The sequence below is a fragment of the Streptomyces sp. NPDC002467 genome (assembly GCF_042889825.1).
Classification (GTDB): domain Bacteria; phylum Actinomycetota; class Actinomycetes; order Streptomycetales; family Streptomycetaceae; genus Streptomyces.
In genome coordinates this window covers 55,879-164,909 of sequence record NZ_JBIARJ010000012.1, presented here as the reverse complement: position 1 = coordinate 164,909, position 109,031 = coordinate 55,879, and the positions used below count along the sequence as shown (strand labels likewise).

At 71.4% G+C, this 109,031-nt stretch carries 126 protein-coding genes, 2 pseudogenes and 1 riboswitch (1 of these 129 running past the window's edge); of the genes and pseudogenes, 68 read left to right on the top strand and 60 right to left on the bottom strand.

Annotation, left to right across the window (positions count from 1 at the left end; genetic code table 11):
- Positions 1–152: 152 nt before the first annotated feature.
- Genes ACFYYJ_RS24820 through ACFYYJ_RS24810 form a run of 3 tightly spaced genes read left to right on the top strand, consistent with a single transcriptional unit; the run spans position 153 to position 3,039 of the window.
- The gene (locus ACFYYJ_RS24820; protein WP_384580035.1) at positions 153–383 is read left to right on the top strand and encodes a ferredoxin; all 231 of its coding nucleotides are present in this window, start codon (positions 153–155) and stop codon (positions 381–383) included.
- Positions 373–1,767, top strand: a complete 1,395-nt coding sequence (locus ACFYYJ_RS24815) for an NAD(P)/FAD-dependent oxidoreductase (RefSeq protein WP_385124373.1) — start codon at positions 373–375, stop codon at positions 1,765–1,767. Before ACFYYJ_RS24820 ends, ACFYYJ_RS24815 begins: the two co-directional genes overlap by 11 nt.
- 15 nt (positions 1,768–1,782) lie before the next feature.
- Positions 1,783–3,039, top strand: coding sequence for a cytochrome P450 (locus tag ACFYYJ_RS24810; protein WP_385124374.1), 1,257 nt, complete (start codon positions 1,783–1,785; stop codon positions 3,037–3,039).
- Between the two features lie 18 nt (positions 3,040–3,057).
- Here ACFYYJ_RS24810 and ACFYYJ_RS24805 read toward each other — a convergent pair whose 3' ends face one another.
- From ACFYYJ_RS24805 to rpsB, 9 genes are all read right to left on the bottom strand, one after another.
- Positions 3,058–4,110 carry an ABC transporter ATP-binding protein gene (locus ACFYYJ_RS24805; protein ID WP_389135514.1) on the bottom strand — a complete coding sequence of 351 codons (1,053 nt, stop codon included), beginning with the start codon at positions 4,108–4,110 and terminating at the stop codon, positions 3,058–3,060.
- Positions 4,110–5,720, bottom strand: coding sequence for an ABC transporter permease (locus ACFYYJ_RS24800; protein ID WP_385124415.1), 1,611 nt, complete (start codon positions 5,718–5,720; stop codon positions 4,110–4,112). Before ACFYYJ_RS24800 ends, ACFYYJ_RS24805 begins: the two co-directional genes overlap by 1 nt.
- Positions 5,721–5,833: 113 nt before the next feature.
- On the bottom strand, positions 5,834–6,934 hold the full coding sequence (locus ACFYYJ_RS24795) for a thiamine ABC transporter substrate binding subunit (RefSeq protein ID WP_389135510.1): 1,101 nt from the start codon (positions 6,932–6,934) through the stop codon (positions 5,834–5,836).
- An 84-nt stretch (positions 6,935–7,018) separates the two neighbouring features.
- A riboswitch (TPP riboswitch) is annotated at positions 7,019–7,128 on the bottom strand.
- A 58-nt stretch (positions 7,129–7,186) separates the two neighbouring features.
- Positions 7,187–8,299, bottom strand: a complete 1,113-nt coding sequence (gene rlmN / locus ACFYYJ_RS24790; protein WP_385124379.1) for a 23S rRNA (adenine(2503)-C(2))-methyltransferase RlmN — start codon at positions 8,297–8,299, stop codon at positions 7,187–7,189.
- Between the two features lie 93 nt (positions 8,300–8,392).
- Positions 8,393–9,469 carry a phosphatidate cytidylyltransferase gene (locus tag ACFYYJ_RS24785; protein WP_385124380.1) on the bottom strand — a complete coding sequence of 359 codons (1,077 nt, stop codon included), beginning with the start codon at positions 9,467–9,469 and terminating at the stop codon, positions 8,393–8,395.
- Positions 9,469–10,026, bottom strand: coding sequence for a ribosome recycling factor (gene frr, locus ACFYYJ_RS24780; RefSeq protein WP_384745243.1), 558 nt, complete (start codon positions 10,024–10,026; stop codon positions 9,469–9,471). Before frr ends, ACFYYJ_RS24785 begins: the two co-directional genes overlap by 1 nt.
- Before the next feature lie 85 nt (positions 10,027–10,111).
- Positions 10,112–10,891 carry a UMP kinase gene (pyrH, locus tag ACFYYJ_RS24775; RefSeq protein WP_385124381.1) on the bottom strand — a complete coding sequence of 260 codons (780 nt, stop codon included), beginning with the start codon at positions 10,889–10,891 and terminating at the stop codon, positions 10,112–10,114.
- Between the two features lie 162 nt (positions 10,892–11,053).
- Complete coding sequence (tsf, locus tag ACFYYJ_RS24770; RefSeq protein WP_385124382.1) at positions 11,054–11,890, bottom strand: translation elongation factor Ts; 837 nt, start codon at positions 11,888–11,890, stop codon at positions 11,054–11,056.
- A 135-nt stretch (positions 11,891–12,025) separates the two neighbouring features.
- Positions 12,026–12,907 (bottom strand): 30S ribosomal protein S2, encoded by an 882-nt coding sequence (gene rpsB, locus ACFYYJ_RS24765; RefSeq protein ID WP_385124384.1) that lies wholly within the window; start codon positions 12,905–12,907, stop codon positions 12,026–12,028.
- Between the two features lie 249 nt (positions 12,908–13,156).
- Here rpsB and ACFYYJ_RS24760 point away from each other — a divergent pair, with 249 nt between their 5' ends.
- Positions 13,157–13,648, top strand: coding sequence for a M23 family metallopeptidase (locus ACFYYJ_RS24760; protein WP_389135504.1), 492 nt, complete (start codon positions 13,157–13,159; stop codon positions 13,646–13,648).
- Positions 13,649–13,680: 32 nt separating this feature from the next.
- On the opposite strand, the gene ACFYYJ_RS24755 is transcribed toward ACFYYJ_RS24760, so the two are convergent.
- The 6 genes and pseudogenes from ACFYYJ_RS24755 to ACFYYJ_RS24730 form a co-directional block, all read right to left on the bottom strand.
- Positions 13,681–14,220, bottom strand: a complete 540-nt coding sequence (locus ACFYYJ_RS24755; RefSeq protein WP_385358629.1) for a helix-turn-helix domain-containing protein — start codon at positions 14,218–14,220, stop codon at positions 13,681–13,683.
- Positions 14,221–14,290: 70 nt separating this feature from the next.
- A complete protein-coding gene (whiG, locus tag ACFYYJ_RS24750) occupies positions 14,291–15,127 on the bottom strand; it encodes an RNA polymerase sigma factor WhiG (RefSeq protein ID WP_384580059.1) in 837 nt (278 codons plus the stop codon).
- Positions 15,128–15,336: 209 nt separating this feature from the next.
- On the bottom strand, positions 15,337–16,617 hold the full coding sequence (dprA, locus tag ACFYYJ_RS24745) for a DNA-processing protein DprA (RefSeq protein ID WP_389135500.1): 1,281 nt from the start codon (positions 16,615–16,617) through the stop codon (positions 15,337–15,339).
- Positions 16,614–18,020 (bottom strand): annotated as a pseudogene (locus tag ACFYYJ_RS24740) (YifB family Mg chelatase-like AAA ATPase); the annotation flags it as partial. The gene dprA and the pseudogene ACFYYJ_RS24740, both read right to left, overlap by 4 nt.
- Before the next feature lie 18 nt (positions 18,021–18,038).
- On the bottom strand, positions 18,039–18,308 hold the full coding sequence (locus tag ACFYYJ_RS24735; protein WP_389135499.1) for a hypothetical protein: 270 nt from the start codon (positions 18,306–18,308) through the stop codon (positions 18,039–18,041).
- A 193-nt stretch (positions 18,309–18,501) separates the two neighbouring features.
- A complete protein-coding gene (locus ACFYYJ_RS24730) occupies positions 18,502–18,909 on the bottom strand; it encodes a hypothetical protein (protein ID WP_389135497.1) in 408 nt (135 codons plus the stop codon).
- 266 nt (positions 18,910–19,175) lie between these two features.
- Here ACFYYJ_RS24730 and ACFYYJ_RS24725 point away from each other — a divergent pair, with 266 nt between their 5' ends.
- From ACFYYJ_RS24725 to ACFYYJ_RS24635, 19 genes are all read left to right on the top strand, one after another.
- On the top strand, positions 19,176–19,466 hold the full coding sequence (locus tag ACFYYJ_RS24725; protein ID WP_389135494.1) for a helix-turn-helix domain-containing protein: 291 nt from the start codon (positions 19,176–19,178) through the stop codon (positions 19,464–19,466).
- Entirely contained in the window at positions 19,463–19,642 is a 180-nt protein-coding gene (locus ACFYYJ_RS24720) for a hypothetical protein (RefSeq protein ID WP_389135492.1), read from the top strand. Before ACFYYJ_RS24725 ends, ACFYYJ_RS24720 begins: the two co-directional genes overlap by 4 nt.
- A 92-nt stretch (positions 19,643–19,734) precedes the next feature.
- Positions 19,735–19,986, top strand: a complete 252-nt coding sequence (locus tag ACFYYJ_RS24715) for a hypothetical protein (protein WP_389135489.1) — start codon at positions 19,735–19,737, stop codon at positions 19,984–19,986.
- Positions 19,983–20,411 carry a hypothetical protein gene (locus ACFYYJ_RS24710; RefSeq protein WP_389135487.1) on the top strand — a complete coding sequence of 143 codons (429 nt, stop codon included), beginning with the start codon at positions 19,983–19,985 and terminating at the stop codon, positions 20,409–20,411. The genes ACFYYJ_RS24715 and ACFYYJ_RS24710 overlap by 4 nt, the downstream gene beginning before the upstream one ends.
- Complete coding sequence (locus ACFYYJ_RS24705; RefSeq protein ID WP_389135484.1) at positions 20,404–20,790, top strand: hypothetical protein; 387 nt, start codon at positions 20,404–20,406, stop codon at positions 20,788–20,790. The genes ACFYYJ_RS24710 and ACFYYJ_RS24705 overlap by 8 nt, the downstream gene beginning before the upstream one ends.
- A complete protein-coding gene (locus tag ACFYYJ_RS24700) occupies positions 20,787–21,035 on the top strand; it encodes a hypothetical protein (protein WP_389135481.1) in 249 nt (82 codons plus the stop codon). Before ACFYYJ_RS24705 ends, ACFYYJ_RS24700 begins: the two co-directional genes overlap by 4 nt.
- Positions 21,032–22,063, top strand: coding sequence for a YqaJ viral recombinase family protein (locus ACFYYJ_RS24695; RefSeq protein WP_389135479.1), 1,032 nt, complete (start codon positions 21,032–21,034; stop codon positions 22,061–22,063). Before ACFYYJ_RS24700 ends, ACFYYJ_RS24695 begins: the two co-directional genes overlap by 4 nt.
- On the top strand, positions 22,063–22,842 hold the full coding sequence (locus ACFYYJ_RS24690) for a hypothetical protein (protein WP_389135477.1): 780 nt from the start codon (positions 22,063–22,065) through the stop codon (positions 22,840–22,842). Before ACFYYJ_RS24695 ends, ACFYYJ_RS24690 begins: the two co-directional genes overlap by 1 nt.
- Positions 22,839–23,540 (top strand): 3'-5' exonuclease, encoded by a 702-nt coding sequence (locus tag ACFYYJ_RS24685; protein WP_389135475.1) that lies wholly within the window; start codon positions 22,839–22,841, stop codon positions 23,538–23,540. The genes ACFYYJ_RS24690 and ACFYYJ_RS24685 overlap by 4 nt, the downstream gene beginning before the upstream one ends.
- The gene (locus ACFYYJ_RS24680) at positions 23,540–23,905 is read left to right on the top strand and encodes a hypothetical protein (RefSeq protein ID WP_389135473.1); all 366 of its coding nucleotides are present in this window, start codon (positions 23,540–23,542) and stop codon (positions 23,903–23,905) included. The genes ACFYYJ_RS24685 and ACFYYJ_RS24680 overlap by 1 nt, the downstream gene beginning before the upstream one ends.
- Positions 23,902–24,402 (top strand): RusA family crossover junction endodeoxyribonuclease, encoded by a 501-nt coding sequence (locus tag ACFYYJ_RS24675; protein ID WP_389135471.1) that lies wholly within the window; start codon positions 23,902–23,904, stop codon positions 24,400–24,402. Before ACFYYJ_RS24680 ends, ACFYYJ_RS24675 begins: the two co-directional genes overlap by 4 nt.
- Entirely contained in the window at positions 24,399–25,091 is a 693-nt protein-coding gene (locus ACFYYJ_RS24670) for a WhiB family transcriptional regulator (RefSeq protein ID WP_389135469.1), read from the top strand. Before ACFYYJ_RS24675 ends, ACFYYJ_RS24670 begins: the two co-directional genes overlap by 4 nt.
- Positions 25,092–25,389: 298 nt before the next feature.
- Positions 25,390–25,638: a hypothetical protein gene (locus tag ACFYYJ_RS24665; RefSeq protein ID WP_389135466.1), complete on the top strand. Its 249-nt coding sequence runs from the start codon at positions 25,390–25,392 to the stop codon at positions 25,636–25,638.
- Between the two features lie 60 nt (positions 25,639–25,698).
- Positions 25,699–27,435, top strand: coding sequence for an AAA family ATPase (locus tag ACFYYJ_RS24660; protein ID WP_389135463.1), 1,737 nt, complete (start codon positions 25,699–25,701; stop codon positions 27,433–27,435).
- Between the two features lie 216 nt (positions 27,436–27,651).
- Complete coding sequence (locus tag ACFYYJ_RS24655) at positions 27,652–28,455, top strand: phosphoadenosine phosphosulfate reductase (RefSeq protein ID WP_389135461.1); 804 nt, start codon at positions 27,652–27,654, stop codon at positions 28,453–28,455.
- Positions 28,456–28,501: 46 nt separating this feature from the next.
- On the top strand, positions 28,502–29,002 hold the full coding sequence (locus ACFYYJ_RS24650) for a hypothetical protein (protein WP_389135459.1): 501 nt from the start codon (positions 28,502–28,504) through the stop codon (positions 29,000–29,002).
- A gap of 273 nt (positions 29,003–29,275) precedes the next feature.
- Entirely contained in the window at positions 29,276–29,566 is a 291-nt protein-coding gene (locus tag ACFYYJ_RS24645) for a hypothetical protein (RefSeq protein WP_389135457.1), read from the top strand.
- The gene (locus tag ACFYYJ_RS24640; RefSeq protein ID WP_389135455.1) at positions 29,563–29,808 is read left to right on the top strand and encodes a hypothetical protein; all 246 of its coding nucleotides are present in this window, start codon (positions 29,563–29,565) and stop codon (positions 29,806–29,808) included. Before ACFYYJ_RS24645 ends, ACFYYJ_RS24640 begins: the two co-directional genes overlap by 4 nt.
- Before the next feature lie 89 nt (positions 29,809–29,897).
- On the top strand, positions 29,898–30,584 hold the full coding sequence (locus ACFYYJ_RS24635; protein ID WP_389135452.1) for a hypothetical protein: 687 nt from the start codon (positions 29,898–29,900) through the stop codon (positions 30,582–30,584).
- A gap of 1 nt (position 30,585) precedes the next feature.
- On the opposite strand, the gene ACFYYJ_RS24630 is transcribed toward ACFYYJ_RS24635, so the two are convergent.
- Entirely contained in the window at positions 30,586–30,810 is a 225-nt protein-coding gene (locus ACFYYJ_RS24630) for a hypothetical protein (protein ID WP_389135449.1), read from the bottom strand.
- Positions 30,811–30,897: 87 nt separating this feature from the next.
- Positions 30,898–31,125 (bottom strand): hypothetical protein, encoded by a 228-nt coding sequence (locus ACFYYJ_RS24625; protein WP_389135446.1) that lies wholly within the window; start codon positions 31,123–31,125, stop codon positions 30,898–30,900.
- A 164-nt stretch (positions 31,126–31,289) separates the two neighbouring features.
- Between ACFYYJ_RS24625 and ACFYYJ_RS24620 the strand changes: the two genes are divergently transcribed.
- From ACFYYJ_RS24620 to ACFYYJ_RS24445, 36 genes are all read left to right on the top strand, one after another.
- Positions 31,290–31,604 (top strand): hypothetical protein, encoded by a 315-nt coding sequence (locus ACFYYJ_RS24620; RefSeq protein WP_389135444.1) that lies wholly within the window; start codon positions 31,290–31,292, stop codon positions 31,602–31,604.
- Complete coding sequence (locus ACFYYJ_RS24615; RefSeq protein WP_389135441.1) at positions 31,601–31,906, top strand: hypothetical protein; 306 nt, start codon at positions 31,601–31,603, stop codon at positions 31,904–31,906. Before ACFYYJ_RS24620 ends, ACFYYJ_RS24615 begins: the two co-directional genes overlap by 4 nt.
- A 72-nt stretch (positions 31,907–31,978) precedes the next feature.
- Positions 31,979–32,731 (top strand): DUF2637 domain-containing protein, encoded by a 753-nt coding sequence (locus ACFYYJ_RS24610; RefSeq protein ID WP_389135439.1) that lies wholly within the window; start codon positions 31,979–31,981, stop codon positions 32,729–32,731.
- A complete protein-coding gene (locus ACFYYJ_RS24605; protein WP_389135437.1) occupies positions 32,731–32,904 on the top strand; it encodes a hypothetical protein in 174 nt (57 codons plus the stop codon). The genes ACFYYJ_RS24610 and ACFYYJ_RS24605 overlap by 1 nt, the downstream gene beginning before the upstream one ends.
- Entirely contained in the window at positions 32,901–33,404 is a 504-nt protein-coding gene (locus ACFYYJ_RS24600; RefSeq protein ID WP_389135435.1) for a hypothetical protein, read from the top strand. Before ACFYYJ_RS24605 ends, ACFYYJ_RS24600 begins: the two co-directional genes overlap by 4 nt.
- Positions 33,401–34,012 carry a hypothetical protein gene (locus ACFYYJ_RS24595; RefSeq protein WP_389135432.1) on the top strand — a complete coding sequence of 204 codons (612 nt, stop codon included), beginning with the start codon at positions 33,401–33,403 and terminating at the stop codon, positions 34,010–34,012. Before ACFYYJ_RS24600 ends, ACFYYJ_RS24595 begins: the two co-directional genes overlap by 4 nt.
- A complete protein-coding gene (locus ACFYYJ_RS24590; protein WP_389135429.1) occupies positions 34,005–34,127 on the top strand; it encodes a hypothetical protein in 123 nt (40 codons plus the stop codon). The genes ACFYYJ_RS24595 and ACFYYJ_RS24590 overlap by 8 nt, the downstream gene beginning before the upstream one ends.
- Positions 34,128–34,294: 167 nt before the next feature.
- Complete coding sequence (locus tag ACFYYJ_RS24585) at positions 34,295–34,684, top strand: helix-turn-helix transcriptional regulator (protein ID WP_389135427.1); 390 nt, start codon at positions 34,295–34,297, stop codon at positions 34,682–34,684.
- Between the two features lie 171 nt (positions 34,685–34,855).
- Entirely contained in the window at positions 34,856–35,431 is a 576-nt protein-coding gene (locus tag ACFYYJ_RS24580; RefSeq protein ID WP_389135424.1) for a DUF4352 domain-containing protein, read from the top strand.
- Positions 35,432–35,518: 87 nt separating this feature from the next.
- Positions 35,519–36,040 (top strand): helix-turn-helix domain-containing protein, encoded by a 522-nt coding sequence (locus tag ACFYYJ_RS24575; protein WP_389135422.1) that lies wholly within the window; start codon positions 35,519–35,521, stop codon positions 36,038–36,040.
- Positions 36,040–37,284 carry a PBSX family phage terminase large subunit gene (locus tag ACFYYJ_RS24570; RefSeq protein ID WP_389135419.1) on the top strand — a complete coding sequence of 415 codons (1,245 nt, stop codon included), beginning with the start codon at positions 36,040–36,042 and terminating at the stop codon, positions 37,282–37,284. Before ACFYYJ_RS24575 ends, ACFYYJ_RS24570 begins: the two co-directional genes overlap by 1 nt.
- Before the next feature lie 5 nt (positions 37,285–37,289).
- The gene (locus ACFYYJ_RS24565; protein WP_389135417.1) at positions 37,290–37,481 is read left to right on the top strand and encodes a hypothetical protein; all 192 of its coding nucleotides are present in this window, start codon (positions 37,290–37,292) and stop codon (positions 37,479–37,481) included.
- Positions 37,462–39,003, top strand: coding sequence for a phage portal protein (locus ACFYYJ_RS24560; RefSeq protein ID WP_389135416.1), 1,542 nt, complete (start codon positions 37,462–37,464; stop codon positions 39,001–39,003). Before ACFYYJ_RS24565 ends, ACFYYJ_RS24560 begins: the two co-directional genes overlap by 20 nt.
- Before the next feature lie 10 nt (positions 39,004–39,013).
- Positions 39,014–40,138, top strand: a complete 1,125-nt coding sequence (locus ACFYYJ_RS24555) for a phage minor capsid protein (RefSeq protein ID WP_389135413.1) — start codon at positions 39,014–39,016, stop codon at positions 40,136–40,138.
- Between the two features lie 47 nt (positions 40,139–40,185).
- Positions 40,186–40,866: a hypothetical protein gene (locus ACFYYJ_RS24550; protein WP_389135410.1), complete on the top strand. Its 681-nt coding sequence runs from the start codon at positions 40,186–40,188 to the stop codon at positions 40,864–40,866.
- 16 nt (positions 40,867–40,882) lie between these two features.
- The gene (locus tag ACFYYJ_RS24545) at positions 40,883–42,082 is read left to right on the top strand and encodes a DUF5309 family protein (protein ID WP_389135408.1); all 1,200 of its coding nucleotides are present in this window, start codon (positions 40,883–40,885) and stop codon (positions 42,080–42,082) included.
- A gap of 2 nt (positions 42,083–42,084) precedes the next feature.
- Positions 42,085–42,258, top strand: coding sequence for a hypothetical protein (locus tag ACFYYJ_RS24540; RefSeq protein ID WP_389135405.1), 174 nt, complete (start codon positions 42,085–42,087; stop codon positions 42,256–42,258).
- Positions 42,258–42,563: a hypothetical protein gene (locus ACFYYJ_RS24535; protein WP_389135403.1), complete on the top strand. Its 306-nt coding sequence runs from the start codon at positions 42,258–42,260 to the stop codon at positions 42,561–42,563. Before ACFYYJ_RS24540 ends, ACFYYJ_RS24535 begins: the two co-directional genes overlap by 1 nt.
- Before the next feature lie 2 nt (positions 42,564–42,565).
- Entirely contained in the window at positions 42,566–43,072 is a 507-nt protein-coding gene (locus ACFYYJ_RS24530) for a hypothetical protein (RefSeq protein ID WP_389135401.1), read from the top strand.
- A gap of 10 nt (positions 43,073–43,082) precedes the next feature.
- Positions 43,083–43,502 (top strand): hypothetical protein, encoded by a 420-nt coding sequence (locus ACFYYJ_RS24525; RefSeq protein ID WP_389135399.1) that lies wholly within the window; start codon positions 43,083–43,085, stop codon positions 43,500–43,502.
- Positions 43,496–43,810 (top strand): hypothetical protein, encoded by a 315-nt coding sequence (locus ACFYYJ_RS24520; protein ID WP_389135397.1) that lies wholly within the window; start codon positions 43,496–43,498, stop codon positions 43,808–43,810. The genes ACFYYJ_RS24525 and ACFYYJ_RS24520 overlap by 7 nt, the downstream gene beginning before the upstream one ends.
- On the top strand, positions 43,807–44,160 hold the full coding sequence (locus ACFYYJ_RS24515; RefSeq protein WP_389135394.1) for a minor capsid protein: 354 nt from the start codon (positions 43,807–43,809) through the stop codon (positions 44,158–44,160). The genes ACFYYJ_RS24520 and ACFYYJ_RS24515 overlap by 4 nt, the downstream gene beginning before the upstream one ends.
- Positions 44,153–44,575, top strand: a complete 423-nt coding sequence (locus tag ACFYYJ_RS24510) for a minor capsid protein (protein ID WP_389135391.1) — start codon at positions 44,153–44,155, stop codon at positions 44,573–44,575. Before ACFYYJ_RS24515 ends, ACFYYJ_RS24510 begins: the two co-directional genes overlap by 8 nt.
- 70 nt (positions 44,576–44,645) lie before the next feature.
- Entirely contained in the window at positions 44,646–45,104 is a 459-nt protein-coding gene (locus tag ACFYYJ_RS24505) for a phage tail tube protein (protein ID WP_389135388.1), read from the top strand.
- Complete coding sequence (locus ACFYYJ_RS24500; RefSeq protein WP_389135386.1) at positions 45,101–45,571, top strand: hypothetical protein; 471 nt, start codon at positions 45,101–45,103, stop codon at positions 45,569–45,571. The genes ACFYYJ_RS24505 and ACFYYJ_RS24500 overlap by 4 nt, the downstream gene beginning before the upstream one ends.
- Positions 45,572–45,719: 148 nt before the next feature.
- Positions 45,720–48,188 carry a hypothetical protein gene (locus ACFYYJ_RS24495; RefSeq protein ID WP_389135383.1) on the top strand — a complete coding sequence of 823 codons (2,469 nt, stop codon included), beginning with the start codon at positions 45,720–45,722 and terminating at the stop codon, positions 48,186–48,188.
- 9 nt (positions 48,189–48,197) lie between these two features.
- Positions 48,198–51,527: a hypothetical protein gene (locus ACFYYJ_RS24490; RefSeq protein WP_389135380.1), complete on the top strand. Its 3,330-nt coding sequence runs from the start codon at positions 48,198–48,200 to the stop codon at positions 51,525–51,527.
- A 9-nt stretch (positions 51,528–51,536) separates the two neighbouring features.
- Positions 51,537–51,980, top strand: a complete 444-nt coding sequence (locus tag ACFYYJ_RS24485; RefSeq protein WP_389135379.1) for a hypothetical protein — start codon at positions 51,537–51,539, stop codon at positions 51,978–51,980.
- A gap of 64 nt (positions 51,981–52,044) precedes the next feature.
- Complete coding sequence (locus ACFYYJ_RS24480) at positions 52,045–52,881, top strand: peptidoglycan-binding protein (protein ID WP_389135376.1); 837 nt, start codon at positions 52,045–52,047, stop codon at positions 52,879–52,881.
- A gap of 13 nt (positions 52,882–52,894) precedes the next feature.
- Complete coding sequence (locus ACFYYJ_RS24475; RefSeq protein ID WP_389135373.1) at positions 52,895–53,119, top strand: hypothetical protein; 225 nt, start codon at positions 52,895–52,897, stop codon at positions 53,117–53,119.
- Positions 53,116–53,370, top strand: a complete 255-nt coding sequence (locus ACFYYJ_RS24470) for a hypothetical protein (RefSeq protein WP_389135370.1) — start codon at positions 53,116–53,118, stop codon at positions 53,368–53,370. The genes ACFYYJ_RS24475 and ACFYYJ_RS24470 overlap by 4 nt, the downstream gene beginning before the upstream one ends.
- Positions 53,371–53,379: 9 nt before the next feature.
- Positions 53,380–54,324 (top strand): hypothetical protein, encoded by a 945-nt coding sequence (locus tag ACFYYJ_RS24465; protein WP_389135368.1) that lies wholly within the window; start codon positions 53,380–53,382, stop codon positions 54,322–54,324.
- Between the two features lie 126 nt (positions 54,325–54,450).
- The gene (locus ACFYYJ_RS24460; protein ID WP_389135365.1) at positions 54,451–55,707 is read left to right on the top strand and encodes a helix-turn-helix domain-containing protein; all 1,257 of its coding nucleotides are present in this window, start codon (positions 54,451–54,453) and stop codon (positions 55,705–55,707) included.
- 85 nt (positions 55,708–55,792) lie between these two features.
- The gene (locus ACFYYJ_RS24455; RefSeq protein WP_389135363.1) at positions 55,793–56,248 is read left to right on the top strand and encodes a hypothetical protein; all 456 of its coding nucleotides are present in this window, start codon (positions 55,793–55,795) and stop codon (positions 56,246–56,248) included.
- A 98-nt stretch (positions 56,249–56,346) separates the two neighbouring features.
- Positions 56,347–56,877, top strand: a complete 531-nt coding sequence (locus tag ACFYYJ_RS24450; protein ID WP_389135360.1) for a glycine-rich domain-containing protein — start codon at positions 56,347–56,349, stop codon at positions 56,875–56,877.
- Positions 56,878–56,909: 32 nt separating this feature from the next.
- On the top strand, positions 56,910–57,116 hold the full coding sequence (locus ACFYYJ_RS24445) for a hypothetical protein (RefSeq protein WP_389135357.1): 207 nt from the start codon (positions 56,910–56,912) through the stop codon (positions 57,114–57,116).
- 39 nt (positions 57,117–57,155) lie between these two features.
- Here ACFYYJ_RS24445 and ACFYYJ_RS24440 read toward each other — a convergent pair whose 3' ends face one another.
- From ACFYYJ_RS24440 to proS, 17 genes and pseudogenes are all read right to left on the bottom strand, one after another.
- Positions 57,156–57,389: a helix-turn-helix transcriptional regulator gene (locus ACFYYJ_RS24440; protein WP_389135355.1), complete on the bottom strand. Its 234-nt coding sequence runs from the start codon at positions 57,387–57,389 to the stop codon at positions 57,156–57,158.
- A gap of 175 nt (positions 57,390–57,564) precedes the next feature.
- A complete protein-coding gene (locus ACFYYJ_RS24435) occupies positions 57,565–59,001 on the bottom strand; it encodes a recombinase family protein (RefSeq protein ID WP_389135352.1) in 1,437 nt (478 codons plus the stop codon).
- A gap of 32 nt (positions 59,002–59,033) precedes the next feature.
- A pseudogene (locus tag ACFYYJ_RS24430) lies at positions 59,034–59,294 on the bottom strand (magnesium chelatase domain-containing protein); the annotation flags it as partial.
- Positions 59,294–59,665: a YraN family protein gene (locus ACFYYJ_RS24425; protein WP_384580065.1), complete on the bottom strand. Its 372-nt coding sequence runs from the start codon at positions 59,663–59,665 to the stop codon at positions 59,294–59,296. The pseudogene ACFYYJ_RS24430 and the gene ACFYYJ_RS24425, both read right to left, overlap by 1 nt.
- A gap of 163 nt (positions 59,666–59,828) precedes the next feature.
- On the bottom strand, positions 59,829–60,137 hold the full coding sequence (locus ACFYYJ_RS24420) for a DUF2469 domain-containing protein (protein ID WP_005311352.1): 309 nt from the start codon (positions 60,135–60,137) through the stop codon (positions 59,829–59,831).
- Between the two features lie 55 nt (positions 60,138–60,192).
- Complete coding sequence (locus ACFYYJ_RS24415; RefSeq protein ID WP_385124393.1) at positions 60,193–60,702, bottom strand: NUDIX hydrolase; 510 nt, start codon at positions 60,700–60,702, stop codon at positions 60,193–60,195.
- On the bottom strand, positions 60,692–61,507 hold the full coding sequence (gene lepB, locus ACFYYJ_RS24410; RefSeq protein ID WP_385124394.1) for a signal peptidase I: 816 nt from the start codon (positions 61,505–61,507) through the stop codon (positions 60,692–60,694). Before lepB (ACFYYJ_RS24410) ends, ACFYYJ_RS24415 begins: the two co-directional genes overlap by 11 nt.
- Positions 61,508–61,551: 44 nt before the next feature.
- Complete coding sequence (gene lepB / locus ACFYYJ_RS24405) at positions 61,552–62,457, bottom strand: signal peptidase I (RefSeq protein WP_385124395.1); 906 nt, start codon at positions 62,455–62,457, stop codon at positions 61,552–61,554.
- Between the two features lie 113 nt (positions 62,458–62,570).
- The gene (gene lepB, locus ACFYYJ_RS24400) at positions 62,571–63,389 is read right to left on the bottom strand and encodes a signal peptidase I (RefSeq protein WP_385124396.1); all 819 of its coding nucleotides are present in this window, start codon (positions 63,387–63,389) and stop codon (positions 62,571–62,573) included.
- A complete protein-coding gene (gene lepB, locus ACFYYJ_RS24395) occupies positions 63,382–64,104 on the bottom strand; it encodes a signal peptidase I (RefSeq protein ID WP_385365602.1) in 723 nt (240 codons plus the stop codon). The genes lepB (ACFYYJ_RS24400) and lepB (ACFYYJ_RS24395) overlap by 8 nt, the downstream gene beginning before the upstream one ends.
- A gap of 44 nt (positions 64,105–64,148) precedes the next feature.
- The gene (gene rplS, locus ACFYYJ_RS24390; protein WP_073911044.1) at positions 64,149–64,499 is read right to left on the bottom strand and encodes a 50S ribosomal protein L19; all 351 of its coding nucleotides are present in this window, start codon (positions 64,497–64,499) and stop codon (positions 64,149–64,151) included.
- Positions 64,500–64,632: 133 nt separating this feature from the next.
- Positions 64,633–65,454, bottom strand: coding sequence for a tRNA (guanosine(37)-N1)-methyltransferase TrmD (gene trmD / locus ACFYYJ_RS24385; RefSeq protein ID WP_385365603.1), 822 nt, complete (start codon positions 65,452–65,454; stop codon positions 64,633–64,635).
- The gene (gene rimM, locus ACFYYJ_RS24380; RefSeq protein ID WP_376655677.1) at positions 65,454–66,005 is read right to left on the bottom strand and encodes a ribosome maturation factor RimM; all 552 of its coding nucleotides are present in this window, start codon (positions 66,003–66,005) and stop codon (positions 65,454–65,456) included. The genes trmD and rimM overlap by 1 nt, the downstream gene beginning before the upstream one ends.
- Positions 66,006–66,087: 82 nt before the next feature.
- A complete protein-coding gene (locus tag ACFYYJ_RS24375) occupies positions 66,088–66,327 on the bottom strand; it encodes an RNA-binding protein (RefSeq protein ID WP_007266827.1) in 240 nt (79 codons plus the stop codon).
- Positions 66,328–66,329: 2 nt separating this feature from the next.
- A complete protein-coding gene (gene rpsP, locus ACFYYJ_RS24370) occupies positions 66,330–66,767 on the bottom strand; it encodes a 30S ribosomal protein S16 (RefSeq protein WP_351318398.1) in 438 nt (145 codons plus the stop codon).
- Between the two features lie 423 nt (positions 66,768–67,190).
- A complete protein-coding gene (locus ACFYYJ_RS24365) occupies positions 67,191–67,790 on the bottom strand; it encodes a hypothetical protein (protein WP_385124400.1) in 600 nt (199 codons plus the stop codon).
- A gap of 198 nt (positions 67,791–67,988) precedes the next feature.
- A complete protein-coding gene (gene proS, locus ACFYYJ_RS24360) occupies positions 67,989–69,401 on the bottom strand; it encodes a proline--tRNA ligase (protein ID WP_385365605.1) in 1,413 nt (470 codons plus the stop codon).
- 131 nt (positions 69,402–69,532) lie between these two features.
- Here proS and ACFYYJ_RS24355 point away from each other — a divergent pair, with 131 nt between their 5' ends.
- The gene (locus ACFYYJ_RS24355; RefSeq protein ID WP_385124403.1) at positions 69,533–70,219 is read left to right on the top strand and encodes a methyltransferase type 11; all 687 of its coding nucleotides are present in this window, start codon (positions 69,533–69,535) and stop codon (positions 70,217–70,219) included.
- Positions 70,220–70,229: 10 nt separating this feature from the next.
- On the opposite strand, the gene ftsH is transcribed toward ACFYYJ_RS24355, so the two are convergent.
- From ftsH to ACFYYJ_RS24325, 6 genes are all read right to left on the bottom strand, one after another.
- Positions 70,230–72,167 (bottom strand): ATP-dependent zinc metalloprotease FtsH, encoded by a 1,938-nt coding sequence (gene ftsH, locus ACFYYJ_RS24350; RefSeq protein WP_389135338.1) that lies wholly within the window; start codon positions 72,165–72,167, stop codon positions 70,230–70,232.
- A gap of 118 nt (positions 72,168–72,285) precedes the next feature.
- Entirely contained in the window at positions 72,286–73,857 is a 1,572-nt protein-coding gene (gene ffh / locus ACFYYJ_RS24345; RefSeq protein ID WP_385124406.1) for a signal recognition particle protein, read from the bottom strand.
- 390 nt (positions 73,858–74,247) lie between these two features.
- Complete coding sequence (locus ACFYYJ_RS24340; RefSeq protein ID WP_389135335.1) at positions 74,248–76,674, bottom strand: [protein-PII] uridylyltransferase; 2,427 nt, start codon at positions 76,672–76,674, stop codon at positions 74,248–74,250.
- 16 nt (positions 76,675–76,690) lie between these two features.
- Positions 76,691–77,029 carry a P-II family nitrogen regulator gene (locus tag ACFYYJ_RS24335; protein ID WP_030708521.1) on the bottom strand — a complete coding sequence of 113 codons (339 nt, stop codon included), beginning with the start codon at positions 77,027–77,029 and terminating at the stop codon, positions 76,691–76,693.
- A complete protein-coding gene (locus ACFYYJ_RS24330; RefSeq protein WP_389135332.1) occupies positions 77,026–78,372 on the bottom strand; it encodes an ammonium transporter in 1,347 nt (448 codons plus the stop codon). Before ACFYYJ_RS24330 ends, ACFYYJ_RS24335 begins: the two co-directional genes overlap by 4 nt.
- A gap of 291 nt (positions 78,373–78,663) precedes the next feature.
- Positions 78,664–80,148, bottom strand: coding sequence for a hypothetical protein (locus ACFYYJ_RS24325; RefSeq protein WP_385363248.1), 1,485 nt, complete (start codon positions 80,146–80,148; stop codon positions 78,664–78,666).
- 396 nt (positions 80,149–80,544) lie between these two features.
- Between ACFYYJ_RS24325 and ACFYYJ_RS24320 the strand changes: the two genes are divergently transcribed.
- Positions 80,545–81,213, top strand: coding sequence for a bifunctional DNA primase/polymerase (locus ACFYYJ_RS24320; RefSeq protein WP_385131293.1), 669 nt, complete (start codon positions 80,545–80,547; stop codon positions 81,211–81,213).
- A gap of 78 nt (positions 81,214–81,291) precedes the next feature.
- On the opposite strand, the gene ftsY is transcribed toward ACFYYJ_RS24320, so the two are convergent.
- Positions 81,292–82,509, bottom strand: coding sequence for a signal recognition particle-docking protein FtsY (ftsY, locus tag ACFYYJ_RS24315; protein WP_385131291.1), 1,218 nt, complete (start codon positions 82,507–82,509; stop codon positions 81,292–81,294).
- Positions 82,510–82,672: 163 nt separating this feature from the next.
- Here ftsY and ACFYYJ_RS24310 point away from each other — a divergent pair, with 163 nt between their 5' ends.
- Complete coding sequence (locus ACFYYJ_RS24310; RefSeq protein WP_389135329.1) at positions 82,673–84,130, top strand: purine-cytosine permease family protein; 1,458 nt, start codon at positions 82,673–82,675, stop codon at positions 84,128–84,130.
- 63 nt (positions 84,131–84,193) lie between these two features.
- The gene (locus tag ACFYYJ_RS24305; RefSeq protein WP_385131286.1) at positions 84,194–85,180 is read left to right on the top strand and encodes an LLM class flavin-dependent oxidoreductase; all 987 of its coding nucleotides are present in this window, start codon (positions 84,194–84,196) and stop codon (positions 85,178–85,180) included.
- A 42-nt stretch (positions 85,181–85,222) separates the two neighbouring features.
- Here ACFYYJ_RS24305 and ACFYYJ_RS24300 read toward each other — a convergent pair whose 3' ends face one another.
- The 4 genes from ACFYYJ_RS24300 to ACFYYJ_RS24285 form a co-directional block, all read right to left on the bottom strand.
- A complete protein-coding gene (locus ACFYYJ_RS24300) occupies positions 85,223–86,653 on the bottom strand; it encodes a sugar porter family MFS transporter (RefSeq protein ID WP_385131283.1) in 1,431 nt (476 codons plus the stop codon).
- 185 nt (positions 86,654–86,838) lie between these two features.
- Positions 86,839–90,780, bottom strand: coding sequence for an AAA family ATPase (locus ACFYYJ_RS24295; protein WP_389135324.1), 3,942 nt, complete (start codon positions 90,778–90,780; stop codon positions 86,839–86,841).
- Between the two features lie 187 nt (positions 90,781–90,967).
- A complete protein-coding gene (locus tag ACFYYJ_RS24290) occupies positions 90,968–91,186 on the bottom strand; it encodes a hypothetical protein (protein WP_030708500.1) in 219 nt (72 codons plus the stop codon).
- 349 nt (positions 91,187–91,535) lie between these two features.
- Entirely contained in the window at positions 91,536–91,817 is a 282-nt protein-coding gene (locus ACFYYJ_RS24285) for an acylphosphatase (protein ID WP_385131277.1), read from the bottom strand.
- A 136-nt stretch (positions 91,818–91,953) separates the two neighbouring features.
- On the opposite strand from ACFYYJ_RS24285, the gene ACFYYJ_RS24280 reads away from it, so the two are divergent.
- On the top strand, positions 91,954–92,871 hold the full coding sequence (locus tag ACFYYJ_RS24280; protein WP_389135320.1) for a CAP domain-containing protein: 918 nt from the start codon (positions 91,954–91,956) through the stop codon (positions 92,869–92,871).
- A 25-nt stretch (positions 92,872–92,896) separates the two neighbouring features.
- Here the strand turns inward: ACFYYJ_RS24280 and ACFYYJ_RS24275 are convergent, their stop codons facing one another.
- Positions 92,897–93,502 (bottom strand): flavodoxin family protein, encoded by a 606-nt coding sequence (locus ACFYYJ_RS24275; RefSeq protein WP_385131271.1) that lies wholly within the window; start codon positions 93,500–93,502, stop codon positions 92,897–92,899.
- 127 nt (positions 93,503–93,629) lie between these two features.
- On the opposite strand from ACFYYJ_RS24275, the gene ACFYYJ_RS24270 reads away from it, so the two are divergent.
- Positions 93,630–94,037, top strand: coding sequence for a winged helix-turn-helix transcriptional regulator (locus ACFYYJ_RS24270; RefSeq protein WP_385131268.1), 408 nt, complete (start codon positions 93,630–93,632; stop codon positions 94,035–94,037).
- On the opposite strand, the gene mutM is transcribed toward ACFYYJ_RS24270, so the two are convergent.
- The 9 genes from mutM to ACFYYJ_RS24225 all read right to left on the bottom strand — a co-directional run bounded on the left by mutM (position 94,010) and on the right by ACFYYJ_RS24225 (position 103,023).
- On the bottom strand, positions 94,010–94,870 hold the full coding sequence (gene mutM, locus ACFYYJ_RS24265; protein ID WP_385131266.1) for a bifunctional DNA-formamidopyrimidine glycosylase/DNA-(apurinic or apyrimidinic site) lyase: 861 nt from the start codon (positions 94,868–94,870) through the stop codon (positions 94,010–94,012). The two genes, ACFYYJ_RS24270 and mutM, sit on opposite strands and share 28 nt — an antisense overlap.
- A gap of 134 nt (positions 94,871–95,004) precedes the next feature.
- The gene (gene rnc / locus ACFYYJ_RS24260; RefSeq protein ID WP_385131263.1) at positions 95,005–95,850 is read right to left on the bottom strand and encodes a ribonuclease III; all 846 of its coding nucleotides are present in this window, start codon (positions 95,848–95,850) and stop codon (positions 95,005–95,007) included.
- A 19-nt stretch (positions 95,851–95,869) separates the two neighbouring features.
- Positions 95,870–96,043 carry a 50S ribosomal protein L32 gene (rpmF, locus tag ACFYYJ_RS24255; RefSeq protein ID WP_003965982.1) on the bottom strand — a complete coding sequence of 58 codons (174 nt, stop codon included), beginning with the start codon at positions 96,041–96,043 and terminating at the stop codon, positions 95,870–95,872.
- A 2-nt stretch (positions 96,044–96,045) separates the two neighbouring features.
- The gene (locus ACFYYJ_RS24250) at positions 96,046–96,756 is read right to left on the bottom strand and encodes a YceD family protein (protein ID WP_384745231.1); all 711 of its coding nucleotides are present in this window, start codon (positions 96,754–96,756) and stop codon (positions 96,046–96,048) included.
- Positions 96,757–96,825: 69 nt separating this feature from the next.
- A complete protein-coding gene (locus ACFYYJ_RS24245; protein WP_385131260.1) occupies positions 96,826–97,929 on the bottom strand; it encodes a cell division initiation protein in 1,104 nt (367 codons plus the stop codon).
- Positions 97,930–98,045: 116 nt separating this feature from the next.
- Positions 98,046–98,525: a pantetheine-phosphate adenylyltransferase gene (gene coaD, locus ACFYYJ_RS24240; RefSeq protein ID WP_384594215.1), complete on the bottom strand. Its 480-nt coding sequence runs from the start codon at positions 98,523–98,525 to the stop codon at positions 98,046–98,048.
- Positions 98,526–98,539: 14 nt separating this feature from the next.
- Positions 98,540–99,118, bottom strand: a complete 579-nt coding sequence (gene rsmD / locus ACFYYJ_RS24235) for a 16S rRNA (guanine(966)-N(2))-methyltransferase RsmD (RefSeq protein WP_385363234.1) — start codon at positions 99,116–99,118, stop codon at positions 98,540–98,542.
- A 43-nt stretch (positions 99,119–99,161) separates the two neighbouring features.
- Positions 99,162–101,369, bottom strand: coding sequence for an ATP-dependent DNA helicase RecG (gene recG, locus ACFYYJ_RS24230; RefSeq protein WP_389135314.1), 2,208 nt, complete (start codon positions 101,367–101,369; stop codon positions 99,162–99,164).
- Positions 101,370–101,385: 16 nt separating this feature from the next.
- On the bottom strand, positions 101,386–103,023 hold the full coding sequence (locus ACFYYJ_RS24225) for a DAK2 domain-containing protein (protein ID WP_389135311.1): 1,638 nt from the start codon (positions 103,021–103,023) through the stop codon (positions 101,386–101,388).
- A 240-nt stretch (positions 103,024–103,263) separates the two neighbouring features.
- On the opposite strand from ACFYYJ_RS24225, the gene rpmB reads away from it, so the two are divergent.
- Positions 103,264–103,449 (top strand): 50S ribosomal protein L28, encoded by a 186-nt coding sequence (gene rpmB / locus ACFYYJ_RS24220; RefSeq protein ID WP_007266795.1) that lies wholly within the window; start codon positions 103,264–103,266, stop codon positions 103,447–103,449.
- Between the two features lie 112 nt (positions 103,450–103,561).
- Here rpmB and thiD read toward each other — a convergent pair whose 3' ends face one another.
- Together thiD and ACFYYJ_RS24210 are read right to left on the bottom strand one after the other, a co-directional pair.
- Positions 103,562–104,362, bottom strand: a complete 801-nt coding sequence (thiD, locus tag ACFYYJ_RS24215) for a bifunctional hydroxymethylpyrimidine kinase/phosphomethylpyrimidine kinase (RefSeq protein WP_385366949.1) — start codon at positions 104,360–104,362, stop codon at positions 103,562–103,564.
- Positions 104,359–105,342 carry a thiamine-phosphate kinase gene (locus ACFYYJ_RS24210; protein ID WP_384590569.1) on the bottom strand — a complete coding sequence of 328 codons (984 nt, stop codon included), beginning with the start codon at positions 105,340–105,342 and terminating at the stop codon, positions 104,359–104,361. The genes thiD and ACFYYJ_RS24210 overlap by 4 nt, the downstream gene beginning before the upstream one ends.
- A gap of 245 nt (positions 105,343–105,587) precedes the next feature.
- Here ACFYYJ_RS24210 and ACFYYJ_RS24205 point away from each other — a divergent pair, with 245 nt between their 5' ends.
- Positions 105,588–105,821, top strand: a complete 234-nt coding sequence (locus tag ACFYYJ_RS24205) for an Lrp/AsnC family transcriptional regulator (RefSeq protein ID WP_030028650.1) — start codon at positions 105,588–105,590, stop codon at positions 105,819–105,821.
- 62 nt (positions 105,822–105,883) lie between these two features.
- A complete protein-coding gene (locus ACFYYJ_RS24200) occupies positions 105,884–106,348 on the top strand; it encodes a DUF3515 family protein (protein ID WP_389135305.1) in 465 nt (154 codons plus the stop codon).
- 93 nt (positions 106,349–106,441) lie between these two features.
- On the opposite strand, the gene ACFYYJ_RS24195 is transcribed toward ACFYYJ_RS24200, so the two are convergent.
- The 3 genes in view from ACFYYJ_RS24195 to ACFYYJ_RS24185 are tightly spaced (at most 39 nt apart) and all read right to left on the bottom strand, a layout consistent with a single transcriptional unit that may run on beyond the window.
- The gene (locus tag ACFYYJ_RS24195; protein WP_385133626.1) at positions 106,442–107,599 is read right to left on the bottom strand and encodes a D-alanine--D-alanine ligase family protein; all 1,158 of its coding nucleotides are present in this window, start codon (positions 107,597–107,599) and stop codon (positions 106,442–106,444) included.
- A 39-nt stretch (positions 107,600–107,638) separates the two neighbouring features.
- Complete coding sequence (locus ACFYYJ_RS24190; RefSeq protein ID WP_384590580.1) at positions 107,639–108,649, bottom strand: NAD(P)H-dependent glycerol-3-phosphate dehydrogenase; 1,011 nt, start codon at positions 108,647–108,649, stop codon at positions 107,639–107,641.
- Positions 108,646–109,031 carry the 3' portion of a lysophospholipid acyltransferase family protein gene (locus tag ACFYYJ_RS24185; RefSeq protein ID WP_389135300.1) on the bottom strand. It continues 367 nt past the right edge of the window, so the window shows 386 of its 753 coding nt (coding positions 368–753); its start codon lies off the right edge, out of view — the gene reads right to left on this strand; the stop codon is at positions 108,646–108,648. The genes ACFYYJ_RS24190 and ACFYYJ_RS24185 overlap by 4 nt, the downstream gene beginning before the upstream one ends.

Here is a 109,031-nt window from a genome sequence, read left to right as displayed (position 1 = left end):
GCAGAGCCCCCGTCACCTCCCCTGACCTGCGGGTTCGTTCCCCGGCAGGACGCACCCGGCTGCCGCATGCATCCTGGATGAGGTAAGGGAACGGGGGGTCGGGGAACTCGGGGACGACGGGGAAGATCCAGCCACGGAAAGGCGGATGCCTCATGAGGCTTGTCGTGGACCTCAACCGCTGTCAGGGCTACGCCCAGTGCGCGTTCCTCGCCCCGGACGTCTTCGCCATGCACGGCGACGAGTCGCTGTTGTACAACCCTCAGCCCGACGAGGAGCACCGCGAGAACGTCGTCCGCGCCGTCCACGCCTGTCCGGTCAGGGCCATCCTGCTGGACGCGATGAACGGTTCCCTGTCGACCACGGAGGCACCCGGTGAGCGGTGACTCAGCCCTTGAGCGGCTCAAGCGCGACGGTCGCATCGTGGTCGTCGGCGCTTCCCTCGCCGGCCTGCGTGCCGCCGAGACCATGCGCGAGAAGGGGTTCGCCGGATCCCTCACGATGATCGGCGACGAACCCTACGAGCCTTACGACCGCCCCCCGCTGTCCAAGCAGGTCCTGCTGGGCAAGGCGACCGCGGACCGTACGCTCCTCCCCCGCCGCCGGGACATCGACGCCAAGTGGCGGCTCGGCGTACCGGCCAGCGGCTTGGACATGGCGGCCCGCCGGGTCAAGCTCGCCGACGGTGACGAGGTGGAGTACGACCGGCTGCTGATCGCGACCGGGGTACGGGCCCGCCCGTGGCCCAACGAGGAGGAGGCGGCCCTCGAAGGCGTCTTCACCCTGCGCACCCGCGACGACGGGGCCGCCCTGGAGCGGCGCCTGGCGGCCGGGCCGCGTCGGGTCCTGGTCATCGGCGCCGGGTTCACCGGCTCCGAGATCGCCTCGGCCTGCCGGGAGCGGGACCTCGCGGTCACGGTCGCCGAGCGGGGCGACGCACCGCTGGTCGGGGCCCTGGGCGGGGTGATCGGCGAAGTCGCGGCCGGGATGCACCGCGAGAACGGGGTGGACCTGCGGACCGGGATCATGGTCACGCGGCTGGAGGGCGACTCCTCCGGCCAGGTACGCGCGGCCCACCTGTCGGACGGCAGCGTCCTGGAGGCCGACGTCGTGGTCGTGTCGCTCGGCGCCCAACGCAACACCGACTGGCTGACCGGCTCCGGGCTCGGAGCGGGTCCGCGGGGCATCGCCTGCGACGCGGGCTGCCGCGCCTTCAACATCTGGGGCATCGTCACCGACGACATCTACGTGGCGGGTGACGTGGCACGCTCCCCACACGCGCTCTTCGGGTACCAGTTCCTGTCCCTGGAACACTGGGGCAACGCCGTCGCCCAGGCCGAGACGGCGGCGCACAACATGCTCAGCGAGGGCGTGGACCGCCGCCCGCACGTGTGGGTCCCGGCCTTCTGGTCCTCGCAGTTCGGGGTGAACATCAAGTCGGTCGGGGTGCCCTCGATGGGCACCGAGATCCTCATCACGCAGGGCTCGCGCGCCGAGCGCCGCTTCGTGGGCGTCTACGGCTACCAGGGGCGCGTCATCGGCGCCGTCACCTTCGACCAGTGCCGCTGGCTGGACTTCTACGAGCAGCAGATCGAGCAGACCGCGCCGTTCCCGCCGCCCTTCGCGACGGTGGACCGCAGGAGCGAGGGGAACAACCCGCTGGACGCGGACTTCCCAGACCCGTCGGTGCCCACGCACGGCCCGACCATCACCCTGAGCGGCTACTCACCGGCCGACCGGCGGATGACGTTCACGCCGGCCCACAACTGAGCACGAGGACCTCCCATGACCGAAGGCATCCTGCGCCAGATCCTCGACTACTCCAGCCGGTCCAACCCCTATCCCCTGTACGAGGAGCTCCGCGAGACCCCGGTGTTCCAAGACGGGGACGGACTGTACGTCATCAGCACGTACCACGAGATCAAGAGCCTGCTGCACGATCCTCGGATCAGCTCCGACTCGCGCAACCTGGCGGTCACCGGCGACCTGCTGGACGAGGGGACCGGCGAGGGCGACGCGACGGCGGCGGCCCTGCCCCCGTCCTTCCTGAAGCTGGACCCGCCCGACCACGACCGGCTGCGCCGGATGACGAACCGTCCCTTCGGTCCGCCGCACTCACCGCACCGGATCCACGACATGCGCGGCGAACTGGGCGACATCGTCACCGGCCTGATCGACTCCGTGGCCGAGAACGGCAACGCGGCACGGATCGACCTGGTGGAGGAGTTCTCGTACCCCTTCCCGGTCACCGTGATCTGCCGGCTGCTGGGGATCCCGCCCGAGGACGAGGCCCGCTTCCACGTCTGGGCCGACACGCTCGCCGCGAGTCTGGACCCCGATCCGGACGCCGACCCCGCCGAGCGCATCAAGAAGACGCAGGACACCCGCATGGAGCTCGGCATGTACCTGGCCGGGCTGATCGAGGAGCGGAAGAAGAACCCGGGTGACGACATGTTGTCCCAGCTGTCGACCGCGGACGGCCCGGACGGCGCCATGAGCACGATGGAAGTGCTCAGCACCTCGGCGCTGCTGCTGATCGCCGGCCACGAGACCACCGTCAACCTGATCACGAACGGCATGCTCACCCTCCTGCGGCATCCGGAGGTCCTGGACCGGCTGCGCGCCGAGCCGCAGCTGTCCGTCCCGATCGTGGAGGAGCTGCTGCGCTACGAGCCGCCGGTGCAGCTGCTGCCGCAGCGGACCCCGCTGGCCGACATCGAGATGCAGGGCGTGACCATCCCCAAGGGCTCCTCGCTCTGGCTGATCCTGGCCTCCGGCAACCGCGACCCCCGCCGGTTCAAGGACCCGGACCGCTTCGACCCGGACCGCCCGGACGTCCAGCACCTGGGCCTGGGCAGCGGCATCCACAGCTGCTTCGGTGCGCCGCTGGCCCGGCTGGAGGCGGCGCTGGCGCTCAGCGAACTGGCCCGCCGGCTGGAGAACCCGAGGCTGCTGGAGGACCCGCCGACGTACCGGCAGAACGCGGTCCTGCGCGGCCCGCGCCACCTGCCGATCGCCGTGGACGGCATCCGGGCGGCCTGAGGAAGACCCCGGCGGGCCCTACTTCCCGGGCCCGCCCCGGGCCGGGGTGGTCGGCAGGACGACCACCTCGGTCGGCGTGAACGTCACCGCGACCCGGTCGCCCACCGCGGGCGCCGCCGCCAGACCGCACTCCGCCTCCAGCACCGGCCCTGACTCGGGCCTCAGCCGCAGCGCGACGTGCGTGCCCCGGAAGGTCCGGGAGACCACCTCGCAGCCCAGACCGGCCGCGCACAGCACCACCCCGGCCGGGCGGATCAGCAGCCGGTGCTCCCCGTCCGGGGTGCCCGCCGGAACCGGGACCTTGCCCCACGGGGTGCCGGCCGCGCCGCCCGACACCGTGGCCGGAACCACGTTCTCGAAGCCGAGGAACCGCGCCACGAACTCCGACGCGGGCCGCTGCCACACCTCCAGCGGGGTCCCGGCCTGCGCGATCCGCCCCTCCCGCATCACCACCACCCGGTCGGCCAGGGCGAACGCCTCGCCCTGGTCGTGCGTGACGGCCAGTACGGTCGTCCCCAGCCGGGAGAACAGCCCCCGCAGCTCCACCACGAGCCGCTCGCGCAGCCCCCGGTCGAGCTGCCCCAGCGGTTCGTCCAGCATGAGCAGCCTCGGCGAGGGCGCCAGCGCCCGGGCCAGCGCGACGCGCTGCTGTTCGCCGCCCGACAGCGAGGCCACCGCCCGGCCCTGGGCCCCGGGGAGCCCGACCAGCTCCAGCAGCTCCGCGACCCGGGGCGCGTACGAGCCCCGTCCGTACGCGGAGCCCCTCATCCGCAGCCCGAACGCGACGTTCCCGCCGACGTCCCGGTGCGGGAAGAGCTGGTGGTCCTGGAACATCAGGCCCACGCCACGCCGGTGCACCGCCACCCCGGCCTGGTCCGCGCCTCCGAGCAGCACCCGGCCCTCGGACACCGGCTGGAGCCCGGCGACCACCCGCAGCAGGGTGGACTTCCCGCTTCCGCTCGGCCCCAGCACGCACACCGTCTCGTGCTCGGCGACCTTCAGATCGACGGCGTCCACGACCGCGCGCTCACCGAAGCGGACCGACACCCCTTCCAGCTGAAGCAGTGTCATCAGAACTCTCCGGAGGTCTTGTCGGGGCGCAGCCGCTCCAGCACCAGCAGGGAAACCGCGCACACCAGCATCAGGATCGTGCTCAGGGCCATCGCCTGCCCGTAGTTCAGTTCCCCCGCCCGGCCCAGCAGCCGCGCCACGGCCACCGGCAGCGTCGGGTGGTCCGGCCGCGCGATGAACACGGTCGCGCCGAACTCCCCCAGCGAGACCGCGAAGGCGAACCCGGCCGCGATCAGCAGCGCCCTGCGCACCAGCGGCAGGTCCACCTCCCGCCACGCCCGCAGGGGCGACGCGCCGAGCACCGCGGCCGCTTCCCGGAGCCGCCCGTCGACCGCGCGCAGCACGGGCAGCATGGTCCGTACGACGAAGGGCACGCCGACGAGGGCCTGCGCGAGCGGCACCAGGATCCAGGAGGTCCGCAGGTCCAGCGGCGGCTCGTCCAGGGTGATGAGGAAACCGAAGCCCACCGTCACGGCGGACACCCCGAGGGGCACCATCAGCAGCGCGTCGAAGCCGCGTACGAAGCGTCCCCCGCGCCGGGTCAGCGCCGCGGCCGCGAGCCCCCCGATGACGAGGGCGATGGCGGTGGCGGCGAGCGCGTACTGGAGGGAGTTCCAGACCGCCTCCAGCGGCGCGACCAGGAACGTCCCGCCGCCGGGGTTCCCGAGCGCGCGGTAGAAGCCGAACCCGTACCCGCCGGGAGCGTCGAAGGAGCGTTCCACCAGCACCGCGAGCGGCGCCACGATCAGCAACGCCACCGTCAGCAGCACCCCGCCGAGCAGGGACCGCTGCGCCCAGCCGCGCGGCCGGTGCGCGGTCCGGGCCGGATCGACGAGCCGCAGCGCGGTCTCCCGCTTGCGCACCGTCCAGGCGTGGATGCCGAGGATCGCGGCGAGCGCGGCGAACTGCACCATGGTCAGCACGGCGGCCGTGGACAGGTCCAGGAGCTGCGCGGTCTGCCGGTAGACCTCCACTTCCAGCGTGGAGTACGAGGGGCCGCCGAGGATCAGCACGACGCCGAAGGAGCTGAAGGTGAACAGGAACACCATCAGCGCGGCGGCGGCCACCGCGGGGGCCAGGGCGGGCAGCGTCACCCGCCGCCAGGCGGCGAAGCGCCCGGCGCCGAGCACCCTGGCGGCTTCCTCCTGCCTCGGGTCCAGCTGGGCCCAGAGCCCGCCGACGGTGCGTACGACGACGGCGTAGTTGAAGAAGACGTGCGCGAGGAGGATGGCCCAGACGGTGGTGTCGAGCCGGACCCCCACCAATTCGTCCAGCAGCCCGCCCCGGCCGACCAGTGCGAGGAAGGCGGTGCCGACGACCACGGTGGGCAGCACGAAGGGGATGGTCACCAGGGCCCGCAGCAGCTGCTTGCCGGGGAACTCGAAGCGCGCGAAGACGTAGGCCGCCGGGAGCGCGATCACCAGGGTGAGCGCGGTGGAGGCGAGGGCCTGCCACGTGGTGAACCAGAGCACGCCGGCGATGTCGGGCCGGGTGATCACCTCGGTGATCCGGCCGAACTGCCAGCCGGTGTCGGTCTTCAGGCCGCGCCCGAGGATCGCGGCGACGGGGTAGGCGAAGAACAGCCCGAAGAAGGCCAGGGGCACGATCATCAGCGCGAGCCGCACGGCCGTGGCCCGCCCGGACTCGCGCACGGGATGGCGTACGCCCCCCGCCGGGACCGGCGCGGCGCCCCCCGCCGCCGCGACCGCTCCCTCGGTACCGCTTACTTCACGACGAGCGCGGTCCATGCCGAGACCCACTGCTCACGGTTCTTGGCGATGGTCTCCGGGGCCACGTTCTCGGGCTTCTCGACCACCACGCCGTGCTTGGTGAACAGCTCCGGCAGGGAAGCGTCCTTCGTCACGGGGTTCACGAACATCTGGAGCGGCATGTCCTCCTGGAACTTCTTGCCGATCAGGAAGTCCACGAGCGCCTTGCCGCCCTCGGTGTTCTTCGCGCCCTTGAGCAGGCCCGCGAACTCGACCTGGCGGAAGCAGGTGCCGGTGGCGACGCCCGTCGGGGCCTCGGCCGGCTGCGGCTCCCCGTACAGCACCTCGACCGGCGGGCTGGAGGCGTAGGAGACGACCAGCGGGCGGTCGCCCTTGGCCTTCTTGCCGCCCGCGGAGCCGGAGAAGCGCTCGTTGTAGGCCTGCTCCCAGCCGTCGACGACCTCGACGCCGTTGGCCTTCAGCTTGCTCCAGTAGTCCTTCCAGCCGTCCTCGCCGTACTTGCCGACGGAGGCGAGCAGGAAGCCGAGGCCGGGCGACGAGGTCGCGGCGTTCTCGGTGACCAGCAGGTTCTTGTACTCCGGCTTGACCAGGTCGTCCAGGGTCTGCGGCGGGGCGATCTTCTTGTCGGCGAAGTAGGCCTTGTCGTAGTTGACGCAGATGTCGCCGGTGTCGATCGGGGTGACCCGGTGCTGCTTGTCGAGCACGTACTCGGGCTTCACGCCGGCCAGGCCCTTGGCCTCGTACGGGGTGAAGATGCCGTTGTCGAGGGCGCGCGAGAGCAGGGTGTTGTCCACGCCGAAGAAGACGTCGCCGCGCGGGGAGCCCTTGGTGAGGATCTCCTGGTTCAGCGCGGCGCCCGCGTCCCCGGACTTCAGCACCTTGACCGTGTAGCCGCTCTGCTGCTCGAACTCCTTGAGGACCGCCTCGGTCACGTTGAAGGAGTCGTGCGTGACGAGCGTGACGGTCTTGGACTTGGGGCTCTCGGTCCCGCCCGCGCTCTTGTCCTTGGCGTCGCCGCCGCCGCAGGCACTGAGCGTGGTGACGCCCAGCGCGGCCGCGAGCGCGACGCCCGCGATCTTCTTGGTGGTGCTCACTGGTGATTCCTCCTGGGATGTCCAGGAGAAGACGCGGCCCTGCCCGGCGCTCTGTGGGAGCGGACGCCGGGCAGGGCGCAACAGCTTGAGTGGTGACCGAACTTCCTACCCCGAATGACCGGGGCGAGGTTCAGAGGGTCTGCGGATGACGGATACCGCACTCTCAGCGCTGTGGCGCTCCCCTGTCGGAATATGAAATTGGTTCGGCCACAGGGTACCCCGTGGCCGAACATGATCGATCAGGACCGGAATCTAGCGCTCCGAGGCGGCGAGCTGCCCACACGCGCCGTCGATCTCCTGGCCGCGGGTGTCCCGTACGGTCACCGGCACGCCGTGGCGGGCGATCGCGTCGACGAAGGCCCTCTCGTCCTCGGGCCGCGAGGCGGTCCACTTGGAGCCGGGCGTCGGGTTCAGCGGGATCAGGTTGACGTGGACGCGCTTGCCCTTGAGCAGCCGGCCCAGGAGGTCACCGCGCCAGGCCTGGTCGTTGATGTCGCGGATCAGCGCGTACTCGATCGAGATGCGACGGCCGGACTTCTCGGCGTACTCCCAGGCGGCGTCGAGGACCTCGCGGACCTTCCAGCGGGTGTTCACCGGGACCAGCGTGTCGCGCAGCTCGTCGTCGGGCGCGTGCAGCGAGACGGCGAGGCGGCACTTGAAGCCCTCGTCGGCGAAGCGCAGCATGGCCGGGACCAGGCCGACGGTGGAGACGGTGATCCCGCGCTGGGACAGGCCCAGGCCGTCGGGCTCGGGGTCGGTGAGCCGGCGGATGGCACCGACGACGCGCTTGTAGTTCGCGAGGGGCTCGCCCATGCCCATGAAGACGATGTTGGACAGTCGGGCGGGGCCGCCCGGGACCTCGCCGTCGCGCAGGGCGCGCATGCCGTCGACGATCTGGTGCACGATCTCGGCGGTGGACAGGTTGCGGTCCAGACCGGCCTGGCCGGTGGCGCAGAACGGGCAGTTCATGCCGCAGCCGGCCTGCGACGAGATGCACATGGTGACCCGGTCGGGGTAGCGCATCAGCACGGACTCGACGAGCGTGCCGTCGTGCAGCTTCCACAGGGTCTTGCGGGTGGTGTCGTCGTCGCAGGAGATGTGGCGGACGACGTTCATCAGCTCGGGCAGCAGCTCCTGCTGGAGCTTCTCGCGCGACGCGGCCGGGATGTCGGTCCACTCGGCCGGGTCGTGCGCGTACCGGGCGAAGTAGTGCTGGGAGAGCTGCTTGGCCCGGAAGGGCTTCTCGCCGATCGCGGCGACCGCCTCGCGGCGCTCCTCCGGCGTGAGGTCGGCGAGGTGCCGGGGAGGCTTCTTCGCTCCGCGCGGTGCGACGAAGGTGAGCTCTCCCGGAACAGGGCGGGCCATGGCAGGTACTCCTTGTAAGACGAAAGGCGCGCCGCAGAAGCAGCGCGCCTTTCTAGAGTAACCGCCCGGCGTCCTACGACGCCTTTTCCCAGGTCAGCCCGTACCCACGAAGGCCGCCAGCAGCAGCCACACCACCGGGGCGGTGGGCAGCAGCGAGTCGAGGCGGTCCATGATCCCGCCGTGCCCCGGGAGCAGGGTGCCCATGTCCTTGATGCCGAGGTCCCGCTTGATCATCGACTCGCCGAGGTCGCCCAGCGTGGCGCTGACCGCGACCGCGAGCCCCAGCAGCAGGCCCTGCCACCAGGCACCGCCGTCGATCAGGAACTCCATGCACAGGGCGCCCGCCGCCATGGCGAAGGCCACGGCTCCGAAGAGCCCCTCGCGGGTCTTGCCGGGGCTGATGCGCGGCGCGAGCTTCGTCTTGCCGAAGCGCCAGCCCACCGCGTAGGCCCCGGTGTCGCTGACCACGGTCAGCACGAGGAAGGTCACCACGCGCTGCGGACCGTCGTCGGCGGTGAGCAGCATCGTGACGAAGGTGGCGAGGAACGGTACGTAGAACGCCGCGAAGACTCCCGCGGTGACGTCCTTGAGGTAGTCCTCGGGCGGCTCGGTCATCCGCCACACCAGCACCGCGAGGGCGGTCAGGGCCATCGCGACCCAGGCTCCCTCGGCGCCGCGGACGTACCCGGCGATGACCATGGCCGCGCCGCCCACCGCGAGCGGGACGAGAGGGGCCTTGATGCCCTTCTTCTCCTGCAGCCGGGAGGTGAGCTCCCACAGACCCACGACGACCGCGACGACGACGACGCCGACGAAGACCGCCTTGACGATGAAGAGCGAAGCGAAGATCACCGCGCCGAGGCCGACGCCGACCCCTATGGCGGCGCGCAGGTCCCGCCCCGCACGCTTCTTCTGCGGCGGGGGCGGGGGGTCCTGCGGTGCCTGCGAAGGCGGGGGCGGGGGGCTGGGCATGGGCTCCTGCGGCGGCGTCTCGTCGCGGAAGAGGGGGCCGCCGTCCGGGGCGGCCCCCCGATCGCGTGCTTCCCGGTCGTCGAAGTCACGGCCGGCGGCATCGGGCACGATGGGCATGGGCCGAGTGTGCGGGCCCACCAGCGCATCGTATGCGGGACCCGCCGGAACCGGCTCCGGCTGCCAGGAAGAGTCGTTCATCAGACTTCGAGCAGCTCGGATTCCTTGTGCTTCAGGAGCTCGTCCACCTGCGCGACGTACTTCGCGGTGGTGTCGTCGAGCTCCTTCTCCGCGCGGCGCACCTCGTCCTCGCCGGCTTCCTTGTCCTTGACGAGCTTGTCAAGGGCGTCCTTCGCCTTGCGGCGGACGGCGCGGATCGAGACCTTGGAGTCCTCGGCCTTGGTACGCGCGACCTTGATGTACTCCTTGCGGCGGTCCTGCGTCAGCTCGGGGAAGGTCACCCGGATGATGCTGCCGTCGTTGCTCGGGTTGACACCGAGGTCGGAGTCGCGGATGGCCTGCTCGATGTTGCGCAGCGCGCTCTTGTCGAACGGGGTCACGATCGCCATGCGCGGCTCGGGCACCGAGAAGGAGGCGAGCTGGTTGATGGGCGTGATGGCGCCGTAGTAGTCCGCCACGATCTTGTTGAACATCGCCGGGTGCGCACGGCCGGTGCGAATCGCGGCGAAGTCTTCCTTGGCGACGACGACGGCCTTTTCCATCTTCTCCTCGGCCTCGAGGAGGATCTCTTCGGTCACCACGTGCTCCTGCATGTCTTGAATGGATGGTTCAGGCGGGCGGGACGGGCAGGACCCGGCTGGGCCCGGCCCGGCGACGGACAGCTCAGGCCCGGGTTCCCTCGTCGCTGACAAGCGTGCCGATCTTCTCACCCTTGACGGCGCGCGCGATATTGCCCTCGGCGAGGAGCTCGAAGACGAGGATCGGCAGCTGGTTGTCGCGGCACAGCGTGATCGCCGTGGCGTCGGCGACCTTGAGGTCGCGCGAGAGGACCTCGCCGTACTCCAGAGCGTCGAACTTCACCGCGTCCGGGTTCTTCTTGGGGTCGGAGTCGTAGACCCCGTCGACGCCGTTCTTGCCCATGAGCAGGGCCTCGGCGTCGATCTCCAGGGCGCGCTGGGCGGCCGTGGTGTCGGTGGAGAAGTACGGCATGCCCATGCCGGCGCCGAAGATCACGACGCGGCCCTTCTCCAGGTGGCGCACGGCGCGCAGCGGGATGTACGGCTCCGCGACCTGGCCCATGGTGATGGCGGTCTGCACGCGGGAGTCGATGCCTTCCTTCTCCAGGAAGTCCTGGAGGGCGAGGCAGTTCATGACCGTGCCGAGCATGCCCATGTAGTCGGACCGTGCCCGGTCCATGCCGCGCTGCTGGAGTTCGGCGCCTCGGAAGAAGTTGCCGCCGCCGATCACGACGGCGATCTCCGCGCCGTCGCGGACCACCGCGGCGATCTCACGGGCGATGGCGTGGACGACGTCGGGGTCGACGCCGAGTCCTCCGCCACCGGAGAAGGCTTCGCCCGACAGCTTCAGCATGAAGCGGCGGCCCTTCTTCGCCTGGTCGCTCTTGTCGTCGGATGCGGTGTGGGGGTCCACGCCCTGATTCATGGAGATCTCCTCGTGCACATACGAAGAAGGCCATTGCCGGTGGGTCCTTGCGGTTCCCTCTACGGCAATGGCCTCCTCGTCAGATCTGCGGTCGTCCTGCGCGAACGCGGACGACTGCCTCAGACCCTACCGGGGTCCGGTGTCCGTCGCGTACGGACGGACTCAGATGCCGACCTTGATGCGGGTGAAGCGCTTCAGGGTGACACCGGCCTCGTCCAGAACCTTCTGCACGGACTTCTTGTTGTCCAGGGCGTAGGCCTGGCCGAGCAGCGTGGCGTCCTTGAAGAAGCCGTTGACGCGACCCTCGACGATCTTCGCGATGGCAGCCTCGGGCTTGCCCTCCGCGCGGGTGACCTCTTCGGCGATGCGACGCTCGGACTCGACCTTGTCGGCCGGGACGTCCTCGGCGGACAGCCACTGCGGGGCGAACGCGGCGATGTGCTGCGCGACGCCGCGGGCGACCTCGGCGTTCTCCTTGTCGAGCTCGACCAGGACGCCGATCTGGAACGGCAGGTCGGGCATCGTGCGGTGCATGTACGAGGTCACGTAACCGCCGGTGAACTGCGCGAAGCGGTCCAGGACGATCTTCTCGCCGAGGTTGGCGTTGGCCTCGTCGACGAAAGCGGTGACGGTCTTGCCGGGCTCGATCTCGGACGCGAGCAGCGCCTCGATGTCGGCCGGGGAGGTGGCGGCGACGTGCGCGGCCAGCTGGTTGGCGACGGCCAGGAACTTCTCGCCCTTGGCGACGAAGTCGGTCTCGCACTTCAGCTCGACGATGACACCGGAGGTGTTGTCGTCGGCGATGAGGGAGACGACGGCACCGTTCTCGGCAGAACGGCCCTCGCGCTTGGCGACGCCCTTCTGGCCCTTGATGCGGAGGGCTTCCTGGGCCTTGTCGACGTCACCGTCGGCGTCCACGAGCGCGTTCTTGCAGTCCAGCATGCCGGCGCCGGTGAGCTCGCGGAGCTTCTTGACGTCAGCGGCGGTGTAGTTCGCCATGAGTCTGTGATTCTCTCTCGAAGTCGTAGATCTACGGGTGAACGGCGGAGGCGCCGCGCTTGTGGCGCGGCTCCCCCGCCGTCATCGTCCGTGCTGCGAGTGCCCGGCGAGTGAACGCCGGGCTCTCTCAGAGGGTCAGGCCTGCTCGGCGTCGGCGGCCGGGGCCTCGACAGCGGCCTCGGCGGCCGGAGCGGCCTCGGCCGGAGCGGCCTCGGCGGCCGGAGCCTCGTCAGCCTTCTTGTCGCCCTCGAGCAGGTCGCGCTCCCACTCGGCGAGCGGCTCGGCGGCGGCCTTCTCGCCCGGCTTCGAGTCGCCGGTCGCGGCGCCGGAGCGGGCGATGAGGCCCTCGGCGACGGCGTCGGCGATCACGCGGGTGAGCAGGGTGACGGAGCGGATCGCGTCGTCGTTGCCCGGGATCTTGTAGTCGACCTCGTCGGGGTCGCAGTTGGTGTCGAGGATCGCGACGACCGGGATGTGGAGCTTGCGCGCCTCACCGACGGCGATGTGCTCCTTCTTGGTGTCGACGATCCAGACGGCGCTGGGGACCTTCGACATCTCGCGGATACCACCGAGGGTCTTCTCCAGCTTGGCCTTCTCGCGGGAGAGGACCAGGAGCTCCTTCTTGGTGAGACCCGAGGCGGCGACGTCCTCGAAGTCGATCGCCTCAAGCTCCTTCAGACGCTGGAGGCGCTTGTAGACGGTGGAGAAGTTGGTGAGCATGCCACCGAGCCAACGCTGGTTGACGTACGGCATGCCAACGCGCGTCGCCTGCTCGGCGATGGCCTCCTGGGCCTGCTTCTTGGTACCGACGAACATGATGGAGCCACCGTGCGCGACGGTCTCCTTCACGAACTCGTAGGCGCGGTCGATGTACGACAGCGACTGCAGCAGGTCGATGATGTAGATGCCGTTGCGCTCCGTGAAGATGAAGCGCTTCATCTTCGGGTTCCAACGACGGGTCTGGTGACCGAAGTGGACGCCGCTCTCCAGCAGCTCCCGCATCGTGACGACGGCCATGGCCATCTCCTTGGTTTCTCGGTTTGGTTCCTGACGCCCCACCGCGCCCTGCCCCATGAAGGGACCGAGAGACGCTGCCACCCGACCGGAACCGGTCGGTGCTGGGGCGTGCGAAGTCGACCCGGTGACCCGGATCGCCACAAGAAGTGTACGGGACCCGGCGGTATGCCGGGTGACGCCGTTGTCCACACCGCCCGGACCGTCCACAGGCCGGCGCGTGCTCCCGGCGACCGCGGGACGCTTCCGGACATGACGACACTGCTGATCAGCCTGCTCCTGGCCATGGCCCAGGCCGCCGTTCCCGGGGTCCGTCCGCTGCTCGGGCCACTGTCGGTGGTCCGCTGGTGGGACCCGCCGCCGTCGCCGTACGCGGCCGGGCACCGGGGCGTGGACCTGGCGGCCGACGTGGGTGCGGAGGTACGGGCGCCGGCTGCGGGCCGGGTGCACTTCGCCGGCCCGGTCGGGGGCCGCGGGGTCCTCTCGCTGGCCCTCCCGAACGGCTTGCGCACCACTTACGAACCGGTCCGCGCGCTGGTCTCCGAAGGCGAGGCGGTCACCGCCGGCCAGGTGGTCGCGGTCCTCACGGAGGGCTCCCACTGCCCGACCCCCTGCCTCCACTGGGGCCTCCTGAGGGGCGAGGAATACCTCAACCCCCTCACCCTCCTCCCCCGCCCCACACCCCGCCTGCTGCCGATAGGCGCCGGCCCCGCCGGGCAAACACCCAGTCCCGCCGGCGTTTGAGGCGCGGGGTCCGGGGCGGAGCCCCGCGGGCCTCAGCCCCGGACGCCCCGCAGGGCCATGGCCACGGCCGTCTCCGTCACGACCTCGGGATCCTCCGCGGCCCCCAGCTCGATCCTCCGCACAGCCGCGTCCACCACACCCTGCAACAGCATCGCCGCGAGTTTCGGCTCACGCTGCCCCAGGGCGGCCAACGCCTCGACGATCATCGCGACGAGCCCCCCATGGGCCGCGCGGATCTTCTCTCGCGCCCCGGCGTCCAGCTCGCTCGCGGAGATGGCCACCACGGCCCGGTGCCGCCGGTCCCCCACCAGCCCCAGCTGGCTCCGGACATAGGCCTCGATCTTCGCCTCCGGCGCCTCCGCGGCCTCCATCGCCGATTCGATCTCGGCGGCCCACACGGGGAAGTCCACCGCGCACAACTCTTCGACCACGGCCGCGCGGGAGCGGAAGTACTCGTACACGGACGACCGGGCCAGCCCGGTCCGCTCCGCCAGGGCGGGGAAGGTCAGCGCCTCCGTACCGCCTTCGGACAGCAGGGTTCGCGCGGCGTCCAGAAGGGCGCCGCGCTGCATCGACCGGTGCTCGGCCACGGAGGCCGCTCGAATCCTGGGCACACGTCCACTCTACGGAGGTACCGCAAGCTCAACGCCCCACGTCCGCCAACTTTGCACGGAGTTGCAGCACCGACTTGGTGTGGATCTGGCTGACCCGGCTCTCGGTGACGCCCAGTACGTTGCCGATCTCGGCCAGCGTGAGCCCCTCGTAGTAGTAGAGGGTCACCACGGTCTTCTCGCGCTCGGGCAGGGTGTTGATGGCGCGCGCCAGCAGGCGCCTGAGTTCGCGGTCCTCCGCCACCTCCACCGGGTTGTCCGCGGCGGTGTCCTCGAGGGTGTCCATGAGCGAGAGCCGGTCGCCGCCCTCGCCGCCCACGTGCAGGAGTTCCTCCAGGGCGACCACGTTCGCCAGCGACAACTGGCTGAACACGGCGTGGAGGTCCTCCACCCCGATCCCCATCTCCCCCGCGACCTCGCTCTCCGTGGGAGTGCGCCGCAGCTGCGCTTCCAGCGTGGCGTAGGCGCGCTCCACGGCCCGCGCCTTCTGCCGCACCGAGCGCGGGATCCAGTCCAGCGCCCGCAGCTCGTCGATCATCGCGCCGCGGATGCGCGTGATCGCGTAGGTCTCGAACTTGATCGACCGCTCGATGTCGAACTTCTCGATGGCGTCGATCAGCCCGAAGACCCCGGAGGAGACGAAGTCGGCCTGTTCCACATTGGGCGGAAGACCCACGCTCACCCGGCCGGCGACGTACTTGACCAGCGGGGAGTAGTGGAGGATCAGCTGCTCCCGCAGCCGCTCGTCACCCGAGGCCTTGTACGAGCGCCACAGCACCTCCAGGGACGAGGGCGCGGTGGACCGCTCGCTGCCGCGGGCAGCGGGGGGCACCGCAGCGCGGTCGGACCCTGAGGTGTGCTGGGGCATGCTTCGCCTTTGCCGGAGCGGGATTCCTTGGGAGCGTAGCGTGACGGAAGTGTCGCGGTGCGCGAAGAGTACGGGATCGGGCGGGGGCGCAGGCGCGCCCCGACTCGCGCCGGCGGCCCGGGACCGGCGCCCGGCGCTCGGTCCCGGCAGCCTGCATCGGGAAGACCGCGTCTCTCATCGCTTTCACTCTTTCACCGGATCGCCCCAGGTCAACCACCGCCTCGCCGGACATCCCCGGTTTGTGTGCCCGCTCCAGCCGTTCGTCTGCTCAACTGCCAGTCGTCGCCCTGCCGTTCGACGAACCCCAGAGAGTGAAGTTCGTACAGTCTGCCGATGACTTCATCGGTGCCGGTGCCGGAGGCAAGTGCCAACTCCGCCACCCGCACGGGCCGGCCGGCCGGGAGTGCTTCGAGGACCCTGGCGGTGTCGCGGGCGAGGAGGTCCCGGGCGAGCAGCGGTCCGCGTCGCTCCGGGGCCAACTCGCCCATGGCTCCGACCAGCTCGACCACCTCGGCCGCATCGGTGACCAGCTCGGCCCCGCCCCTCAGCAGCTCGTGCACTCCGGCGGAGAGCCCGCTGGTGGCGGGCCCGGGGACGCCCATGGTGAACCGGCCGAGCTTCTGGGCCTGGCGGGCGGTGACCAGTGAGCCGCTGCGGAGGGCCGCCTCCACCACGACGGTGCCCCGGGTGAGGGCGGCGATGACCCGGTTGCGCAGGACGAATCGGCTGGGGGTGGGATGACTGCCGGGTGGCAGTTCCCCGAGGACCAGCCCCTGGCCGGCGATCCGGCCGAGCAACTCGGCGTGTCCGCGCGGATAGGCGACGTCCGCCCCGCAGGCGAGCACCGCCGCGGTGGCGCCGCCCCGGGCGAGGGCCCCGCGGTGCGCGGCGCCGTCGATCCCGTACGCGGCTCCGGAGACGACCACCCAGCCGCGCTCGGCGAGCCCGGCGGCCAGGGTCTGGGCCATGTGCGCGCCGTACGGGGTGCAGGCCCGGGCGCCGACCACGGCGACGGAGCGCAGCGCCCAGGTCCGCAGGTTCGGCCGGCCCCGCAGCCACAGCCCGACGGGACGGCCGTCGCCGAGGTCGTCGAGCTGGCTGGGCCACTCCGCCGACCCGGGGCACACGAAGCGGCCCCCGTACGCCGCGGCCGCCGCCAGGTCCTTGTGCGGGTCGGCCACCGCCGCGCGCCGCCGGTACCCGGCGAGCCGCTCGGCCCCCACGCCGCCCGGTGCCGGTACCGGGACTCCTCCGTCCCCGTCACCGCCGCTCCCGGTCAGCATCCGTATCAGCCGCACGGCCCCGTACTCGCGCAGCCACCTTCCCGCGATCTCGTCCCCCGGCTCCACGACCCGTGTCAACGCGGCCCTGGCCAGCACCTCCGGTCCGGCCGCGTCGGTCGGGTCGGGGCTCCGGCCACCGGAACCACGCGGCCCACCCGGCTCCCCGCTCCCGTCGCCGGCCCTGGCCCTGGCCCCGGTCCCGGTCATGACCCGGCCCCCATGACAGCCGCGGCACCGCGGGCGATGCCGGTCCTCAGTTCCAGGGCGACGGCAACGTCCAGCGCTTCGGGGCGGTCGCGCCCCCTCAGATCGGCGACCGTCCAGGCGACCCGCAACACGCGGTCCAGCCCGCGGGCGGTGAGCAGGCCGCGTTCCATGTCCCGCTCGGCCTGGGCCAGGGCCCCGGGGCCCGCCCGCCACCGGGTGCGCAGTTCCTGGCCGGGCACCTCGGAGTTGAGCCGCCACGGGGTGTCGGCGAGCCGGGCCGCCGCCCGGTCCCTGGCCTCCCGCACCCGGTCGGCGACCTTCTCGGTGGATTCCCCCCGGCCACCCTGCCCCAGGAGATCGGACCGGGTCACGGGCTCGACTTCCACCCGCAGGTCCACCCGGTCGAGCAACGGCCCGGACAGCCTGCCCTGATAGCGCCTGATCACCGAGGGCGGGCATTCGCACCCGGCCCCCTGGAGGGTGTGGCGCCCGCACGGGCAGGGATTGGCGGCGAGCACCATCAGGAAGCGGGCCGGGAGCCGGACCACTCCGGCCGCGCGGGCGATGACCACATAGCCGGATTCGAGGGGCTGGCGCAACGCGTCCAGTGCCCGGCCGTGGAACTCCGCGGCCTCGTCGAGGAAGAGCACGCCCCGGTGGGCCAGGGAGACCGCCCCGGGCCTCGGGACCCCGTTCCCGCCGCCGACCAGCGACTGCATGGTCGCCGAATGGTGAGGTGCGCAGTACGGCGCCCTGGCGACCAGCGGCTCTCCGGGTGGCAGGATGCCCGCCACCGAGTGGACCGCCGTCACCTCCACCGACTCCTGACGGGTCAGTGCGGGCAGGATCCAGGGCAGCCGCTCGGCCAGCATCGTCTTGCCCGCTCCGGGCGGCCCGCTGAGGAAGAGGTGGTGACCTCCGGTGGCCGCCACTTCCAGGGCGCGGCGCGCGGCGTGCTGCCCGGCCACGTCCGCGAGGTCGGGGAAGTCCGGCACGTCGCCGGCGCCGGAACGGCCCTGGCCGCCGAGCCCCGCCCCCAGTCCCGCCCCCGGCACGAGCAGTCCCGCCGCCATGGGGTCGGGGCGGCCGTGGGTCAGGGTGGTGTCGAGGTCGTCCTCCTCGGGAACGGGCGCGTCCGTCAGGACCGCGATCAGCTGGCGCAGGCTGCGGACCCCGAGCACCGAGACCTCCGGTACGAGCGCGGCCTCGGCGGCACACTGCTGCGGAACCACCACCTGCCGGTACGCGGCCTCCGACGCGGCCAGGACGGCCGGCAGGATCCCCCGGACCGGGCGCACCCGGCCGTCCAGCCCCAGCTCCCCGATGAGTACGAGATCGGCGATCGCGCCGGGGTCGACCACCTCGGCCGCCCCGAGCACCGCCGCGGCGACGGCGAGATCGAAGGCTTGTCAAAGACACATTTAAACGGCCGGGCGTTCCCGGGATTCGCCTTGCGCGTTATAGGGGACGACGTACCCCACTGCGTAGGCGTGCTCGATGTGGTCGTTAAGCTCCCGGACGACCTGCTCAAGTTCGGCGTCCGGGCGGACGGCGATGTAGACCCGGCCGGCCGCCTGTACGGGGATGAGGGCCCGTCCTTCGGGGACGAGCTCAGAGAGGACGACCCGGGGAGCCGTCACGGCTGCGCGATTGGATTCGTCCTCGGTTTCGGTGCGTGATCCCTGCGACATGCAACCCCCTTGGCGCGGCCTACCCCTTGCGATTCGTGCATGAGTTCGAACGTGCAAGCGTATGGGCAGGCTATCGGACAGTGCGCCCCCAGGCGGCGGTTCAATAGTGCCGTATTGAACCGCTTGTGACTACATCCTGCTCAGGAGTACTACGCTGCGTGGCGGTCATACCCGCTGGCATATGCCCGAATCCTTATTCCTGTCGGATGAACGATTCGATCAGGCCCTTCAGCTGCTCACGCTGAGTGGACGTCAGCTTGTCCAGGTCCTTTACGAGCGCGCGGGCCTCGCCGGACTCGGCCCAGACGACATCGATCCCGAGGAACTCGGCGCCGGCCGCATCCTGCACCTTGGGCAGCGGCACTTCGAGGCCGGCGGCGAGGCCGCGCAGCATGGGGAAGTCCGGAGTCTGCACGGGTAGATCCGTGGCCAGTCGATGCAGCCAGGAGGCTTTGATCACCTGCTCGCCACTGTCCGGGTCGATGCAACGCGCGGCAAGTCGCTCGTAGCTCAGCCCGAGCACAGCCTTTCGGTCGCGCACGAGAGACCTGAGCTGAGAGCGCTCCGTCTCGGAACGATCTTGTGCAGCCATGATGGTCATCCTGCCACTCCTGCTTTGGTCACGAGCTGTGGGGTGTCCATGTGGCAGGCAAGGCGGTCCACCTATCCCCCCTATGGGCGCGGGTCTGCCATCCCAGCCGTAGAGGAGAGTGTCCATCCCGCGCAACGGCGCACGCTAGAGCGCACCGGCCAGATTGGCCAAATCCTCACCGGACATCCAAGAGGCTGGACGCGACGTCCAAGCTATGCAATGCTTCATTCATCCAAGCAGTGCAACAACTCACTGCACGAGATGGACGGATGCTGATGTCTGAGCACACCATTCCGCTCTTCCAACTGGTCGACAGGTCTCTGCTGGCCACCCTCATGAAGCGCACCGGTTCCGGCGCCTCCGTGAGCGTGCGGGAACTGGCCACACGGGCCGGCGTCTCCCGCTCCACCGTCGGCAACCTGCTGTCCGGCGAACAGGAGGCCGTCTTCTATCCGGCCGCCTGCCAGATCGCTACGGCGATCGGCGTGGACGTCCTGATCCTGTTCACCCCCACGGGCCGGGCCACTCGGCACTCCAGCCCTTCGCGGCTCCAGGCCGCGGCGTGACCGCCGCCCCGTTCGACCGCGCTGCGGCCCGACGACGGCTCGGCCCGGATGCCGTCGCCGCGATCGAGGCAGTAGTCGCTGCGGCCCCGCCCCTGACCGCGGAAGCCCGCATGCAGCTCCAGGCGGTATTCGCCTCGGCGCCCAAGGCCTCGTCGGCTCCGCCGATGGCGGCCTGACCCGTCGAGAACAACAGCGGGGCCGCCCGGACCGGGCCTGGTCCGTGACAGCCCCTCGGCACACCTCACCAATCGGACAAGAGAGGTACACCGTGAACCACAACCCTAGCCCCACCCCCGTCCCCGTCTCGCTCCCGTCCCGCCCGCTCCCGGAGGTCCCGGTCGAGCTGTGGGTCGACCCGCGGGGCTTCCTGTGGCGGCTCGCCGAGGACGGCCAGGACGGCCGGCTGTTCGTGCCGGAGGCCGTGAACCCGGCGAACTGCCCGCGGATGGTGTGGGCCCGTGAGGCCGAGCTGATCGAGGCCTTCGACGGCCCGCTGACCCGGCTGGAGCGTGCGGCGTGAACACGCGGAGCATCGAGCTTGCCGCGCAGATCATCTGCGCGAGGATGGCCCGCCCGAATGCGGTCCCGGCGACGATCGCGGTCGCGTTGGACGCGAATGGCCTGCTGAACAGCGCGGACGGGGCGGTCGAGCTGCTGGCCCTGCGGGCCCGTGTGGCCGAGTTGGAGGCCGACCTCAACGCCCGAGGCGAGGACCTGGCTGCGGCCGTGGCCGGCTGGGGGCGTAGCCGCGACCGGGTGGCCGAGCTGGAGGCCGAGAGCCCGGCCGGCCACCGGTTTCAGGACGGCGGGGGCCGCACGTGGCGGGCCCGTGGCGGCTCGGTCGAGCTGCTGCAAGCTGTCCGGCCCGCCGAGGACCCGTACGAATCCCCGCTGCACCACGACTACAAGACCGGCCGAGACCTCCCGGAGGTTCCCAGTGTCTGACCCCACCCCTGCACAGGAACCGGGCCTGTCCTTCCGCCTCGACGTGACATGGCTGTACGGGATCCTCCGCGCCGACGCGATCCGCCGGGACACGCTCGTCTCCCTCGTCCAGACGTGGGCCGAGGACGGCGCCCGCGAGGACGTCATCGACCAGCTCGACGCGCTCGCCGAGGCCGTGCAGTCGCCCCGCGAGGGGGAACTCGACGGGCTACTCGAAGCGGTCGAGAGTGCGGCCGCCATGGACGACGCCGAGGTCCGCATCGACCTGCATGCCGCACTGCGGCTGCGGGCCGAGCTGGACGCGGTGATCGCGAAGCTCGCCAGGTTCAACCCCACCCGTGTCGAGCTGCCCCGGCAGCAGGACCGGAGGGCCGCGTGAACGCCTTGGACCGTATCCGTAAGCACCCCTCCGTTGCGGCGCTGCCGGCGCGGTGGCGGCCGGTGTTCATCGAGGCCGACTGCGAGCCGGACGGAATCGCCCCGGCGTGCACCGATGAGGGCCACGAGGACACCGACGGCTCCGTATACGGGTGCTGCCCGGAGCCCGTGATCGAGGTTGCCGATCCCCACGTCGCGGAGTACTTGGCTGCGCTGCTGAACGCAGATCGGGGTGTGGGCCGATGACCGACACCGTGTTGGCCGGGGCTTCGGCCCCGGCCGCCGGGCGGCGGGTCACCCCGACCGGCCGGCTCATTCTCCCCGCGGACGCCGACCGCGCCGACTGGCTCACCGCCCGCCGCTCCGGTATCGGGTCCTCGGACGTCCCCGCCATCCTCGGCGTCGTCAAAGAGCGCACCCCCAGCCACGTCTACTACGACAAGCGCGGCGAACTCCCCGACGACGCCGGAGAGGCTGCGTACTGGGGAACCGTCCACGAGGAACCCGTCGCCCGCGTCTGGGCCATGCGTAACCGGTCCGTCATTCGGCGCGTCGGCCTCGTCGCCCACGAGGACCACCCGTGGATGATGACGACCCTCGACCGGCGCGTCACCGAGTGCCCCCTCTCCGAGGACCGCACGCCGTGCGCGCTGGAAGTCAAGACCCGCTCCGCGTTCAAGGCCGCTCAGTGGCACGCGGGCCCGCCGGACGACGTCCTCGCACAAATGCTGTGGCAGATCCGGGTCAACGGCTACGAGCACATGCACTACGCCGTCCTGATCGGCGGCAACGAGTACCACCAGGGCGTCGTCCGGGCCGACCAGTACGAGACCGTGAGCGCGGACATCGTGGCCGCCTGCGAACGGTTCTGGACCGGCCACGTGCAGGCCGCCGTACCGCCGCCGCTGACCGGCGACGGTGAGGCCCTTGCGGCCATGTTCCGCCGGCAACACCCGACCCGTGCCGGGTCCGTCGACATCGACCGGGACGACACCCGAGACGACCTCGCGGACTACGAGCGTCACCGGCTCGCCGAGGGCACGGCCCGCAAGGCGAAGGCCACGGCCAAGGCCCGGCTTCTGGCCCGGCTCGGCGGTGCGCAGGCCGCGCTGATCGGCGGCGAGACCGCCTACTCCATGGAGCCGACGAACGCCGCGCCGCGCGTCGACTTCGAACTCCTCGCTGAGCGCTGGCCGGACGCCTACGCCGCGTGCGTCGCCCCGAATCCGACCGAGCGTCTCGTGATCGCTCCAACTTACAAGGGGGTCTCCTGATGGGACTCGCAGAAAACGCGGCCGCGGCCGCCGGCCGCACCGTCGCGCCGGATGACCTCCAGCTTCCTCAGACCTTCGTCGATGAGTTCCCGGCCTCGGACCTGTCCGAACCCGACCTCGGAGACCTCAGCAAGGATGCCGAGCCCACCACCAACGCCGTCACCGCGTGGTCCCGGGTCATGGGTGAGGTCCGCTCGATCGGCAAGGTCGAGAAGTTCGACGGTGGCAAGGCCGGACGGTTCAACTTCCGTGGCATCGAGACCGCGCTGAACGCCTTCGGTCCGGCCTGCCGCAAGCACGGCGTCCTCGTCATCCAGCACAAGGTAGAAACGGAGTACCGCGACATCTCCACCAGCGGCGGGAGCCGCATGCGCGAGTGCACGGCCCTGGTCACCTTCCGGATTTACGGCCCCGACGGATCGTTCTTCGACTCGCAGGCCGCCGGTGAGGCCTCGGACTCGGGCGGTCGGTCCACGCCCAAGGCGCAGAGCATCGCCCTCCGCACCCTGCTGATCAACAACGGGTTGGTGCCCACTCAGGACCGGGACGCGGACGCCAACCACTTCGAGCGGGCGGAGCCGATCGGGCCCTCGGCAAAGGAGTACCGCGACGAGCAGCTCGACCCGAAGACCAGCCCGAGCCGGCTGAACCAGATCCGCAACGAACTGCGGTCACGCGGGATGTTGAACGCCAGGGTCACGAACGAGGTCGGCGAGCAGGAGTCACTCGACTCGATCGGTGGCCGGATGTACCGCGAGCGCACCGGCGGTGGCGAGTGAGTTGGCACCTCGGCCGCCTGTGCGGCTTCGACCTGGAAACCACCGGCATCGACGTCGAGACCGACCGCATCGTCACCGCGTGCGTAGTCCAGTGCGGCGGCGGCCAGCCGACCGTCTCCGCCTCGTGGCTCGCCGACCCCGGCATCGACATCCCCGAGCAGGCCGCGAAGGTCCACGGCATCACCACCGAGCGGGCCCGCACCGAGGGCAAGCCCGCAGCCGAGGTCGTCGCCGACGTCCTCGCCGCGCTCGGCCAGGTCATCGCCGCCGGCGTCCCGGTCGTCGCGATGAACGCCCGCTACGACCTGACCCTGCTGGACCGCGAGGCCCGCCGGTACGGGCTGGCCCCGCTTCCCGCCGGGCCGGTCATCGACCCGTACGTCATCGACAAGCACGTCGACCGCTACCGCAAGGGCGGCCGCAAGCTCGTCGACCTGTGCGCGCACTACGGCGTACCGATCGGCGACGCGCACACCGCGGACGCCGACGCCATTGCGGCATGCCGGGTGGCGTGGCGGATCGGCAGTACCCGGCCGGACATGGCCGCGCTGTCTCTGGCGGCGCTGCACGACCAGCAGACCGTATGGGCCGCAGAGCAGGCAGCCGGCTTGCAGGAGTACTTCCGCCGCAAGGACCCGAACGCCGTGGTCCGCGGCGAGTGGCCGCTCATCCCCCACCAGCAGGACGGAGACCAGTGATGCGAGTACGAGACCTCATCCGCCGCTTCCGTGGCGAGCAGGACCGGTCGGCCGGTGTGATCGCGGGCCAGGCAGTGAAGATCCGGGACCTGGAAGCCAAGTTGGAGACGGCTGAGACCGCGATCGTCAAGCTGATGCGGGCCGGACACGGGGGCACCGACGACCAGGTCCGGTTCCTGAAGAAGGAGCTTGAGCAGCGCGCCCGCCTGATTGACCAGCTGCGCGCTGGTGTCGTCGACGACGCCCAGACGGCCGCGCTCCGCTACGACCTCCAGCAGGCCCGCGCAGCGGCCCGCGCCCTGGAGTCCCGGCTCGCGATGCTCCAGGCCGCCAACGATGGCATCTCGCAGGCGGTGGCCGCGTGAGCCTCACCCTGACCCCCGCGGCCGGGATGCCCGCCCTCCCGGCCGCGGGCACCAACCCCGCAGACCTCACGATCGTCGTCCTCAACCACCGGCCCGCGCCGCAGGGCAGCAAGCGCCACGTCGGTCAGGGCCACCTCATCGAGCAGTCCCGGCGGGTCAAGCCGTGGCGGGCCGCCGCCGAAGCCGCCGCGCGAGCAGCCCTGACCGGCGACCCGCTCGACGGGCCGCTGTCCGTCGAGGTCGCGTTCACCGTCCGCAAGCCCGCCAGTGCCCCCAGGACCCGGATCACCTGGCCCACCACCCGCGACAGCGGCGACCTCGACAAGCTCCTCCGCTCCACCTTCGACGCCCTCACCAGCGCCGGAACCATCGCCGACGACTCCCGGATCGTCGAGGTCACCGCCCGCAAGATGCACCCCGGCGAAGGCCTCGACGCCCTCGACGCCCCCGGCGCCGTGATCCGCATCTGGCAGCTCGCCAAGGAGGCGACCCGATGACCCTCATGACCATCAACCCGGCTCTTCGTGCGGACAACTGGCGAGACCGGGCCGCCTGCATCGGGCAGGCCGACGTCTTCCTTCCCCGAGACGAGCGGTACGCCAACCCGGCTAAGGCGCGCCGCATCTGCGGCGGCTGCCCGGTCCGGGAAGCCTGCCTCGCCGCCGCGATGGAGGAGGAGGAGAAGTCCGACCAGTACCGGCGGGCCGGCATCCGCGGCGGCCTCGACCCCCTCGAACGCGCCGCCCTCGCTGGCTGCGTGCAAAAGAAGGTCGCCACCGAGCAGCCGATGCCCGAAGAGCGCGGCGACTACGCCGAGTTGGAACGGGTCCTGCGCGAGGGCAAGGTGAGCGACACGGCCGCCGCCGCGTCCCTGGGATTCAGCCGGAGCACCGTCAGTGCGTTCCGCAGGGAACTGGGCATCCCGGCCTTCCTCGACCGGCTCACCCCGCAGGCAGCGTTCGACCGGGGGGCCCACCCCGTGGCTGGCGGACACGTCGAATGGGGCACCCGGGGTCGTCAGGTCTCCGTGCACGGCCGCACCTACGACCTCCCCCGGCTCGCGTTCCTCCTCGGCCACGGCCGAGAAGCCGAGGGCTCCGTGAAGGTGACGTGTGGCCACGTCGGATGCCTCGCCTGGCAGCACCTCGCCGATCGGGCCATCCGCCACGCAGAGCGTGACGCGTGATCGCCGCCGTCGCAGCTGAGATCCGCACCACGGTCCTCGTTCAGGCGGCTGTGTCCTTCGGGCCGCGGGCCGGCGGGCCTTGCCCGTGCGACGCCCGCGAGACGTGTGGGGCCTGCCAGGTCGACTCGCACGAGTCCTGCCCCGGCTTCCTCATCGACCGCGAGGTCGGTGTGTACGGGCCCGGCCTGGCCTGGCCACCCCGGGCCCGCGTGTTCACGGCCGGACGGACCTGTCGGGCCCGCTGCTCCTGCCGCGCCTGCCACCCGCCCACCCCGCCCACGCAACTAGGGCTCTTCGGATGACCGCCCGCCCCCGCGTCGTTGGTGGCTTGTTCATCGACGCGGGCGAAGGCCGCGAGATCAAGGCCGGGCCGAGGGCCGGAGAGATCCGGTGGGCCCGCCCACCACGCGCCCGCTACGAGTGCCTCGCCTGCCGCTGGGCCTCCGAGACCGTCACCGGCGCCGAGCCCGTCAAGGCGTTCGTCAGTCACATCCGCACCACCCACCGCAACACCTGCACCGGCACACCCCAGGCAGACGCTGCCTGACCCGGGCGCCCGACCCCGACGGGCGCCCACCCACCACCCGCCGCACAGAGGAGACCGTACGTGGAGAACGTCCGCCCCTTCCCGCACCAGCAGGCGGACCGCGACGGCCTCGAAGAGCAGCTCGACGCCGAGCGGTTCGTACTCGGCACCGCCATGAACCAGGCCCACGACATCCGAACCATGCGGGCCGCCATCCAGGGCAGCAGCTTCCAGCGCCCCGCCCACGAGGTCATCTGGTCGACAATCCTCACCCTCGTCGACCGCGGCGACAGCACCCACTACACCGCCGTCATCGCAGAGCTGGACCGCAACAAGGAACTGCGCCGCGCGGGCGGCATCAACTACATCACCACGGTCAACGACTACGTCGGTGGCGGCGACGCCGACCACTGGGCCGGCAAGGTCCGCGAGGCCGCCGAACTCCGCGAGGAAGCCAACATCGGCCGCCTCATCGTGCAGCGCGCCACCGCGCCCGACGCCGAACCCGGCGCAGGCATCGCCGTCTACGAGGACTTCGCCCGCCGGCGCCGCGAACGCGAGGAACAGCAGACCGGCACGGCCGCCAGCCCGTTCCTCGACTGGAACAGCTTCTTCGCCACCGACTTCGGCAAGGTCGAACTCCTCCCCGGCCGCATCCTCGCCCCCGGCCAGCAGATCGCCGTCGTCGGCGAGGGCAAGGCCGGCAAGTCCCTCCTCGTCCAAGAGTGGCTGTGGCGCATGGCCACCGGACAGCCGTTCCTCGGCGACCGCGCACACGCCCCCATCCCCGTCCTGTACGTCGACGCCGAGAACGGGCACGCCGACATTCAGGCCCGCCTCATCTCCTACGGCGCCGGCCCCGACCGCATGGGCCTACTCACCTACGCCTCGTTCCCGCCCATCCGGCCCCTCGACACTCCCGGCGGCGGCCAAGACCTCATGCGGCTCGTCGAGCAGTCCGGCGCCGAGGTCATCTGCCTCGACACCGTCTCCCGGTTCATCTCCGGCCCCGAGAACGACGCCGACACCTGGCTCGCCCTGTATCGGTCGACGCTCCTCCCGCTGAAGCGGGCCGGGAAGTCCTCCATCCGCCTCGACCACCTCGGCAAGGACTCCGAGCGCGGCGCCCGCGGCTCCTCCGCCAAGACCCAGGACGTCGACCACGTATGGGAACTGCGGTCCCAGGGCGGCGGCGCGCTCACCCTGAAGCGGACCTACACCCGTACCGGCATCGGCCCCGACCACTTCGCGATCGTCCGCATGGCCCAGCAGGACGGCGACACCTACCGGCCCGGCGGCACCCGCCACACCCTCATGACCTGGGACACCGAGGACACCACCACCCCGGGCAGCGACGACGACATCATCCGCCGCCTCGACGCCCACGGCGTCCCCGCCGGCGCCGGAAACCGGATCGTCCGCGACGCCCTCGCAGAGCTGAAGATCTCAGCCGGGAACGACCGCATCGCCAAGATCGTCCGTGCCCGAAAGGCCGCCGCGGAGCGTTCCGCAGAACGTTTCCGCGACCCCCTTCCGGAGACGTTTCCCGGAACGCGTTCCCGGAACGCGTCAAGGGACAGTAAAGCCACAGCTCAAACGTTTCCCGGAACGCGCGCGGAAACGCCGGGAACACCCCCCGTTCCCCCCGATTCCCCCCCGGAGGGGGGGAACGGGGAGGGAACGCCGGAACAGACACCGGAACAGACCCCTCTCTGCACCATCTGCGAACGCCCCCTCACCACCGACTGGGCCAACCGCGGATACGACACCCACCTCGGCTGCGACCCACGCACCGGCAGCCACCCCGACGCCGCCTGAAAGGCACCCCACCGTGATCTACCCCAACGGATGCCGCCACTGCGGACTCGACGAACGCGACCACGCCCAACGCTGGAAAACCGGCGTCGGCTGGCACCGCTGGACCGCCCCCACCAACCAACAGCGCATCGACCGCATGCGAGCACGACGAGCAGCACGCACTGCCTGACCGGCGCTCACTCGGTTCCCGCCCTCACGCGCACAAGGAGAAGACCCATGGCGCTCCGCACCTTCAGCTTCGGCGGCGGCTGGCAGTCCACAACCGCGCTCGTGCTCGCCGCCCACGGTGAGCTGGACTACCGCACGTTCCTCATGGCCAACGTCGGCAGCGACTCCGAGAACCCCCACACCATCCGCTACGTCGAGGAGCACGCGGCTCCGTTCGCAGCCGCCCATGGCTTGAACCTTCACCTCCTCGACCGGCACACCAAGGCCGGCGAGGTCGAAACGATCCGACAGCGGATCATCAGCAGCAACGGCAGCCGCCAGACCATCCCGATCTACCTGTCGAACGGGAAGCCCGGCTCCCGCGTCTGCACCCGCGAATTCAAGATCGACGTCACCGGGGCATGGCTGAAGGCCCACGGAGCCAGCCCCGACAACCCGGCCACGGTCGGCATGGGAATCACCCTCGACGAAATAGGCCGGGCCAACCCCAACAAGGCGATGCCGTACGAGCGGCTGGAGTACCCGCTTCTGGAGCTCGGCCTACGGCGCGCAGACTGCCCGGCAATCATCCGCTCTGTTGGCCTGCCCATGCCGCCGAAGAGCAGCTGCGACTTTTGCCCCATTCGGAAGATCCACGAGTGGCAGGACATGTACGAACGCGAGCCCGAACGTTGGGACCGTGCCTGCGAGGTTGAGGACACCATCAACGGTCACCTGGCCCGTCGCGGCCGGCCTCCCGTGTTCCTGACCCCGTACCGGCAGCCCCTCCGCGCACTGTTCCGCCACGGCACGCAGCTCCCTCTGATCGACGACGACGCCGATGCCTGCTCCAACGGCTGGTGCATGACCTGACCGCACATCCGAATCGTCCGCCCTCGCGTACAAGGAGACCCGCCCCATGACCGCGCACCCGCCCCGCACCCGCTGGCACGTCGAGACCTACTACCGGACCGACGCCGTATGGGTCCCCGGCGAGCCTCTCGACAGCCGACAGGCCGCCGTCAATGAGCTCGCCCGCCTCGCCGACGAGTACCCGACATGGCCCGACGGGACCGTCACCGCGCGCCGGATTGTCCTGGAGACGACCACCTACACCGACCTCACCACCGAGCCCGGCCCGTTCCGTCTCCCGAAGGGCGGGTTCGTCCTCACCGACACCAGCGGTCAGGACCTCGCTGCCGTCCCCGGCGAGACCCCCGATGGCTGGCCCGCCGTCCGGCTGGTCGTCGGCAGCTCCGAGGTAGGCCACGCCGAGACCACCGTGCCACTCGACCGGCTGGAGGAGGTCATCGCGGGCATGCGCGACACGGCCCGGCAGGCCGGCGCGCGGTGCGACAACGCAAACTGTGCCGGATCCTGCCCCGGCTGCTACCGCCCGCCCGCCACGGACCGGCCGTGATCACCGTGCTCGCCGCCCTCGCACTCTGGGTCGTCTCCGCCACGGCCATCTGTGCCCTCCTCGCCGCCGGAACCCGCCGCGCCCGCCGTCAGGACCACAACCGAGCCCGCGCACTCCGAGCACGCCAACACGCCGCGTCGTGGGGCCGCCAGCACGACACCCGAAGGAGCAGGCGATGACCGATCCGGCCAAGCCCACGCACCCCTACGTCCACCTCGACGACGAGGACGACGACCGGCCCGTCATCACCGTGGACACGATCGGAGACCTCCTGTGACCAACCAGCCCAGCCGGCACACCGCCGACACGATCACCGACGACCAACTCGACGAGCTGTACGCCCGGATCGCCACCTTGGAGGTCATCGCGGCCGGCAACTGGCGTCACGTGCAGCTCATCGCCTGGAGGCCGCGCTTGCCCGCGCCGAGCAGGCCGAAGCCGCTCTCGCCCGCGTCCGCGAATACTGCGACGGGCTCGGCATCGGGATCGGAACCCGCCGCCGTCCACCCCGTGGCCGCCAACCTCCGGCACTTCCTCGACCAGCCCAAGGAGCCCCGCCCGTGACCCGCCCCGAGAACCCCAACGAGATCAGCAGCGCTCGCCGCCGTGCCGTCTGTAAGTGGCTCGCGGCGAACGGCATCGACACCAACCGCGTCCCGGTCGACTCGATCGTCCTGATCCGCGACGGGGCCGAGGGCCGCGTCATCGGCCACACCGAGTACCAGCGCGATGCCATCGGCCAGCAGTACCGCGTGTTGGTCGAGACCCCGCTCACCGTCGAGCCCCCAGCGGCCTGGCCCGCCTGAACACGCGCGAGGGGCGCGCCGCTTGTCTCCCCAGACCGGCGCGCCCCACAGGTCGTCCCACCGTACCGCCCACGCCCCAGGAGCAGCACGTGACCACCACCGACCGCCGCCTGTACGACATCACCCAACTCTGGGACGACCTCACCGACGCCCTCGACAGCCGCCCGCAGACCTGGCCGCCGGCCGGAAAGGCCGACCTGTTGCGCGCCCTGGACCAGCGGGACGCCGACGAGGTCGCCTACGCCCGGGCGCACGCCGTACACCGCCGCTCCCGCGAACGCGACCCGGGACAGATCGGCGAGGTCGCCGCACCGATCAACCTCGGCGTGTACGACACCATGCGCGCCGTCGAGGCCGCACTCCTCCACCTCGCCGACACCCTCGCCGCCGACGTCCAGCGGCCGGCCACCGTCCCTGCGGACGCCGCGAACCCGGCCCGCTGGCGGTACACAGGCACGCGCACCGCCCCGCAGGCCGCACTGTGGCTCCTCGCCCGCTGGGACGGTGCGCCCGGACGCCTGAAGGGCCGCCCGGCCATCCCGTCCCCGTTCCGGCCCCTCACCGACGAGCACCGCCACCGCATCACGACCGTCGCCGCCGGCGCCTGCACGCGCATCGAGCAGGCCCTCGACCTCGTCGGCCGCGACCGCGTCCTCGCCGAGCCGTGCGGTTGCGGCGGGAAGATCACGCTGCGGGGCGGGGGCGGCGCCGACCCGGTCGCGCGGTGCGGGGCGTGCGGGCGGGTGTGGACCATGGCCGACGCGGCGGCCGCGTAGGTCAGGCGGGCGGCTCCGGAGCCCACACCTCCGGGCCGCCGCCGCGCCACTCGATCGGCGGCCACTCCGCCTCGTCGTCGAGCCCCACGCGGCGCAGGAACTCCACCACGTCGCGCATGCTCTGCGCCGTGCCGAGCGGCTGGTCCTCGCCGTGGACGTGCGCGACCACCCGCCGGCCGCCCGACGGTCCGACCGGGTGGACCACGATGTGCGTGCGATCCGGCATGCCTCCACCCTGCGGCCGGACGTCTCCCGACGCATCCGGACAACACGAAGCCCCCGACCAGCACGGCCGGGGGCTCATGGGGCGTGGCTACTCGGCGGCCCGTGGTTTCAGGTCCGTGCGCTCACCGGGGCGCACTCTGCGGTTGCGGAAGTAGGGCAGGGCGAGACGGTAGTCCACGGCCTTCGAGCTGCCCACGGGCACCACTGGCGGGAAAGCCGGGTCCGTGGCTGCGATCTTCGACAGCCGTTGATGGCTCATCGTCTGCACGACTCCGTCCGCGACGAGTCGCCGCGCCAACTCCCTGAACGACACCATGTCAGGCCCTCCTTCGGGCTCGCTCATGGGCACCATCTTCCTTGACCCTGTTGCCACGTGGCAACAGGGTCGCTACGTTGGATCCAGCACAGCAGAACGGCCCCGGTCGGAGCGCGAACTCCGCCGGGGCCAGCCATCCACCTGCGCGAACAGGACGGACAGCCATGACACACCGTACCCACCCCGCCGAGCAGCACACCGGCGCGGTCACCCTCGAAGGCCTCGTCACGTCGGTGGCCTGCCCGACCTGCCACGTTGCCGCCGGGAGCCGCTGCATCACCCGCTCCAGGAAGCCCGCCACCACCCCGCACAGCCGCCGCTACGACGACCTGGAGCAGGCCGCGGGCATCACCCAGAACCGCGCCGAACGCCGCCTCGCAGCCAACGGCCACTCCTACGGCATCGACCGCCAGGCAGAGGCAGGCCTGCTCGCGGCCTACGCCACCCGCATCGCGCACACGGCCGGCGGCACCCGATGAGCGCCCGCCAGCAGGCCGAGGAAGGCCTCCGCCGCGTCCGAGGGAATGGCCCCACCGACACCTGCCGCGCCCTCCTCCTCCAGGCCGCCGCGCACCTCCGCGCCGATCGGCCCGAGCACGAGATGTGGGAAGCCGTCCGCGTCTACCTCGCCCGCCGCCTCTCCGGTGACCGGTTCCGCGACGATCTCGCCGCCGCCGACGAGGCCCGCGAGCAGTTCCTCACCCACGCGCCCGTGGTCCGCGCCGGCCAGACCCGCGGCGAGTACGCCCTCCTCCTCGACCGCGCCGCCGCCCGCGCCTGACCCACCCCTTGACCGGCGCGGCCCGCGCTGACCACCCGCGCGAGCCCGGCCCACCAAACCCCGGAGCCCCCGTTGAAGCGCCCCAACGCCGAGCAGGCCCTCGCCGCCGGCGCCGCAGCCGTCACCATCGCCCTCACCGCAGCCGCATTCTGGCTGTCCTACGAACACCTCCACGACATCGCCGGAGCCAACGGCCTCACCGGCGCCCGCGCATGGGCCTGGCCCGGCACCGTCGACCTGTTCATCGTCGCCGGAGAGCTCTTGATGCTCCGCGCATCCCTCCGCGGCGCAGTCGACTGGTGGGCCGTCGCACTCGCCGCATCCGGATCCCTCGGCTCCATCGCGCTCAACATCGCCGGCGTCGGCACCGGCGCGCAGCCCATGGAGTACGTCGTAGCCGCAGTCCCGCCGACGGCTGCACTCGTCGCATTCGGCGCACTCATGCGGCAGGTGCACGAGGCCCTGCACCGCATCCAGGCGGCTGCACCCGCAGCCGAGACGTTCGAGGATGCAGCCGAGCAGGCCGTCGCAGTAGCCGCGCTCCCCAGCCTGCCGCAGCCGTTCGTACTCGACCTCGCACCCATGCAGCCGCCACACCCCGAGGTGTGCGCAGCCGCATCCGCCGCAGGTCACGCCCCGGATGCAGTCGCCGTGCTCGCCGACCCGAACGCAGACGCCGCGATTCTCGCAGCCGCACTCGTCGTGAACGCAGCCGCACTCGCCGAGACCGGCCGCCGCGCATCCCTGCGACGGCTGCAAGACGAGCTTGGCATCGGCCAGCGCCGCGCCCAGCGCATCCAGCCGCAGCTACCCCGGAGCGCGTGATGCAGCTCTTCGCACTCGTCGCCCTGCCGCTGCTCACCATCGCGGCTGCACTCTCCCTGACCGCACTCGCGCCCCCGACTGCGCGCCACGCCTACGTTGCACCCGCAGCCGGAACCGTCGCCCTCGCCACACTCGCCGCGATCCTCGTAGCCGCCCTTTGGAGCCACCGATGATCAGCCCCACCCTCGGAGCCGTCCTCTTCGGCCTGATCTTCCTCGTCTGGGAGATCGCCGTCTGGTACCCCGGCATCAAGACCCTCCAGACCTCACCGCTGCCCCACCTCGGGGACCTCCTCCCCTTCCTTATCTGCTGGTCCATCGGCGCCCTCACCGTCATGGTTGTAGGCGGCCTCGTCGGCTGGGCAGGAGACACCGCGCTCTGGGGCCTCAACACCTTCGGCGACGGCATCCTCATCTTCGGCGTCGGCGCCCAGACCGGCACCGCACCCGGCTCCACCAGCGCCCCGCTCACCGAGGGCGGCCTGTTTATGACCGTCCTCGTCCTCGCCGCGTTCATCGCCCGCCGTCGGCGCGGCGCCACCGGATCGAAGTGGCGCGGGTGGCTGTCCGGGGTCGGCCTCGGCCTGACCGGCAGCATCGCCCGGTACGCGGCCGTCCCGCTCGCGTCCGCCGCCAACCTGGCCGGCGCCTGGCTTACCGGGATGATCTCGTGACCCCCGAATACCCGGCCCCGGCCGGGGAGCGAGGCGACAACCGGGCCGCGGGCGGCTGTGTCCTCGCCGTCGCCCTCGCCGCAGGCGGCACGATCGCCTACGCCGTACCCGAGTCCGCCTACTTCGTGGCCGGCCTGCTGGCCACCCGCGCCATCGGCAAGGCGCGCACGTTCGCAGGCCGGTTCCAGCGCCCCAACGAGCAGGCCGCAGCGCCAGCCGTGGACATCGTGGACACGCTCCAGGGCCTCGCCAAGGGCGGTCAGAACGTTCGCCTCACGCAGCTCGCCGAGAAGGCTGGCCTGCCCGACACGAAGGCCGTTCGCGCACTCCTCACCGCCGCCGAGATCCCGATCCGGGACGGGGTTCGAGCCGCGGGCAAGAACGGGCCCGGAGTCCACCACGACGACGTGCCGCCCCTTCCCGCGCCCGAGCAGGGGCCCGCTCTCGGGGGTTGTTTGTGCAGTTCAGGGGCCAACACCAACGCCAACAACGGCCGCCCGGAAGGGGCCGGAGAGGGGTTGTGTGTAGAGCCCATCGGCCAGAGCGGCACCGTCGTCCGGGTCCCGGGCGAGCGCCGCGCGTACACAGTGGAGGCCCACCGTGGGTGACTTCCAGACCACCATGTCCCTCGACGAGCTGCGCCGCCGCAACGAGGAAGCGCAGCGCGCGGCCGCCGAGCAGGCCCGGCAGCAGCAGCCCCAGCCCGCCCCGCCGAAGCCCTGAATCCGGCCACGCGCGAGGGGTGTTGTTCCAGCCATACGAGGCGTAGCGTGATCACCACCTGGAGGGGTCGCGCGCCAACCTCCCACCCGGTGGCGCGCACCTGAAGAGCCCTGCCGCAACGTCCCCCGTGCGGCAGGGCTCTTCCGCACCCGGACGGAGGCCAACCCATGAGCAGAGCACCCGAGACCATCACCGAGATCGCCGCCCGCTACGGCCGCGCCCCAGCCACCATCAGAACGCAGTGGGCTCAAGAACCCGACTGGCCGGCCCCCGTCGGACGCCGCGTGAACGCCCATCTCTACGACCCGGCTGACGTCGACGACTGGCTGGCCCGCCGCATCCAGGGACCCATAGCCGTCGACTGGATCCCCGAAGGCCTCTACTCGTTGCGGGACATCGCGGCCGCAACCGGCCTACCGCTCAGCACCCTTCGGTCCCGGGTGCAGGTGGACCTGCTGCCGCCAGCGGACGACACGTCGGGGCGGCCGCACCTTTGGTTCGGGTCGACGATCGCCGCAGCCATGACCCGCTGCCTGTACCCCCGCCACTGCACCTAGTTGCAAAACGGGCGGCCGTGCCCCATCCTGGGGCCATCTCCGGCGTGCCCGGACACAAGCCCCGTCACCGCGCGGGGCTTTCGCATGTCACGATTCGGACACCGCGCCACTCTTCAGCCACAAAGCCCCCATGATGCGGTGTCAACACACGCCACTTGGGGGGTATTACCCATGCACACCCGCACCGCCGTAGCCACGCTCGCCACCCTCACCGCCCTCGCCCTCACCGGCTGCGGACCTGCCGAGATCACCAGCAAGCCCGACACCAAGACCAGCGCGCCGGCTGCGGACGCGAGCAGCGCCGCCCCCGCCTCGTCGGCCCCCAGCAAGGCGGCCACCGTCGGCGACACGGTCACCCTCAAGGGCAACAATGACGGCGAGCAGCTCGCGGTCACCCTTAAGAAGTGGGTCGACCCGGCAGAGAGCGCCAACGAGTTCAGCAAGCCCCAGGACGGCAAGCGCTACGTCTCGGCCCAGTTCGAGTTGGTCAACACGGGCAGCGTCGTCTACAGCGACAGCCCCGGCAACGGCGCCCAGGTGGCCGACAGCGACGGGCAGCAGTTCCACTCGACGTTCGCCGAGACCAAGGCTGGCCCTGAGATGACCAGCTCTGCGAAGGCCGCCCCCGGCGCCAAGGTTCTCGGGTGGATCACGTTCGAGGTCCCGAAGGACTCGAAGGTCGCGAAGGTCCAGTTCTCGATGAATTCCGGGTTCGCCTCCCAGACCGGAGAGTGGACCATCCCGTAACCCATGCTCCCGCCGCCCGGCAGGCTCCCGCGCACGAGGGCGCGCGGTAGACGCCCCGGGCGGCGGGCCCCAACGGAGGTGACCAGGATGGGCGCGAACCAGCACTCCAACCCGGTGACCGACGCCGACCGTGAGCAGGTCCGCGCGCTGCATGCCCAGGGCCTCGGCCGGAACGAGATCGCTCGCCGGCTGAACCGCGGCTCCCGCACCATCAGCGTCATCGCCGAGGAGCTTGGCCTCACCTTCGACCGCACCGCCACCGCCGTTGCCACCGAGGCCCGGAAGGCCGACGCCCGCGCCCGTCGCGTCGCCCTCGTCGAACGCGCCTACGCCCGCGCGGAGAAGATCTACAGCCGACTCGAAGCGGACGAGACCACCGGCTACCGGTTCACGTCGCCCACCGTCAACGGTATCGAGTCCAAGACCCTCGACCACGTCCCCGCCCAGGACGAACGCGCCCTCGCCATGGCCGCCGGCCAACACCTCAGCCACGCCGCCAAGCTCGAAGCCATCGACGCCGGCGCCGGACACGAGGAAGACCGCGGCATCCTGGCCGGGCTCGCGAAGGCCCTGGGCTGGCCGACCGCTGGAGGCACCGGGGAGGGCTGATGTCCGACCCCGACGTCTCCGCCAAGCAGCTCGCCAGCATCCGCGACGCGACCGCCCGCATCAACGTCTGGCACGGTGCGGTCCGGTCCGGGAAAACGATCGCGTCCCTGCTGGCGTTCCTGCTGGCCATCGCGGTAGCCCCGTCATCCGGCCTGATCATCGTGGTGGGCCGGTCCCTCCAGACCATCGAGCGCAACGTACTCGACCCACTCATGGACGTCGCGATCTTCGGCCGGTACGCGGCCGCCGTCCAGCACACCCGCGGCTCCAACACCGCGACCATCCTCGGCCGGACTGTGCACCTGATCGGCGCCGCCGACGCCCGCGCCGAGGGCCGGCTGCGTGGCCTCACCGCCTGCCTCGCCTACGTTGACGAGGCAACGCTCATCCCGCAGGAGTTCTGGACGCAGCTCCTCGCCCGCCTCTCCGTCCCCGGCGCCCGGCTCTTCGCGACCACGAACCCCGACAGCCCGCGGCACTGGCTCAAGGTCGACTACCTCGACCGCGAGGCCGACCTGAACATGCGCTCCTGGCACTTCCGACTCGGCGACAACCACACGTTGGAGCCGGACTACATCCGGTCCCTGCACGCCGAGTACGTCGGTCTGTGGCGCCGCCGCATGATTGATGGCGCGTGGGTCATTGCCGAGGGCGCGGTCTACGACATGCTCGACGACGACCGGCACATCGTCACCGAGCTGCCGCAGATCACCCGTTGGATCTCCTGCGGCGTGGACTACGGCACCACCAACGACTTTGTGGCGCTGCTCGTCGGCCTCGGCGCTGACCGGCGGCTGTACGTGGCCGCCGAGTACCGGCACGCCTCCCGCTCCGCCCACCACTCGCTGACCGACGCCGAGTACGACCGCGCCCTGCGGGCCTTCCTCCAGCAGCATCGGGCCGCGCCGGACTGGCTCGTCGTTGACCCGAGCGCCGCATCGTTCATCGAGCAGCTCCACCGGACCGGCATGCCGAACCTCGCCCCGGCCGAGAACGGCGTCACGGACGGCATCCGGACCGTGGCCTCGCTTCTGTCCGCTGGCCGTCTCCGGATTCACGCCTCGTGTGTCGGGCTGATCAAGGAGATGACCTCGTACTCGTGGGACCCGAGGGCCTCGGACCGCGGCGAGGATGCCCCGCTGAAGGTCGACGACCACGGCCCGGACGCCCTCCGGTACGCCATCCGCACGACAGAGGCCCTGTGGCGGCCCCTCGTCCCGACACACCTGGAGGTAGCAGCGTAATGGCCATGATCATCCGCATGCCTGTCTTCATGAGGGTCGGGGACGGCGAAGAGCTGGAGATCGGCGAGCTGGAGTTCCCCGTGACCGGCGAGGTCACACTGACCGGCTCCTGTGCGGCCGTCGCGACGCTGCTGCGTGCGGCCGCCGATCGGTTCGAACGCGTAGAGGAGGTGCCTAGTGCCGCTGCCGACGCATGACCAGACGTGGCCGCCCACCGACCCGCGTGTGCAATGCGACCTCGCCGACTGGGATGCCTGGTACTCCGCCGACCCCGACCGCCTCGAAGCCCGCTACGGCGGCGGCCGCCGCGGCCCCGAGCCGTACAACCGGCCCTCGCAGTACGCCAGCGGCGTCCGCGGCCGCATGGCCCGTTGGTTCTGGGGCAACCCGGTCCCCGAGGGCGAGCGCCGCGACAAGGTGCACGTCCCCCTCGCCGGGGACATCGCCCGCACCTCCGCCACCCTGCTCTTCTCCGAGCCCCCCAAGCTGGTCAGCGACCACCAGGGCACACAGGACCGCCTCGACGACATCGCCCCGGCCCAGCACCCGACCCTGTTGGAAGGCGGCGAGCTCGCGTCCGCGCTCGGCGGGGCGTACCTGCGCGTCGTATGGGATGGCGAGGTCTCTGAACGGCCGTGGGTCGACGTCGTGGCCGGCGACAGGGCCGTGCCAGAGTTCCGGTACGGGCGCCTCGTCGCCGTCACCTTCTGGACCGTCCTCCCCGACCCCACCGGACCGGACGGCCGCCGCGTCTTCCGGCACTTGGAGAAGCACGAACGCGGGCGGATCTACCACGGCCTCTACGAGGGCAGCGCCGGTGACCTCGGCGCGGCCCGCCCGCTCCAAGACCACCCGGTCACCGCGCCCCTCGCCGACGAGGTCGACGCCGAGGGCGGCCTCGACACCGGGGCCCCCGACCACCTGACCGCCGCCTACGTCCCCAACGTCCGTCCCGCGCGCGCCTGGCGACACATCCCCTCGGCAGCCGGGCTCGGGCAGTCCGACTTCCAGGGCATCGAACCGCTCCTCGACCGCCTCGACTCGACGTACTCCTCCTGGATGCGGGACGTCGACAACGGGCGCGGCCGGATCATCGTCCCCTCCTCGATGCTGGAGCCCCTCGGCCCCGGCCAGGGGGCCGCTTGGAACCCGGACCGGAACGTCTACAGCCCGCTCAACATGCTCCAGCGGCCCGGTGACCCGAACCCGCTCACCGTCGTACAGTTTGCAATCCGGGTAGCCGAGCACCGCGACACCTGCGCCGAGTTGATCGAGCAGGCCGTCCGCCAGGCCGGCTACTCCGCGAGCACGTTCGGGGAAACCGGGGATGGTGCTGCGGTCACCGCTACCGAGATCCGGGCCCGTGAACGTCGCTCGATGGCCACCCGCGCCCGTAAGACGCTGTACTGGGGTCCGGCCGTCGCCGACATCACCTCCGCGCTCCTGGCCGTCGAGGCCGGGCCCCGCTTCGGGGTGTCCGGCCTCGACGTGAGCGAGCCGATACGGGTCGAGTTCCAGGACTCCGTATCCGAGGGACCCACCGAACTGGCCACCACGGCCGAGCTGCTGCGCCGTGCCGAGGCAGCGTCCACGGACACCCTCGTCCGCATGCAGCACCCGGAGTGGGACGACCAGCAGGTGCAGACCGAGGTCGACCTGATCCTCGGCGAGTCCGGCCGGGCCACCGCCGATCCCGCGATGACCGGTGCCGAGGGCTAGGGGGTGCCGCATGCCGGTATCCCCAGCGCTGGCGGAGGATCTCGCAGCGAGGGTTCGTGAGCTGTACGACGAGGCCGAGGGTGTCCTCCTGGAGAAGCTCGCGGCCGCGCTGGAGTCGGACATCGAATCGCTGCGGTGGGCCGAGCTGAAGCTCGCGGCTGTCGGCAACCTGCGGACGGCCGTCGAGGAGATCGCGGCCGCGCTCCAGGACGACACCACCGGGGCCGTCGCCGAGGCACTCGCCGAGGCGTACGGCCGCGGCCGGCAAGCGGCCGTCGCCGAGCTTGGCGCGCTCGACATCGGCCGCGAGCTGGCCGCCCGGCATACCCTGCCGAACGCGGCGGCCGTGGACCGGCTTGCCGCCTCGTACGCGCGCGACACCCGGCCGCTGTACCAGCGGATCACCCGGGCTGTGCTGGACGCTTTCCGGTCCATCGTGGCCCGCGTGTCCGGGGCGCAGCTTCTGACCGGCATCACCCGCCGCGAGGCCTCACAGCGCGCGCTCGACAGGTTTGCTGACCGGGGCATCACCGGGTTCGTGGACTCGGCCGGCCGCCGCTGGGACATGGCGAGCTACGCCGAAATGGCCGTCCGGTCCGTCACCGCCCGCGCCGCGATCGAGGGCCACATCGACGCGCTCGGCGAGATCGGGGCCACGCTCGTCATCGTCTCTGACGCGCCGCTGGAGTGCCCACTCTGCCGACCCTGGGAGGGCGAGATCCTGTCTCTCGGCGGAGACAGCGGGCCCCACACCGTCCGCGCCCGCCACGAGGGCCACGCCGACGGCCGCACGGTCGCCGTTCACGTCGTTGGCTCGTTGACCGAGGCGCGTGCGGCCGGGCTGTTCCACCCGAATTGCAGGCACAGCCTGTCCGCCTACCTGCCCGGGGTGTCCACCCGCCCCCCGCATCACGCCACCCCGGGCACCTCCTACGAGGACACCCAGCGGCAGCGCGCCATCGAGCGGCACATCCGCGCATGGAAGCGCCGCCAGGCCGCCGCCATGGACGAGACCGCCCGCCGCAGGGCGGCCGCGAAGGTCCGCGCCTGGCAGAAGGCCCAGCGCGAGCACGTCGCCGCGCACCCAGACCTCACCCGGCAGTACGCGCGCGAGCAGATCGGCTCGGCGCGCTGACCCGCCCACGGCCGCACGGCCAAGGGCACACCCGCATGGGAGCACACATGACCAGCCCTTTCAGGCACCCCCTCGCCACTCACCCCGCAGGCGCGATCCTCGGCTACCGCACGGACGGCCGACCGATCCACGCCATCGCGGGTGGCAGCGACGAGGGCGCCGGCGCCGCCGCTGGCACCCCGCCCGCCGGTGACCCCGGCACCCCGCCCCCGGCCACACCTCCGGCCGCCCCCGCCCCGAGCGGTGACGAGACGGACTGGAAGGCCGAAGCCCGCAAATGGGAGAAGTGGGCCAAGGAGAACAAAAGCGCCCGCGAGGAGCTGGACGCCCTGAAGGCGGCCAGCCAGACCGAGCAGGAGAAGGCCGTCACCGCGGCGGAGAAGGCGGGCCGCACGGCCGCCGCTAGCGAGTACGCGGGCAAGCTCGCCGCCGCCGAGTTCCGGGCCGCCTGTGCCTCGGCCGGGGTCGACCTCGGCGAGGCCGCCGGGCTGATCGACACCGGCCGCTTCGCAAAGGACGGAGAGGTCGACACCGACGCCATCAAGGCCGCCGTCAAGCAGCTCGCCAAGCTCGCCCCCCGCGGGCCTGGCCGGTCCGGCGGCGACCTCGGCGGCGGCGGATCCGGGGATACTCCCGCCTCCCTCGACAAGCAGATCGAAGAGGCCCAGAAGGCGGGCCGTATCCACGACGTGATCGCACTCAAGCGGCGACGAGCCGCGCAGACCTAGAACCTGAGGAGCCACCATGGCCGGTATCACCGGGATGGGCACGACCTTCAACCTCCCCAACTACGCGGGCGAGCTGTTCGCCCTGACCCCGGACGACACCCCCCTCCTGTCCGCGATCGGCGGCCTGACCGGCGGCGGCATGACCACCGGCGTCGAGTTCGAGTGGCAGACCTACGACCTGCGCGACCCCGGCCAGCGGGTCCAGGTCGAAGGTGCGACCGCGCCGACCGCCGAGGAGCGGGTCCGGGCGAACGTCCGCAACGTGGCGCAGATCCACCAGTCGAAGGTGTCCGTCAGCTACACCAAGCAGGCCGCGTTCGGGCAGCTCGCCACCCCGTCCAGCGCCCCGTACCGGTCCGTGAACGGCGACAACCCCGTCTCCTCCGAGCTGGACTGGCAGATCGCGCAGGAGCTGAAGAGCATCGCGCTGGACGTCAACTTCAGCTTCATCAACGGGCGCTTCTCCAACCCGACCACCAACGCGACCGCCCGCAAGACCCGTGGCCTGCTGGAGGCGATCACCACCAACCGGATCGCGAAGGCCACCGTCGTCACCGGCGCGACCTCGGCGACGGACACGGTCACCTCGACGGCGCACGGCATGGCCGACGGGGACAAGATCGTGTTCGTCATCACCGACGTCATGACCAACGTCGTCGCTGGCCGCGTTTACTACGTCGTCTCCAGCGCCGCGAACACCTTCAAGGTCGCCACCACGTCCGGCGGCGCCGCGCTCACCCTCGGGACTGCGTCCGGCATCTCCTACAACAAGCCGTGGGCCACCACGCTCAGCACGGACCACGTGTCGGACCTCATCCAGCTCGCCTACGACAACGGCGGCATGTCCGAGCAGTCCACCGCGACCCTGATGTGCGGCTCGATCCAGAAGCGCGCCATCACCAAGGCCTTCGCCTCGGCGTACGGCCAGTACCAGGAGCTGTCGCGCAACGTCGGCGGCGTCAACATGTCCACCATCGTCACGGACTTCGGCACCCTCAACATCATGCTGGACCGGCACATGCCGCAGGACACCATCCTCGCCGTGTCCCTCGAACAGCTCATGCCCGTCTTCCTCAACGTCCCGGGCAAGGGCGTGTTCTTCGAGGAGGAGCTCGCCAAGACCGGCGCATCCACCGATGTCCAGCTGTACGGCGAGATCGGCCTGAAGTACGGCGCCGAGCGGACCCACGCGGTCATGACCGGCCTGAAGGTCTGACCGTGGCCACCTACGAACGGCGCTCAGGCGAGCACGTCGCCGAGTCCGTCCGCCCGGAACCCGGGTCCGAGGCAGAAGCCGCCTACGCGGCCCTCGCCGACGACCCGGCGTCCGGCTGGCGGCTCGTGGACGCGCAGGCGCCGAAGAAGAGCAGGGCCAAGGCCGGGGAGGGCTGATGAACGAGCCCGAGATCGCTCCGGCGGTCGAGTACCGGATCACCGCGCCCGGCCCGGTTACCGGAGGCGTTCAGGGCGTGGCCTTCGCCAACGGGCACGCGGTCGCCCGTGAGCGCCGCGGCCTGCCCCTGGCGCTGGACTGGTTCCGGGCCGAGGGCTACCTCGTCGAGCAGGTCGAGGCGGACCCCGCCCCGGCCGACGACGAGCCCACCCCCGACCCCGACCCGGACCCGGACCCGGACCCGGCGGTCGACGACCCCGCTCCCACCGAGGAGCCCCCCGACGAGCATGACAGCGAGGACTGACCGTGCCTGTGATCAGCGACTTTTCCGTCACCGCCTCGGTCCTCCAAACCAAGGCCAACGACCTCACCACCAGCAGCGACCCGCTCGTTAAGAAGTGGGCAACACACCTCGACAGCGGCACGGCCGTAGGCCAGGCCGACCGCGCGTTCCACGACACCCGCACCCTCGCCGCGTCCGCGACCGAGGACATCGACCTCGCAGGCATTCTCGTGGACGTGTTCGGGGCCACACAGACGTACGTCCGGGTGAAGGGCCTGTTCGTGGCGGCCGCCGCAGCTAACACCAACAACGTCGTGATCGGCGCTGGCACGAACCCGTGGGCGACGCTCCTGAACGCCACGGGGACCGTGACCCTGCGGCCCGGCGCGGCCTGCGGGTTCTTCGCGGGCGCGGCCGACGCGACCGGCTACGCAGTGACAGCGGCGACCGGCGACATCCTCAAGGTCACCAACAGCGCGGGGTCCACCTCGGTGACCTACGACATCGTGATTGTCGGCTGCTCGGCGTAGGAGGTGGCCCATGGCCCGTGTGTACGCCACGGCCGACCAGTACGAGGAGTTCACCGGCGGCCCCCCGCCGGCCGACATCGACTATCGGCTCGCCCGCGCGTCGGCTTTCCTCGACAGCCAGGTGTTCCGGCTGTGCCGGTACGACGTCACCGATGCCGGGCTCCCCTCCAACACCGTGGTTGCGGCCGCGTTCGCGAGCGCGGTGTGCGCGCAGGCGGAATGGGGGGTCGAGGTCGGCGACGTGACCGGTGCGGCCGGTGCGGGCTGGGGGTCAGTCGGGATCGGCTCGGTGCAGCTGGGCCGGTCGGTCACCTCGGTGTCCGGTGCCGACTCGGCCGCCCGGCAGGTCGCGCCCGCGGTGTGGGACGCTCTCCAGTCCCCGGACCTCACCCCGCAGATCTTCCAGTGCGGGGCGGTGTCGACGTGGTGATCCCCGGGTGGCTGCTGCGGCACACGGTGACGATCGAGGCCTACCTCGGCGACACCGCGTACGGTCCGCAGTACGCCGCCCCGGTCACCGCGCGCGCGTTCGTCGAGGAGAAGATCCGCACCGTCCGGAACAAGGAGGGCGAGGAGGTGACCGCCTCGACGACGGTGTACCTCCTCCCGACTCAGGAGTGCCCGCCGGAGTCCCGAGTGACCACCCCGAGCGGCCGTACGGCGTCCGTCATCACCTCCGCCGCGCATACCGGCGGTGGTCTGCCGACTCCGGACCACCGGGAGGTGACCCTCACATGAGCCAGCACGTGCGCATGCGCTGGGAGGGCGGCCGCCTCGGCGTCACCACCCGCGGCCGCCGCGCGGCCGAGGAAGGCCTACAACGGGCCCTGGAACACCTCCTTGCCGAGTCCCGGAAGATTGTGCCGCTCCGCGAGGGCACCCTCGAACGGTCGGGCAGGGTGGTACGCGCTGGGATGAGCGGCATGGTCACCTATGACACGGTGTACGCCCGGCGCCAGCACGAGGAACTCACCTGGAAACACCTGCCAGGCCGGTCCGCGAAGTACCTGGAAATCCCCTTCAACCGCGACCGGGACGTCATGCTCCGGCTGATGGCGGTCCCGCTGCGGAGGTGGTTGCGTGGCTGACCTCCTCGACGGCGTCGCCCGCTACCTCGTCGGCCGCGGCCTCGTCACCTACGACCCCGCCGGTGTCGCGGGCAACGTCTTCATCGAGGCGATGCCCAGCACCCCAGACACCTGCATTGTCCTCACGATCTACGACGACGGCGCAGAGACCGACTCCCAGATCGGCTATGACGACGTGCCCTTGCAGGTCCGGGTCCGGGGCACGACCGACCCGCGGGTGTCCCGCACGCTCGCGCAGGACATCCGGGCCGAGCTGCTCGGCCTCGGCGAGACCCTGCTCCCCGACGGTACGTACCTCCTGCTCGCCCTCGGCAACTCGGCCGTCGCCAGCATCGGCGTGGACGAGAACCGCCGCCACGAGCACGTCGTGAACCTGCGCCTTCGCGTCCGCAGCGCAACCCCGCACCGCGTCTGACCCACCCCCCGTCTTCAGCCCGCCCGGCGCCGCCGGCGGGCCTTCCGTTATGCCTCGGAGGAGCACCACCATGGCCGTCGACAAGTACAACGCGCGCGATGTGCGCTTCCAAATCGAGAGCTACCTGTCACCCGGAACCTGGGTCGACATCGCCCCCCTCGCGATCAACACGTGGTCGAAGAGCGAGGAGGAAGAGACCGCCGACATCACGACGTTCGGATCTGCCGGACAGGCCGAGTCGTGGAAGCAGCAGGTAGGCCGCTCCCTCACGATCGAGGGCTTCCGGCTGAGGGACCCGGCTACGGGCGCTCTCGACCCGGGGCAGGCCCTCGTCGAGGCGATGAACGACCGCCTCGGCCCCGACTCGCTCACGGGCTTCCGGTTCGCGCACACCAACGACACGACGTGGGTGGTGTGGGCGAAGGCCCGGATCACGCTCGGCGACACCGGCGGCGGCAACAACGACCCGACCAGCTGGAGCGCCACGTTCACCCGCTCCGGTGCCTCGTCCACGGCGGCCAAGCCGTGACGGCCGCCCGCGCCGGACAGGCGCAGTCCTGGGAGGACTTCAAGGCCACCACGTTCGGCGCCCGGACAGAGCACATCGAGGGTGTCGACGTGCCGGTCCCGGACGACATCCCCCTCGGCTTCAGCAAGCTCGCCAGCGCCCTCAGCGTCGACTCTGACGTCGACGAGTTCGCCCCGGTCGTCACCCTCCTCTACGGCGACGGCGTGTTCGACCAGTGGGTCGACAACGGCATGGGCGCCAAAGGCCTCCTCGTCGCGATCATGTGGGGCTACATGCAGGGCAGCGGCCGCGACGTCACGTTCGCCGAAGCCTACGAGGTCGTAACCAGCGACGACCCGGGAAAAGCGGCCCTCGCGGCGACGGGGAACCGAGCCGCGCGCAGATCGCAGTCCAAGAGCACTGGTGGGCGGTCCGCGCGGACTTCCGCCGCGAGTACGGGATCCGCCCGCAGGACTTCCCGCACCTAGGTGAGCGCGAGTTCTGGAACCTCCTCTCCGGCCTCTCCGCTGAGTCCCTCTTCCGGCGCGTGGCCGGTGACGAACTCGCCGTCATCGACGACCCCGACCAGATCCGCGCCGCACTTCCGCGCGGCTGACCCCGGCCAGGAGGTAGCTCATGGCGGTCACCGTCGGCGAACTCGTCGCGAACATCGACGCGGACACGAGCGGCATGGAGCGTGGCCTAGCCGCTGCCGAGCTCCAGATGCGCGGCTTCACCCAGGATGCCGAGGGCCGTCTCCGGCGCCTCGACGGCACGTTCGCGAGCCACGCCGAGCGCGTCGAGCAGGGCTTCGCCCGTAACGAGGAGTCCAGCCGCCGCTTCGGCTTCAGCCTCGGTCGCCTGGGTGGGCTGGCCGGCGGCCTCGGCTCGGTTGCCGGCACGCTCGGCAAGATCGGTGCAGCCCTCGGCACGGCCGTCCCGCTCGTGGCCGGACTCGGCGCGACGCTCGTACAGATCGCCCCGGCCGCCGGTGTCGCAGTGACCGGTCTGATCGCGGTGCAGCTTGCAGCGAAGGCCCTGAAGATCGGCATGAAGGGGGTTGGGGACGCCGTCAGCGCGGCCCTGGATCCGTCCGACCCGGAGGCGTACGCCGAGGCCCTGAAGAAGCTCAGCCCGAACGCCCGGGACTTCGTCAAGGAGATCCGCAACCTCCAGCCGCAGTTCAAGGCGATTCAGCAGGGCGTGCAGGATGCGCTCTTCGAGGACTTCGGGCAACTCATGAAAGACCTCGGCGAGCACACCTTGCCGATCCTCGGCCGAGGTCTGAAGGACGCCGCGACCACCCTGAACTTGATGGGACAGAGCGCGGCGAACGCAGCGCTTGACCTGAGTCTTAATGGCACGCTCGGCAAGGCCATCAACGGCGCGAATGCAGGTCTGTCGAACCTGACGCAGGCTCCCGGACAGTTCATCACGGCCCTCACCCAGATCGGGGCCGCCGCCGGCCCGGCTTTCGCCCGTATGACGGGTGCCGCGGCCACGGGGCTGGACACCTTGTCTCAGAAGCTCACCCACGCCTTCGACTCCGGGGCCATGCAGACGGCCATCGAGGATGCCGTCACCGTCTTCAAGCAGCTCTTCGAGGTCGTCCGCAACGTCGGCAGCATTGTCGGATCGGTCTTCAGCGCGGCCCGTACGACCGGTGGTGACTTCCTCGGTGTCCTCACCCAGATCACCGGTGCCCTCGCTGAAGCATTCGCGAGCCCGGCCGTGCAGGGGGCCCTGAAAGCGATCTACTCGACGATGGCGCTGGTCTCGCAAACCGTGGGCCCGCTCCTCATCTCCGTACTGCAAGCCATCGCGCCCCTCTTCACCGCGCTGGGACCGCCGGTGCAGCGGCTCGTTGCGGCGCTCGGGCAGGCTCTCGGGCCGATCATTGCAGCGCTGGGGCCGGTGCTGGAAGCGGTGGCGGTGGCGGTCGGCGCACTGATGGACGCCATCGCGCCACTGCTGCCGGTCATCGGTTCGCTCATCGCGCAGCTTCTGCCCGCGCTTACCCCGCTGTTGGCCCTCGTCGCTGGGATCTTCAAGGCCCTCGCGCCGCTGGTCGAACAGCTCGCCGGGATCCTGATGTCGGCGCTGGCGCCGATCCTCGCCGCCCTGGTGCCCGTGCTTCAGCCGATCGTTGACGCGCTGCTGACCCTGGTCAGGGCCGTCATGCCAATCATCTCGGCGCAGGTCGCAGCCTTCGCGCCGATCATCGCGAAGCTCGCCCAGATGTTCGCTGAACTGCTGGTCGCGCTGGCGCCCGTCATCGAGCAGCTCATCCTGCTCGTTGCGGACATCCTCACCGCGATCACCCCGCTGATCATCCCTGTCATCGGTTTCGTGTCCAAGCTCGCCAGCGTCTTCGCCGACGAGCTCGGCCAGGTGATCCGCGAGGTCATCGTCCCGGCCTTCATGGCCATCGCGGCCCTGCTCCGGGGCGACTTCTCCGCGGCGTGGGACTACGCCAAGCAGATGGTGCGCGGCATCCTGGAGACATGGACCAGGATCTTCCGGGACCTACCCAACCGCGCGTGGGAGGCCCTCGGTGGACTGGCCTCGGCCCTGTGGTCACGGATCCAGGAAGCCGGCTCACGGCTGGTCGAAGGGGCCCGGCAGAAGGCGGGCGAACTCCTCGACAGGATCCGGGCTATCCCGGGTCAGGCGAGGGACGCGCTCGGCGACCTCGGATCGATGCTGTGGAACGCTGGCGCGCGCCTCATCGGCGGCTTCATCGACGGCATCCGCTCGAAGGTCAGCGCCATCCGCAACACCCTGTCCGGGATCACCGACATGCTCCCGGACTGGAAGGGCCCGGCCGCGGTCGACGCCCGGATCCTGACCCCCGCCGGCCGCTCTCTCATCGAGGGCTTCCAGCGGGGCATCACCGACCAGACCCCGGCTCTTCAGCGGCAGCTCGGCGGCCTGACCGGGGCGCTGCCGGGGATGACCCTGGGGCCTTCTGGCGGAGCCACCGTCGGAGGCATGGGCCCCGGCCGTCTGATCATCGAGGTCACCGGGCCCGACGAGGTCAAGGCATTCATTCGCAAGATCGTCGCCGTGGACGGGCGCGGCGACGTCCAGACCGCTTTCGGCTGAGGAGGCCCCGTGGCAGTGCCCGACATCCATGCCGAGCTCCAGATCGGCTCACTCTGGTCGGACGTCACCAACGACGCCGTTCATGAGGCCGCCATCCGGTACGCGTGGGGCCGCCGCGGGGAGGGCGAGCGCACCGACCCGGCATCGGCGCCGCTCGCCTTCCTCAACCCGACCGGCAAGTACAGCCCGCGCAACCCGCTGTCGCCGTACTACAGGCAGTTGGGCCGCAACACCCCGCTGCGGCTCAGTCACGGCGGCGCCGATGTCGCGCTCGTCGTTCCCGCTGGCACCGCCAGCCGGGCCACCACCCCGGACACGGCCGCACTCGACATCGTCGGGGACATCGACGTGCGGGCCGACCTCACCCCCGCCGCGTGGGGCACCACCAGCTCAGAGCTGGGGTGGGCCGTCATGGGCAAGTGGACCGACTTCGGGCAACAGTCCTGGATGCTCGGGATCGGCGACGACGGCCGCATCGGCCTCTACTGGTCCACGGACGGCTTCAACATCCTCAGCTACGGCTCCGACGTGGCTGTGCCCTTCGCCCCCGGCCAGCGCGGTGCCATCCGCGTCACCCTCGACGTCGACAACGGGTTGGGCGGCTTCACCGCCACCTACTACACCGCGCCCACCATGGTCGGACCCTGGGTCCAGCTCGGCACCCCCGACGTCACGACGAGCGGCACCACGAGCATCTTCAACAGCACATCCGCCCTGGAAGTCGGCGACCTGTCAGGCACCGACTGGGCTTCGATCGCCCGCGAGTACCACGCCATCGAGGTCCGTACCGGCATCGGCGGGTCCGCAGTTGCCACCCCGGTTTTCACCGGGCAGGCGTCCGGCACGACGTCCTTCGCCGACTCGGCCGGCCGTACCTGGAGCGCGGGCACCGGCCTCATCACCAACCGCCGCACCCGGGCCGTGCTGGAGACTGCCGATTGGGCACCTCGCTCGACGACCGCCGGACTCGTGACGGCGCCCGTCACGGGCGCGGGGATCCTGCGCCGCCTGGGCCGGGGGCAAAAGCCGCTCTCCTCGACGCTCCGCCGGACCCTGCCGAAGATCGGGGCAGGCCCTGTCGCGTACTGGCCGCTTGAGGACGGCTCCACGTCAACGCAGGTCGCCTCGGCGCTCTCTGGCGGGCGCCCGCTCACGGTCTCGGACATGTCCTTCGCCGCGGACTCCTCGTGCCCGGGTGCGTCGCCCCTGCCGACGATCGGGGCGGCCGCCACCATGGTTGCCGCGGTCCCGCCGTATACCAGCATCAACGGCTCGGGCTACACGATCTCGATGATGTACTCCCTCGACGCGATGCCCGCTTCCAAGAGCACGATTTTGTCGTTCGGGGCGAGCGGGGATTCGCGGGGCGTCGTCATCTCTCTGACGGCAACGCAGATCGTGTGCGACGTATACGGCCCCGGCGGGGCCCTCATCACCTCGTCCTCCTTCACCCCGGCCGCCGCATCCGGGGCCGACCGCTGGTGGCGCCTCACCGTCGCCGCTGACGGCATCGGCATTCCGAACACGACCTTCGTCTACGGACTCGTCGACGACCTCGGCAACGAGGACGTCGCCGGCGTCACCGTCGCCGGAGCACCGGGCATCGTCACCTACATCGATACCGCGTTCGGGGCCCTCCTCTCCGGGATGGCCGTCGGGCATCTCGTTGTCTACCCCGACCCGTTCAGCACCGGGTGGCGCGGGGCCGACCGCGGCTATGCCGGGGAGGAGGCTGGGGCTCGGCTGCTGCGGCTGTGCGGGGAGGAGGGCATCCCTGTCACGATCGCCGACGGGCCGGGCGCCCACACCCGGCTCGGCCCGCAGCGGCCAGCGAAGCTGCTGGATCTGCTGGACGAGATCGCGGCGGCTGACGGAGGCATCCTGTACGAGGACCGCGGGCGCCTGGGGCTGGTCTACCGGACCCGCAACGCGCTCTATAGCCAGGCCCCGAAGGTGACGATTCCGTTCGGACAGCTCGGGCCTCCGCTGGATCCGACCGACGATGACAAGTACGTCCGTAACGACCGCACGGTGAGCCGGGTCGACGGCTCGTCGGCTCGGGCGATCCTCACCGCGGGCGCTCTGTCGACGGCCCCGCCTCCGGCCGGAGTCGGGCTGTATGACGACTCCACCACCGTCAACGTCTACTCCGACGGCCAACTGCCCGACATCGCCGCGTGGCTGCTGCACCGGGGTACGTGGGACGAGGCCCGCTACCCGAAGTTGCGGATCCTGCTCCACAAGTACCCGGCCCTCGTGCCCGCAGTGTCCGCACTTCAGCCGGGGGACGTCATCCGCATCACGGACCTACCGTCCTGGCTGCCTCCGGGCCCCGTGGACCTGATGGTCGAGGGCGGCGACGAGGAGTTCAAGCAGTTCGAGTGGACGGTGACCCTGGCCTGCTCACCCGCCGGACCATGGTCGGTCGCGGTCCTCGACGACTCGGTGCTCGGCCGTCTGGACACCGACGGCTCGGTGCTCGTCGCTGCTGCCACGACCACCGCAACGACGCTGCTGGTCGACACCGTCCAGACCAGTGCCGGCGTGCCTCGTTGGACGGAGGACCCGGCGGAGTGCCCCATCGACATGAAGCTCGGCGGGGAGACCGTCACCGCGACGGCCATCGCCCCCTACGCCACCGACACCTACACCCGCACTGTCAGCAACGGATGGGGAAGCACCACGTCGGGGCTGGCGTGGGCGACCGCCAACGGGTCGGCGTCAGACAGGAGTGTGGCGTCGGGGCGGGGTGTGGTCACGCTGGCAGCGTCGCCGACGGTGCTCCGCTTTCAGGTCTTGCCGGACTCGGTCGGCGACTGCGAGATCCGGGCCGCGCTCTCGGTGTCCGCGACGGCGACCGGCGCGAGCCTGACCAGCTCGGTTGTCATGCGGTACACGAGCCCCACGGACTACTACCGGCTGAGATTGCAGTTCACCACGGCGGGCACGATCGTGCTCACCGTGCACCGCGACGCCACCCAGATTGATGCCTCTGTGACACCGGGCGTCAGCTACACCCCGGGGAGCCTCATCCAAGCCCGGGTACGGCTGGTCGGGCACCGCGTGCTCGGCCGCGTCTGGGCCACCGGAGACCCCGAGCCGACCACATGGCAGATCGACCGCACCGTGACCTCGTCCACGATCACGGCCGGACAGGTTGGCTTCGGGGCGGGTGCGGTGTCCGGCAACACCAACGTGGCGCCGGAGATCCGGTACGACGATCTCGTCGTCGTCGGCCCGCAGCGTATGACCGTCTCCCGGTCCGTGAACGGGATCGTCAAGGCCCAGCCGGCCGGAACGGACATCCGCCTCGCCAACCCCATGATCGTCGCCCTGTAGGAGGCCACATTGGGAACCCAGTTCAGGGCCGGACAACGCCTGACCGCCGCCCTGCTCACCATCGACAACACCCAGGTCGAGGACACCACCAGCCGCACCACCACCGCCACCACGTACGGCAACGCGAGTGGCGGGGCTTTCTCCGCCTCGGTCACGGTCCCGGCGTCCGGGCAAGTGCTGGTGGAGATCCGGTCGACGCAGCGGAATTCGACCACGAACAACAGCATTACGAGCTGGACCGCGACGGGCTCGGTGTCCGGGACGGTGTACACCGCGAATGACACCGCCGCGCTGATCGTCAACGGAGTGCAGAACAACTCGGTGGACCTGAGCTACCGGCTGACGGGGCTGAGCGTGGGCGAGACGCTCACCGTGACGACTCAGCACAAGGTGAACGCGGCCAGCACCGGCACCTTCGACTATCGGCTGATCCTTCTCACCGGCATGCCCTGACCCAACCCGCCCCGTACGCCCCGCGCCGCCTGGCCGGGGCTTTTCTTATGCCCTGGAGGCCACCGTGGGACTGTCCCGCACCGCGTACGTCAACCTGCTCAAGTCCCAGGCCGGCTACCACGAGGGCCGCGATCCGTCCGGGAACTGGAACAACATCCAGAAATTCAGCCCGGCCGTACCCGGCCTGGAGTGGTCGCAGGGCCAGGCATGGTGCGCGACGTTCACCGCGTGGGGCGCAGACGAGCTCGGCGCCCGCGACTTCTGGCCGATCACTGCCTCGTGCTGGACCGCCGTGCAGTTCTGGAAGAAGGCCGGCCGCTGGACCGAGTACCCGGTCCTCGGGGGGCCCTTCTACATGGGCAACGTCGGCGAGGACCACGTCGGTGTGGTGTACGCCTACGACGCGGACAGCATCTACACCGTCGAGGGCAACACGAACAGCGGCGGCGGCTACCAGGGCGACGGCGTGTACCTCCGCGTCCGCCCTCGCCGCGGGGCAAACAGCCCGTACGGGTATGGCGTCCCGGCCTTCGACGAGGGCACCACGAGCGCGGATCCCGCGCTCGGCGGGACCCCGGCCGCGTCCGTTGCTGCGCCCGCGCCCCCGCGGCCGTCGGTGTCCCTGGCGCACGTCGTCGCGGCCGCGCGGCGGGACCCGGGCCTGCGGCAGGGCGGCACCACCTACCCGGCCGAGGTCAACGTCGTCGAGGTCGCGCTCGCCGCCGAGGGGCTCCTGTCCGACGCATACGCCCACGACGGCTCGTTCGGCTCGCTCACCGTGACCGCGTACGCGAAGTGGCAGCGGCGTCGCGGCTTCAACGGGGCCGACGCCGACGGAATCCCCGGCAAGGCCACCCTGACCGCCCTGGGCGCCGCCCACGGCTTCACCGTCACCGCCTGATCAGGAGACCACCATGTCCCGCATCGTCCTCGACGTCGTCGAGCGCACCGTCGCCGCGTACGTCACGACCTTCCTCGGCCTGCTTCTCGCCGTCGACTTCAACCTGACCGACGTCACCGCGCTCAAGGCGGCCGCGATCGCGTCCATCCCGGCCGCGCTGTCCGTGGTCAAGGGTGCCGTGGGCGCCGTGCTCGGCGACCCGTCAACGGCCGGGTGGCTGCCCCGGCCCCGCGGGTGACACCTGAGGAGTCCACCCGGGTCGCGGTCGAGCTGGCAGAGATGAGGGGCGAGATCAGGATCGGTTTCGCCGAGCTTCGGGGTCAGCTCGGCCTCGCCCTCCAGCGCACCGACCAGGCCGAGGCGGACATCGACGCCCTGGAACAGCGGGTGGAAGCCCTGGAGCGGGCGCGCTGGCCCCTCCCCTCGATTGCCGCGGTGACCGCGCTCGGATCCCTCGGCATCGGCATGTACCAGCTCATCGCGAAGTAGGAGGCCGTCATGCCTCGACGCACCGTTCACGGCACTGTGAACGACCTCTTCACAGACGGCGCGGCCGCCGGGGTCACCGTCACCCTGTCCGCGCTGCCCCGCCGTTGGACCGACGAGACCGGCGACCGGGTCCTCGCGGCGCCGGATCACCCGGTGACGGTGGCGGCCGGCGCGTGGTCGGTGTCCCTGCTGCCGACGGACGAGCCAGGGATCGAGCCTGCGACGGGCCGCTACTACCGGCTGGTCGAGTCGGTGGCCGGGGTGCCTGTGCGGCGGCGCACCTTCGAGGTCCCGACCGGCGACGGCTCCCCCGTCGACATCCTCGACCTCGTCGTCGCCGACCCGGCGCTGCCGGGCTACGTGCGGGGCGCAGCTGGCCCGCCGGGTGCTACTGGCCCTGCCGGGCCTGCGGGTCCTGCTGGGGTTGCCGGCGCTCAGGGCCCGCAGGGGCCAGCCGGTGCGACGGGCCCACAGGGCCCGGCCGGACCGGCCGGTAGCGGCATCAGGACGGCGCAGGCCCGCATCACGGACGGCGCAATTGTCGACCTGCCGTCGGCCCCGTCGTGGACGATCGCCCTGACGAGTGTCGGCACGCCCCTCCAGTGCGCCATTGCGGCGGCGGCCGGGGACCGGATCCGTGTACACCTGTCGATGCTGTACGCGGGCTCGCGGTTCATGGATCTAGCCCTCCTCGACAGCGCGGGGGCCATAGCCCAGTACGGCGCCTCCGGCACCTCATCGCCGCTTAGCGAGGGGGCGCCGGAGTTCTACCCGAGCACCTCGTTCAGCACGGCCTCATCGGCCGGCATGTTCACCGTGGGCTCCGGCCACATCAACGGGTCCGGTCAAGCCGTGGTCGCGCTCGCCCAACAGGGCGTGGCTGCGGGCAAGGTGTACGCCAACGGGACGTATCCCTGGAGAATGCTTCTGGAGAACCTCGGCGCCAGCCCCTGACGAGCACAACGCCCCCTCTCAGCCTGCGGGCTGGGAGGGGGCGCTTTCGTGCGTCCGGGGGCGCACGGGAAAGGCCCTGCCCCCTACGCTGTCCAGCGTCGAGCTGCGCAACGAAGGGGCAAGGCCGTGTCATCTGATGCTACCCCCGACCCGTACGACAACCCCGTCGCGTTCGGGCAACGTGTCCAGATCTACCGCAACCGCCGAGGCATGACCCGCGAGCAGCTGGCCGGACTCCTCGGCCACCACACCTCATGGGTCAAGAAGATTGAGACCGGGACCATGAGAATGCCGCGACTGCCGGAAATCCTCCGCATCGCTGAAGTCCTGCGCGTCCGCCGCCTGAACGACCTCGTGGGCGACGTCGGGGCCGAGCCACACACTGACCTGTTCCTGGGACCCGGCCACGACCGGCTCCCCGCGGTCCGGGCCGCGCTGTCCACCTACCCGGCGCCCGGCACCCGCGAGGCGCCATCCCAGGCGTTCCTGCGCGCCGCGCTGGATGCCGCGTGGGCCGCCCGCCACGAAGCACCGAACCATCGCGCCGTGCTCGGCGACCTGCTGCCCGGACTGATCCGGGACACACAGCTCGCCGTAAGGCAAGCCGAAACCGCAACCGACCGGCGCGCAGCGCTCGCGCTCCAGGCCGAGACGTTCTTCCTCGCCCAGTTCTTCGTCGCCTACCAGCCCGACCCGTCCCTGCTGTGGCGGGTGGCCGAGCGGGGCATGGCCGCCGCGCAGGAATCCGAGGACCCGCACGCCATCGGCGTCGCCGCATGGCTGTCGGCGCAGGCACACCGAGACTCGGGCCCCGGACACTACGACGAGGCCGACGACGTCGTGAGGCAGGCCCTGAACCTGCTGGAGCCCAGGCTCGCCGACGCCACCCTCGACGTACAGGCCATCACGGGCGCCCTCCGCGTCGAGGCCGGGCTGACCGCGGCGAAGCGCCGCGATACAGGCACGGCGTGGGGGTGGTGGGACCGCGCCGGCAGCATCTCGCAGCGGCTTCCCGCCAGCTACTTCCACCGAGTCACCAGCTTCGGCCGGGCCGTGATGGGCGCCCACGGCGTCACCGTCGCCGTCGAGCTGCGGGCTGGCGGCGAGTCCGTGCGGCAGGCCAACCGAGCCGAGGCCGACGCAATTCCGTCCCGGCCGCGCCGGGCCCGGCACCGGATCGAGCAGGCCCGCGCCTACTACCTCGACGGGCAGCAGGAGACCGCGTTGACGACGTTGGAGCAGGCTCACGCGGCCGCTCCGGAGACGATCCGCTACAACGGGTACGCCCGCTCGATCCTGTTGGAGGAGACAGCGTCACGGCTTCCGGAGCGGCGCCGGAGGGCCAGTCAGTTGGCTGTCGACATCGGCCTGTTGGCCGCGTAGCGAGGGGGCCCGAACCGGGCCCCTTCTTCGTTTGCCCTGCCCCTACCGTCATTTCACCACCCGCTGACGACGGTAGGGAGCAGCCGTGTACGAGCACAGCCGACGGGCCCTGAGCGACGGATTCACCCCGCTCGGGGCGGCGCTTGAGAAGATCGCGGACGCCATCGAGTCGGCTGTCGAGGACGACGCGGAGCACGACATCACCACGGCCCTCACGACCGAGCCGGAGGCGATAGAGCTCGCAGCGTTGACCGACCGCCTGATCACTCATTGCAAGACCCTGGCGGTCGGCCTCGGGGAGATTCCTCTTGCTCAGCGGTCTACCCGCGCGGTGGGCGCTCTCCGGGACTGGTCGGACCTTGCGTCGGCCGGCCCGGAGGCCGACACCCGCCACGAAGCCACGGACAACCTGGCGTTCGCGCGGATGCTGGCGCTCATCGCGCGGAGCATGCTCAAGGCCATCCGCGAACACCGGAACACCCGGGCGTTCGTGGGCCGGACCGGCCTGCCGCCCGTCGCCCCTGACCGGTCCGGCCAGTGACCGAACGGGTCCGGCAGGCCCTGTACGTGGCTCGGCATCCTCGCCGCCATCGTCATCGGTATTCGCTGACCCTGCACTCCGACTCGAAGGAGACAGCCATGTCCAGCCCGTTCCCGACCCCGCCCCCGTGCTCGAACACGCCGAAGAACCCCTCGCCGCGGGCGCTGCTGAGCGACACGCAGTTCAACGACGTCCGGGCCACCGTGTTGGACAACAACCCGGGCATGGAGCCCGAGATGGCGTCCCGTCTGGTGATCGAAGCCCTCAAGTTCGTGTCGGCCGCGTCCCTGTTCCCGACGGTGCGGATCGCCCCGACCCGCGAGGTCGACGAGGGGTGGCACGCGCTCATTCTGCACACGCACCTGTACGCGTCCCTGACCAGCCGCCTGGGCCGGATGGTCCACCACTACCCGGAGCGGCCCGACGCGTCCCGCCACGACCCGGACGTCCTCACGCGCACGGTCGCCCTGATCGAGCAGGCCGGATACACCGTCGACCGCGAGCTGTGGCTCGGCCCTGAGAAGTCGCTCGTCTCGGTGGCGGCGAACTGCTCGCACACCCCGGTTCCGGGCGGCTGCGGTCCGATCAACCCCGGTAACTGCGCGACCCACGGTGGCGGCGGGGAGTAGGTTCGGCGGCACGCCGACGAAAGGGTGAGGACATGACCGCGGGCGAGGCCTTCGAGCTCCACAACGCCATGAGGCAGTACGGGATCCTGGGGTCCGTGACTCCGGAGGATCCAGAGAACCTCGATGGGACGTGGCTCGTGGTCGACGAGGACGGGCAGGACATCACCCGGCAGGCCTACGCCCGAATGCTCCAGGCGCGCACGCGGCAGCCTCAGCGAGGCTTCGTCATCGCGCGCTGACCCGAACGGCCCCGGCTGGCACCCCTCCGCCGGCCGGGGCTACTCGCGAACGAGGTCCGCGAGGGGTACGCCGACCACCCCAGCGATTCGCAGAAGTACCGAGAGCCGCGGGTCGCTGGTTCCGTACTCAAGCCGGTGGACGGTCTTGTGATCGATCCCCGCGCGCTCGCCGAGCTGGATCTGAGAGAGCTGCGCTGCGGTGCGGGCCGCCCGGATCCGGGCGCCGATGACCCGGCGGCGGGCGAGTACCCAGTCGGGGGGATCGGATGGCACCCGACCAAGCTCTGACGATCATGACGAAATGTCTTTACCTGGCCAGGTAAACCGCTAGATGATGCCTGAAGCGGAACACCGCGTTCACCCGCAGAGGTGAACCCAAATCGGCCCTCCCCGTCAAGCCCCCCAGGCGGCGGGAGGAGCCTAGAGCGGGGCCCACGCGGGCCCCGCTCTATTTCCATTCGATCCGCACCGAGGCCGGATCCATGTAGGCGCCCCCTGGCTGTCGACCGCGTCGAGCGGGAAGCAAGGTCACCTGCATGAGGTACGACACGACTGCTCGCCGCCGCGAAAGATCCAGGGCACCCCACGCGGCATCGACATCCTCGGCCGCCACGAGCCCCGCCACGGGGTTAACAGACACCGCCCGGGACAGGATGGCCTCCGCGTCCGCCATGCGTGCCTTGGCGGACTCTGAGGCCACTCTCCAAGACCTCAGGTCCATCTCTCCGCGGCCGAGGGCGGCCGACAGCTCGTCGAGGAGGCTCCTGGCGTCCTTCATTTCCTTCTGGGCTCCCCGTACATCTACGGGTTCTTCCCGGTCGGCGAGCAAATCGGAGGCGTCTGGCCGCGACAGCCGCCCCAGTACGGCGAGCTGCACCATGTCGTCGACAAAGTCCCGGCGACGGCTGATGTGACGAAAGCACCGGTAGCCGGGCATGCGGTTGCTGGTGGAGCCTGAACCGCAGCTGGAGGAGATGACCGGCTTTTCGCACACCCCACAGAGGTAGATCCCTGTTCCCAGGGCGACGCGCGCGGTACGGCCGACGTTGCTACGCCTGGCGGGGTCTGTCAGGACGGCAACGAGGCTGCGCCATGTCGGCTCATCGAGGGCGGCGGGCCATTGGCCGGGCCCCACTTCCTGCCCGCGGTGAACTCTGATCCCCGCATTGCGGGCGCGGATGAGCATCTTCTTGACCTCGCTGGGCTCCCAATGGCCGCCCGTGGACGTCTTGACGCCCTGCTCGTTCCATTCCCCGGCGACGGCCCGCAGCGAAGCGCCGGCAAGGATCGCCGCCGCGGCCTGCTGGATGAGGGCCGTTTCCGCGTCCACGGGGGTCAGGCCGTCGATTTCCCACCCGAATGGGCGACGCCCTCCGAAGTGCTTGCCGTGTTGCGCCATCTGTTCGCGGGCCCGCTTTTGCCGTTCGACCATCCGCTCGACCTCGTAGCGCGCTTGCACGCCGAGCTGTCGGGCGATCATCCGGCCGGTGGCGGTCGACAGGTCGAGGTGGCCGGCTTTCACGGTGCGGGTCTCGACCCGGCGGGGTTCGCATACGTCGATGTACTCCTCCAGCTCCAGGGGGCGCCGGTGGAGGCGGTCGGTGTGCCAGGCCAGGACGCAGTCTGCGAGGCCGTCACGCAGGCCCTGGAGCATCTTCAGGTAGCCGGGGCGGGGCTTGCCGGAGTACGCCGACAAGTCGTTGTCCTCGAAGACCTCGATCACCCGGTACTCGGCGTCTGGTCTTGTGAGCTGCTCGGCCAGGGCGTGACAGTCCTCGATCTGGCGCTCGACGCCGAGGCCGGCGCCCTCACGGTCGGAGCTGATCCGGGCGTAGGCGTAGCAGCGGATCAGGCGGCGGCCGGAGGGCGTCGTGTAGGGCGTCATGGCCACATGCTGGCACCGCAGAAGTGTCTTTCGCAGGCGTTTGCTAGATCGAAACCGGCGCCGCTCTTGGGCACGGAGGCCGGGCTGAGGCCCACCGTGAGTTTCTTCTGCGGCCAGGCGGCACCCGAGTTGACCACGGCGGCGCGCACCCGGTCCCGGCTCTCGACCAGGGTCTTGTCGGGGAGCCCCACCAGGGTGAAGGCCGCGACCCCGGGTTCCAGGTCGGCCTGGACCTCCACCACCACGCCGTCGACCCCGACCAGGGCCACTGAGCAGGCTCGTGCGAATCCCATCAGGCCACCCCCCTGACGTGCTCCACCACGGGCGCGCCGCGCCGCGGCAGCAGGACGCCCACGAGGTCGATGCGCACCCCGCCCGGGGGCGGTCCGCCGTGGTCCGCCAGCCACCGGCCGGCGAGCCGGCGCAGCCGCTCGGCCTTGCCGGGCCGCAGCGCGGCCATGGGATGTTCGAAGTCACCCTCCCGGCGGGTCTTGACCTCGCACACGACGAAGGCCTCCCCGTCGCGCGCGACGATGTCGATCTCCCCGCTGCGGCACCGCCAGTTCCGTGCGATCACGGTCATCCCGGCCTCGGTCAGCCGCCGTGCCGCGAGTTCCTCGCCGTACCGCCCCAATGCCTGCTGTGCCACGCCCTTCGCGTTCATCCGGCACCACCTCCGGCACCGACGGTCCCGCACCCCAGCCCACCTTGTGGATCTTGGTGGACAACCCGGCCGTTGTGGACAATCCCATCACCCACACGAAGGACGGCACAGAAGACGAGCCCCGGTCGACGCCGCGGGCCCGGCACGATCCGAAGGGGACCGCCTAGCTGCCGGGCAGTTCGAGGTCGCTCTTGTTGAGCTCCTCGATGTTCACGTCCTTGAAGGTCAGCACGCGGACCTGCTTCACGAAACGGGCCGGCCGGTACATGTCCCAGACCCAGGCATCGGCCATCGAGACCTCGAAGAAGACCTCCCCCTGTACCGAGTGCACCTGCATCTCGTAGTCGTTGGTGAGGTAGAAACGGCGCTCGGTCTCGATCACGTACTTGAACAGCCCGACGACGTCGCGGTACTCCCGATAGAGCTTCAGCTCCATCTCGGTCTCGTACTTTTCGAGGTCCTCGGCACTCATGGCATGTTCCCCTTCAGCCGTGCGTCCCCCTATTGTGCGCCAGACCCGTGCGCCCCTAAACGATTTCCGGGGCCAGGACCACGGGCGCACCCGGAGGACCGTCGTCGAGCAGATTCTTCAGCAGCTCGGCGAGTCTGGTCGGGTACACCGTCTCATGTGCCGCGAGCAGTTCCTCGTAGGTCCACCACCTGGCTCCGGTGACGCTGCGCCGCTCCAGCTCGGTGAGCCCGTCCATCGCCGTCTCCGTCCGGTCGGTACGGGCCAGGAAGTACCACTCGTCCTGTTCCCAGCGCCGCCCGTCGAAGGGGAAGGAGCAGTACCGGCGCCACAGCACCGGCCCCAGGTCGACCTCCGTGATCCCCGTCTCCTCCGCCAGCTCCCGCAGCGCGGCCTGCTCCCGGCTCTCGGCCCCCTCCAGCCCGCCGCCCGGGGTGAACCACCAGGTGTCGGCGGGGTCGGCCGGTTCGAAGCCGTGCAGCAGCAGGATCCGGTCCGCCGGGTCCAGCAGGATCACCCGGGACACCTGCCGCGGGGCGACGCTCCCGGCCTCCGGGTCAGTGGGCATCGGCCCGCTCCCGCCGCCGTCCGCGACCCAGCACCCGGGCGACGGGCCCGTACGCGGCCCCCAGCACCACCAGGACGGCCCCGGCGGCCACCGCCGCCAACTGGAGCAGCAGCGGACCGTGCCCGGAGGTCCCGCCCGGCAGGGACTCGTACGTCCTCGGCCGCTCCAGCATCGACATGGAGGGCCAGGCCAGCGCGTCGACGCGGGCGCTGACGGCCGACCTGGGCACGGTGCCCTGCCCGGCCTCCTGGAGGTGCGCCCGGGAGTCCAGCGAGGCACCACGGCGGTCGCCCATGAGGAAGAGGTTCCCCTCGGGGACCGTCACCTCGAAGGGGGTGCCTGTGGGGGCCGCCTGACCGGGCGGCATCTCCAGGCCCAGGGAGGGCTTGGTGCCGTCGATGTACGGCTCGTCGAGGGGCGTGCCGTTCACGGTCAGCTCGCCGCCCGCGCCGCAGCACTTCACGGTGTCGCCGCCGATGCCGACGACCCGCTTGACCATGGGCGAATCGCTCCACGTGGAATCGGTGAAGATGACGACGTCGCCGCGGCGCACCTCGGCGCCGTCGATCCGCTGTGCCAGCACCCGGTCGCCGGGCTTCACGGTCGGCATCATCGAGTCGGTCGGCACCGTGTACGGCCGGTACTCGACCGCGCCCCAGACGAAACCGCCGAGGAAGAGCACAAAGCCGATGGCCACGGCGAGCCCCGACAGCACATTGCCGAGACCGCCGCGGCCATCCTTGCCACCGCGTATCGCACGGGCATCGCCCGTACGCGTAGTACCGCTTGCCTGCGTGCCGCCCATTGCAGCGCCCCCACACTTCGGAGATCGTCGACCTGGGCGGCACCCTACCCGGCAGTACGCCCGCTGGTCAGCCTCCTGCGGCGCCACATGACGAGCGGCACGGCGCCGGCGAGACCGAGCGCGGCCGGGCCGAGCCCGACGGGAGCCAGACCGGAGGCCCCGAGGCCGAGCGCGTCGGCCGCCGCCTGATGGTTGATGCCGGGCTGGTCGAAGGTGTCCGGGACGGGCAGGGTGGACCAGCGGTTGAGCGGCCACGCGACGACCACGGCCCGCCCGACGACCTTGTCGACCGGCACGAAGCCCTGGGTGGAGTCCTGCATGTGGTAGCGGGAGTCCTGGGAGTTCTGGCGGTGGTCGCCCATCACCCAGATCTTGCCCTTGGGCACGGTGATCGGGCCGAAGGGCATGTCGTCGCACGGGGTGTTGCCGGGGAAGATGTACGGCTCGTCGAGCGGCTTGCCGTTGACGACGACCGGGCCCCCCTTCTTGCACTCGACCGTGTCCCCGCCGATGGCGATGGTCCGCTTGATCAGGTCCTTCTCGTCCGCGGACGGCATCAGACCGATCTTGCTGAGGACCGTCTGCACGAAGTTGGGCTCCGGAGTGGCCTCGCCGGACAGCCAGTTCAGGGGATCGTGGAAGACGACGACCTCGCCGCGCTCGGGCTCGGAGCCGAACCACGGGGTCAGCTTGTCGACGAGCACCCGGTCGCCCCGCTGCAGGGTGTTCTGCATCGAGTCGGAGGGGATCGAGAACGCCTGGACCAGGAAGGTCTTGATCAGCAGGGCCAGCAGCAGGGCGATGCCCACGAGGAGCGGGAGCTCCTTCCAGAAGGAGCGGTGCGCCTCCGCCTTGGCTTCGCCCTCCCCCTCCTCGGCCTCGCGCGCGACGGCGTCGTCGTCCGGCCGCTCCTCGCCCTCGTCGCGTCCGGATCGTGCGCCTACCGCCACGTCCCCCACATCCACTCCTCAATTAGAGATCGCCGCCCGCGCCGGATCGGACACGGGCCCTCCCCTCCCCTAACGAGCGGGAGTTCCCCAAGGATCGGGAGACCCAGGACACACTATGCGAACGGCGCGGCCCGGCGGCGCCGACGACGCGTCCGTGCCGCACGCCTCGCCTGATCGGGAACCATGCGGAAGGTCGCGGGCGTATCGAAGCTCGTCCAGTGCCCGTACGGCCAGGCGATCACCACGGCCTCGCCCACCACCCCGTCCTCGTCGATCGTGCCCTGGAAGGCCTCGTCGAGGTGGTAGCGGGAGTCCGCCGAGTTCGCGCGGTGGTCGCCCATCACGAAGAGCCGGCCCGCCGGCACCTGTACCTCGAACGGAATGTCGGAGGGGGCGTTTCCAGGGCTCACGTACGGCTCGTCGAGCGGCTGGCCGTTGACGGTGACCCGGCCCCTGGCGTCGCAACACTTGACGGTGTCCCCGCCGACGCCGATGACGCGCTTGATCAGGTCCTGCTCGTCGGCCGACGGCAGCAGGCCGATGAAGGTCAGGGTCTGCTTGATCTGCTTGATCCCGATCGGGTCGGGGGCCGGCCGGGCCGCCTCGCCGCGGAGCCACCCGCCCGGGTCCTTGAACACGACGATGTCGCCGCGCTCGATCTTGGAGCCGAACCACGGGGTCAGCTTGTCCACCAGCACCCGGTCGCCGATCCGGATGGTCTGCTCCATCGAGCCCGACGGGATGAAGAAGGCCTGTACGAAGAAGGTCTTGAGGAGCATGGCGATGCACAGGGCCGCCACCACCAGCAGCGGTACCTCGCCGGCCCTGCGCGTGCGGCGGCGCCGCTTCACCCGGCGGGCCAGCCGGCGCCGTTCGGCCCGACTGCCCGGCTCGGGGGGCGGTTCGCTGCGGGGCCGCCCGCGGCTACCCATGGCCGCCGCCGGCGGCACCCCAGCGCGACACCGGCCAGCCGATCCAGTCGGCCCGCCCGATCACCTTGTCCACCGGCACCATCCCCCCGCCCGGCTCCCCCAAGTGGTCCCGGGAGTCCCGGGACTGGGAACGGTGATCGCCCATCACCCACAGCGTCCCGAGCGGCACGACGATCCGGAACGGCACCTTCGAGGGCGTGTCTCCGGGGAAGAGGTACGGCTCCTGGAGCGGCACGCCGTTCACCTCGATCCGCCCGCCGGCATCACAGCACACCACGTCGTCGCCGCCGACCCCCACGACCCGCTTCACGAAGTCGGTGTCGGAGGGCTCCGCGAGCCCCAGCGCGGAGGCCGCGCCGTGCAGGAGCTCGCCCACCGGATTGCCTTCGGGGCGTTCCCGTACGAAGGACCCCGTGCCGTCGAAGACGACGAGGTCGCCGCGGCGCGGCTGGTCGCCGAAACGGTACGCCAGCTTGTTGACCAGCACCCGGTCGCCGACCTGGAGCGTCGGCTCCATCGAGCGGCTCGGGATGAGGAAGGGCTGGACCACGAAATTGCTGACGAGCAGCAGGAGGACGGTGCAGAGCACGCCGAGCACTCCGGCGCGCCGCCAGGTCAGCGGCCGCACGGCCCCGGACAACGCAAAACGCGACCGCCCCGCCCCCTTGTCGGGGGAGGAGTGGTCGCGCTGCGTGTGAGGTGCTTCGGTGTCCATCGGGGGCGAGCCTATCCGGCCTGCCCCGGACACCGGAGGGGACCTCAGTTGTCGCGCTTCTCCTTGATCTTCGCGGCCTTGCCGCGGAGCTCACGGAGGTAGTACAGCTTGGCGCGGCGCACGTCACCGCGGGTGACGAGCTCGATCTTCTCGAAGATCGGGGAGTGGACCGGGAAGGTACGCTCCACGCCGACGCTGAAGGAGACCTTGCGAACGGTGAAGGTCTCGGAGACACCGGCGCCCTGGCGACGGATGACTACGCCCTTGAACTGCTGGATACGGGAGCGGTTGCCCTCGATAACGCGGACGTGCACGTTGATCGTGTCACCCGGGCGGAAGGCCGGGACGTCCGAGCGGAGCGCGGCGGCGTTGACGCCATCGAGCAGGTGAGACATGTTCTTCGTCTGCTTTCTTCGCATGACGCCACAGGTCGCCGATGCGGGTTTCCGTAGAGAATTCGGGAGCCGTGTCACCCGCCGGACGACGATCCCCCTGTGGCAGGGGCGCCCGCGAGCACACAACAGCCGCCTATTCTTCCACGGCCTCGGGCCTGCGCCAAAATCGGCCGTCGGCCGTGGGCCGCCAACCCAGGATGGACAGGACCTCCCGGTCCTTCTTGTCGAAGGCGGATGCCTCGCAGCGCTCGATCAGGTCGGGCCGGTTGGCCGCGGTCCGACGGAAGGCCTCGTCGCGGCGCCAGCGGGCGATCTTCCCGTGGTGGCCGCTGAGCAGCACCTCGGGGATGTCGCGTCCGCGCCACACCGGGGGCTTCGTGTAGACGGGCCCCTCCAGCAGGTTCGCCATCTCCCCCGGCGCGAAGGAGTCGTCCCGGTGCGATTCGGCGTTGCCGAGCACTCCGGGCAGCAGCCGGGCCACCGCCTCGGTGACGACGAGCACCGCGGCCTCGCCGCCCGCCAGGACGTAGTCGCCGATGGAGACCTCGTACACCGGCATGCGCGTGGCGTACTCGTCCATGACCCGGCGGTCGATGCCCTCGTAGCGGGCCGGCGTGAAGATCAGCCAGGGCCGCTCGGAGAGCTCGACGGCGAGCTCCTGGGTGAAGGGGCGGCCGCTCGGCGTGGGGACGACCATGACGGGCTCGCGGGCGCCCGCCTCGTAGCCGTCGGCGAGCGCCTGGTCCAGGGCCGCGCCCCACGGCTCGGTCTTCATGACCATGCCGGGGCCGCCGCCGTAGGGGGTGTCGTCCACCGTGTTGTGCCGGTCGTAGGTCCAGTCCCGCAGGTCGTGGACGTGCACGTCGAGCCGGCCGCGGGCGCGCGCCTTGCCGACGAGGGAGACGTTCAGCGGTTCCAGGTACTCGGGGAAGATCGTGACGACGTCGAGACGCATCAGGCGTCGCCCTCTGCGTCACGGGCGGAGGCGATCTCGGCGCGGTCGTCGATCAGCCCGGGCGGCGGGGTGATGACGCAGCGCTGCTCCTCCAGGTCGATCTCGGCGACGATCTCCTCGACGAAGGGGATCATCACCTCGGTGCCGTCGGGGCGCTCGACGATGAAGAGGTCCTGCGACGGCAGGTGGGAGATCTCGGTGATCCGGCCGATCTCGGTGCCGTCCTCGAGTACGACGTCCAGGTCCATGAGCTGGTGGTCGTAGTACTCGTCCTCCTCCTCGGGGAGTTCGGTCGGGTCGACGTCCGCGATCAGCAGGGTGTTGCGCAGCCCCTCGGCGCCGGTGCGGTCCTTGACGCCCGCGAAGCGGAGCAGGAGCCGGCCGCTGTGGACCCGGCCCGTCTCGATGGTCAGCGGACCCGCCGACGCCGGTTCGGTCCGGAGCACGGCGCCGGGCGAGAGCCGCAGCTCCGGCTCGTCCGTCCGCACCTCTACGGTGACCTCACCCTTGATCCCGTGGGCGCGGCCGACCCGCGCGACTACCAGCTCCACCTGAGAAACTCTCCTGTTCGGACGACAACGGGCCGGGGCGGACACGTATGCCCTCCCCGGCCCGTGCCGGTGATTCAACTGCTCAGCGGACCTGGTCCACGTCGACGAGGTCGACGCGGATCCCCCGGCCGCCGATGGCGCCCACGACGGTACGCAGTGCACGTGCGGTGCGGCCGTTGCGACCGATCACCTTCCCGAGGTCGTCGGGGTGGACCCGGACCTCCAGCACCTGCCCGCGGCGCAGGTTGCGCGAGGCGACCTGCACATCGTCGGGGTTGTCCACAATGCCCTTAACGAGGTGCTCAAGAGCCTCCTCGAGCATGATCAGGCCTCGGTCGACTCGGCGGCGGCCTCAGCCTCGTCCGCCTTCTTGTCGGCCTTCTTGGCCTTCTGCGTGATGGCCTCGCCCTTGGCGTCGCCACCCTCGAGGGCCTTGGCGAACTCGTCGAAGGAACGACGCTTGTCTTCCTTCGTCGCCGGCTGGAGCAGCGGCGCGGGGGCGGGGAGGCCCTTGTGGGCCTGCCAGTCACCGGTCAGCTTCAGGATGGCGAGCACAGCCTCGGTGGGCTGGGCGCCGACGGACAGCCAGTACTGCGCACGCTCGGCGTTGACCTCGATGCGCGACGGGTTGTAGGTCGGGTGGTAGATACCGATCTCTTCGATCGCGCGACCGTCCCGACGGGTACGGGCGTCCGCGACGACGATGCGGTAGTGCGGCTGGCGAATCTTGCCGAGGCGCTTGAGCTTGATCTTGACTGCCACTGGAGTGGTGTCTCCTGAACTTGACGTGGTTGGGCACATGAGATGCCACGTGGGGTTGCGGTACTCGGGTGCCCGATGGACGCGTCAGCCGGAGGAGAGAGGGGTCCTATGCGACTGTCGAGTACAGCTAGCCATTGTGCCATACGCCTGCGGCGCGCTCGGCGGTGAGGGGTGATCCACTTCTCGCGGGGCGGGCTCGCTCCCGGCCCCGCGCGCTCCGTGCCCGCCGCGCGCCCGCCCCGGGCACGGGACACCGCCCCACCACGCGGGAGACCGCCCGGCGTACGGGGCGACAAGCCCGATGTGGGGTGGGGACGATGTCCGGACGACGCCGGCGGGCAGTGCCCGGCCGGCGGAGCACGGCCCGCCCGGGCGGGGCCGAGGGGGTGGGGTCCGGACGCCGCCGGTCGCCCGGCAGCGCGCTCAGGAAGCGGCCGAGAGGGCCACCACCTCCGGGATGCGGAAGGGCTTCATGCAGCCGCCGCAGACGATCGGGGCCTGCGCCAGGACCGAGGGGACCACCCGGACGTTGCGCCCGCAGTCGCAGACCGCCTTGACCCGGACGCCGCCGCCGGAGGAGCCGTGGCGGGCCGCCGGGCCGCGGAAGCTGCGCTTGGTGTCGGCGGCGGTGGCGGCCGTGTGCGCCTTGAGGGCGCGCTGCAGCCGCTCCATCGTCGGGCGGTAGCGCTTCTTCGCCTCGGCGTTGAGCGTGACCAGCGAGAAGCCGCTGCTGGCATGCGGCTCGTCGGAGTGGTCCAGCCCCATCTCCTCGGCGATCGCGAGGAATCTGCGGTTGTGGTAGCGGCCGGCGCGGGAGGTGTCACGGACCCCGCGGGCGGCGGCGATGCCGTGGACTGCCTCGTGCAGCAGTCGCTCGAAGGAGAGCTCGGCGCCGCAGGCGGACGAGGACTCTCCGATCAGGGACTCGGGCGCGGCAAGGTCAGGCAGCTCGGGGTGGTACCGCTGAATGTCGGCCCACGCCTGCGCCAGCTCTGCGGCGAGAACAGGTGGTGTCGTGCTCACGTCGTGACAACGAGCCGAGGTGCCCGGGTGTTCCGATTCCGGGCCATTCCAAATTTTTTGCACGTACCAGTCAGTTCAGCCTCATGCGTCCTGACGAGGACGGGTGCGCCGATGTCAGGAGGAGTCGGTACGTAACGTCGACCGGCAGACGTCAGCCCCGGCGTGCGGCACTCGCCGCGCGCCGGGGCTGAGGAGCCGTCAGTACGAGCGCGCGACGATCGCGAGGGTACCGGGGGCGTCGTCGGCCTGCGGGACCGACCCGTCCTCGGCGATCAGGCAGCGGACGGAGACGGCCTGCTCGGCCAGCTTCGCCTCGCCCTCCGGACCGAGGTCGGCCCACGGGATGCGCGCCCAGCCGCCCGCGATGGCGGCCTCGGCGGCCTCCTCGATGGTCGCGACGTCGGACGTGCGGGACTCACGGCGCTCGCGGGACTCGCGCAGCAGCTGCGCCTGGTCCTCGTCCAGCACCTTGGGCAGCAGGTCGAGCAGCTCGGTGATCTGGACCGGCTCCTTGCCACCCGGAATGCGGCGGGCCAGCATCGCGGTGCCGTTCTCCAGGTCGCGCGGGCCGATCTCGATGCGGACCGGTACGCCCTTGAGCTCCCAGTCGACGGCGCGGCGGCCGAACGGGGTGTCGACGCGGTCGTCGACGTGCACGCGCAGACCGGCGGCCTTCAGCTGGTCGCCCAGCTCGCGGACCTTCGCCACGGCCTCGTCGCCCTTGATCGCCATGACGACGACCTGGACGTGGGCCAGGCGCGGCGGGACCCGCAGGCCGCTGTCGTCGCCGTGGGACATGATCAGGCCGCCGACCATGCGGGTCGAGACGCCCCACGAGGTCTGCCAGACGAGCTCCTGCTTGCCTTCCTTCGACAGGTACTGCGTGTTGAAGGCCTTGGCGAAGTTGGTGCCGAGCTCGTGGCTCGTGCCCATCTGCAGGGCCTTGCCGTCGCCCATCATGCCCTCGAGGGTGAGGGTGTTGATGGCGCCGGCGAAGCGCTCCTTGGCGGTCTTGCGGCCGAGGACCACGTCGATGCCGAGGACGTTCTTCATGAAGTCGCCGTAGACGTCCGTGTGGATCCGGGCGGCGTAGTCGCGGGCGTCCTCGTAGGTGGCGTGGGCGGTGTGGCCCTCCTGCCAGAGGAACTCGCTCGTACGGAGGAACACGCGCGGGCGCATCTCCCAGCGGACCACGTTGGCCCACTGGTTGATCAGCAGGGGCAGGTCGCGGTAGCTCTGGACCCACTTGGAGAAGTAGTCGTTGATGATCGTCTCGGAGGTGGGCCGGACGACGACCGGCTCTTCGAGCTCCTTGCCGCCGCCGTGCGTGACGACCGCCAGCTCGGGGGCGAAGCCCTCGACGTGCTCGGCTTCCTTCGTCAGGTACGACTGCGGGATGAACAGCGGGAAGTAGGCGTTCTGGGCGCCCGCTTCCTTGATGCGCGCGTCCATCTCCTGCTGCATCCGCTCCCACAGCCCGTAGCCGTACGGTCGGATGACCATCGTGCCGCGCACCGGGCCGTTGTCGGCCAGCTCGGCCTTGTTGATCAGATCCTGGTACCAGCGGGGGAAATCCTCCGCCTGCGGGGTGAGAACGGGTGCCTTTGCCATGGCGCGAATGGTACGGCGCCGCGCGCGTCGAGCGTGAATCGGGTGACCCGCTCCTCTGGACGCGGGGGCGAATGGGGAGTTCTCTGGCAACGGGGGCAGGGGGGCGAGACGGAATCAGGAGCGCTCTTTCGATGACACCGACGCCGACGGCGACGCTCGTCGCCCGGGACTGGGCGGAGATCCAGGAACGGATGCTGGTACCGCTGTACGAAGCGGTCTACGACCGGCTGGAGGTCGGGCCGGGCGACCGGCTGCTGGGCCTCGACTGCGGGGCCGGTCTGCCCCTGTTGCTGGCGGCCGGGCGGGGTGCCTCGGCCACGGGCGTGGAGGCGGATCCGGCGCGGCGCGCGCTGGCGCGCGAGCGGCTGCTGGAGGTGCTGGCGGCCCCGCCGTCGCAGCCCGCGGCGGACCGCCCCTACGACGCCCTGCTGGCCTTCTCGCCCACCCGGGCGGCCCTGGCCTCGGCGCTGCCCCTGGTGCGGCGCGGCGGGGCCGTGGTGCTGGCCGGCTGGGGTCCCGCGGAGCGCTGCACGGTGCCCTCGGTCCTCGGCCGCGGGCCGGTGCCGCGGGACCTGGACGCGCTGGCGGAGGGGGCCGGGCTGCGGCCGGACGGATCGGGGCGGGTGTTCTGCCCGTTCGGGTACGCGGACGTGGACAGCGCGGTGCGGGGGCTGGTGTCGACGGGGCTCTACGACGCGGCCGCGGATCCCGCGCTGGCGGAGAAGGAGCTGGCCGAGGCGCTTCACCCGTTCGAGCGGTCCGACGGCGCCGTGTGGCTGCCGAACATCTTCCGGTACGTGATCGCCCGGGTGGCGTAACGGCCGCCCGTCAGTCGGTGGAGTGCGCCTTCGTCAGCCGCGGGATGCCCGCGGCGGCGTAGGCGGCCGTCTCGTCGAGGGTCTCGTTGGCGAGGAGGGCCTCCGCGAGCGCGTCGAGCTTCGGCCGGTGCTCGCGCAGCAGGCGGCAGGCCTCCACGTAGCACTCGTCGACGATCCGGCGCATCTCGTGGTCCACGGCGTCGAGGGTGGCGGGGGCGGCGGTCAGGCCGTACGGGCTCTGCGCGTCGGACGGGATCGCGGTGAGCCGGCCGATGCGCTCGCTCATGCCCCAGCGGCCGACCATGCCGCGCACGATGTTGGTGACCTGTTCCAGGTCGTTCTCCGCGCCCGTGGTGATGACGTCGTAGACGGTCTGTTCGGCGGCCATGCCGCCCAGCGCCCCGATGATGCGGCCGCGCAGGTAGTCCTCCGTGTACGCGTACCGGTCCGCGTCGGGGACCGAGAGGGTGACGCCGAGCGCCCGGCCGCGGGGGACGATGGTGATCTTGCGGACGGGGTCGGCGCCCGGCTGGAGCATCCCGAGGAGGGCGTGTCCGCTCTCGTGGTACGCCGTACGGCGGCGCTCCTCCTCCGGCATCACCAGCGGCCGCTCCGCGCCCAGCTGCACCTTCTCCAGGGCGTCGGACAGGTCGGACTGCGTGACCTGCCGCTGCCGGCGTTTGACGGCGAGCAGCGCGGCCTCGTTGGCCAGGTTGGCCAACTCGGCGCCGGTCATGCCGGGGGTGGTCGTGGCGACCTGGGCCAGGTCGACCCCGTCGGCGAGGGGGATGTCGCGGGTGTGGATGCGCAGGATGGCCTCGCGGCCGGCCCGGTCCGGCGGGGAGACGACCACGGTGCGGTCGAAGCGACCGGGGCGGGTCAGGGCCGGGTCCAGCACGTCGGCGCGGTTGGTGGCGGCGAGCACGACGACGCCCTCCGAGCCCGAGAAGCCGTCCATCTCGGTGAGGATCTGGTTCAGGGTCTGCTCGCGTTCGTCGTGGCCGCCCATGGCCGCGCCGCCGCCGCGGATCCGCCCGATGGTGTCGATCTCGTCGATGAAGATGATCGCGGGGGCCACCTTGCGCGCCTCGGCGAACAGCTCCCGCACCCGGGAGGCGCCCACGCCGACGATCATCTCGATGAACTCGGAGGCGGAGGCGGAGAAGAACGGCACCCCGGCCTCGCCCGCGACGGCCCGCGCGAGCAGGGTCTTGCCGGTGCCGGGCGGGCCGGCCAGCAGGACCCCGCCGGGCATCCGGGCGCCCATCCTGCGGTAGGACTGCGGGTTCTTGAGGAAGTCGACGACGTCGTGGAGTTCCCCCTGCACCTCGTCGATCCCGGCCACGTCCTCGAAGGTGGTGCGCGGGGCGCCCTCCTCCAGCTCCACCGGCTTGGGCGGGGCCTTGCGGCCGAGCCCGCCCATGCCGCCCATGCCCGCGCCCATGCGCCGGGCGACGAACACCCACAGGAGGACCAGCAGCAGCACCGGGGCGAGGGAGAGCAGCAGGTTGGCGAGGAAACTGCGCTGTTCGACGACCGGGCGGGCCGTCACGTTCACGTTCTGCTTGGTGAGGTTGGCCCACAGGTCGTCGTCGGCGAAGGCCGGGCGCTGGGTGACGAACTTGGTGTAGTCGCCCTTGTCGCCGTCGGGCAGGGGCTGCTTGGCCTTCAGCTCGCCCTGGATGGCGTCGCCCTTGGAGTAGATCTTCGAGACGTTGCCGCTCGCGACCTGCTTGCTGAACTCGGTGTACGAGATGGTCGGCTCGTCGCCCTCGTTGAAGAAGGACAGCACCAGGTTGGCGATCAGGTACGCGATCAGGGCGAAGAGGACGAGCATGCGCCAGCCGCCCGGCAGCTTCTTCTTGGCGGGAGGCGTGGGCGGTGCGCCCTCCGAGCGCCAGGGCGTATCGGCCCGGTCTCGGGGCGGTACGGGGGATGGGCTGGGCACCGGTCCTCCTTCTGCCGTCCCCCCGGCCGACGATAAGGGATAAACCGGACCGTCGCCCCGGCGGGAACGCGAAGGGCCCCGGCCGTGCGAACACGGCCGGGGCCCTTCTGGTGAAGCACTACTTCATGAACTTCTTGAACTCGTCCGGGAGGTCGAAGTCCTGGCCGCCCTGACCGCCGGCGGGAAGGCCGAACGGGTTGGACCCGGCCGCGGGCTCGATCGCCTGCGCGCCCTGCTCGCGGCGGGCCGCCGCTGCGGCCTCCTCTTCCCGGCGCTTCATCGGGTTGCCGCTCTTGCGCTTGCCCTTGGCCTGCTTGACCTGCTTCTTCTGCCGGCCGGGGCCGCCGCCCATCCCGGGGATGCCGGGCATGCCCGGCAGGCCGCCGCCCTGGGCCATGCGGGACATCATCTTGCGGGCGTCGAAGAACCGCTCGACGAGCGACTTGACGGCGCTGACCTCGGTGCCGGAACCCTTGGCGATGCGCGCGCGGCGCGAGCCGTTGATGATCGTCGGGTCCTGGCGCTCGGCCGGGGTCATCGACTTGATGATCGCGGCGGTGCGGTCCACGTCGCGCTCGTCGATGTTGTTGATCTGGTCCTTGATCTGCCCCATGCCGGGCAGCATGCCGAGCAGCTTGGAGATGGAGCCCATCTTGCGGACCTGCTCCATCTGGGCCAGGAAGTCGTCGAGCGTGAACTCCTTGGGGCCCTTGGCGAGCTTGGCCGCCATCTTCTCGGCCTCGGCCTGCGAGAAGGTCTTCTCGGCCTGCTCGATGAGGGTGAGCATGTCACCCATGTCGAGGATCCGGCCCGCCATGCGGTCCGGGTGGAAGGCGTCGAACTCGTCCAGCTTCTCGCCGTTCGAGGCGAACATGATCTGCTTGCCGGTGACGTGCGCGATGGAGAGCGCGGCACCGCCTCGGGCGTCGCCGTCGAGCTTGGAGAGCACCACGCCGTCGAAGCCGACGCCGTCGCGGAAGGCCTCGGCGGTGTTGACCGCGTCCTGACCGATCATGGCGTCGACGACGAAGAGGATCTCGTCGGGGCTGACGGCGTCGCGGATGTCCGCGGCCTGCTGCATCAGCTCCTGGTCGATGCCGAGGCGGCCGGCGGTGTCGACGATGACGATGTCGTGCTGCTTGGTGCGCGCGTACTCGACGGAGTCCTTGGCCACCTGGACCGGGTCGCCGACGCCGTTGCCGGGCTGGGGACCGTAGAACGCCACGCCGGCGCGGTCGGCGACGACCGAGAGCTGGTTGACGGCGTTGGGGCGCTGGAGGTCGCAGGCGACGAGGAGCGGGGTGTGGCCCTGCCCCTTCAGCCAGAGGCCGAGCTTTCCGGCGAGGGTGGTCTTACCGGCACCCTGGAGACCGGCCAGCATGATCACGGTGGGAGCGGTCTTGGCGAAGCGGAGCCGCCGGGTCTCGCCGCCGAGGATCGTGACGAGCTCGTCGTTCACGATCTTCAGGACCTGCTGACCGGGGTTCAGCGCCTTGCTGACCTCCTCGCCGCGGGCGCGTTCCTTGACGTTCGCGATGAAGGAACGGACGACCGGGAGGGCGACGTCGGCCTCGAGGAGGGCGATACGGATTTCCCGGGCCGCGGAGTCGATGTCAGCCTCGGACAGCCGGCCTTTGCCGCGCAGGCCCTTGAAGGTATTCGCCAAGCGGTCGGAGAGCGTATCGAACACGGTGGTCGCGATTCCTCGGGTCGGGGGCGGTGTGGTTGCCCCCCAGGGTATCGGGCCGGGCCGCGTGGTGGGCCCGGCGGTGTGCACCGGGGCTCCGCCCGGGCCCGCGCCTCGATCGCCGGCGAGGCTGGACATGGCTGATGCCGTCCTGCCCGGCGCGTCTCAAGGACCGGGGCTCGCCCCGCACCCCGCTCCTCAAACGCCGGAGGGGCTGGATTCGGCTCGCGCCGCCGGCCAGGCGCGGCTGGATCGCCCGCAGGCGGTCCAGCCGCGCCCGGCGTTTGAGGGCACGGGCGCGCAGCGCACGTGGGGGGTCCGGGGCGGAGCCCCGGGGAACGGTGGAAGGGCGGGTAGGGGACCGGCCCCGCGCAGCGGCCCCACCCGCACCCGCTAGGCCAGCGCGGCCTCCACCAGCCCGGCCAGGGCCGCCGCCTCCTCCGTGTCCAGCGGTTTGCCCTCCGGCGTGGTGACGTACAGGGTGTCCACCGCGTTCGCGCCCAGTGTCGAGACGTGCGCGCTGCGCACCCGCACCCCCCGGGACTCCAGGGCGCGCCCGATCCGGTGCAGCAGCCCGACAGCGTCCGGCGCGCGCACCTCCAGGACGGTGGCCAGCGAGGAGACGTCCGCGACGACGGTGACCCGGGGCGGCGGGGGCACCACCCCGCGCCGCCGGGGGTAGGCCGCCTCGCGGTCGGCCAGCTTCGTCGGGACGTCCAGCGAGCCGTCCAGCGCGCGGACCAGGTCGGTCCGCAGCCGGGCCGCCTGCGGCAGCGCGCCGTACTCCGCCGACACCCGCCACCGCAGCACCAGGACCTCACCGAGCTGGTCCGGGAGCTCGGTGGAGCGCAGGTCCGCCGCCCGCACCGTGAGCCGGTGCAGGGCGAGCACCCCGGCGACGGCCGGGAGGACCCCCGGCTGGTCGGGGACGGCCACGACGAGTTCCACGCCGACCGCGTCCTCCTCGTGCCGGGCCTGGAGCGCCAGCACCGGCTCACCCGTGCGCAGGGCCTCCACCGCGAGGCGTTCCTGTTCCGCGGTCGGGATCTCCGGCTCCCCCGCCGCCGGGGCGGTGCCGCGCAGGACGGCGGCGGCCCGTGCGACGAGGTCCGCCACGAGGGAGCCGCGCCAGGCGCTCCACGCGGCCGGGCCGGTGGCGAGGGCGTCGGCCTCCGTGAGGGCGTGCAGTATCTCCAGCGTGCCCACCGACCCGACGGCCTCGGCGACCGAGCGGACGGTCGCGGGGTCGTCCAGGTCCCGCCGCGTCGCGGTGTCGATGAGCAGCAGGTGGTGGCGTACGAGCGTGCCCAGGACGGCGGTGTCCCGTTCGTCGAAGCCGACCCGGGCGGCGACGTCGCGGGCGATGGTCTCGCCGGCCACCGAGTGGTCCCCGGGCCAGCCCTTGCCGATGTCGTGCAGGAGGGCGGCCATCAGGAGCAGGTCGGGGCGGCCGACCCGGCGGGTGAGGGCCGAGGCGCGCACGGCCGTCTCGATGAGGTGGCGGTCCACCGTCCAGGTGTGGACGGGGTTGCGCTGGGGGCGGCAGCGCACCCGCTCCCAATCGGGCAGCAGCCTCCCGATCAGGCCTTCGGCTTCCATGGCTTCCCAGACGGCGACGGTCGGCTCCCCCGCGCCCAGTAGCGTCACCAGCTGCTCGCGGGCCTCGGCGGGCCACGGCACCGGGAGCTGCTTCGCCTGCGCGGCGAGCCTGCGTACGGCGTGCGGCGAGACGGGGAGGCCCGCCTGCGCGGCGGCCGCGGCGAAGCGGAGCGGGAGCACCGGGTCGCGGTCGGGGCGCGCGGCCAGGGCCAGTACGGCCTCGCCGTCGGACTCCACGACCCCGTCGGCGAGCGGTGCCCGCGCGGCGGCCGGGGCGCCCTTGCCGCCGAGCAGCCCGCGGAGCCTGGGGCGGGCGGAGCGCGCCCGCAGCACCCGGCCGACCTCGCGCCAGGTCACGTCTCCGGCGTACGAGACCACGCGCGCGGCCTCGTACACCTCGCGGAGCAGCGCGTCGGCGTCGAGCAGGCCGAGCCGGCCCGCGACCTGGTCCTGTTCCTGGAGGGAGAGCCGGTCGGTGGCGCGACCCGTGACGAGGTGGAGGGCGTCGCGGGCGTCGAGGAGCCGGCGGCGGGCCTGGGCGAGGCCTTCGCGCGGGGCGTCGGCCAGCCAGGACGCGGCGACGGCCCGCAGCGCCGTGATGTCGCGCAGGCCGCCGCGGGCCTCCTTGAGGTCGGGTTCGAGGAGGAAGCGCAGCTCGCCCGAGCGTTCGGCGCGGTCTCGGCACAGGGAGTGCAGTTGCGGGAGCCGCTTGGCGGCCTGGTTGCGCCAGTCGGCCAGGACGGAGGTGCGCAGTCCGGCGAGGAGCCCGGCGTCGCCCGCGACGGAGCGGGCGTCGAGCAGTCCGAGGTGCACCTTGAGGTCCTCGGCGGCGGTCTTGCGGGCCTCGGCTGGGGTTCGTACGGAGTGGTCGAGGGCGAGGCCGAGGTCCCACACGGGGTACCAGAGCCGGTCGGCGAGCGCGCCCAGTGCCCGCGGTTCGGTCTTGCCGTCGTGCAGCAGCACCAGGTCGAGGTCGCTGCGCGGGGAGAGTTCGGCCCTGCCGTAGCCGCCGACGGCCACGAGGGCGGCGCCCCGGACTCCCGTCTCCCGTGCGGCGGTCGTGAACAGGGCGGTCAGCCATTCGTCGGTCAGCCCGGCCAGCGCGGAACGCCGCGAGGGCCCGGACCGCGACTCCTCCTGGAGGAGTCGCAGCCGGGCCGCGGCGTATCCGCCGGCTCCCGAGTCGGCCGTGTGGTCCGTGGGTTCTTCGACGCTCGTCACCCGGGAGCTCCTTCGCCTAGAGCGCGTCCGCGCCGCGCTCGCCGGTGCGGACCCGTACGACCGAGTCCACGGGGACGCTCCACACCTTGCCGTCGCCGATCTTGCCGGTGGCGGCCGCGCTCACGATGACGCGGATCAGCTCCTCGGCGTCGGAGTCGTCGACCAGCACCTCGATGCGGATCTTGGGGACGAGGTCGACCTGGTACTCGGCGCCGCGGTAGACCTCGGTGTGGCCGCGCTGGCGGCCGTAGCCGCTGGCCTCGGTGACGGTGAGGCCCTGGACTCCGAAGGTCTGGAGGGCTTCCTTGATCTCGTCCAGCTTGTGCGGCTTGACGATCGCGGTGATCAGCTTCATGCGTCGACCTTCTTGTTCGCGGCGGAGTGGGTGGGGGCGGCGGGGGTGTTGCGCGAGGCCGCACCGCCGCCGGCGCCGCTGAAGTCGTAGGCGGTCTCGGCGTGTTCGATCTGGTCGATGCCGACGACCTCGTCGTCCTCGGTGACCCTCATTCCGATGGTCTTGTCGAGGAGGAAGGCGAGCAGCGCGGACGCCACCAGAGAGTAGGCGAGGACGGAGAAGACTCCGATGGCCTGCTTGCCGAGCTGTTCGAGGCCGCCGCCGTAGAAGAGGCCGGCCGCGTCGGACTGGACCCCGCCGGTGGCGAAGAGGCCGACGAGGAGCGAGCCGACGACACCGCCGACGAGGTGGACGCCGACCACGTCGAGGGAGTCGTCGTAGCCGAACTTGTACTTGAGGCCGACGGCCACGGCGCAGAGCAGACCGGCGATGGCGCCGATGGCGATCGCGCCGAGCGGGGAGCAGGAGCCGCCGGAGGGGGTGATGGCGACGAGGCCGGCGACCGCGCCGGAGGCGGCACCGAGGGTGGTGAAGGAGCCGTGGCGCAGCTTCTCGTAACCGAGCCAGGCGAGCATGGCGGCGGCGGTGGCGACCTGGGTGTTGACGAACATGACCGCGCCCACGCCGTCGTCGTTGCCGAGCCAGGAGCCCGCGTTGAAGCCGAACCAGCCGAACCAGAGCAGACCGGCGCCGAGCATCACGAGCGGGAGGCTGTGGGGGCGCATCGGGTCCTTCTTGAAGCCGACGCGCTTGCCGATGACGAGGATCACGCCGAGGGCGGCGGCGCCGGCGTTGATGTGGACGGCGGTGCCGCCCGCGAAGTCGATGACGCCGAGCTCGAAGAGCCAGCCGCCGGCGCCCCACACCCAGTGGGCGACGGGGAAGTACACGACCGTGACCCACAGGGCCGTGAACAGGACCCAGGCACTGAACTTCACCCGGTCGGCGAGGGCGCCGCTGATCAGGGCGGGGGTGATCACGGCGAACATCAGCTGGAAGACGGCGAAGACGTAGACCGGGATGGTGTAGCCGTCCCACAGCTCGGTGATCCCGATGCCGCTGAGGCCCACGTAGTCGGAGTTCCAGCCGATGAGGGAGCCGGAGTCGGTGCCGAAGGCGAGGCTGAAGCCGTAGAGGACCCAGAGGATCGTGACGATCCCGAGGCTGATGAAGCTCATCATCAGCATGTTGAGGCTGCTCTTGACGCGGACCATGCCTCCGTAGAAGAAGGCGAGTCCCGGGGTCATCAGCATGACCAGGGCGGAGCAGATGAGCATGAACCCGGTGTTCGCGGCAGACAGCGTCGGGGCGTCTGCCGCGAGGGTCGTGATGGCTGATGCCATCGGCGTCTCCTCGTCGTCGGTACGTTCGCGTGCGGGCGATCGTGAAAACCTGAGCGGCGGCGTTGGGAACTGGCCGGTTATTGGCCATGAGATTCGCGCAGGCCGGTTTCCGGCGGCGCCGCCAGGTGTTTCGCTCCGATGACGAAGAGGTCGGACGTGTTACGCGTCCATGAACTGGGTGGGTGATCCACCCGGCCGCGGCAGTACCCGGACGTCCTGGCTGGGGGAGCCTGATCGGGCTTCACGGGGTGACTGCCGCGGCCGGTGCCTTGGGGGCGGCCGCTCGGGCCGTCAGACGGCCTCCGCGGCTTCGGGGAGGCGCGAGGCGAGGTGGTCGGTGAGCCGGACGATCTCGGCCACGTCCCCGTATTCACGGGCGGCGGTGTCGACGGTCTTGCGCAGCCGGGTGTTCACCCGTTCGGACCGCACCTTTCCCGCCACGTCGAGGGCCCGGTCGACGAGGACCGCGGCCTGCTCGGGCTCGCGCTGGAGCAGGTGCACGGTGGCCATGCCGATGAGGTTGAGGGCGTAGGAGCGCTGGTGCTCCTCGTCCTTCTCGAAGAGTTCGACGGCCCGTTCCATGACGGGTTCGGCGAGGGAGGCGTACATGGGGCTGCGCCCTGCGACATAGGCCAGATCGCGGTACGAGTGGGAGTTCTCGCCGTTCAGTTCGGCCTCGGAGAAGAAGCGGATCCAGTCGGGTTCGGGCTCGCCGCCTCCGAAGCCGACGTCACCGAAGGTGTCCTCGGCCATCCGCACGGCCCGCTTGCAGCGGCTGGGCTGGCCCATGTTGGCGTAGGCGCGGGCCTCCATCGCATACAGCATGGCCTGGGTGCGCGGGCCGGCGCAGTCGCGGCTGCCGTACTGGGCGAGGTGGATGAGTTCCAGGGCGTCCTCGGGGCGGCCCAGGTGGATCATCTGGCGGCTCATGCCGGAGAGGATGTACGAGCCCAGCGGCTTGTCCCCGGCCTCCTTCGCGGCGTGCAGCGCGAGGACGAAGTACTTCTGGGCCGTGGGGTGCAGGCCGATGTCGTAGCTCATCCAGCCGGCCAGTTCGGCGAGTTCCGCGGCGACCTTGAAGAGCCGCTTCATGACGGGCGCCGGGTGGTTCTCCTGGAGCAGGTCGGTGACCTCGTGGAGCTGGCCGACGACGGCCTTGCGGCGCAGACCGCCGCCGCACTGGGCGTCCCACTGGCGGAACATGACGGTGGTCGCGTCGAGCAGGTCGAGTTCCGGTTCGGAGAGCCGGGGCGGGCGGCGGCCGCCCGCCGGCCCCGCTTCCCGCGATCCCGGGTCGGCGGCCGGGACCGGTACGAGCCAGCGCTGCATGGGCTCGATGAGGGCGGGGCCGGCGGAGAGGGCGAGCGAGGTCCCGAGGAAGCCGCGGCGGGCCAGCATCAGGTCGCTGCGGGAGAACTCGCCGAGCAGTTCGACGGTCTGCGGGCCGGCCCACGGCAGGTCGACCCCGGACACGGAGGGGGTCTGGTGGGCGGTGCGCAGGCCGAGCTGCTCGATGGCGACGACGGAGCCGAAGCGCTCGGAGAAGAGCTCGGAGAGGATCCGCGGGACGGGCTCACGGGGCTGTTCACCGTCGAGCCAGCGGCGCACCCGGGAGGTGTCCGTACTGATGTGGTGGGCGCCCATCTGGCGGGCCCGGCGGTTGACCTGGCGGGCGAGCTCGCCCTTGGACCAACCGCTGCGGACGAACCACGACGTCAGCTGTTCGTTGCGCGCGGCAGCGTCGTCCGTCGTTCCGCTTGCGCTGTTGCCGCTCACTGGAACGCCCCCATCCGCTCAGCATCTTCCACACGAAACCCTGGCCGTGACGCCGGGCGTCACCACGGACCTTCACAGGTCCTCCACACATTGCCTCCGGCATACCCACGCTTGGGGCCGCCTTCGGGGTTCGTGTACCGAAAGTAATCCTACGATCACCCCTGCGGCGAGGTCGATTGCGGAAACGCCACCATTCGCCACCCCTTCGAATGAACTCGCCACCGGCCAGGCGCGATTCACTTGACACGAGGTGAGAACGGTCCGGTTGGACTGGAGTGCGCTCGGGGCGCGCGCGGCGAGGAGTGCGCCGGGCGACGGCGGGCCGCACCCCGCGGCAGCAGGTCCCACCGGCCTCGTAACCACCGGCGCGTCCGACCCGTTGGAGGGGGCATGGGCATGGGCTTCACGATCGGCGGCAGCCGCGGCACCAAAGAATTCCGTTCGGGCGCCCGGCGCCGCGGCCGGACCTCGGAGTGCACGGCGGTGGCGGAGTACACCGGACTGTGGGGCTGGGACGTGGTTCCCGGCGCGCGGGCCGCGGCACCCGCCCGCGACTGTTCCTGCGGGGACGCGCGGTGCGCGGCACCCGGGGCGCACCCCCTGCCCTTCGCCCCCACGGTCAAGGCCGGGGCCACCCTGGACGAGGTCACCGAGGCCTGGAGCGAGTACCCGGGCGCGGCGGTGCTGCTCCCGGTGGGCCGCTCCTTCGACGTGATCGAGGTCTCCGGGGAGGCGGGGCGGCGCGCGCTGGTACGGCTGGAGCGGATGGGCCTGCCGCTCGGCCCGGTGGTCTCGACCCCCGACGGGCGGGCCCAGTTCTTCGTGGCGCCGGGCGCGGCGGCCGAGCTGCCGCAGCTGCTGTACCGGATGGGCTGGGACGACGCCGACCTGGACCTGAAGGCCCTGGGCGAGGGGGCCTTCGTGACGGTGCCGCCGTCGGACCGGGCCGGGCTCGGCCAGGTCGTCTGGCTGCGGCCCCCGGCACTGGACAACGCCGGCGGCCCGCCCCAGGCCCGCCTCCTGCTGGGCACCCTCGCCTACACCTGCCACCGCTTCCGCGGCTAGGCCCGGCCCGGCCCGCCTACGGCAGTGCCCCCGCGTTCCGATGGGACGCGGGGGCACCGGAGTGCGTACGGGTGATGCTCAGTCGCCGATCAGGGCGTCCACGAACGCCTCCGGCTCGAAGGGGGCCAGGTCGTCCGCGCCCTCGCCGAGGCCGACGAGCTTGACCGGGACGCCCAGCTCGCGCTGGACGGCGACGACGATGCCGCCCTTGGCCGTGCCGTCGAGCTTGGTCAGCACGATGCCGGTGATGTCCACGACCTCGGCGAAGACCCGGGCCTGGGTCAGACCGTTCTGGCCGGTGGTGGCGTCCAGGACCAGCAGGATCTCGTCCAGCGGGCCGTGCTTCTCGACGACGCGCTTGACCTTGCCGAGCTCGTCCATGAGGCCGGTCTTGGTGTGCAGCCGGCCGGCGGTGTCGATGAGCACCACGTCGGCGCCCTCGGCGATGCCCTCCTTGACCGCGTCGTAGGCGATCGAGGCCGGGTCGCCTCCCTCGGGGCCGCGTACGGTGCGCGCGCCGACGCGGTCGCCCCAGGTCTGGAGCTGGTCGGCGGCCGCCGCGCGGAAGGTGTCGGCCGCGCCGAGCACCACGCTGCGGCCGTCGGCCACCAGCACGCGGGCGAGCTTGCCGGTGGTGGTGGTCTTGCCGGTGCCGTTGACGCCGACGACCATGATCACGCCGGGGGTGTCCTCGCCGCTCTCCGTCTTCACGGCGCGGTCGAAGTCGGTGCCGACCAGGGTCAGCAGCTCCTCCTTGAGCAGGGCGCGCAGGTCCGCCGGGGTGCGGGTGCCGAGCACCTTGACCCGCTCGCGGAGCCTGTCCACGAGCTCCTGGGTCGGGACGACGCCGACGTCGGCGACGAGCAGGGTCTCCTCGATCTCCTCCCAGGTGTCCTCGTCGAGGTGCTCCCGGGAGAGCAGCGTGAGCAGGCCCTTCCCGAGGGAGTTCTGCGAGCGGGCGAGCCGGGCCCGCAGCCGGACGAGGCGGCCGGCGGTGGGCTCGGGCACCTCGATCACGGGCGTGACCGGGATCTCCGGCTCCGCGACCGGCACCTCTGCGGGAGCCTCTGCCTCCGCCTCGGGGAGGACGACCTCCTCGATGGTGCGGCGCGGTTCTTCCGCCGTCTCTACGGCGTCCTCCCCCACCTGCGGTTCGGCAGGCGGGGCAGTGATGGTCGGCGTGCTCGGCGGCGCCGGGGGCGGCAGCTGCTTCTTCTTGCGGCTGCTGACCACGAGCCCGCTGATGGCGCCGACCGCGACCAGGGCGATGACTACGGCAAGGATGAGGATGTCCATAACGCGTTCAGTATGCGTGACACCCCGGCCCCGACCCCGTTTCCGCAGGTGGGGCTCGCGGGCCTCACCTCCGGAAGCCCCACGGGGCCGTAAGCCCCTTTTTCCGCGTTCTACGGCAAACGTATGATGATGGGCAAATCCCCCCACCTTTCACGGAGCACGCATGCCTGCCCACGCCCCGACCGGAGCACCCGAGAGCGCGGTGGAGACGCGCGGCCTGGAACCCATCCCGGACGGCGAGCGCGGCGGTAGGGTCCGCGAGCTCGTACCCACCTGGGTCGCCGCCAACATCAGCGTGCTGCTGCTGACCATGGGCGCCGGACTGGTGATCTCCAACGGGCTGAACATCTGGCAGGTCCTCGTCGTCGCGGTCGCCGCGCCGGTGCTCTCGTACGGCATCGTCGGCCTGATCTCCATCGCCGGGAAGCGCGGCGGCGCCCCGGGCATGGCGCTTTCGCGAGCCGTGTTCGGGCAGCGCGGCAACCTCTTCCCCGGCGCCCTGATCTGGGTGGCCAGGTGGGGCTGGGAGACCATCAACGCGGTCAGCGGGGCCTACGCCGTCCTGACGGTGCTCGATCTGGTCTTCGACATCAAGAGCAGCACCACCCTCATCGTCGTCACCCTGCTCTTCTTCGTGGGCTGCACCTTCGTGGTCTCGGGGCTCGGGATCAACGCGCTGCGCGTCTGCTCGAAGTGGTCGACGTACCTCTTCGGAGCCTTCAGCGTGCTCGTGCTCGGCTACCTGGTCGCCACCACCGACTGGACCGCGGTCTTCGCCAAGCCCGCGGGCTCCACGGCGATGATGATCGCGGGCATCGGCACCATCGCGGCCGGCGGCATCAGCTGGGTCCCGTCCGGCCCGGACTTCACGCGCTACCTGCCGCGCACGGCCTCCGCCAAGGGCGTGGTGGGCGCGACCGTCGGCGGCGCCGGCGTCGTCGTCCTGCCCATGGTGCTCATGGGCGCCGTGATGGCGGTCGGCACCCCGGAACTGGCAGCGGCGCAGGACCCCGTCTCGTTCATCGGCGCGCTGCTGCCGACCTGGATCGCGGTCCCGTACCTGCTCGTCGCGCTCGTCGGCATGCTGCTGATCAACTCGATGTCCATGTACTCGGCCGGCTTCACCGCGCAGACCCTCGGCATCAAGGTGCCCCGCGCCTGGGCGGTGAGCGTCAACGCAGTCATCAGCCTGGTGTTCGGATTCCTCCTGATGGTCGTCGCGACCAGTTTCTTCGGCTCGTTCGTCTCCTTCCTGACGCTGCTGGCGGTGGCCTTCTCCGCGTGGATCGGCGTCTTCGGCGTGGACATGCTGCGCCGCAAGGAGTACGACGGGGCCGCGCTGCTGGACACCACCCCGAGCAGCGCCTACTGGTACAAGGGCGGTTTCGCCTGGCAGGCGATGACCGCGTGGGCCGCGGCCCTGGTCGTGGGGCTGCTGTTCACCGAGGTGGACTGGTTCGGCGGACCCCTGGCGGACACCTGGATCGGGCGGAACGGGCTCGGCTGGGCGGTCGGGATCCTGACCTCGGGGCTGCTGTACGCCGTACTGCCGCGCACTCCCGCACCGGCCGGGCGGGCGCCCGCCGAGGAGCGGGAGCTCGCCGGATCCCTGTCCAACTGACGCAACGTCAGCTAACGTCCCCCTTCGCTCGCCCACCCACATCCGGCGAAGGGGGACCTCTCCATGCCCATCACCGTGGCCCGGTTCAATCTCGTCGACCCGAACGGCACCCCGGAGTCCCTCTCCGCCCGCTACAAGGCGGCGCTGGAGATGGCCCGGTACGCCGACGACCTCGGGATCGACACCATCCAGACCGAGGAGCACCACGGCACCGGCAACAACTGGCTGCCCTCCCCCTTCGCCTTCGCGGGCGCGGTCTTCGGCGCCACCCGCCGGATCGCCGTCACCGTCTCGGCGATCATCGGGCCGCTGTACGACCCGCTGAAGGTGGCCGAGGACATCGCCGTACTGGACCTGCTGAGCGGCGGCCGCCTGGTCACCGTCGCGGGGATCGGCTACCGGCCCGAGGAGTACGAGCAGCACGGCGTGGAGTGGGGTCGTCGCGGGAAGCTCCAGGACGAGCTGTTGGAGACCCTGCTGAAGGCGTGGACCGGTGAGCCCTTCGAGTTCCGCGGCCGCACGGTCCGGGTCACCCCGAGGCCCTTCACCCAGCCGCACCCGATGCTGCTGGTGGGCGGGAGCTCCGAGGCGGCGGCGCGGCGCGCGGCCCGGCTCGGGCTGCCGTTCTTCCCCAGCGCGCACCTGCCGGAGCTGGAGGCGTACTACCACGCGAAGCTCGCCGAGTACGGCACGGAGGGCTTCTGCATGATGCCCGCGGCCGAGACCCCGCTGCTGCACATCGCGGAGGACCCCGACCGGGTCTGGGCCGAGCACGGCGAACGCTTCCTGCACGAGGCGGGCATGTACGCCTCCTGGCAGTCCAAGGACATCCGCAGCGCCGTACGGTCGGGCGCGCGCACGGTGGCGGAACTGCGCGCGGAGGGCGTGTACCGGATCCTCACCCCGGACGAGGCGGTCTCCTACGCCCGGACGGCCGGCGAGGCCGGGAACCTGGTGCTGCACCCCCTGTGCGGCGGGATGCCGATCGACGAGGGCTGGCGCAGCCTGCACCTGTTGTGCGAACAGGTACTGCCCCGGCTCAAGGACTGAGCCGGGGCAGTATCGAGGAGAAGGGGCGTTGGCGGGGGATGGTTACCCCATCTCCTCCAGCGCCTTGCCCTTGGTCTCCGGCACCCATTTGAGGATGAAGGGGATCGAGAGCAGGGCGAAGCCGGTGTAGATCATGTAGGCGCCGGACAGGTTCCAGTCCGACAGCGTCGGGAACGAGACCGTGATGACCCAGTTGGCGATCCACTGGGCGGCGGCCGCGACGCCGAGGGCCGCGGCCCGGATGTGACCCGGGAACATCTCGCCGAGGAGCACCCAGACCACCACGCCCCAGGACAGGGCGAAGAAGAGGACGAAGCAGTTCGCGGCGACGAGCGCCACGATGCCCTGCGTGTGCGGCAGGGAGATGTCGTCGCCGGTGCCGGACTTGAACGAGAACGCCCAGGCGGCCAGGCCCAGAGAGACCGCCATGCCGGCCGAGCCGATGAGGGCCAGGGGCTTGCGGCCGATGCGGTCCACGAGCGCCATGGCGATGACCGTACCGACGATGTTCACGACGGAGGTCTCGAAGGAGTACAGGAACGAGTCGCTCGGGTCGATGCCGACGGACTGCCACAGCAGGGAGCTGTAGTAGAAGATCACGTTGATGCCGACGAGCTGCTGGAAGACGGACAGGCCGATGCCGACCCACACGATGGGCAGGAAGCCGAACCGGCCGCCGAGCAGGTCCTTGAAGGTGGACTTCTGCTCGGTCCCCATGGCGTGCTCGATCTCGGCGATGCGCCCGTCGAGGTCGACGCGCTTGCCCTCCACCTCGGCGAGCACCTTCCGGGCCTCGGTCTTGCGGCCGACGGAGACGAGGTAGCGCGGGGATTCGGGGATGACGAAGGACAGCAGCCCGTAGACGACGGCCGGGACGACCATCACACCGAGCATCCACTGCCAGGCCTCCAGGCCCGCGATGTCACCGCGCTGGTCGCCGCCGGCGAGGTTGAGGATGCCCCAGTTGACGAGCTGGGAGACGGCGATGCCGATGACGATGGCGGCCTGCTGGAAGGAGGCGAGCCGACCGCGGTAGGCGGGCGGGGACACCTCGGCGATGTAGGCGGGCCCGATGACGGAGGCCATGCCGATGCCGAAGCCGCCGATCACGCGCCACATGGCGAGGTCCCAGAGGGCGAACGGCAGGGCCGAGCCGATGGCGCTCGCGGTGAAGAGGACGGCGGCGATCTGCATGCAGCGGATACGGCCGATCCGGTCGGCGATACGGCCGGCCGTGGCGGCGCCGAACGCGCAGCCGATCAGCGCGGCGGCGATCACCTGGGCGAGCGCCTCGGAGCCGACGTCGAAGCGTTCCCTGATGGCGACGACGGCGCCGTTGATGACAGAGCTGTCGTAGCCGAAGAGGAAACCGCCCATGGCCGCGGCGGCGGCGATGAAGATGACGCGGCCGAGGTGCTCGGGCCGCGGCGCGGCCGATCCGCCCGACGCCGGTTCCTGCGCTGTGCTGGTCAAGGTGTGCTCCGTGGGGGGTTTTGTCCGTTCTCCTAGTGGCGCACAGTTCAAGATCGAGCACCACCCGAAGGCGGGAGACAGCGGAGCGAGCTTATGTGTTCAGTTTCTGAAGTCAATACCGGGGGCGATGCGCACGTGGACGCCACCCCATCGACTGGGAGTTCATTTCTTGAAAGATCAAGATCTCAACGGAGCCGCTGACTGATGACCTTGGAGACCCCGTCGCCCTGCATGGAGACGCCGTAGAGCGCGTCGGCGACCTCCATCGTCCGCTTCTGATGGGTGATCACGATCAGCTGGGAGCTCTCCTGGAGCTCCTCCATGATCCGGATCAGCCGCTGCAGATTGGTGTCGTCCAGGGCGGCCTCCACCTCGTCCATCACGTAGAACGGACTGGGCCGCGCCTTGAAGATGGAGACCAGCAGGGCGACGGCCGTCAGCGAGCGCTCGCCGCCCGAGAGCAGCGACAACCGCTTGACCTTCTTGCCCGGCGGACGGGCCTCCACGTCGACACCCGTGGCCAGCATGTTGTCGGGATCCGTGAGGATCAACCGACCCTCGCCGCCGGGGAACAGCCGCGAGAACACCCCCTCGAACTCCCGGGCCGTGTCGTGGTACGCCTCGGTGAACACCTGCTCGACCCGCGCGTCCACCTCCTTCACCACTTGAAGGAGGTCTGCCCGGGTCTTGCGCAGGTCCTCCAGCTGAGTGCTGAGGAACTGGTGCCGCTCCTCCAGCGCGGCGAACTCCTCCAGGGCCAGCGGGTTGACCTTGCCGAGCTGCTGGTAGGCGCGCTCGGCGACCTTGAGCCGTTTCTCCTGCTGCGCCCGTACGAAGGGGCCGGGCCGGTTGCGGGGGTGCTCCGGATCCTCCGGCAGCTCCTCTCCGTCGGCCGGCGGGGAGGGCGGCACCGGCTGGTCCGGCCCGTACTCGGCCACGAGCCCGGCGGTGTCGATGCCGAACTCCTCCAGTGCCCTGCCCTCCAGCGCCTCGATGCGCAGCCGCTTCTCGGCGCCGAGCACCTCGCCGCGGTGCACGGAGTCGGTGAGCTTGTCGAGCTCGCCCTTGAGGTCGCGGCCGTGGTTTCGGGCGTCGGCCGACTCCCGCTCCCGCAGGCCCTTGGCGTGTTCGGCGGCCGCGCGCTCCTCCTCGGCCCGGCGCAGCGACACCTCCACGTGGGCGAGCAGTTGCCGGGCACCGTCGGCCACGGCCCGGGCCACCCGTGCCTCGTGGGCCAGGCGTGCGCGCCGCCGCTCGGCGCGCGCCCGGGCCTCCTCCTCGGCCCTGGCGGCGCGGTCGAGCGAATCGGCCCGGCCGGCCAGCCCCTTGACCCGCTCCTCGTGGGTCCTGAGCTGGAGCCGGGCCTCCATCTCGGTCTGCCGGGCGTTGGCCCCGTCGGCGGCGAGCCGGTCCCGCCGGGAGGTGTCCGGCTCCTCGTCGCCGCTCCCGGCGGGGGCATTCTCCTCGGCCGTGGCCAGCCGTTCGGCGCACTCCTCCACCTCTGCGAGTGCCTGCTCCAGCGCGTCCTGGGCCTTCGCGGCGGCGGTGGTGGCACGTTCGGCTTCGCCCGCGGCGCCCTTCGCCTGTCCGGCGAGCCGGCCGAGCTGCTGCGCGACCCCGGCGCGGGCCTGTTCGGCGGCCCGCCGCCGCTGGGCGAGCTCCTCCACCAGGGCGGCCGCGTCACGGCGGCGCGCCTGGGCGGACTCGCGGGCCTCGGCGAGCTCCCCGCACCGCGCGTCCAGCCGGGCCAGTTCTTGGGCGGCCTCGTCGACGGCGGCCTGCACCTCGATGAGGGTGGGCGCGCCGGCGGAGCCGCCGTGGGCGAGGTGCGCGCCGAGTACGTCGCCGTCCGCGGTCACGGCCACCGCGTCGGGGCACCGTGCGAGGAGGGCCTCGGCGTCGTCGAGCGTGCCGACGACGACGTGGTCGCGCAGGACCCACCCGACGGCCCGCCGCACTTCTGCGTCCCCCCGGATCAACTCCGCCGCGGCCACGCCCGCCACCGCGACCGCACCCACGACACCTCCGCCGGGACGCGGCGCGGCCAAGGACGCGGCTCCGCCGCCGGGGCTCCGCCCCGGACCCCGCTCCTCAAACGCCGGAGGGGCTGATTGGTGCCCGGCAGCCCGGTCCTCGGGCCCGGACGACGCTTCGGACGCGGCCCCGGGCAGTGCCCGGTCCCGCCCACCCAGCCCCGCCGGCGTTTGAGGCGCGGGTCCGGGCAGTGCCCGGTTGCGGGAAGGGGCGGGGTGGGGGAAGGAACCTTCTTCGCCCTCGACCCCGGCCGACGTCAGGTCGGGGCCCGGGCCTTGGCCCGGAAGGGCAACCGGGGCTGCGGCCGACGTGGACCCGGCCCGGCCAGGGGCAGCCTCGGCAGCGGCCGAAGGAGACCCGGACTGCCCCGGGACGGGGCCCGGTGGGGTGATCAGGAGGGTGGCTCGGCCCGCGTCCGCCTCGCGGAGGTGCCGGATGGCCCCGGCCGCGGCCCCCGGCGAGGCCACCGCCAACGCGTCCGCCGCCGACCCCAACGCGGCGGCCACCGCGACCTCGTGGCCCGGGGCCACCGAGAGCCGCTCGGCCACCGGTCCCAACACCCCCGCCAGCCGCTCGCGCGCCGCGAGCAGCGCGCCCGTACCGTCCTTGCGGCGCAGCCCCAGCGCCAGCGCGTCCCGCCGCGCCGAGACCGCGGCCCGCGAACGCTCCGCCTCGGACAGTGCGTCCCGCGCCGCCGACAGCCCCGCCTCGGCGGCCGTCAGTTCCGCCCGGGCCTCCTCGTGCTCGGCGTCCAGCGAGGGTTCGTCGAGCCCGCCGACCTCCTCCGCCAGAGCCTCGTACTCCGCCTGCGCGGCGCCCGCCCTGCGCTCCGCCTCGTCGCGCGCCGCGACCAGCCGGTCGATCTCGGACTGCGCCGCCCCCGCCCGGGAGCGCGCGGCTCCGAGCCGACCCGTCAACCGGGCCAGCCCCTCGCGCCGGTCCGCGATGGCCCGGGCGGCGTCCCGCAGCCGGCGTTCCTCGTCGGCCAAGGCGCGTTCCAGCTCGCCCCGGTGCTCGGCGGTGTCCTCCAGCGCGCGCGAGGCCGCCTCCAGAGCGGCCGTCAGTTCCGCCTCCTGCTCGCGGATCCGTGCGGCCTCCCGCCGCAGGTCCTCCGGGTCCCGGCCGCGCCGCTCCTCCTCGGGCGGAGCCGTCGCGCTCTTGACCCGCGCGTCGGCCAGGGACGCGGTCCCCCGCACCCGCTCGGCGAGTTGGGACAGCTCGTACCAGGTCTGCTGGGCCCGCTGGAGCCGCGGGGCCAGCTCCCGTACCGCCGCCTCCAGTTCGGCCTCCCGGCGCAGCGCGTCCGCGAGCTGCGCCTCCGCGGCCTCCTTGCGTTCCTTCAGGGCCGCCTCGTCCGCGAGCTCCTCGTCGAGCGCCCTCCGCAGCGTGACCAGGTCGTCGGCGAGCAGACGCAGCCGGGCGTCGCGCAGGTCGGCCTGGATCACGGCCGCCCGCCGGGCCACGGCGGCCTGCCGCCCCAGGGGCTTGAGCTGCCTCCGCAGCTCGTCGCCGAGGTCCTGCACGCGCGCGAGATTGGCCTGCATCGCGTCCAGCTTCCGCAGCGCCTTCTCCTTGCGCTTGCGGTGCTTGAGGACGCCGGCCGCCTCCTCGATGAAGGCGCGGCGCCCCATGGGGTCGGCGTGGAGTACGGAGTCCAGCTGTCCCTGGCCGACGATGACGTGCATCTCGCGGCCGATGCCGGAGTCGGAGAGGAGCTCCTGGATGTCGAGCAGGCGGCAGGTGTCACCGTTGATCTGGTACTCGCTGCTGCCGCCGCGGAACATGATCCGGGTGATGGTGACTTCGGCGTAGTCGATGGGCAGCGCGCCGTCGGAGTTGTCGATGGTCAGCGACACCTCGGCACGCCCGAGCGGCGGCCGGCCGGTGGTCCCGGCGAAGATGACGTCTTCCATCTTCCCGCCGCGCAGGGACTTGGCCCCTTGTTCGCCCATGACCCAGGACAGCGCGTCCACCACATTGGACTTGCCCGAGCCGTTCGGACCCACGACGCACGTGATGCCGGGTTCGAAGCGCAGGGTCGTGGCGGAAGCAAAGGATTTGAAGCCACGCAGGGTCAGGGACTTGAGGTGCACGCCGCCGGACTCTACCTTTCGCGTTCGGTTTCACCCATGAAGGTGCAGGGCACAACCGACGTTAAAGGAATGGCCCGGCCCGTGGCCTCGCGGCGCGGTGCTGAAAGAAAGAAGGGACGCCGGAGCGTCCCTTGCAGATCATGCCGGGCTCGAAGTCGGAGCGACGTCGAGCGACGAGTAGCGCGGATCAGGTGAGCGCAGGCTCCGCCTGGGGTACGTCGATGTCGATGCGGTCCAGCAGCGAATCTCCGTCGTGCTGGGCGGCGGCCGCGTTCAGCGCGTCATTTTCGGACTGAATCCGTACGAGCTCGGACTCGAGGTCCTGGACGCGCTGCTGAAGCCGTCGCATCTCGGCGAGGAGTCGCGGGTCGGAGCCGCCGACGTAACCGAGAAGCGCCTTTGCCATGATGGATGGTCCTCCACACTGAGTGACCGACCGAAGCGGTGTGGGTCGTGAGGGAATCGCACCCGCGGATGTCCGACAGCGACTGACAGTCACTGCGCTTACTACTGCCAACACTGCCAAACAGCTCAGGTGCGCGGGGCTTCCAGCGTCTCACCAAAAAGTTTGACGGTCAACACGATCACGCCCCGTATCGGCGGGCAGCCCGGCCCGCGCAAGGGGGGCGGAGATCATCCTCGTCTCCGAGCCTTCCACGGATCGGGGGCACCGGCAACGTCTCGACGAGGAACGCGCAGTTCCGACCGTGTGCGATCGCTCCACGGGTGTGATCAGTACATGATCAGTCGATCCGTCAACGGATCGCGAATCCGTCGTAGCCACCGCGCGGTGTGCCCCAGATCTCTGTCACTCCGTCCACCTGCCCGGGCGTGTCGGCGGACCGCATCCAATCGAGCAGCCGGTGGCAATTCTCACGTTGACCCTCGGCCACCACTTGCACTCGCCCGTCGTCGAGGTTGAGCGCGAAGCCGACGACCCCGCCGATCCCCAGAGCGTTCTCCCTGGTGAACCAGCGGAAGCCCACTCCCTGTACACGGCCGCGCACCCAGGCGGTCAGGCGGACATCTTCGTTCATGCGTGAACGCTAACCGGGCAAACGATTTTGGAGCACATCGCCCCCCTTGCCCCATGGCGTACAGTCGCGCACCAATGAGCTCACCCGTTCGGGCGAGCAAACTCCGATCGTGATCTTACAAGGAAGGCCGACGCCGATGGGACGCCACGCTCTCCCCTCCGCACCGCGCCCCGGTGGCGCGCGCCGCACCGCCCTGCGCACCGGTCTGCTGGGGGTGGCGGTGGCGGTGACCCTCGGCACGGCCGCCGTCACGACCGGCATGGTGCCCGTCGGCGGTTCCTTCCCGTACGTGGGAGTCGACGGCTCGGGGGACACCGGCAGGACGCAGGCGGCGGCGAAGGCCTCGCCGAGCGCCGACCGCGCGGTCCAGCCGCTGGGCGGCCTCGCCCAGTTGCCCGGCCGCGGCTCGCAGACCCACGCCCCCTCCCCCACCGCGAGCCCCTCGGTCTCGCCGTCGGTGTCGCCGTCGGTGTCGCCCTCGACGAGCCCGAGCCCTTCCGCGACTCCCTCGCCGAGCGCCACCCCGAGCACCATCCCGAGCGCCACGCCTTCCACCGCGTCGCCCGCGAAGCCCGCCGGCAAGGCCTCCGCCGAGCCGGCCGCCGTACCGGTGCCCACGACCAAGGCCCCGCGGAAGACCACGCCGGCCCCGACGCCCGCCACCGCGACGGACGGACAGTCCGCCGAGGAGGCCGCCGTCCTGCTCCTGGTGAACCAGGAACGCGCCATGGCGGGATGCGGCCCGGTGCGGGCCAACCCGCCGCTGGCGACGCTCGCGGAGGCCTTCAGCAAGGACATGGCCGCCCGCGCCTTCTTCGACCACACCGACCCCGACGGGCTCAGCCCCTGGGACCGGGCCGCCAAGGCGGGCATCGGGGGGCTCGGCGGCGAGAACATAGCCCGCGGCCAGGGCGACGCCGAGTCCGTGATGAAGGCCTGGATGAACAGCCCCGGCCACAAGGCGAACATCCTGAACTGCGAGTTCCGCACCCTGGGCGTCGGCGCGTACTTCGCCGCCGGCGGCCCCTGGTGGACCCAGGACTTCGGCTTCTAGCCGAAGTCCGTCGAACCCCGGTCGGTCAGAGCGCGGCGAGGGCCGCGCGACCCGCCACCACCACGCGGGCGTGCTCGGCGACGCGCCGGCCCAGGTGCTCGGCCGTGGCGATGTCGGCCTTGTGGACGGCCTCCGGGCCCTCGTCCGAGTTGCTCTGCGCGGCGGCACCGGCGAAGACGCCGAGGCGGTTGAGGTCGTTCTCGGAGGCGGTGCTGGAGTTCCAGCCCGGCTTCAGACCCAGGTTGACCCAGCTCATGCCGTGCTGCGCGGCGAGGATCTGGAAGAACTGCAGGGTGTGCAGCTTGTCGCCGCTCTTGGAGGCGGAGTTGGTGAAGCCCGCGGCCACCTTGTCCTGCCAGGCGTCGCCGAACCAGCGCTTCGAGGTCGCCTCGGCGAAGACGTGGAAGGCGCCGGAGGCGGTGCCCATGTAGGTCGGCGAACCGAAGACGATCGCGTCGGACGCGTCGAGCAGCTCCCACTGGGCGTCGTCGATCTCGTCGACCTTGATCAGGTGAACGGTGGCCCCGGCCTCGGCGGCGCCGCTGCGCACGGCCTCGGCCACGACCGCGGTGTGGCCGTAACCCGAGTGGTAGGCGATCGAGACGACGGGGGCGTGCGTGATACCGGACAAGGTGATCTCTCCCTCGGGAAGCGTTCTCGTCGCGCCACCAGGTGCGGTGCGACGAGAAGAAGCAAAGCACTAACTTTTGGAAAGCGCAACCCAGTAGTTAGCGCTGCAGAGGAGTACGCTATTCCTCATGGAGACACCTGCCGTCTGTACCGAGAGCGCCGCGGCCGAACTTCCGTTCGACGTCTTCGCGCGCGCCTGCCCCTCCCGCGAGACCCTGGAACACGTCACCGGCCGCTGGGGCAGCCTGACCCTCGGCGCCCTGCGCGAGGGCCCGTGCCGCTTCAACGAGCTGCGCCGACGGGTGGAGGGGGTGAGCGAGAAGATGCTCTCCCAGACGCTGCACGCGCTGGAGCGCGACGGCGTCGTCCACCGCGAGGCGCAGCCGACCAACCCGCCCCGCGTGGACTACGAGCTCACGCCGCTCGGCGTCGAGGTCGCGGACCGGCTCCTCTCCCTGATCCACTTCCTGGAGGGGAACATGCCGGAGGTGCTCTCCGCCCGGCAGTCCTACGACGAGACGCGCGGCGGTCGCTGACAGCGCGGGCAGAAGTAGCTCGACCGGTTCATCCACGGCCGGCGCCGCATCGGCGTGCCGCAGCGGCGGCAGGGTTCGTCCTCGCGCCCGTAGGCGTCGAGCGACCGGTCGAAGTAGCCCGACTCTCCGTTCACGTTGACGTAGAGGCTGTCGAAGCTGGTACCGCCCACGGCGAGGGCCGCGTTCATGACGTCCCGTACGTGCCCGAGGAGTTCCGCGCTCCGGGGGCGCGTGAGGTTCGCGGTGGGCCGCTCGTAGTGCAACTTCGCGCGCCACAGCGCCTCGTCGGCATAGATGTTGCCGACCCCGCTGATCAGCGACTGGTCCAGCAGCGCCCGCTTGACGGTGGTCCGCTTGGCGCGCAGCGCGAGGTGGTAGGCGCCCTCGTCGAACAGCGGGTCCAGGGGATCCCGGGCGATGTGCGCGATGACGTCGGGCAGCCCGTCGGGCGTGTTCTCGTGCAGCGACAACCCTCCGAAGGTCCGCTGGTCGACGAAGCGCAGCTCGGTCCCTCGGTCGTCCTCGAACCGCACCCTGATCCGCAGGTGCTTCTCGTCGGGGGCGTCCTGCGGCTGCACCAGCAGCTGCCCGCTCATCCCGAGGTGTCCGAGCACCGACTGGTGGCCGCCCTCCAGGGGCAGCCACAGGTACTTCCCGCGTCGCCGCGGCACACCGATCGTCTCTCCGCGCAGCCGCGCCGCGAAGTCGGCCCCGCCGGCCGCGTGGCGTCGTACGGCCCTCGGGTGCAGGACCTCGACGGCCTCCACGGTCCGCCCGGCCACCCAGCGCTCCAGGCCCCGCCGCACGACTTCGACCTCGGGCAGCTCGGGCACGGTGTTCCTCCGGGGATCGGATCGGGCTCTCTCCCGTGAGCGTACCGACCCGCGCGGCAGGCTCCGGAAACGGGTCCGCCCCGCCGCCTGCTGCGCAGGTGACGGGGCGGGGGTGCCCGAAGGCGAAGGAAGGGTCAGGCGCCCGGCGCCGGTTCGGCGGGCTTCGGCGCCCCGCCGTCCGCGGCCTCGGCCGGAGCCGTGGCCTCGACCGGGGCGGCTGCGGCAGCGGCCTCGGCCGCGATCCGCTCGTCCGCGGCGGCACGGATCCCGCGCCACGCGGACTCCGCCGCCTGCTGTTCCGCTTCCTTCTTGCTGCGGCCGGTGCCGGTGCCGTACGAGACACCACCGACGCGGGCGGCAGCGGTGAAGGTCTTCTCGTGGTCCGGGCCGGTCTCCGTGACCAGGTATTCCGGTACGCCAAGACCTTCGGCGGCCGTGAGCTCCTGGAGGCTGGTCTTCCAGTCCAGGCCGGCGCCGAGGTTCGAGGACTTCTCGATGAGCGGGTCGAAGAGCCGGTGCACCAGCTCCGAGGCCGCGTCGAGGCCCTGGTCGAGATAGACCGCGCCGATCACCGCTTCAAGGGTGTCGGCGAGGATGGAGGCCTTGTCCCGGCCGCCCGTGCCCTCTTCGCCCCGGCCGAGCCGGATGAAGGAGCCGAGTTCGAGGCCGCGCCCGACCTCCGCAAGTGCGCGCGAGTTGACCACCGCGGCCCGGAGCTTGGCCAGCTGGCCCTCGGGGAGATCGGGGTGGGTCGTGTACAGCGTGTCCGTGACCACCAGGCCCAGCACGGAGTCCCCGAGGAACTCCAGGCGTTCGTTGGTGGGCAGACCGCCGTTCTCGTACGCGTACGAACGGTGGGTCAGCGCACGCACCAGAAGGGCGGACTCGAGTCGATACCCGAGCCGCCCTTCCAGAAGCGTGTGGGACGAGGCCGCGTTGTTACTGTCTGCCTGCTTCTCAGCGTTGGACAGCTCAGACATTGCGCCTCTCACCAGCCGCTCAGACCTCGAGGACCTGGCGCTTGTTGTAGGTGCCGCAGCTCGGGCACGCAATGTGCTGGAGCTTCGGCTCCTGGCAACGCTCACACGAAACCAGGGTGGGGACCGCAGCCTTCCACTGCGACCGGCGGTGGCGCGTGTTGCTGCGCGACATCTTCCGCTTCGGAACAGCCACGGCTACTTCTCCTGCTTCTCGGCGGCGCCCTGAACTCCGTCAGAGGCAGTGCCGCTCATGTTGTCCTTCTCGTCGTCCTGATCGGTCACGACGAGTCCCTGCAAAGCCGCCCAACGGATGTCGACGGCGTCATGGTGGTGGTCCGGGTCCTCGTTCAGGCTGAGCCCGCAATCGGGGCACAGTCCGAGACAGTCCTCCCGGCACACCGGCTGCATGGGCAGTGCGAGCACCACCACATCCCGCAGCACGGGTTCGAGGTCGAACAAGCCGTCCTCAAGGTAGAGCGTGTCCTCGTCGTCCTCGGCGTCGTCGGCCGGCTCCGCCTTGGGGCGGCCCCGGTCGTCGGCGTCAGGGTACGAGAACATCTCCTGGAAGTCCGCCTTGAGCTCGCGCTCCACGGACTCCAGACACCTTACGCACTCACCTACGGCCGATGCACGAGCGGTGCCTGTGACAAGCACCCCTTCCATGACCGACTCAAGACGGAGGCTGAGCTTCACCGGGGCGCCTTCCGGCACTCCGATGACACCGACGAGACCGAAGTCCGCCGGTGCCGCGATCTCACGGGACAGCCGCTGCATGGCACCAGGACGCCGACCCAGCTCGTGCGTGTCGAACACGAGGGGGTTGCGGTGGTCGAGGCGGGTGTTCAGGGCCGTTCCTGCTTTCACAGATCGCTGAAGATCAAGATTTCCGCCACTTGAGGGCAGCATGGATCGCGGTGCATACGCGCGACCGAAGAGCCAGGATACCCGCCGCTTCGCTCTGAGCCCAATCCGGGTCTAGCGCCCCTGCTCGTACTGGCGCAGCTGGTCCAGGTTGATCATGCCCGTGTCGAAGAAGCTGGTCTCGTCGAGCGCGGGCTGCTGGGGGGCCGGCGGCTGGGACTGCGGCTGTGCGTAGGCGGCATACGGGTCGGGCTGCTGCCCGGCCTGCCGGTAGCCCGCGTACGGGTCGGGCTGCTGCCCGGCGTAGGGCGCCTCGTAGGACACGCCCGCCCCGTCGGTCCCCGTGTACGGGTCCGGGTACGCGTACCCGTCCTGCTGCCCCGCGTACGATCCCGCGTAGGCCGCCCCGGCCGGGTCCGCGCCCTGGCCGGAGTACATGTCGTACACGGGTTCCGCCTGCGCGGGGATCTGCGGGGCGACCGGGGGCGCCGGCTCGGCCAGGCCCGCCAGGAAGTCCGCGTCGCTCGCCGAGCGGGACGCCTGGCCGCCCGCGGCCTCCTGGGCGGCCATGTGCGCGCCCAGGTCGTCCGTGGGCACCCGCCCCAGCAGCTTCTGCCTGCCGCGACCCACGGCCTCCAGGGTCTTGGACAGCACCGCCTCGAAGGTCGCCAGCTTGGTGTCCACGTACGCGTCCGCCTGCCGGCGCTGCGTCTCGGGGTCGTGGCTGCGCTCGGGCGCCTCGGCGTCGGCGTAGCCGTGCTCGTCGAGGCCGGGGCCGCGACCCAGCAGCTTCTCCCGGCCGCGGTCCACCGAGCCGATGGTCTTGGTCAGCACGACCTCGAAGTTCGCGAGCTTGCTGTCGACGTAGTCGTCGGCCTCGGCGCGGATCTCCTCGGCCTCCCGGCGGGCCTCCTCCAGGATCCGGTCCGCCTCGGCCTGGGAGCGCCGCGCGATCTCGGTGTCGGAGATCAGCGAGCCGCGCTGGTTGTGGGCGGACTCGATGATCCGCTCCGCCTCCCGGCGGGCCTCCTCGACCATCTGCTCCCGGCCGCCGATGAGCTCCTGGGCCTGCGCGAGCGAGCCGGGGAGCGCCTGGCGGACCTCTTCCAGTTGGGCGAGCAGCTCGGCGCGGTTGATCACGCAGGAGGCCGACATCGGCATGGACCGGGCGCCGCCGACGGCCGCGACGATCTCGTCGAGCTTCTTCTGCACGTCCATGGGGGCTCGCACTCTCTCGGCCTCGGGCGGTTCCTGAGACGGACGCCACGACTGTAAGGCCGGCGGGCGGACGTCCGACACCGCCTGACGTCACGTCAGGCGGTGGGGCCCCCGGATCAGCGCTCGCGCAGCCGTTCCATCAGCGCCGCGTGCACGTGCGCGGGCAGCAGGTGGGCGACGTCGCCGCCCCAGGCCGCGACCTCCTTGACCAGCGAGGAGGACAGGAAGCTGTAGGTGGGGTTCGTCGGCACGAACAGCGTCTCGACGCCCGAGAGCCCCATGTTCATCTGGGCCATCTGGAGCTCGTAGTCGAAGTCGCTGACGGCGCGCAGGCCCTTGACGATGGCCGGGATGTCCCGCTGCTTGCAGAAGTCGACGAGCAGCCCGTGGAAGGACTCGACCTCGACGTTGCCGTAGTCCGCCACCGCCTCGCGGATCAGCTCGATCCGCTCCTCGACGGTGAACAGGCCCTTCTTCGACTGGTTGATCATCACCGCGACGTGCACGACGTCGTAGAGCCTGGAGGCGCGTCCGATGATGTCGAGGTGTCCGTTGGTGATGGGGTCGAAGGACCCGGGACAGACGGCGCGGCGCAACTGAACTCCCTCGTTCATGAGTCTTCGCTGGTGAAGGCGGCGCGACCGTACCAAAGGGTGCCCTCGCCGTACTTCCGGGACCGCAGCGGCTCGAAGCCCTCGGGCCACGGGAAGGCGCCGCTCCTCGTGCTGCGCTCCACGGTGACGAGCGCATCGTCCGTGATCCAGCCATTGGACCGGAGTGTGAGGAGGATCTCCCGCAGTTCCTCGTGGTCCACCGCGTACGGCGGGTCCAGGAAGACGATGTCGTACGGGTCGCCGGCCGCGGCTCCCGCGACGACCTGCTCGGCCTTGCCCGCCCGGAACTCCGCGCCGGGCAGGCCCAGCGCCCTGATGTTGTCCCGGATCGCCTTGGCGGCCTTGGCGTCGGCCTCGACCAGCAGGGTGTGGGCCGCGCCGCGCGAGAGGGCTTCCAGGCCCACGGCGCCGGAGCCGCCGTACAGGTCGAGCACCCGGGCCCCTTCGACGCCGTGCAGCGACTCCCAGGTGGAGAAGAGCCCTTCGCGCATCCGGTCCGAGGTCGGCCTGGTGCCGGTGCCGGGGGGCACGGTCAGCCGTCGCCCTCCGGCGCTGCCGGCGATCACGCGGGTCATCTGGGGGTCCTTCGATCTTCGGGGACAACGGGCACCCCCATTGTCAGCCCTTCTCCAGATACTGCTCCCGCTCGGTGTCCAGCAGTGCGTCCAGGGCGGTGCGCAGGCCCGGCAGCCGCTCCAGCTCCGGGTCGGCCGCGACGACGCGTCCGGCCTCCTCGCGGGCCTGCGCGATGACCTCCTCGTCCTCGATGACGGACAGCACCCGCAGCGAGGAGCGCACCCCGGACTGGGCCTGGCCCAGCACGTCTCCCTCGCGGCGCGCCTCCAGGTCGATCCGGGAGAGTTCGAAGCCGTCCAGGGTGGCGGCGACGGCGGCCAGCCGGGCGCGGGCGGGGCTCGCCTCGTGCATCTCGCTGACCAGCAGGCACAGTCCCGGCGCGGAGCCGCGGCCGACGCGGCCGCGCAGCTGGTGGAGCTGGGAGACGCCGAAGCGGTCGGCGTCCATGATCACCATGACGGTGGAGTTCGGGACGTTCACGCCGACCTCGATCACGGTCGTGGCGACGAGCACCTTGACCTCGCCGGCGGCGAACCGGCGCATCACGTCGTCCTTGTCGGCCGGATCCATCCGGCCGTGCAGCACCTCCACCGACAGTCCGGCGAGCGGGCCGCGCGTGAGCTGCTCGGCGATGTCCAGGACGGCGAGCGGCGGCCGCTTCTCGGCGTCGTCCTCCGCGGAGCCCTTCTTCTTCGGCTCCTCCTCGTCTCCGATGCGGGGGCAGACCACGTACGCCTGGTGGCCGTTCTCCACCTCCTCGCGGACCCGTTCCCAGGCCCGGGCGAGGAAGTGCGGCTTGTCCTTGGCGGGGACCACGTGCGTGGCGATCGGGGACCGGCCGGCGGGCAGCTGGTCGAGGACGGAGGTCTCCAGATCGCCGAAGACGGTCATCGCGACGGTGCGCGGGATCGGGGTCGCGGTCATGACGAGCAGGTGCGGCGGCTGCTTCCCCTTGGAGCGCAGGGCGTCGCGCTGTTCCACTCCGAAGCGGTGCTGTTCGTCGACGACGACCAGCCCGAGGTCGTGGAACTGCACCTTGTCCTCGATCAGCGCGTGCGTGCCGATCACGAGCCCGGCTTCGCCGGTGACGAGGTCGAGCAGCGCCTGCCGTCGTGCGGGCGTCCCCATCGACCCGGTGAGCAGCACCACCTTGGTCCCCTGGTCGGAGCCGCCGAGCAGCCCTCCCTCGGCCAGCTCGCCCATCATCTCGGTGACGGAGCGGTGGTGCTGCTGGGCGAGCACCTCGGTGGGCGCGAGCATGGCGGCCTGCCCGCCGGAGTCCACGACGGCGAGCATGGCCCGCAGCGCGACCAGCGTCTTCCCGGATCCGACCTCGCCCTGGAGGAGGCGGTGCATGGGGTGTTCGGTGGCCAGGTCGTCGAAGATCTCCTTGGAGACGCCCTGCTGGCCCTCGGTGAGGGTGAACGGGAGCTTGGCGTCGAAGGAGTCGAGGAGGCCGCCGGGGGTGGGGCGGCGGGGGACGGCCGGGAGCTGGGCGTCGGCGTGCCGGCGGCGGGCCAGGGCGACCTGGAGGACGAAGGCCTCGTCCCACTTCAGCCGCTGACGGGCGTCCTCCACGTCGGCCTTGGCGGTCGGCCGGTGGATCTTCAGCAGGGCCTCGGTGAGCGGGATCAGTCCGCGGCCGTCGCGCAGGGCGGCCGGCAGCGGGTCCACGACCTCCTGGGCCCTGGGCAGCACGGCGTCCACGCACTTGGCGATCTTCCAGGACTCCAGCTTGGCGCAGGCCGGGTAGATCGGGATGAGCTGGTTGGCGAAGGCGGCCGCCGCGTCCCGGTCGGAGGCGTCCGCGCCGAGCGGCTCGTACGCGGGGTGGGCGAGCTGGAGCTTGCGGTTGAACATGGAGACCTTGCCGGCGAACATCGCGCGGCTGCCGGGCAGCAGTTCCTTGTGCGGTTTGTGGACCCCGGCGCCGAAGAAGACCAGTTGGAGGCGGCCGTTGCCGTCGGTGATGGTCACTTCGAGGCGCTTTCCGCCGCCGCGGCCGCCCTGGTAGGTAAGCAGCCGGGCGTCGGCGACCTGCGCGACGACGGTCACGTGCTCGTCGATCTGGTCGGCGAGATCGGCCAGCGAGGTCAGCTCGCCGCGCTCGGCGTACCGCCGCGGGTAGTGGTGGAGCAGGTCCAGGGCCGTGTGCAGGCCGAGCTGCTCGGCCAGCACCTTGGCGGTGGCGGGGCCGAGCGTCTTCTTGAGGTCTTCGTCGAGCGCGGGCACGTGTTCATTGCACACCATCGCGCTGACAAGCCCGCTATTCCACCCCGATGAGCAGCGGAGCCGAGTACCGGCCGCCCCGGTAGGTGACGGTGTCCACGGCCAGGTGCCCCTGCTGCACGTAGGCCTCCAGGCGCTCGGCGAGGGCGTCCGGCACCTCGGGTCCCAGGACCAGGGTGACGAGTTCGCCGCCGGAGCCGAGCATCCGGTCCAGGACGGCCTCGGCAGTCTCGGGCAGGCCCTCGCCGATGACGGCGACGTCCCCGTCGATGAGGCCGAGCACGTCGCCGGCCTGACAGATGCCGGCCGAGGTGAAGGACTGCCGTTCGGCGACGGCCAGTTCCCCGTAGCGGGTGGCGCCGGCGGCCGCCGTCATGGCGACCACGTCCTCGTCGAAGGTGCCGTCCGCGTCGTGCACGGCGAGGGCGGCGAGGCTCTGGACGGCGGAGCGGGTGGGGATCACCGCGACCCGTACGCCCTCGGCGCGGGCCCGGTCGGCCGCCGCGGCGGCCGCCGCCCGCAGCTCGGCGCCGCCCGGCAGCAGGACGACCTCGCGGGCGTGCGCGCGCCGCACGGCGTCGAGGAGTCCCCCGATGTCCGGGGCCTCTCCGGCGCGGGCGAGCACGGTGGTCGCGCCGGCCTCCTCGCACAGCCCTGCCAGGCCTTCGCCCGGGACCACGGCGACCACGGCCCGCTGGACGCGTTGTCCGCGCGCCCGGCGCCGTTCGTCGCCGAAGTGCGTGATCCGTATCCGGTACGGGCGGCCGGCCACGACGCCGGCCTCCACGGCCGCCCCGGGGTCGTCGACGTGGACGTGGACGTTCCACAGCCCCTCGCCGCCGACCACCACCAGGGAGTCGCCCAGCCCGTCGAGCCGTGCGCGCAGTTCCTCCACCGCCGCGTCGGGGGCCTCCAGCAGGTAGACCACCTCGTAGGCGGGCCCGGCCTCCTGCTCGCAGGGCTCGGTCGACTCCGGTACGGGCACTGTCCGGCCGTGGAGTTCCTCGGGGGCCGGCTCCTGCCCGGACAGCGCCTGCCACAGGGCCCCGAGTACGGCGACCAGCCCGCAGCCCCCCGCGTCGACCACCCCGGCCCGGCCCAGCGCGGCCAGCTGCCCGGGGGTCTCGGCGAGGGCGGTGCGGGCCGCCGTGTAGGCGGCCCCGGCCACGTCGGCGGCGGTGCCGGCGGCGGCTCCCGCGGCCTCGCCGGCCCGTGCCGCCGCGGCGGCGACCGTGAGCATGGTGCCCTCCACCGGGTGCGCGACGGCCTGGTACGCCTCTTCAGCGGCCCGGGTCAGCGCGCGGGCCAGCAGCCGGCCGGGGGCCCGGTCCCCGGGCTCGTCGCCCAGGACGTCGGCCACGCCCCTCAGCAGCTGCGCCAGGATGGTCCCGGAGTTGCCGCGTGCGCCTATGAGGGCGCCGTGCGCGTAGGCCCGTACGGCCTGGGCCAGGGAGGCCGGCTCCGTGTCCTGCGTCACCTCCGTGACGGCGCGGGCTCCGGATTCGGCGGTGAGGTAGAGGTTGGTGCCGGTGTCCGCGTCGGCCACCGGATAGACGTTGATCGCGTCGATGTCCTCGCGGGCCCGGCCCAGTGCGGTCAGGGCCAGCGAGCTCCAGGTGCGCACCGCTTCGGCGTCGAGCTCGTCGGCGTACTGCGGCTGCGGCTCGTGCGGCACCGGGCGTTCCTCCTCGTGCGGGCCAGGGTTCACCGCAGGGTAACGCCGGACTGCCGGAGGGACGGGACCCCGGGGCGGGAGCGGCGGCAGCCGTGGTAGTTTTCTTGGACGGGAGCAGTCGTTGTATGCTGCTCCGGTTGCCCGATGAGAATCGGGCCATTCTTCCGGCAAACCACTTCAGACCTCTGATCCGGTGCGCCGGATTTCACTGTAATTGCATCTGAAGTTTTGGAGTGACCTGTGGCTGCCAACTGCGACGTTTGCGCCAAGGGGCCGAGCTTCGGCAACAACATCTCCCACTCGCACCGCCGCACCTCGCGTCGCTGGAACCCGAACATCCAGCGCGTCCGTGCCGTGGTCAATGGGACGCCGAAGCGCCTCAACGCCTGCACCTCGTGCATCAAGGCCGGCAAGGTCTCGCGCTGACGCCTCCCGTCGTAGCGCAGCCCTACCGGTTGCCACAAAAGGCCGGTTCACCTCTGGTGAACCGGCCTTTTGTCTTGTCCTGAGCCCGTCGCGGTGACCTGACGGCCGTGGGTCAACGCCACTGCCAGCCGTGGTCCACCGGGCCGATGCCCCCGCCGAGCGTGAAGCCGGCGGCGATGGCGCCCGTGACGTACTCCTTGGCCCGCGTGACGGCCGCCGGGACGGCGAGCCCCTTGGCGAGGCCTGCGGCGACGGCGCTCGCGAGGGTGCAGCCGGTTCCGTGCGTGTGCCGGTTGGGGTGCCGGGGAGCGCGCAGCCAGTGCTCCTCGGTTCCGTCCGTGAGGAGGTCCACGGCCTCGTCCCCGTGGGCCGCCAGGTGTCCGCCCTTGATGAGCGCCCAGCGGGGCCCGAAGCCGAGGATCGCGTCGGCCGCGCGCCGCATGTCGTCCTCGCGCTCCACGGCCAGGCCGGTGAGCTGCGCCACCTCGTCCAGGTTGGGCGTGGCCACGGTGGCCCGGGGCAGCAGCTCCTGCCGTACGGCGTCCAGCGCCGAGGCGGCGAGCAGCGCGTCCCCGTGCTTGGAGACGCCCACGGGGTCCACGACGGCCGGGGCCCCGGTGGTGGCCAGCAGTTCGGCCACGGTCTCCACGAGCACGGCCGAGGAGAGCATCCCGGTCTTCACGGCCTGTACGCCGATGTCGTCCACGACGGCCCTGAACTGGCTCCTGACGGCCTCCGGGGGCAGCTCCCAGACGCCCTGGACCCCGAGGGAGTTCTGAGCCGTCACGGCGGTCACCACGCTCATGCCGTGGACGCCGAGCGCCAGCATGGTCTTGAGGTCGGCCTGGATGCCCGCGCCGCCGCCGGAGTCGGATCCGGCGACGGTCAGGCACAGCGGCGGGGCGACGCTCACGCCGGGCCGTCCTGGGGCGCCGGGTCGGCCCCGAAGTGGTCCCAGCCACCGGTGCTGGCCCAGGGGGCGCCGTCCACGGTCACCTGGGGCAGCGCGGAGCGGTTGAGGACTCCGCCGATGACCTTCCAGCGGGCGGGCAGTTTCACGTCGGGCGGGAAGGTCGCCACGATCGCGTGGTCCTCTCCCCCGGTGAGGACCCACTGGAGCGGGTCCACGCCGACGGCTTGGCCGATGTCGTACATCTGGGTCGGGATGTCGAGGGCGGCCGTGTGCAGGTCGATCCGCACCTTGCTGGCCTCGGCGATGTGCCCGAGGTCGGCGATCAGGCCGTCGCTGACGTCGGTCATGGCGGTGGCGCCGAGTCCGGCGGCCGCCGGGCCCGCGTGGTACGGGGGCTCCGGGCGCCGGTGGGCCTCGACGAAGGCCCGCGGGGAGCGGAAGCCGCGCGAGAGCACGGCGAAGCCGGCGGCGGACCAGCCGAGCCAGCCGGTGACGGCGACGACGTCGCCGGGCCGGGCGCCGGAGCGCAGTACGGGCTCGTGGTTGCGCAGGTCGCCCAGGGCGGTGATGGCGACGGTGATGGCGTCGCCGCGGACGACGTCGCCGCCGACGACGGCCGCGCCGGCCACCTGGCACTCGTCGCGGATGCCGTCCATCAGCTCGGTGGGCCAGGTCACCGGCAGCTCGGCCGGGACGACGAGGCCGAGGAGGAGCGCGGTCGGCACGGCGCCCATGGCGGCGATGTCGGCCAGGTTCTGTGCGGCGGCCTTGCGGCCGACGTCGTAGGCCGTGGACCAGTCGCGCCGGAAGTGCCTGCCTTCCAACAGGATGTCGGTGCTCGCCACGACCCTGCGGTCGGGGGCCGACACCACCGCGGCGTCGTCGCCCGGACCGAGCCGGACCGCCGGGGTGGTGGTGAGCCGTGAGGTGAGTTCCCGAATGAGGCCGAACTCCCCCAGCTCGCCCACAGTGCCCTTCATCGCTGTGCCCCTTCTTGCCCAGTCCGCTTGCGGTCGCGAGCCGTCACAGCTCTGGGTACCGTCAACAGATACGTCAACTTCTGCTCTCCGTACGCCCCGCTGCGCGCGGCGCCGTGCCCAGGGGTCTCCCCGTGGCGCTCGGCGACGCGGTACCGTGGCGTCCCTTCTTCCCCCGGCCCTTTCGATCGTGTCGGGCCCACCCGAAGGTTAGGGGAAATGATCCTCGTGGCCGCCCTGGAGGTTCCGTGGTACAGGCGTACATCCTTATCCAGACCGAGGTGGGCAAGGCGTCGTTCGTCGCCGAGTCCATCGGCCAGATCCCGGGGGTGATCCAGGCCGAGGACGTGACGGGTCCGTACGACGTGATCGTGCGCGCCCAGGCCGACACCGTGGACGAGCTCGGCCGCATGGTGGTCGCCAAGGTCCAGCAGGTGGAGGGGATCACCCGCACCCTGACCTGCCCGGTGGTCCATCTGTAGCCCCCGTCTACTGTTGGCCGGTGATGTCCCTACACCGCCGGCCAGTCGTCCGTGTCCGTGCCTTGTCCGCCGCTGCCGCCGCGACGGCCCTCGTGGCCCTCGCGGCGTGCTCCCCGGGTGGTTCCGAGGCCCGGGTGGACCCGCCGCCCACGCCGCCGGCCGAGGTCGCGGGGCTCTGTGCGGCGCTGCACGGGGAGCTCCCGGAGACGGTGGCCGGTCAGGCCCGGACCGGGACCGAACCGGAGTCTCCGCTCACCGCCGCGTGGGGCGGCTCGGCGATCGTACTGCGGTGCGGTATCCCCAAGCCCCCGGCGATGGCGGATCCGGAGCAGGAGGGCGTCCAGGTGAACGGCGTCTCCTGGCTGCTGGAGAAACTCGACGACGGGGGTTTTCGGTTCACCACCGGCATGCGCAAGGCGTACACGGAGGTCGTGGTCGACAAGGAGCATGCCACGGACGCGGGAATGCTGGTGGGCTTGTCCACGGCCGTGGCCAAGACGGTGCCCGAGGGCATCGCCTCGTACTGAGCACGCCGCCGCACCGCCCTCACAGCGACCGCCCGCCGACCGGCCCTTTCGGGGCGGGTCGGCGGGCGGTCTGCCGTACGGGGTCCGGTGCGGCTAGCGCAGGCCGGTGGAGCGGCGCAGGGCGGCCTGGAGCAGGCGGTCCACCAGCTCCTGGTAGCCGATGCCCGACTCCTGCCACATCAGCGGGTACATCGAGATGGGGGTGAAGCCCGGCATCGTGTTGATCTCGTTGATGACGAACTCGCCGTCCTCGGTGAGGAAGAAGTCGGCGCGCACCAGGCCCTCGCAGGACGCGGCCTCGAAGGCCTCGACCGCGAGGCGCTGGACCTCGGCGGTCTGCTCCGGGGTGAGCGGGGCGGGCACGATCCCGGTGGCGGAGTCGATGTACTTCGCCTCGAAGTCGTAGAAGTCGTGGCTGGAGACCGGCGGGATCTCCGCGGGGGCGCTCGCGCGCGGCCCGTCCTCGAACTCCAGCACGCCGCACTCGATCTCGCGGCCGCGCAGCAGCGCCTCGACGATGAACTTCGGGTCGTGGCGGCGCGCCTCGCGGATCGCCGCGTCGAGACCGGAGGGCTCGTCGACCTTGGTGATGCCGATGGAGGAGCCGGCCCGTGCGGGCTTGATGAACAGCGGCCAGCCGTGCTCGGCGGCGAAGTCCAGGATCCGGCCCTTGGCGGCGGCCTGGTCGGCTTCCCACTCGCGGGGGCGGATGGTCACGTACGGGCCGACGCGCAGCCCGAAGGAGGTGAACACCCTCTTCATGTAGTCCTTGTCCTGGCCGACGGCCGAGGCGAGGACGCCGGAGCCGACGTACGGGATCCCGGAGAGCTCCAGGAGGCCCTGCAGGGTGCCGTCCTCGCCGTACGGGCCGTGGAGGACGGGGAAGACCACGTCGACCTCGCCCAGGGCCTTGGGGACGGCGCCGGGCTCGGTGTAGACGACCTGGCGGCTGGCGGGGTCCACCGAGAGGACGACGGAGCCGTCCTCGGAGTCCGCGAGCTCCTCGACGCTCGGGAGCTGCCGGTCTGCGATGGCCATCCGCTCGGGCTCGTCGGCGGTCAGCGCCCACCGGCCGTCCGTGGTGATGCCGATGGGCAGCACCTCGTACTTGGACCGGTCGATGGAGCGCAGGACGGCGCCCGCCGTGACGACCGAGATGGCGTGTTCCGAGCTGCGGCCGCCGAACACGACGGCCACGCGGGGCTTGCGGCCCTGCTGCTCAGGGGTCTGGGGGAGGTTCTCGCTGCTCATATCGCCACGAGGGTACCCGCTCATGCGTGCGGAAGGGTGTCAGCGACGTTCCGGTTTGGCGCTGCGGCCCATCAGTTCCTTCAGCGCGACCAGGGTGGGCTTGCCGTGGTGGACGATGTCGACGACGGTGTCGGTGATGGGCATGTCCACCCCGTGCCGGCGGGCCAGATCGGCCACGGACTGGCAGGACTTGACCCCCTCCGCGGTCTGCTTGGTGACCGCGATGGTCTCCTCCAGGGTCATCCCGCGGCCCAGGTTGGTGCCGAAGGTGTGGTTCCTGGAGAGCGGCGAGGAGCAGGTGGCGACCAGGTCGCCGAGGCCCGCGAGGCCGGAGAAGGTGAGCGGGTCGGCGCCCATCGCGACGCCCAGGCGGGTCGCTTCGGCGAGTCCGCGGGTGATGAGGGAGCCCTTGGTGTTGTCGCCGAGGCCCATGCCGTCCGCGATGCCGACGGCGAGGCCGATCACGTTCTTGACGGCGCCGCCGAGTTCACAGCCGATGACGTCGGTGCTCGTGTACGGGCGGAAGTACGGCGTGTGGCAGGCGGCCTGGAGGCGCTGTGCCACGGCTTCGTCCACGCAGGCGACGACGGAGGCCGCCGGCTGCCGGGCGGCGATCTCGCGGGCCAGGTTGGGGCCGGTGACCACGGCGATGCGCTCGGCGGGGACCTTGGCCACCTCCTCGATGACCTCGCTCATCCGCTTGGCGGTGCCGAGTTCGATGCCCTTCATGAGGGAGACGAGCACCGTGTCGGGGGCCAGCAGCGGCGCCCAGGAGGCGAGGTTGCCGCGCAGGGTCTGGGAGGGGACGGCGAGGACGGTGAAGTCGGCGTCGGCCGCGGCCTCGGCCGGGTCGGTGGTGGCCCGCAGCCCGGCGGGGAGTTCGACTCCGGGGAAGTAGTCCGGGTTTGTCCGGCCGGTGTTGATGGCGTCGACCAGCTCCTGGCGGCGGCCCCACAGGGTCACCTCGCAGCCCGCGTCGGCGAGCACGATGGCGAAGGCCGTGCCCCACGAGCCTGTTCCGAAGACGGCCGCCTTCACGGGACGTGTCACTTCTTGCCCTCCCCCGCGGCCTTGCGCCGCTGTTCCGCCCTGGCCTTGCGATGGTCGTACGGCTGCTCGGGCGCCCTTTCGCCGCGCAGTTCCTCCAGCAGCCCGGTGATGGCCGCCATGATGACCTCGGTGACCTCCTTGAGCACTTCCGGGGTGGGTTCCCGGTCGTAGAAGGCGGAGAGGTCCACCGGCGGTCCGGCGAGCACCTGGAGGGTCTTGCGCGGGAAGAGGCTGACCTTGTTCTCCTTGGCGTAGGGCGGCATCGCGAGATTCGCGCCCCACTGCGCCACGGGAATGACGGGTGCCTTGGTGATCAGTGCGACACGGGCGGCGCCGGTCTTGCCGGCCATCGGCCACATGTCGGGGTCGCGTGTGAGGGTGC

What these genes read in the sequence shown, in the direction of transcription:
- ACFYYJ_RS24820 (WP_384580035.1), top strand. Translation starts at nt 153, where the DNA reads ATGAGGCTTGTCGTGGACCTCAACCGCTGTCAGGGCTACGCCCAGTGC.
- ACFYYJ_RS24810 (WP_385124374.1), top strand. Translation starts at nt 1,783, where the DNA reads ATGACCGAAGGCATCCTGCGCCAGATCCTCGACTACTCCAGCCGGTCC.
- ACFYYJ_RS24805 (WP_389135514.1), bottom strand. Translation starts at nt 4,110, where the DNA reads ATGACACTGCTTCAGCTGGAAGGGGTGTCGGTCCGCTTCGGTGAGCGC.
- ACFYYJ_RS24800 (WP_385124415.1), bottom strand. Translation starts at nt 5,720, where the DNA reads ATGATCGTGCCCCTGGCCTTCTTCGGGCTGTTCTTCGCCTACCCCGTC.
- rlmN (WP_385124379.1), bottom strand. Translation starts at nt 8,299, where the DNA reads ATGGCCCGCCCTGTTCCGGGAGAGCTCACCTTCGTCGCACCGCGCGGA.
- ACFYYJ_RS24785 (WP_385124380.1), bottom strand. Translation starts at nt 9,469, where the DNA reads ATGAACGACTCTTCCTGGCAGCCGGAGCCGGTTCCGGCGGGTCCCGCA.
- pyrH (WP_385124381.1), bottom strand. Translation starts at nt 10,891, where the DNA reads ATGAATCAGGGCGTGGACCCCCACACCGCATCCGACGACAAGAGCGAC.
- tsf (WP_385124382.1), bottom strand. Translation starts at nt 11,890, where the DNA reads ATGGCGAACTACACCGCCGCTGACGTCAAGAAGCTCCGCGAGCTCACC.
- rpsB (WP_385124384.1), bottom strand. Translation starts at nt 12,907, where the DNA reads ATGGCCGTCGTCACGATGCGGGAGCTGCTGGAGAGCGGCGTCCACTTC.
- ACFYYJ_RS24760 (WP_389135504.1), top strand. Translation starts at nt 13,157, where the DNA reads ATGACGACACTGCTGATCAGCCTGCTCCTGGCCATGGCCCAGGCCGCC.
- ACFYYJ_RS24755 (WP_385358629.1), bottom strand. Translation starts at nt 14,220, where the DNA reads ATGCAGCGCGGCGCCCTTCTGGACGCCGCGCGAACCCTGCTGTCCGAA.
- whiG (WP_384580059.1), bottom strand. Translation starts at nt 15,127, where the DNA reads ATGCCCCAGCACACCTCAGGGTCCGACCGCGCTGCGGTGCCCCCCGCT.
- dprA (WP_389135500.1), bottom strand. Translation starts at nt 16,617, where the DNA reads ATGACCGGGACCGGGGCCAGGGCCAGGGCCGGCGACGGGAGCGGGGAG.
- ACFYYJ_RS24735 (WP_389135499.1), bottom strand. Translation starts at nt 18,308, where the DNA reads ATGTCGCAGGGATCACGCACCGAAACCGAGGACGAATCCAATCGCGCA.
- ACFYYJ_RS24730 (WP_389135497.1), bottom strand. Translation starts at nt 18,909, where the DNA reads ATGACCATCATGGCTGCACAAGATCGTTCCGAGACGGAGCGCTCTCAG.
- ACFYYJ_RS24725 (WP_389135494.1), top strand. Translation starts at nt 19,176, where the DNA reads ATGTCTGAGCACACCATTCCGCTCTTCCAACTGGTCGACAGGTCTCTG.
- ACFYYJ_RS24695 (WP_389135479.1), top strand. Translation starts at nt 21,032, where the DNA reads ATGACCGACACCGTGTTGGCCGGGGCTTCGGCCCCGGCCGCCGGGCGG.
- ACFYYJ_RS24690 (WP_389135477.1), top strand. Translation starts at nt 22,063, where the DNA reads ATGGGACTCGCAGAAAACGCGGCCGCGGCCGCCGGCCGCACCGTCGCG.
- ACFYYJ_RS24680 (WP_389135473.1), top strand. Translation starts at nt 23,540, where the DNA reads ATGCGAGTACGAGACCTCATCCGCCGCTTCCGTGGCGAGCAGGACCGG.
- ACFYYJ_RS24670 (WP_389135469.1), top strand. Translation starts at nt 24,399, where the DNA reads ATGACCCTCATGACCATCAACCCGGCTCTTCGTGCGGACAACTGGCGA.
- ACFYYJ_RS24665 (WP_389135466.1), top strand. Translation starts at nt 25,390, where the DNA reads ATGACCGCCCGCCCCCGCGTCGTTGGTGGCTTGTTCATCGACGCGGGC.
- ACFYYJ_RS24655 (WP_389135461.1), top strand. Translation starts at nt 27,652, where the DNA reads ATGGCGCTCCGCACCTTCAGCTTCGGCGGCGGCTGGCAGTCCACAACC.
- ACFYYJ_RS24650 (WP_389135459.1), top strand. Translation starts at nt 28,502, where the DNA reads ATGACCGCGCACCCGCCCCGCACCCGCTGGCACGTCGAGACCTACTAC.
- ACFYYJ_RS24630 (WP_389135449.1), bottom strand. Translation starts at nt 30,810, where the DNA reads ATGCCGGATCGCACGCACATCGTGGTCCACCCGGTCGGACCGTCGGGC.
- ACFYYJ_RS24625 (WP_389135446.1), bottom strand. Translation starts at nt 31,125, where the DNA reads ATGGTGTCGTTCAGGGAGTTGGCGCGGCGACTCGTCGCGGACGGAGTC.
- ACFYYJ_RS24620 (WP_389135444.1), top strand. Translation starts at nt 31,290, where the DNA reads ATGACACACCGTACCCACCCCGCCGAGCAGCACACCGGCGCGGTCACC.
- ACFYYJ_RS24615 (WP_389135441.1), top strand. Translation starts at nt 31,601, where the DNA reads ATGAGCGCCCGCCAGCAGGCCGAGGAAGGCCTCCGCCGCGTCCGAGGG.
- ACFYYJ_RS24605 (WP_389135437.1), top strand. Translation starts at nt 32,731, where the DNA reads ATGCAGCTCTTCGCACTCGTCGCCCTGCCGCTGCTCACCATCGCGGCT.
- ACFYYJ_RS24600 (WP_389135435.1), top strand. Translation starts at nt 32,901, where the DNA reads ATGATCAGCCCCACCCTCGGAGCCGTCCTCTTCGGCCTGATCTTCCTC.
- ACFYYJ_RS24585 (WP_389135427.1), top strand. Translation starts at nt 34,295, where the DNA reads ATGAGCAGAGCACCCGAGACCATCACCGAGATCGCCGCCCGCTACGGC.
- ACFYYJ_RS24580 (WP_389135424.1), top strand. Translation starts at nt 34,856, where the DNA reads ATGCACACCCGCACCGCCGTAGCCACGCTCGCCACCCTCACCGCCCTC.
- ACFYYJ_RS24575 (WP_389135422.1), top strand. Translation starts at nt 35,519, where the DNA reads ATGGGCGCGAACCAGCACTCCAACCCGGTGACCGACGCCGACCGTGAG.
- ACFYYJ_RS24570 (WP_389135419.1), top strand. Translation starts at nt 36,040, where the DNA reads ATGTCCGACCCCGACGTCTCCGCCAAGCAGCTCGCCAGCATCCGCGAC.
- ACFYYJ_RS24565 (WP_389135417.1), top strand. Translation starts at nt 37,290, where the DNA reads ATGATCATCCGCATGCCTGTCTTCATGAGGGTCGGGGACGGCGAAGAG.
- ACFYYJ_RS24555 (WP_389135413.1), top strand. Translation starts at nt 39,014, where the DNA reads ATGCCGGTATCCCCAGCGCTGGCGGAGGATCTCGCAGCGAGGGTTCGT.
- ACFYYJ_RS24550 (WP_389135410.1), top strand. Translation starts at nt 40,186, where the DNA reads ATGACCAGCCCTTTCAGGCACCCCCTCGCCACTCACCCCGCAGGCGCG.
- ACFYYJ_RS24545 (WP_389135408.1), top strand. Translation starts at nt 40,883, where the DNA reads ATGGCCGGTATCACCGGGATGGGCACGACCTTCAACCTCCCCAACTAC.
- ACFYYJ_RS24535 (WP_389135403.1), top strand. Translation starts at nt 42,258, where the DNA reads ATGAACGAGCCCGAGATCGCTCCGGCGGTCGAGTACCGGATCACCGCG.
- ACFYYJ_RS24525 (WP_389135399.1), top strand. Translation starts at nt 43,083, where the DNA reads ATGGCCCGTGTGTACGCCACGGCCGACCAGTACGAGGAGTTCACCGGC.
- ACFYYJ_RS24515 (WP_389135394.1), top strand. Translation starts at nt 43,807, where the DNA reads ATGAGCCAGCACGTGCGCATGCGCTGGGAGGGCGGCCGCCTCGGCGTC.
- ACFYYJ_RS24505 (WP_389135388.1), top strand. Translation starts at nt 44,646, where the DNA reads ATGGCCGTCGACAAGTACAACGCGCGCGATGTGCGCTTCCAAATCGAG.
- ACFYYJ_RS24495 (WP_389135383.1), top strand. Translation starts at nt 45,720, where the DNA reads ATGGCGGTCACCGTCGGCGAACTCGTCGCGAACATCGACGCGGACACG.
- ACFYYJ_RS24475 (WP_389135373.1), top strand. Translation starts at nt 52,895, where the DNA reads ATGTCCCGCATCGTCCTCGACGTCGTCGAGCGCACCGTCGCCGCGTAC.
- ACFYYJ_RS24465 (WP_389135368.1), top strand. Translation starts at nt 53,380, where the DNA reads ATGCCTCGACGCACCGTTCACGGCACTGTGAACGACCTCTTCACAGAC.
- ACFYYJ_RS24450 (WP_389135360.1), top strand. Translation starts at nt 56,347, where the DNA reads ATGTCCAGCCCGTTCCCGACCCCGCCCCCGTGCTCGAACACGCCGAAG.
- ACFYYJ_RS24445 (WP_389135357.1), top strand. Translation starts at nt 56,910, where the DNA reads ATGACCGCGGGCGAGGCCTTCGAGCTCCACAACGCCATGAGGCAGTAC.
- ACFYYJ_RS24435 (WP_389135352.1), bottom strand. Translation starts at nt 59,001, where the DNA reads ATGACGCCCTACACGACGCCCTCCGGCCGCCGCCTGATCCGCTGCTAC.
- ACFYYJ_RS24425 (WP_384580065.1), bottom strand. Translation starts at nt 59,665, where the DNA reads ATGAACGCGAAGGGCGTGGCACAGCAGGCATTGGGGCGGTACGGCGAG.
- ACFYYJ_RS24420 (WP_005311352.1), bottom strand. Translation starts at nt 60,137, where the DNA reads ATGAGTGCCGAGGACCTCGAAAAGTACGAGACCGAGATGGAGCTGAAG.
- ACFYYJ_RS24415 (WP_385124393.1), bottom strand. Translation starts at nt 60,702, where the DNA reads ATGCCCACTGACCCGGAGGCCGGGAGCGTCGCCCCGCGGCAGGTGTCC.
- lepB (WP_385124394.1), bottom strand. Translation starts at nt 61,507, where the DNA reads ATGGGCGGCACGCAGGCAAGCGGTACTACGCGTACGGGCGATGCCCGT.
- lepB (WP_385124396.1), bottom strand. Translation starts at nt 63,389, where the DNA reads ATGGGTAGCCGCGGGCGGCCCCGCAGCGAACCGCCCCCCGAGCCGGGC.
- lepB (WP_385365602.1), bottom strand. Translation starts at nt 64,104, where the DNA reads ATGGACACCGAAGCACCTCACACGCAGCGCGACCACTCCTCCCCCGAC.
- rplS (WP_073911044.1), bottom strand. Translation starts at nt 64,499, where the DNA reads ATGTCTCACCTGCTCGATGGCGTCAACGCCGCCGCGCTCCGCTCGGAC.
- trmD (WP_385365603.1), bottom strand. Translation starts at nt 65,454, where the DNA reads ATGCGTCTCGACGTCGTCACGATCTTCCCCGAGTACCTGGAACCGCTG.
- ACFYYJ_RS24375 (WP_007266827.1), bottom strand. Translation starts at nt 66,327, where the DNA reads ATGCTCGAGGAGGCTCTTGAGCACCTCGTTAAGGGCATTGTGGACAAC.
- proS (WP_385365605.1), bottom strand. Translation starts at nt 69,401, where the DNA reads ATGGCAAAGGCACCCGTTCTCACCCCGCAGGCGGAGGATTTCCCCCGC.
- ACFYYJ_RS24355 (WP_385124403.1), top strand. Translation starts at nt 69,533, where the DNA reads ATGACACCGACGCCGACGGCGACGCTCGTCGCCCGGGACTGGGCGGAG.
- ACFYYJ_RS24335 (WP_030708521.1), bottom strand. Translation starts at nt 77,029, where the DNA reads ATGAAGCTGATCACCGCGATCGTCAAGCCGCACAAGCTGGACGAGATC.
- ACFYYJ_RS24330 (WP_389135332.1), bottom strand. Translation starts at nt 78,372, where the DNA reads ATGGCATCAGCCATCACGACCCTCGCGGCAGACGCCCCGACGCTGTCT.
- ACFYYJ_RS24320 (WP_385131293.1), top strand. Translation starts at nt 80,545, where the DNA reads ATGGGCTTCACGATCGGCGGCAGCCGCGGCACCAAAGAATTCCGTTCG.
- ftsY (WP_385131291.1), bottom strand. Translation starts at nt 82,509, where the DNA reads ATGGACATCCTCATCCTTGCCGTAGTCATCGCCCTGGTCGCGGTCGGC.
- ACFYYJ_RS24310 (WP_389135329.1), top strand. Translation starts at nt 82,673, where the DNA reads ATGCCTGCCCACGCCCCGACCGGAGCACCCGAGAGCGCGGTGGAGACG.
- ACFYYJ_RS24305 (WP_385131286.1), top strand. Translation starts at nt 84,194, where the DNA reads ATGCCCATCACCGTGGCCCGGTTCAATCTCGTCGACCCGAACGGCACC.
- ACFYYJ_RS24290 (WP_030708500.1), bottom strand. Translation starts at nt 91,186, where the DNA reads ATGGCAAAGGCGCTTCTCGGTTACGTCGGCGGCTCCGACCCGCGACTC.
- ACFYYJ_RS24285 (WP_385131277.1), bottom strand. Translation starts at nt 91,817, where the DNA reads ATGAACGAAGATGTCCGCCTGACCGCCTGGGTGCGCGGCCGTGTACAG.
- ACFYYJ_RS24280 (WP_389135320.1), top strand. Translation starts at nt 91,954, where the DNA reads ATGGGACGCCACGCTCTCCCCTCCGCACCGCGCCCCGGTGGCGCGCGC.
- ACFYYJ_RS24270 (WP_385131268.1), top strand. Translation starts at nt 93,630, where the DNA reads ATGGAGACACCTGCCGTCTGTACCGAGAGCGCCGCGGCCGAACTTCCG.
- rnc (WP_385131263.1), bottom strand. Translation starts at nt 95,850, where the DNA reads ATGTCTGAGCTGTCCAACGCTGAGAAGCAGGCAGACAGTAACAACGCG.
- ACFYYJ_RS24250 (WP_384745231.1), bottom strand. Translation starts at nt 96,756, where the DNA reads ATGCTGCCCTCAAGTGGCGGAAATCTTGATCTTCAGCGATCTGTGAAA.
- ACFYYJ_RS24245 (WP_385131260.1), bottom strand. Translation starts at nt 97,929, where the DNA reads ATGGACGTGCAGAAGAAGCTCGACGAGATCGTCGCGGCCGTCGGCGGC.
- rsmD (WP_385363234.1), bottom strand. Translation starts at nt 99,118, where the DNA reads ATGACCCGCGTGATCGCCGGCAGCGCCGGAGGGCGACGGCTGACCGTG.
- recG (WP_389135314.1), bottom strand. Translation starts at nt 101,369, where the DNA reads ATGGTGTGCAATGAACACGTGCCCGCGCTCGACGAAGACCTCAAGAAG.
- ACFYYJ_RS24210 (WP_384590569.1), bottom strand. Translation starts at nt 105,342, where the DNA reads ATGAAGGGCACTGTGGGCGAGCTGGGGGAGTTCGGCCTCATTCGGGAA.
- ACFYYJ_RS24195 (WP_385133626.1), bottom strand. Translation starts at nt 107,599, where the DNA reads ATGAGCAGCGAGAACCTCCCCCAGACCCCTGAGCAGCAGGGCCGCAAG.